The 109,485-nt window shown below is 55.7% G+C and carries 121 protein-coding genes, 1 tRNA gene and 2 pseudogenes (1 of these 124 cut by a window edge); 66 read left to right on the forward strand and 58 right to left on the reverse strand.

Annotation, left to right across the window (positions count from 1 at the left end):
* On the reverse strand, positions 1–130 hold the start of the coding sequence (locus tag ACR0LY_RS11715; protein WP_170350342.1) for an aminotransferase-like domain-containing protein. 1,070 nt of this gene lie to the left of the window's left edge; only the first 130 of its 1,200 coding nucleotides appear in the window; its start codon is at positions 128–130; the stop codon falls past the left edge of the window.
* Positions 131–280: 150 nt separating this feature from the next.
* Here ACR0LY_RS11715 and ACR0LY_RS11720 point away from each other — a divergent pair, with 150 nt between their 5' ends.
* Both ACR0LY_RS11720 and ACR0LY_RS11725 read left to right on the forward strand, forming a co-directional pair.
* Positions 281–1,051: a FadR/GntR family transcriptional regulator gene (locus ACR0LY_RS11720; RefSeq protein ID WP_170350341.1), complete on the forward strand. Its 771-nt coding sequence runs from the start codon at positions 281–283 to the stop codon at positions 1,049–1,051.
* A gap of 261 nt (positions 1,052–1,312) precedes the next feature.
* Positions 1,313–1,918: a hypothetical protein gene (locus ACR0LY_RS11725; protein WP_170350340.1), complete on the forward strand. Its 606-nt coding sequence runs from the start codon at positions 1,313–1,315 to the stop codon at positions 1,916–1,918.
* A 69-nt stretch (positions 1,919–1,987) separates the two neighbouring features.
* Here the strand turns inward: ACR0LY_RS11725 and ACR0LY_RS11730 are convergent, their stop codons facing one another.
* The 5 genes from ACR0LY_RS11730 to ACR0LY_RS11750 all read right to left on the reverse strand — a co-directional run bounded on the left by ACR0LY_RS11730 (position 1,988) and on the right by ACR0LY_RS11750 (position 4,558).
* A complete protein-coding gene (locus ACR0LY_RS11730; protein ID WP_170350339.1) occupies positions 1,988–2,548 on the reverse strand; it encodes a F0F1 ATP synthase subunit B in 561 nt (186 codons plus the stop codon).
* A 5-nt stretch (positions 2,549–2,553) separates the two neighbouring features.
* The gene (locus ACR0LY_RS11735; RefSeq protein WP_170350338.1) at positions 2,554–3,105 is read right to left on the reverse strand and encodes a F0F1 ATP synthase subunit B'; all 552 of its coding nucleotides are present in this window, start codon (positions 3,103–3,105) and stop codon (positions 2,554–2,556) included.
* 86 nt (positions 3,106–3,191) lie between these two features.
* The gene (locus ACR0LY_RS11740; protein WP_005981269.1) at positions 3,192–3,416 is read right to left on the reverse strand and encodes a F0F1 ATP synthase subunit C; all 225 of its coding nucleotides are present in this window, start codon (positions 3,414–3,416) and stop codon (positions 3,192–3,194) included.
* Between the two features lie 48 nt (positions 3,417–3,464).
* A complete protein-coding gene (locus tag ACR0LY_RS11745; protein WP_170350337.1) occupies positions 3,465–4,223 on the reverse strand; it encodes a F0F1 ATP synthase subunit A in 759 nt (252 codons plus the stop codon).
* A gap of 2 nt (positions 4,224–4,225) precedes the next feature.
* Positions 4,226–4,558 (reverse strand): AtpZ/AtpI family protein, encoded by a 333-nt coding sequence (locus ACR0LY_RS11750; RefSeq protein ID WP_170350336.1) that lies wholly within the window; start codon positions 4,556–4,558, stop codon positions 4,226–4,228.
* A 231-nt stretch (positions 4,559–4,789) separates the two neighbouring features.
* Here ACR0LY_RS11750 and ACR0LY_RS11755 point away from each other — a divergent pair, with 231 nt between their 5' ends.
* Positions 4,790–5,125, forward strand: a complete 336-nt coding sequence (locus ACR0LY_RS11755) for an ArsR/SmtB family transcription factor (RefSeq protein WP_170350335.1) — start codon at positions 4,790–4,792, stop codon at positions 5,123–5,125.
* 2 nt (positions 5,126–5,127) lie between these two features.
* Here the strand turns inward: ACR0LY_RS11755 and ACR0LY_RS11760 are convergent, their stop codons facing one another.
* The 4 genes from ACR0LY_RS11760 to ACR0LY_RS11775 form a co-directional block, all read right to left on the reverse strand.
* Entirely contained in the window at positions 5,128–5,541 is a 414-nt protein-coding gene (locus ACR0LY_RS11760) for a universal stress protein (RefSeq protein ID WP_170350334.1), read from the reverse strand.
* 88 nt (positions 5,542–5,629) lie between these two features.
* A complete protein-coding gene (locus ACR0LY_RS11765) occupies positions 5,630–5,911 on the reverse strand; it encodes a hypothetical protein (protein WP_170350333.1) in 282 nt (93 codons plus the stop codon).
* A gap of 61 nt (positions 5,912–5,972) precedes the next feature.
* Positions 5,973–6,887: a DMT family transporter gene (locus ACR0LY_RS11770; RefSeq protein WP_368040142.1), complete on the reverse strand. Its 915-nt coding sequence runs from the start codon at positions 6,885–6,887 to the stop codon at positions 5,973–5,975.
* Positions 6,884–7,762, reverse strand: coding sequence for a LysR family transcriptional regulator (locus ACR0LY_RS11775; RefSeq protein ID WP_170350332.1), 879 nt, complete (start codon positions 7,760–7,762; stop codon positions 6,884–6,886). The genes ACR0LY_RS11770 and ACR0LY_RS11775 overlap by 4 nt, the downstream gene beginning before the upstream one ends.
* Before the next feature lie 117 nt (positions 7,763–7,879).
* Here ACR0LY_RS11775 and ACR0LY_RS11780 point away from each other — a divergent pair, with 117 nt between their 5' ends.
* Together ACR0LY_RS11780 and ACR0LY_RS11785 are read left to right on the forward strand one after the other, a co-directional pair.
* Positions 7,880–8,461: an FMN-dependent NADH-azoreductase gene (locus ACR0LY_RS11780; protein ID WP_170350331.1), complete on the forward strand. Its 582-nt coding sequence runs from the start codon at positions 7,880–7,882 to the stop codon at positions 8,459–8,461.
* 73 nt (positions 8,462–8,534) lie between these two features.
* Positions 8,535–9,275 (forward strand): aspartate/glutamate racemase family protein, encoded by a 741-nt coding sequence (locus ACR0LY_RS11785; protein ID WP_170350330.1) that lies wholly within the window; start codon positions 8,535–8,537, stop codon positions 9,273–9,275.
* Here ACR0LY_RS11785 and ACR0LY_RS11790 read toward each other — a convergent pair whose 3' ends face one another.
* A complete protein-coding gene (locus ACR0LY_RS11790) occupies positions 9,276–9,806 on the reverse strand; it encodes a prolyl-tRNA synthetase associated domain-containing protein (protein ID WP_170350329.1) in 531 nt (176 codons plus the stop codon).
* An 88-nt stretch (positions 9,807–9,894) separates the two neighbouring features.
* Between ACR0LY_RS11790 and ACR0LY_RS11795 the strand changes: the two genes are divergently transcribed.
* From ACR0LY_RS11795 to trmD, 11 genes are all read left to right on the forward strand, one after another.
* Entirely contained in the window at positions 9,895–10,413 is a 519-nt protein-coding gene (locus ACR0LY_RS11795) for a hypothetical protein (protein WP_170350328.1), read from the forward strand.
* Between the two features lie 206 nt (positions 10,414–10,619).
* Entirely contained in the window at positions 10,620–12,125 is a 1,506-nt protein-coding gene (ffh, locus tag ACR0LY_RS11800) for a signal recognition particle protein (RefSeq protein ID WP_170350327.1), read from the forward strand.
* Positions 12,122–12,679: a GNAT family N-acetyltransferase gene (locus ACR0LY_RS11805; protein ID WP_170350326.1), complete on the forward strand. Its 558-nt coding sequence runs from the start codon at positions 12,122–12,124 to the stop codon at positions 12,677–12,679. Before ffh ends, ACR0LY_RS11805 begins: the two co-directional genes overlap by 4 nt.
* Positions 12,676–13,227 carry a GNAT family N-acetyltransferase gene (locus ACR0LY_RS11810; RefSeq protein ID WP_170350325.1) on the forward strand — a complete coding sequence of 184 codons (552 nt, stop codon included), beginning with the start codon at positions 12,676–12,678 and terminating at the stop codon, positions 13,225–13,227. The genes ACR0LY_RS11805 and ACR0LY_RS11810 overlap by 4 nt, the downstream gene beginning before the upstream one ends.
* 34 nt (positions 13,228–13,261) lie before the next feature.
* Positions 13,262–13,558 (forward strand): chorismate mutase, encoded by a 297-nt coding sequence (locus ACR0LY_RS11815; protein WP_170350324.1) that lies wholly within the window; start codon positions 13,262–13,264, stop codon positions 13,556–13,558.
* Between the two features lie 43 nt (positions 13,559–13,601).
* Positions 13,602–13,991 (forward strand): 30S ribosomal protein S16, encoded by a 390-nt coding sequence (gene rpsP / locus ACR0LY_RS11820; RefSeq protein WP_170350323.1) that lies wholly within the window; start codon positions 13,602–13,604, stop codon positions 13,989–13,991.
* A 12-nt stretch (positions 13,992–14,003) separates the two neighbouring features.
* On the forward strand, positions 14,004–14,639 hold the full coding sequence (gene bluB, locus ACR0LY_RS11825) for a 5,6-dimethylbenzimidazole synthase (RefSeq protein WP_170350322.1): 636 nt from the start codon (positions 14,004–14,006) through the stop codon (positions 14,637–14,639).
* Between the two features lie 2 nt (positions 14,640–14,641).
* On the forward strand, positions 14,642–14,791 hold the full coding sequence (locus ACR0LY_RS11830; RefSeq protein WP_165590802.1) for a hypothetical protein: 150 nt from the start codon (positions 14,642–14,644) through the stop codon (positions 14,789–14,791).
* Positions 14,784–15,287: a ribosome maturation factor RimM gene (gene rimM / locus ACR0LY_RS11835; RefSeq protein WP_170350321.1), complete on the forward strand. Its 504-nt coding sequence runs from the start codon at positions 14,784–14,786 to the stop codon at positions 15,285–15,287. The genes ACR0LY_RS11830 and rimM overlap by 8 nt, the downstream gene beginning before the upstream one ends.
* Entirely contained in the window at positions 15,287–16,102 is an 816-nt protein-coding gene (locus tag ACR0LY_RS11840; RefSeq protein ID WP_170350320.1) for a hypothetical protein, read from the forward strand. The genes rimM and ACR0LY_RS11840 overlap by 1 nt, the downstream gene beginning before the upstream one ends.
* Positions 16,099–16,896: a tRNA (guanosine(37)-N1)-methyltransferase TrmD gene (gene trmD / locus ACR0LY_RS11845; protein ID WP_170350319.1), complete on the forward strand. Its 798-nt coding sequence runs from the start codon at positions 16,099–16,101 to the stop codon at positions 16,894–16,896. The genes ACR0LY_RS11840 and trmD overlap by 4 nt, the downstream gene beginning before the upstream one ends.
* On the opposite strand, the gene ACR0LY_RS11850 is transcribed toward trmD, so the two are convergent.
* Positions 16,893–17,693, reverse strand: coding sequence for a glycoside hydrolase family 25 protein (locus ACR0LY_RS11850; protein WP_170350318.1), 801 nt, complete (start codon positions 17,691–17,693; stop codon positions 16,893–16,895). The genes trmD and ACR0LY_RS11850 overlap by 4 nt on opposite strands.
* A 380-nt stretch (positions 17,694–18,073) precedes the next feature.
* Here ACR0LY_RS11850 and rplS point away from each other — a divergent pair, with 380 nt between their 5' ends.
* The 3 genes from rplS to ACR0LY_RS11865 all read left to right on the forward strand — a co-directional run bounded on the left by rplS (position 18,074) and on the right by ACR0LY_RS11865 (position 19,132).
* A complete protein-coding gene (gene rplS, locus ACR0LY_RS11855) occupies positions 18,074–18,457 on the forward strand; it encodes a 50S ribosomal protein L19 (RefSeq protein ID WP_170350317.1) in 384 nt (127 codons plus the stop codon).
* Positions 18,458–18,468: 11 nt separating this feature from the next.
* Positions 18,469–18,690, forward strand: a complete 222-nt coding sequence (rpmE, locus tag ACR0LY_RS11860; protein ID WP_170350316.1) for a 50S ribosomal protein L31 — start codon at positions 18,469–18,471, stop codon at positions 18,688–18,690.
* Between the two features lie 214 nt (positions 18,691–18,904).
* Positions 18,905–19,132 (forward strand): hypothetical protein, encoded by a 228-nt coding sequence (locus tag ACR0LY_RS11865; RefSeq protein WP_170350315.1) that lies wholly within the window; start codon positions 18,905–18,907, stop codon positions 19,130–19,132.
* Between the two features lie 45 nt (positions 19,133–19,177).
* Here ACR0LY_RS11865 and ACR0LY_RS11870 read toward each other — a convergent pair whose 3' ends face one another.
* Both ACR0LY_RS11870 and ACR0LY_RS11875 read right to left on the reverse strand, forming a co-directional pair.
* Positions 19,178–20,773 (reverse strand): MFS transporter, encoded by a 1,596-nt coding sequence (locus ACR0LY_RS11870; protein ID WP_170350314.1) that lies wholly within the window; start codon positions 20,771–20,773, stop codon positions 19,178–19,180.
* A 79-nt stretch (positions 20,774–20,852) separates the two neighbouring features.
* Positions 20,853–21,740 carry an AEC family transporter gene (locus ACR0LY_RS11875; RefSeq protein ID WP_170350313.1) on the reverse strand — a complete coding sequence of 296 codons (888 nt, stop codon included), beginning with the start codon at positions 21,738–21,740 and terminating at the stop codon, positions 20,853–20,855.
* A 206-nt stretch (positions 21,741–21,946) separates the two neighbouring features.
* Here ACR0LY_RS11875 and ACR0LY_RS11880 point away from each other — a divergent pair, with 206 nt between their 5' ends.
* Positions 21,947–22,756 (forward strand): division plane positioning ATPase MipZ, encoded by an 810-nt coding sequence (locus ACR0LY_RS11880; RefSeq protein ID WP_170350312.1) that lies wholly within the window; start codon positions 21,947–21,949, stop codon positions 22,754–22,756.
* Positions 22,757–22,852: 96 nt separating this feature from the next.
* Positions 22,853–23,671, forward strand: a complete 819-nt coding sequence (locus ACR0LY_RS11885) for a DUF2189 domain-containing protein (protein ID WP_170350311.1) — start codon at positions 22,853–22,855, stop codon at positions 23,669–23,671.
* A 26-nt stretch (positions 23,672–23,697) separates the two neighbouring features.
* Here the strand turns inward: ACR0LY_RS11885 and ACR0LY_RS11890 are convergent, their stop codons facing one another.
* Positions 23,698–24,936, reverse strand: a complete 1,239-nt coding sequence (locus tag ACR0LY_RS11890) for an adenylate/guanylate cyclase domain-containing protein (protein WP_170350310.1) — start codon at positions 24,934–24,936, stop codon at positions 23,698–23,700.
* 65 nt (positions 24,937–25,001) lie between these two features.
* Complete coding sequence (locus ACR0LY_RS11895; protein WP_170350309.1) at positions 25,002–25,454, reverse strand: MarR family winged helix-turn-helix transcriptional regulator; 453 nt, start codon at positions 25,452–25,454, stop codon at positions 25,002–25,004.
* 57 nt (positions 25,455–25,511) lie between these two features.
* Here ACR0LY_RS11895 and hmgA point away from each other — a divergent pair, with 57 nt between their 5' ends.
* From hmgA to ACR0LY_RS11940, 9 genes are all read left to right on the forward strand, one after another.
* Positions 25,512–26,867 carry a homogentisate 1,2-dioxygenase gene (hmgA, locus tag ACR0LY_RS11900; protein WP_170350308.1) on the forward strand — a complete coding sequence of 452 codons (1,356 nt, stop codon included), beginning with the start codon at positions 25,512–25,514 and terminating at the stop codon, positions 26,865–26,867.
* A 7-nt stretch (positions 26,868–26,874) separates the two neighbouring features.
* On the forward strand, positions 26,875–27,498 hold the full coding sequence (locus ACR0LY_RS11905) for a LysE family translocator (protein WP_170350307.1): 624 nt from the start codon (positions 26,875–26,877) through the stop codon (positions 27,496–27,498).
* Between the two features lie 22 nt (positions 27,499–27,520).
* Positions 27,521–28,777, forward strand: coding sequence for a fumarylacetoacetase (gene fahA / locus ACR0LY_RS11910; protein ID WP_170350306.1), 1,257 nt, complete (start codon positions 27,521–27,523; stop codon positions 28,775–28,777).
* A gap of 28 nt (positions 28,778–28,805) precedes the next feature.
* Positions 28,806–29,282: a DUF2059 domain-containing protein gene (locus ACR0LY_RS11915; protein ID WP_170350305.1), complete on the forward strand. Its 477-nt coding sequence runs from the start codon at positions 28,806–28,808 to the stop codon at positions 29,280–29,282.
* Positions 29,282–30,232: an MBL fold metallo-hydrolase gene (locus tag ACR0LY_RS11920; protein WP_170350304.1), complete on the forward strand. Its 951-nt coding sequence runs from the start codon at positions 29,282–29,284 to the stop codon at positions 30,230–30,232. Before ACR0LY_RS11915 ends, ACR0LY_RS11920 begins: the two co-directional genes overlap by 1 nt.
* A gap of 136 nt (positions 30,233–30,368) precedes the next feature.
* Positions 30,369–31,979, forward strand: a complete 1,611-nt coding sequence (locus tag ACR0LY_RS11925; RefSeq protein ID WP_170350303.1) for an FAD-dependent oxidoreductase — start codon at positions 30,369–30,371, stop codon at positions 31,977–31,979.
* A 4-nt stretch (positions 31,980–31,983) separates the two neighbouring features.
* The gene (locus ACR0LY_RS11930) at positions 31,984–32,181 is read left to right on the forward strand and encodes a DUF2783 domain-containing protein (protein ID WP_170350302.1); all 198 of its coding nucleotides are present in this window, start codon (positions 31,984–31,986) and stop codon (positions 32,179–32,181) included.
* 4 nt (positions 32,182–32,185) lie between these two features.
* Complete coding sequence (maiA, locus tag ACR0LY_RS11935; protein WP_170350301.1) at positions 32,186–32,824, forward strand: maleylacetoacetate isomerase; 639 nt, start codon at positions 32,186–32,188, stop codon at positions 32,822–32,824.
* Between the two features lie 74 nt (positions 32,825–32,898).
* Positions 32,899–33,255, forward strand: coding sequence for a DOPA 4,5-dioxygenase family protein (locus tag ACR0LY_RS11940; protein ID WP_254440235.1), 357 nt, complete (start codon positions 32,899–32,901; stop codon positions 33,253–33,255).
* On the opposite strand, the gene ACR0LY_RS11945 is transcribed toward ACR0LY_RS11940, so the two are convergent.
* On the reverse strand, positions 33,252–34,880 hold the full coding sequence (locus ACR0LY_RS11945; RefSeq protein WP_170350300.1) for an acyl-CoA synthetase: 1,629 nt from the start codon (positions 34,878–34,880) through the stop codon (positions 33,252–33,254). The two genes, ACR0LY_RS11940 and ACR0LY_RS11945, sit on opposite strands and share 4 nt — an antisense overlap.
* Before the next feature lie 221 nt (positions 34,881–35,101).
* Here ACR0LY_RS11945 and ACR0LY_RS11950 point away from each other — a divergent pair, with 221 nt between their 5' ends.
* Positions 35,102–36,493: an aminotransferase family protein gene (locus ACR0LY_RS11950; protein ID WP_170350299.1), complete on the forward strand. Its 1,392-nt coding sequence runs from the start codon at positions 35,102–35,104 to the stop codon at positions 36,491–36,493.
* 122 nt (positions 36,494–36,615) lie between these two features.
* Positions 36,616–37,074, forward strand: coding sequence for a hypothetical protein (locus tag ACR0LY_RS11955; protein ID WP_170350298.1), 459 nt, complete (start codon positions 36,616–36,618; stop codon positions 37,072–37,074).
* 239 nt (positions 37,075–37,313) lie between these two features.
* Here the strand turns inward: ACR0LY_RS11955 and ACR0LY_RS11960 are convergent, their stop codons facing one another.
* The 5 genes from ACR0LY_RS11960 to ACR0LY_RS11980 all read right to left on the reverse strand — a co-directional run bounded on the left by ACR0LY_RS11960 (position 37,314) and on the right by ACR0LY_RS11980 (position 41,667).
* Positions 37,314–38,876, reverse strand: coding sequence for a tetratricopeptide repeat protein (locus ACR0LY_RS11960; protein WP_480567209.1), 1,563 nt, complete (start codon positions 38,874–38,876; stop codon positions 37,314–37,316).
* 25 nt (positions 38,877–38,901) lie between these two features.
* On the reverse strand, positions 38,902–39,267 hold the full coding sequence (rplT, locus tag ACR0LY_RS11965) for a 50S ribosomal protein L20 (RefSeq protein ID WP_152457001.1): 366 nt from the start codon (positions 39,265–39,267) through the stop codon (positions 38,902–38,904).
* Positions 39,268–39,281: 14 nt separating this feature from the next.
* The gene (gene rpmI, locus ACR0LY_RS11970) at positions 39,282–39,482 is read right to left on the reverse strand and encodes a 50S ribosomal protein L35 (RefSeq protein WP_010443552.1); all 201 of its coding nucleotides are present in this window, start codon (positions 39,480–39,482) and stop codon (positions 39,282–39,284) included.
* 182 nt (positions 39,483–39,664) lie between these two features.
* Positions 39,665–41,215, reverse strand: coding sequence for an alanine/glycine:cation symporter family protein (locus ACR0LY_RS11975; protein ID WP_170350296.1), 1,551 nt, complete (start codon positions 41,213–41,215; stop codon positions 39,665–39,667).
* A 14-nt stretch (positions 41,216–41,229) separates the two neighbouring features.
* Positions 41,230–41,667 carry a universal stress protein gene (locus ACR0LY_RS11980; RefSeq protein ID WP_170350295.1) on the reverse strand — a complete coding sequence of 146 codons (438 nt, stop codon included), beginning with the start codon at positions 41,665–41,667 and terminating at the stop codon, positions 41,230–41,232.
* A 199-nt stretch (positions 41,668–41,866) separates the two neighbouring features.
* On the opposite strand from ACR0LY_RS11980, the gene ACR0LY_RS11985 reads away from it, so the two are divergent.
* Complete coding sequence (locus ACR0LY_RS11985; protein ID WP_174818870.1) at positions 41,867–42,310, forward strand: Lrp/AsnC family transcriptional regulator; 444 nt, start codon at positions 41,867–41,869, stop codon at positions 42,308–42,310.
* A 48-nt stretch (positions 42,311–42,358) separates the two neighbouring features.
* Here the strand turns inward: ACR0LY_RS11985 and pyk are convergent, their stop codons facing one another.
* Positions 42,359–43,804, reverse strand: a complete 1,446-nt coding sequence (gene pyk / locus ACR0LY_RS11990) for a pyruvate kinase (RefSeq protein ID WP_170350294.1) — start codon at positions 43,802–43,804, stop codon at positions 42,359–42,361.
* A gap of 133 nt (positions 43,805–43,937) precedes the next feature.
* On the opposite strand from pyk, the gene ACR0LY_RS11995 reads away from it, so the two are divergent.
* The 3 genes from ACR0LY_RS11995 to ACR0LY_RS12005 all read left to right on the forward strand — a co-directional run bounded on the left by ACR0LY_RS11995 (position 43,938) and on the right by ACR0LY_RS12005 (position 45,421).
* Positions 43,938–44,675: an N-formylglutamate amidohydrolase gene (locus ACR0LY_RS11995; protein ID WP_170350293.1), complete on the forward strand. Its 738-nt coding sequence runs from the start codon at positions 43,938–43,940 to the stop codon at positions 44,673–44,675.
* Between the two features lie 86 nt (positions 44,676–44,761).
* Positions 44,762–45,001, forward strand: a complete 240-nt coding sequence (locus ACR0LY_RS12000) for a DUF6868 family protein (RefSeq protein ID WP_170350292.1) — start codon at positions 44,762–44,764, stop codon at positions 44,999–45,001.
* A 105-nt stretch (positions 45,002–45,106) separates the two neighbouring features.
* Positions 45,107–45,421, forward strand: coding sequence for a DUF1244 domain-containing protein (locus tag ACR0LY_RS12005; RefSeq protein ID WP_170350291.1), 315 nt, complete (start codon positions 45,107–45,109; stop codon positions 45,419–45,421).
* Between the two features lie 44 nt (positions 45,422–45,465).
* Here ACR0LY_RS12005 and ACR0LY_RS12010 read toward each other — a convergent pair whose 3' ends face one another.
* From ACR0LY_RS12010 to dgcN, 3 genes are all read right to left on the reverse strand, one after another.
* On the reverse strand, positions 45,466–46,326 hold the full coding sequence (locus tag ACR0LY_RS12010) for a D-amino-acid transaminase (protein WP_170350290.1): 861 nt from the start codon (positions 46,324–46,326) through the stop codon (positions 45,466–45,468).
* Between the two features lie 76 nt (positions 46,327–46,402).
* Entirely contained in the window at positions 46,403–47,368 is a 966-nt protein-coding gene (gene dgcA, locus ACR0LY_RS12015; RefSeq protein WP_170350289.1) for an N-acetyl-D-Glu racemase DgcA, read from the reverse strand.
* A gap of 63 nt (positions 47,369–47,431) precedes the next feature.
* The gene (gene dgcN, locus ACR0LY_RS12020) at positions 47,432–48,433 is read right to left on the reverse strand and encodes an N-acetyltransferase DgcN (RefSeq protein WP_170350288.1); all 1,002 of its coding nucleotides are present in this window, start codon (positions 48,431–48,433) and stop codon (positions 47,432–47,434) included.
* Positions 48,434–48,728: 295 nt separating this feature from the next.
* Between dgcN and ACR0LY_RS12025 the strand changes: the two genes are divergently transcribed.
* A complete protein-coding gene (locus ACR0LY_RS12025) occupies positions 48,729–49,688 on the forward strand; it encodes an L-malyl-CoA/beta-methylmalyl-CoA lyase (RefSeq protein ID WP_170350287.1) in 960 nt (319 codons plus the stop codon).
* 35 nt (positions 49,689–49,723) lie between these two features.
* Here the strand turns inward: ACR0LY_RS12025 and ACR0LY_RS12030 are convergent, their stop codons facing one another.
* A complete protein-coding gene (locus ACR0LY_RS12030) occupies positions 49,724–50,302 on the reverse strand; it encodes a PA14 domain-containing protein (RefSeq protein WP_170350286.1) in 579 nt (192 codons plus the stop codon).
* A gap of 116 nt (positions 50,303–50,418) precedes the next feature.
* On the reverse strand, positions 50,419–50,871 hold the full coding sequence (locus tag ACR0LY_RS12035) for an Lrp/AsnC family transcriptional regulator (protein ID WP_170350285.1): 453 nt from the start codon (positions 50,869–50,871) through the stop codon (positions 50,419–50,421).
* A gap of 73 nt (positions 50,872–50,944) precedes the next feature.
* On the opposite strand from ACR0LY_RS12035, the gene ACR0LY_RS12040 reads away from it, so the two are divergent.
* Positions 50,945–51,541 carry a LysE family translocator gene (locus ACR0LY_RS12040; protein ID WP_170350284.1) on the forward strand — a complete coding sequence of 199 codons (597 nt, stop codon included), beginning with the start codon at positions 50,945–50,947 and terminating at the stop codon, positions 51,539–51,541.
* 1 nt (position 51,542) lies between these two features.
* On the opposite strand, the gene ACR0LY_RS12045 is transcribed toward ACR0LY_RS12040, so the two are convergent.
* Entirely contained in the window at positions 51,543–52,376 is an 834-nt protein-coding gene (locus tag ACR0LY_RS12045) for an AraC family transcriptional regulator (protein WP_170350283.1), read from the reverse strand.
* A 121-nt stretch (positions 52,377–52,497) separates the two neighbouring features.
* On the opposite strand from ACR0LY_RS12045, the gene ACR0LY_RS12050 reads away from it, so the two are divergent.
* Positions 52,498–53,460, forward strand: a complete 963-nt coding sequence (locus tag ACR0LY_RS12050; protein WP_170350282.1) for an acetyl-CoA carboxylase carboxyltransferase subunit alpha — start codon at positions 52,498–52,500, stop codon at positions 53,458–53,460.
* Positions 53,461–53,464: 4 nt separating this feature from the next.
* On the opposite strand, the gene ACR0LY_RS12055 is transcribed toward ACR0LY_RS12050, so the two are convergent.
* The 3 genes from ACR0LY_RS12055 to ACR0LY_RS12065 all read right to left on the reverse strand — a co-directional run bounded on the left by ACR0LY_RS12055 (position 53,465) and on the right by ACR0LY_RS12065 (position 56,077).
* Entirely contained in the window at positions 53,465–54,592 is a 1,128-nt protein-coding gene (locus tag ACR0LY_RS12055; protein WP_170350281.1) for a lytic murein transglycosylase, read from the reverse strand.
* A 111-nt stretch (positions 54,593–54,703) separates the two neighbouring features.
* Positions 54,704–55,351 carry a GntR family transcriptional regulator gene (locus tag ACR0LY_RS12060; protein WP_170350280.1) on the reverse strand — a complete coding sequence of 216 codons (648 nt, stop codon included), beginning with the start codon at positions 55,349–55,351 and terminating at the stop codon, positions 54,704–54,706.
* Between the two features lie 30 nt (positions 55,352–55,381).
* On the reverse strand, positions 55,382–56,077 hold the full coding sequence (locus ACR0LY_RS12065; RefSeq protein WP_170350279.1) for a M48 family metallopeptidase: 696 nt from the start codon (positions 56,075–56,077) through the stop codon (positions 55,382–55,384).
* Between the two features lie 100 nt (positions 56,078–56,177).
* Here ACR0LY_RS12065 and ACR0LY_RS12070 point away from each other — a divergent pair, with 100 nt between their 5' ends.
* From ACR0LY_RS12070 to ACR0LY_RS12085, 4 genes are all read left to right on the forward strand, one after another.
* Positions 56,178–56,504 carry a TIGR02300 family protein gene (locus ACR0LY_RS12070; RefSeq protein ID WP_170350278.1) on the forward strand — a complete coding sequence of 109 codons (327 nt, stop codon included), beginning with the start codon at positions 56,178–56,180 and terminating at the stop codon, positions 56,502–56,504.
* Between the two features lie 141 nt (positions 56,505–56,645).
* Positions 56,646–56,721 (forward strand) — tRNA-Ala (locus tag ACR0LY_RS12075).
* Positions 56,722–57,585: 864 nt separating this feature from the next.
* Positions 57,586–59,232 (forward strand): arylsulfatase, encoded by a 1,647-nt coding sequence (locus tag ACR0LY_RS12080; protein ID WP_170350277.1) that lies wholly within the window; start codon positions 57,586–57,588, stop codon positions 59,230–59,232.
* Positions 59,233–59,308: 76 nt separating this feature from the next.
* A complete protein-coding gene (locus tag ACR0LY_RS12085; protein WP_217360546.1) occupies positions 59,309–60,154 on the forward strand; it encodes a hypothetical protein in 846 nt (281 codons plus the stop codon).
* Here ACR0LY_RS12085 and ACR0LY_RS12090 read toward each other — a convergent pair.
* The 4 genes from ACR0LY_RS12090 to ACR0LY_RS12105 all read right to left on the reverse strand — a co-directional run bounded on the left by ACR0LY_RS12090 (position 60,138) and on the right by ACR0LY_RS12105 (position 64,419).
* Positions 60,138–60,617 (reverse strand): hypothetical protein, encoded by a 480-nt coding sequence (locus tag ACR0LY_RS12090; RefSeq protein WP_170350276.1) that lies wholly within the window; start codon positions 60,615–60,617, stop codon positions 60,138–60,140. The genes ACR0LY_RS12085 and ACR0LY_RS12090 overlap by 17 nt on opposite strands.
* Before the next feature lie 1,096 nt (positions 60,618–61,713).
* Positions 61,714–62,694, reverse strand: coding sequence for a CobW family GTP-binding protein (locus ACR0LY_RS12095; protein WP_170350275.1), 981 nt, complete (start codon positions 62,692–62,694; stop codon positions 61,714–61,716).
* Between the two features lie 14 nt (positions 62,695–62,708).
* Positions 62,709–64,175 carry a guanitoxin biosynthesis MBL fold metallo-hydrolase GntH gene (gene gntH / locus ACR0LY_RS12100; RefSeq protein ID WP_217353331.1) on the reverse strand — a complete coding sequence of 489 codons (1,467 nt, stop codon included), beginning with the start codon at positions 64,173–64,175 and terminating at the stop codon, positions 62,709–62,711.
* A gap of 25 nt (positions 64,176–64,200) precedes the next feature.
* Entirely contained in the window at positions 64,201–64,419 is a 219-nt protein-coding gene (locus tag ACR0LY_RS12105; RefSeq protein WP_170350274.1) for a hypothetical protein, read from the reverse strand.
* A 99-nt stretch (positions 64,420–64,518) separates the two neighbouring features.
* Between ACR0LY_RS12105 and ACR0LY_RS12110 the strand changes: the two genes are divergently transcribed.
* Positions 64,519–65,853 (forward strand): tetratricopeptide repeat protein, encoded by a 1,335-nt coding sequence (locus tag ACR0LY_RS12110; RefSeq protein ID WP_170350273.1) that lies wholly within the window; start codon positions 64,519–64,521, stop codon positions 65,851–65,853.
* A 605-nt stretch (positions 65,854–66,458) separates the two neighbouring features.
* On the opposite strand, the gene ACR0LY_RS12115 is transcribed toward ACR0LY_RS12110, so the two are convergent.
* A complete protein-coding gene (locus tag ACR0LY_RS12115; protein WP_170350272.1) occupies positions 66,459–66,983 on the reverse strand; it encodes a flavodoxin domain-containing protein in 525 nt (174 codons plus the stop codon).
* Positions 66,984–67,117: 134 nt separating this feature from the next.
* Positions 67,118–67,498, reverse strand: coding sequence for a hypothetical protein (locus ACR0LY_RS12120; protein ID WP_170350271.1), 381 nt, complete (start codon positions 67,496–67,498; stop codon positions 67,118–67,120).
* Positions 67,499–67,873: 375 nt separating this feature from the next.
* Between ACR0LY_RS12120 and ACR0LY_RS12125 the strand changes: the two genes are divergently transcribed.
* The 8 genes from ACR0LY_RS12125 (at position 67,874) to ACR0LY_RS12160 (ending at position 77,871) form a co-directional block, all read left to right on the forward strand.
* Positions 67,874–68,320 (forward strand): universal stress protein, encoded by a 447-nt coding sequence (locus ACR0LY_RS12125; RefSeq protein WP_170350270.1) that lies wholly within the window; start codon positions 67,874–67,876, stop codon positions 68,318–68,320.
* 349 nt (positions 68,321–68,669) lie between these two features.
* Complete coding sequence (locus tag ACR0LY_RS12130) at positions 68,670–69,455, forward strand: formate/nitrite transporter family protein (RefSeq protein ID WP_170350269.1); 786 nt, start codon at positions 68,670–68,672, stop codon at positions 69,453–69,455.
* A 458-nt stretch (positions 69,456–69,913) separates the two neighbouring features.
* Positions 69,914–70,291, forward strand: a complete 378-nt coding sequence (locus ACR0LY_RS12135) for a nuclear transport factor 2 family protein (protein ID WP_170350268.1) — start codon at positions 69,914–69,916, stop codon at positions 70,289–70,291.
* Positions 70,292–70,674: 383 nt separating this feature from the next.
* The gene (locus ACR0LY_RS12140) at positions 70,675–71,634 is read left to right on the forward strand and encodes an HlyD family secretion protein (protein ID WP_480640950.1); all 960 of its coding nucleotides are present in this window, start codon (positions 70,675–70,677) and stop codon (positions 71,632–71,634) included.
* Positions 71,631–74,327, forward strand: a complete 2,697-nt coding sequence (gene rbbA / locus ACR0LY_RS12145; protein WP_170350266.1) for a ribosome-associated ATPase/putative transporter RbbA — start codon at positions 71,631–71,633, stop codon at positions 74,325–74,327. Before ACR0LY_RS12140 ends, rbbA begins: the two co-directional genes overlap by 4 nt.
* Positions 74,328–75,446, forward strand: a complete 1,119-nt coding sequence (locus ACR0LY_RS12150; protein ID WP_170350265.1) for an ABC transporter permease — start codon at positions 74,328–74,330, stop codon at positions 75,444–75,446.
* Between the two features lie 196 nt (positions 75,447–75,642).
* Positions 75,643–76,146 (forward strand): Hsp20/alpha crystallin family protein, encoded by a 504-nt coding sequence (locus ACR0LY_RS12155; RefSeq protein ID WP_170350264.1) that lies wholly within the window; start codon positions 75,643–75,645, stop codon positions 76,144–76,146.
* A gap of 150 nt (positions 76,147–76,296) precedes the next feature.
* Positions 76,297–77,871 (forward strand): trypsin-like peptidase domain-containing protein, encoded by a 1,575-nt coding sequence (locus tag ACR0LY_RS12160; RefSeq protein WP_170350263.1) that lies wholly within the window; start codon positions 76,297–76,299, stop codon positions 77,869–77,871.
* Positions 77,872–77,880: 9 nt separating this feature from the next.
* On the opposite strand, the gene ACR0LY_RS12165 is transcribed toward ACR0LY_RS12160, so the two are convergent.
* Both ACR0LY_RS12165 and ACR0LY_RS12170 read right to left on the reverse strand, forming a co-directional pair.
* Positions 77,881–79,497 carry an MFS transporter gene (locus ACR0LY_RS12165; RefSeq protein WP_170350262.1) on the reverse strand — a complete coding sequence of 539 codons (1,617 nt, stop codon included), beginning with the start codon at positions 79,495–79,497 and terminating at the stop codon, positions 77,881–77,883.
* A 48-nt stretch (positions 79,498–79,545) separates the two neighbouring features.
* Entirely contained in the window at positions 79,546–80,766 is a 1,221-nt protein-coding gene (locus ACR0LY_RS12170) for an APC family permease (protein ID WP_170350261.1), read from the reverse strand.
* Between the two features lie 263 nt (positions 80,767–81,029).
* Between ACR0LY_RS12170 and ACR0LY_RS12175 the strand changes: the two genes are divergently transcribed.
* The 3 genes from ACR0LY_RS12175 to ACR0LY_RS12185 all read left to right on the forward strand — a co-directional run bounded on the left by ACR0LY_RS12175 (position 81,030) and on the right by ACR0LY_RS12185 (position 82,549).
* On the forward strand, positions 81,030–81,500 hold the full coding sequence (locus tag ACR0LY_RS12175) for a c-type cytochrome (protein ID WP_082643718.1): 471 nt from the start codon (positions 81,030–81,032) through the stop codon (positions 81,498–81,500).
* 131 nt (positions 81,501–81,631) lie between these two features.
* The gene (locus ACR0LY_RS12180; RefSeq protein ID WP_170350260.1) at positions 81,632–82,081 is read left to right on the forward strand and encodes a phasin family protein; all 450 of its coding nucleotides are present in this window, start codon (positions 81,632–81,634) and stop codon (positions 82,079–82,081) included.
* 60 nt (positions 82,082–82,141) lie between these two features.
* A complete protein-coding gene (locus ACR0LY_RS12185) occupies positions 82,142–82,549 on the forward strand; it encodes a universal stress protein (protein ID WP_170350259.1) in 408 nt (135 codons plus the stop codon).
* A 199-nt stretch (positions 82,550–82,748) separates the two neighbouring features.
* Here the strand turns inward: ACR0LY_RS12185 and ACR0LY_RS12190 are convergent, their stop codons facing one another.
* From ACR0LY_RS12190 to ACR0LY_RS12205, 4 genes and pseudogenes are all read right to left on the reverse strand, one after another.
* Entirely contained in the window at positions 82,749–83,315 is a 567-nt protein-coding gene (locus tag ACR0LY_RS12190) for an adenylate/guanylate cyclase domain-containing protein (RefSeq protein WP_170350258.1), read from the reverse strand.
* A pseudogene (locus ACR0LY_RS12195) lies at positions 83,297–83,500 on the reverse strand (integrase); the annotation flags it as partial. The pseudogene ACR0LY_RS12195 and the gene ACR0LY_RS12190, both read right to left, overlap by 19 nt.
* 425 nt (positions 83,501–83,925) lie before the next feature.
* Positions 83,926–84,663, reverse strand: coding sequence for an SDR family NAD(P)-dependent oxidoreductase (locus ACR0LY_RS12200; protein WP_170350257.1), 738 nt, complete (start codon positions 84,661–84,663; stop codon positions 83,926–83,928).
* 34 nt (positions 84,664–84,697) lie between these two features.
* Entirely contained in the window at positions 84,698–85,252 is a 555-nt protein-coding gene (locus tag ACR0LY_RS12205; RefSeq protein WP_170350256.1) for an NAD(P)H-dependent oxidoreductase, read from the reverse strand.
* A 116-nt stretch (positions 85,253–85,368) separates the two neighbouring features.
* On the opposite strand from ACR0LY_RS12205, the gene ACR0LY_RS12210 reads away from it, so the two are divergent.
* From ACR0LY_RS12210 to ACR0LY_RS12230, 5 genes are all read left to right on the forward strand, one after another.
* Positions 85,369–86,577, forward strand: coding sequence for a LysR family transcriptional regulator (locus ACR0LY_RS12210; protein WP_170350255.1), 1,209 nt, complete (start codon positions 85,369–85,371; stop codon positions 86,575–86,577).
* Positions 86,578–87,539: 962 nt separating this feature from the next.
* Positions 87,540–88,112, forward strand: coding sequence for a TRAP transporter small permease subunit (locus tag ACR0LY_RS12215; RefSeq protein ID WP_438826213.1), 573 nt, complete (start codon positions 87,540–87,542; stop codon positions 88,110–88,112).
* On the forward strand, positions 88,109–89,437 hold the full coding sequence (locus ACR0LY_RS12220; RefSeq protein WP_170350254.1) for a TRAP transporter large permease: 1,329 nt from the start codon (positions 88,109–88,111) through the stop codon (positions 89,435–89,437). Before ACR0LY_RS12215 ends, ACR0LY_RS12220 begins: the two co-directional genes overlap by 4 nt.
* Positions 89,438–89,504: 67 nt before the next feature.
* Positions 89,505–90,542: a TRAP transporter substrate-binding protein gene (locus ACR0LY_RS12225; protein ID WP_170350253.1), complete on the forward strand. Its 1,038-nt coding sequence runs from the start codon at positions 89,505–89,507 to the stop codon at positions 90,540–90,542.
* Positions 90,543–90,921: 379 nt separating this feature from the next.
* Positions 90,922–91,788: an NAD(P)-dependent oxidoreductase gene (locus tag ACR0LY_RS12230; protein WP_170350252.1), complete on the forward strand. Its 867-nt coding sequence runs from the start codon at positions 90,922–90,924 to the stop codon at positions 91,786–91,788.
* Positions 91,789–92,205: 417 nt separating this feature from the next.
* On the opposite strand, the gene ACR0LY_RS12235 is transcribed toward ACR0LY_RS12230, so the two are convergent.
* The 3 genes from ACR0LY_RS12235 to ACR0LY_RS12245 are packed head-to-tail and all read right to left on the reverse strand — an operon-like array spanning position 92,206 to position 94,391.
* Positions 92,206–92,670, reverse strand: coding sequence for a CoA-binding protein (locus tag ACR0LY_RS12235; RefSeq protein WP_170350251.1), 465 nt, complete (start codon positions 92,668–92,670; stop codon positions 92,206–92,208).
* Positions 92,671–92,673: 3 nt separating this feature from the next.
* Positions 92,674–93,033, reverse strand: coding sequence for a 2Fe-2S iron-sulfur cluster-binding protein (locus ACR0LY_RS12240; protein ID WP_480640955.1), 360 nt, complete (start codon positions 93,031–93,033; stop codon positions 92,674–92,676).
* Between the two features lie 2 nt (positions 93,034–93,035).
* Positions 93,036–94,391 carry a selenium-binding family protein gene (locus tag ACR0LY_RS12245; protein ID WP_170350249.1) on the reverse strand — a complete coding sequence of 452 codons (1,356 nt, stop codon included), beginning with the start codon at positions 94,389–94,391 and terminating at the stop codon, positions 93,036–93,038.
* Positions 94,392–94,461: 70 nt separating this feature from the next.
* Between ACR0LY_RS12245 and ACR0LY_RS12250 the strand changes: the two genes are divergently transcribed.
* The 3 genes from ACR0LY_RS12250 to ACR0LY_RS12260 all read left to right on the forward strand — a co-directional run bounded on the left by ACR0LY_RS12250 (position 94,462) and on the right by ACR0LY_RS12260 (position 96,392).
* A complete protein-coding gene (locus tag ACR0LY_RS12250) occupies positions 94,462–95,223 on the forward strand; it encodes an IclR family transcriptional regulator (protein WP_170350248.1) in 762 nt (253 codons plus the stop codon).
* Positions 95,224–95,319: 96 nt separating this feature from the next.
* Positions 95,320–95,673, forward strand: a complete 354-nt coding sequence (locus tag ACR0LY_RS12255; protein ID WP_010437910.1) for a putative quinol monooxygenase — start codon at positions 95,320–95,322, stop codon at positions 95,671–95,673.
* A 506-nt stretch (positions 95,674–96,179) separates the two neighbouring features.
* On the forward strand, positions 96,180–96,392 hold the full coding sequence (locus ACR0LY_RS12260; RefSeq protein WP_170350247.1) for a eukaryotic translation initiation factor eIF-2-beta/eIF-5 family protein: 213 nt from the start codon (positions 96,180–96,182) through the stop codon (positions 96,390–96,392).
* A gap of 173 nt (positions 96,393–96,565) precedes the next feature.
* Here the strand turns inward: ACR0LY_RS12260 and ACR0LY_RS12265 are convergent, their stop codons facing one another.
* The 3 genes from ACR0LY_RS12265 to ACR0LY_RS12275 form a co-directional block, all read right to left on the reverse strand.
* On the reverse strand, positions 96,566–96,973 hold the full coding sequence (locus ACR0LY_RS12265; protein ID WP_170350246.1) for a (R)-mandelonitrile lyase: 408 nt from the start codon (positions 96,971–96,973) through the stop codon (positions 96,566–96,568).
* Between the two features lie 174 nt (positions 96,974–97,147).
* The gene (locus ACR0LY_RS12270; RefSeq protein WP_170350245.1) at positions 97,148–97,552 is read right to left on the reverse strand and encodes a DUF4345 domain-containing protein; all 405 of its coding nucleotides are present in this window, start codon (positions 97,550–97,552) and stop codon (positions 97,148–97,150) included.
* A gap of 28 nt (positions 97,553–97,580) precedes the next feature.
* Complete coding sequence (locus ACR0LY_RS12275; protein WP_170350244.1) at positions 97,581–98,408, reverse strand: NmrA family NAD(P)-binding protein; 828 nt, start codon at positions 98,406–98,408, stop codon at positions 97,581–97,583.
* A gap of 137 nt (positions 98,409–98,545) precedes the next feature.
* Here ACR0LY_RS12275 and ACR0LY_RS12280 point away from each other — a divergent pair, with 137 nt between their 5' ends.
* Positions 98,546–99,553, forward strand: coding sequence for an AraC family transcriptional regulator (locus ACR0LY_RS12280; RefSeq protein WP_170350243.1), 1,008 nt, complete (start codon positions 98,546–98,548; stop codon positions 99,551–99,553).
* On the opposite strand, the gene ACR0LY_RS12285 is transcribed toward ACR0LY_RS12280, so the two are convergent.
* Positions 99,520–99,993 carry a GNAT family N-acetyltransferase gene (locus ACR0LY_RS12285; RefSeq protein WP_170350418.1) on the reverse strand — a complete coding sequence of 158 codons (474 nt, stop codon included), beginning with the start codon at positions 99,991–99,993 and terminating at the stop codon, positions 99,520–99,522. The two genes, ACR0LY_RS12280 and ACR0LY_RS12285, sit on opposite strands and share 34 nt — an antisense overlap.
* Positions 99,994–100,059: 66 nt before the next feature.
* Positions 100,060–100,707 carry a class I SAM-dependent methyltransferase gene (locus ACR0LY_RS12290; RefSeq protein WP_170350242.1) on the reverse strand — a complete coding sequence of 216 codons (648 nt, stop codon included), beginning with the start codon at positions 100,705–100,707 and terminating at the stop codon, positions 100,060–100,062.
* A gap of 96 nt (positions 100,708–100,803) precedes the next feature.
* Here ACR0LY_RS12290 and ACR0LY_RS12295 point away from each other — a divergent pair, with 96 nt between their 5' ends.
* Positions 100,804–101,703: a LysR family transcriptional regulator gene (locus tag ACR0LY_RS12295; RefSeq protein WP_170350241.1), complete on the forward strand. Its 900-nt coding sequence runs from the start codon at positions 100,804–100,806 to the stop codon at positions 101,701–101,703.
* A 391-nt stretch (positions 101,704–102,094) separates the two neighbouring features.
* Here ACR0LY_RS12295 and ACR0LY_RS12300 read toward each other — a convergent pair.
* From ACR0LY_RS12300 to ACR0LY_RS12325, 6 genes and pseudogenes are all read right to left on the reverse strand, one after another.
* A pseudogene (locus ACR0LY_RS12300) lies at positions 102,095–102,780 on the reverse strand (D-lyxose/D-mannose family sugar isomerase).
* On the reverse strand, positions 102,777–104,054 hold the full coding sequence (locus ACR0LY_RS12305; RefSeq protein WP_170350240.1) for an MGH1-like glycoside hydrolase domain-containing protein: 1,278 nt from the start codon (positions 104,052–104,054) through the stop codon (positions 102,777–102,779). Before ACR0LY_RS12305 ends, ACR0LY_RS12300 begins: the two are co-directional and overlap by 4 nt.
* Before the next feature lie 12 nt (positions 104,055–104,066).
* Positions 104,067–105,107, reverse strand: coding sequence for an ABC transporter ATP-binding protein (locus ACR0LY_RS12310; RefSeq protein ID WP_170350239.1), 1,041 nt, complete (start codon positions 105,105–105,107; stop codon positions 104,067–104,069).
* Positions 105,108–105,130: 23 nt separating this feature from the next.
* The gene (locus tag ACR0LY_RS12315; RefSeq protein ID WP_117871523.1) at positions 105,131–105,967 is read right to left on the reverse strand and encodes a carbohydrate ABC transporter permease; all 837 of its coding nucleotides are present in this window, start codon (positions 105,965–105,967) and stop codon (positions 105,131–105,133) included.
* A complete protein-coding gene (locus ACR0LY_RS12320) occupies positions 105,964–106,809 on the reverse strand; it encodes a carbohydrate ABC transporter permease (protein ID WP_170350238.1) in 846 nt (281 codons plus the stop codon). Before ACR0LY_RS12320 ends, ACR0LY_RS12315 begins: the two co-directional genes overlap by 4 nt.
* 76 nt (positions 106,810–106,885) lie before the next feature.
* A complete protein-coding gene (locus ACR0LY_RS12325) occupies positions 106,886–108,154 on the reverse strand; it encodes an ABC transporter substrate-binding protein (protein ID WP_170350237.1) in 1,269 nt (422 codons plus the stop codon).
* A 211-nt stretch (positions 108,155–108,365) separates the two neighbouring features.
* Here ACR0LY_RS12325 and ACR0LY_RS12330 point away from each other — a divergent pair, with 211 nt between their 5' ends.
* Entirely contained in the window at positions 108,366–109,376 is a 1,011-nt protein-coding gene (locus tag ACR0LY_RS12330; protein ID WP_170350236.1) for a LacI family DNA-binding transcriptional regulator, read from the forward strand.
* Positions 109,377–109,485 lie beyond the last annotated feature (109 nt).

Raw genomic sequence — 109,485 nt, forward strand, 5'->3', positions numbered from 1 at the left:
ACAACGCCGGATCCGGAATTCCTCCCGCGAAGGAAATAATGCCCGGCTGGTCCAACAGCTTGAGCAATTCGCGTATCTCGGACGCCTTCATCCGCTTTGTTCGCGTGGCAAACAGGTCTTTGGTCGACATTGGTCTCCTCCCCTACCTCGCAGGGCAGACTAAGCGCGAATTACTTAATGTCAATCATTCTGACCTAATTTTCCGAACCAACATTCACCTGTTCTTGAACCGGTCAATATTACGTGGTCATATGATTTGACCAATTTCGGAAAAGCCGACATGCCCTTTCAAAAAGTCCAGACTGAAAAGCTGTCCATCGCAGTGGTGAAACAGATCGAATTGCTGATCCTGCGTGGCATCCTGCGCCCAGGCGAGCGGCTTCCGGCGGAACGCGAGTTGGCAGAGCGGCTGGGCGTATCGCGCCCCTCGTTGCGCGAAGCGATCTCGGAATTGCAGGATCAGGGGTTGCTGACCGCCAAGGCCGGGTCCGGTATCTATGTGGCCGAGGTTCTGGGCTCTGCCTTTTCCCCGGCGCTGGTTCGGCTGTTCAGCAGCCACGAAGAAGCAGTGTTCGACTATCTGTCTTTCCGCCGCGATCTAGAAGGGTTGGCGGCCGAGCGTGCCGCACGGCTGGGATCAGACAGCGATTTGAAAGTGGTTCAGGCGATTTTCGACAAGATGCAGGCTGCGCATGCGCGCAACGCCCCTCAGGACGAGGCACAATTGGATGCGCAATTCCACATGGCCATCATCGAGGCCAGCCACAACGTAGTTATGCTGCATATGATGCGGTCGATGTACGACCTGCTGCAACAGGGCGTATTCTACAATCGTCAGATGATGTTTCAGCAGCGCACAACGCGTGGTGCCATTCTGGACCAGCACAGCGCGATCAACACAGCCCTGCAGGCACGCGACCCCGATGCAGCCCGCGATGCAGTCCAGCAGCATCTGAACTATGTCCAGAGCTGTATGGAAGATCACCAGAAAGCCCTGCGAAACGAAGCCATCGCACAGCAACGGCTGCAGCATGAGACCGGTCAAACCTGAAGAGGCGCGCGAGGTATCAGTGCAGCGCCCAACTGTCGCAACTCAAATCCGAACACAAAAAGTTCATAATTTATTATGCAATTTCTGCTGGTTATCTGCTGGATATTGACCCGCAGCTAAACCAATTAAACAGGCAAGTCGCGAACCTTAACCGTCGCTGAAACCCTGGTGCCTGACATGATCCTTTTCAAACCCGGGCAACGCCCAAAAACGAACCCCTGCTTGATCGTTGCCAGCAACGGTCGATCCGGTAGCACGCTCATGTTTGATACTTTGTGGAAGGCGCAAAAGCAGCGGCGTGTGTGGCCCAAGCCCAAAGCGACCTTTAAAATGGAGCTGGCACAGGCCGAATTGCATCAGGGAAACCTTGTCAAAACACATGATTTTCCCGGCGTGCTGAGAGGTCGTGACAACGTCAAGGTCTTGTTCTGCCATGGCCCGACAAAAGACTCGGCGCTTTCGGTCTATTCCGTGCTTGGTCGCTATGGTCGCGACTGGATCCGTCAGCATTTCGCACATCTTCACGCCAAAGGAACTTTTGAGGATCTATTCAAATATGACGTTCTCAACCAAGCAGAGCAGATGAGGCAATGGGCCACGTTCGAAAACGTACCTGTCCTGTGCCTGAACTATGATGCCATCTGGCGCAGACAGAGCGAAGTTGCCGATTTTCTGGAGTTGAACTTTTCCCTGCCCGAAAGAATAGAACGCGCAAAGAAATCCATACCCGATGAGATTCTAGATCAAGCGTCGGCGGTTTACGATCCCATCGACGCTGTACTGAGCGAACTACCGGAACTGTTTGTCGCCTCAGCCAAATATGCGGACATTCTGAACCGGCTGCCAAGTCAACGCTCAGCGGCTTGATCTTCGCATCGTAAGAAAGAAAAAACCCGGCTCTGAGGCCGGGTTTTTCAATTTCATCATGTGAAGATCTTAGTGCAGCTTTTCGCCCACATCGGCAATTGCAGCGTCGATCAGCTTGTTCGCCTGCGTCGCCGTCATCTGCTTGGCCAGAACCGCATTTGCCGCCGAAACAGCAACAGTAATCGCCTGATCACGCACCTCTTTAACTGCCGAAGCCTCGGCCGATGCGATCTGATCCTGTGCAGCGGCCAGACGGCGCGCAATGGACTTTTCCAGATCGGCCTTGGCCTGTTCGGCCGCCAGCGCGGCGTCGTCTTTTGCAGCCGCCACAATCGCGTCTGCCTGCGTTTGAACTTCGCGTTGCTTGCGCTCGTACGAGGCCAACAGGGTGCGGGCTTCTTCGTGCAGGGCACGGGCTTCATCCAACTCGGACTTGATGCCCTCGGCGCGGTTGTCCAGCGCGCCACCGATCATACCCGGCACCTTGAAATAGAACAGGACCGCGATGAAGACGATAAAGCCCAACAGGACCACAAAGTCGGTGTTGCCAAGCGAGAAGAACGGGCCGCTTGCGGCCAGAGCGGGGCTGGCAGCGCCAAAGGTCAGGATAAGGGCAAGAGTGTTCCGCATGTCGCTTATCCTTTCATCTGCGCGTCAACAGCACCGTCAATGGCTTTGGCATCCGCCTCACCGCCCAGTGCAGTAACCAGTTCAGCCGCCGTGTCCTTGGCAACCACTTGAATGCTTTCCAGCGCACCTGCACGGATATCGGCGATCGCCTTTTCCGATTCAGCCGCCTTTGCAGCGATTTCCGCGTCCGCCTTGGCGATCGCGTCATCCAGGCCAGCCTGAATTTCGGCGCGTGCTTCGGCAGCGATACGTTGCGCCTCAGAACGGGCATCGGCCAACGCTTTGTTATAGGCTTCTTCGGCCTCGACCGCTTTGGCCTTCAGATCTTCGGCCGCAGCCAGGTCATTTGTAATGGTCCCCTGACGTTCAGCCAGGATTGCCGCGATGCGCGGCAAGGCCACGCGGGACAGGACCAGAAAGATGACGACCAGCGTGATGACCAGCCAGAAAATCTGGTTGGGGAACCAATCAAAGCAGAGCTGCGGCATCCCGATGGCCGAGCCATGGGAGTCTACGCATTTGCCAACTACTTCTTCGGCAATAGGTTCAGTCGCCATGTTGTCCTCCGTCGGAACGTTGTCTTTACAACAGGCGGGCCGCTATGGCTTGGGCCCACCTGCGCGTAAGGATCAGGTTCCGCAGATTATACGGCGAACATCAGCAGCAGCGAGACCAGGAATGCGAAGATCCCCAGGGCTTCTGCGAATGCGATACCGATGAACAGGGTTGCGGTCTGCGAAGCAGCCGCCGAAGGGTTGCGCAGGGCGCCGGCCAGGAAGTTGCCTGCAACGTTGCCCACCCCGATTGCGGCTGCGCCGGAACCGATTGCTGCCAGGCCTGCGCCGATGTGTGCGAGATCGCCTTCCATGATGTTTCTCCTTACGAATTGGAAGTTTCGATGTTGGGGTATCAGACCTTAGTGCGACGGATGCAGCGCATCTTTCAGATAGACACAGGTCAGAATGGTGAAAACGTAGGCCTGGATAAAGGACACAAGGACCTCGAGGCCATACATTGCGGTGATCGCCAGAACAGACACGGGCGAGATCACGGCGATCGCGGCAAAGCCTGCGAACACCTTGATAACCGCGTGGCCCGCCATGACGTTACCGGCAAGACGAATGGAGTGGCTGACAGGGCGTACGAAGTACGAAATCAGCTCGATGATCGCCAGAACCGGACGCAGGGCCAGCGGTGCGCTGGAGACCCAGAACAGACCCAGAAACGCGGCACCGTTCTTGACGAAACCCAGAACAGTCACGGTCAGGAACACGGCCAACGCCAGCGGGATGGTCACGGCGAAATGCGATGTGGTGGTAAAGGACGTCGGGATCATGCCCAGGAAGTTTGCGCAGACGATGAACATGAACAGGGTCATGACATAGGGGAAGTACTTAACGCCTTCCTTGCCGCAGATGTCTTCCAACATCTTGTAGATGAAACCATAGGCCAGTTCAGCCACCGACTGCATCCGGGTCGGAACAATCGCGCGTTTCGAAGTGCTGAGAACCAGCAGAGCAAAGATCGCGGCAATCGCCAGGAACATCCACAGGGTCACGTTGGTGGGCGTGTACCATGCAATTGCACCGTCACCGAAAAGCGGTTTGACGATGAACTGATCCATCGGGTGGAAAACCAGGCTGCTGCCTTCTGCTGCGGTGGTCTCAGTTGCCACGTTCAGTCCCTCTCGTCCTTCTCGGCAGCCGTCGCTGCCGTTTGTTTCTCTTGAACCTCTTTGGCGCTGCGGAGCATAACTTTCACTCCGGCGACGAGGCCCAGCAATGTGAACAGCACCAGAAAGATCGGGATCGTCCCGAGCAGGCTGTCCAGCCCGTATCCGATGCCAAATCCGATCCCCAGACCGGATACCATTTCGATGACCATCCTCCAGGCAAGCTCGCCCCCGGACACGTCAGCATCTGCACGAGGCTTTGGCTGCTTCGCCTTTTTCGCCGCCTCGATCTTCGCCTCCAGCTGCGCCATACGCTGCTTTTGGTCATCATCGGTCACGGGCGTTTCCCTCGCACAGTCTTGGGTAGGGTGCTAAGGGGCAAGGCGCACAGAGTCAACGGCGTTGAGCAACCGAATTGCCGCAGTTTAAATAATTGATTTTAATAGTTTTTCACCCAACCTCAGCCGAGGCAAAACCTGCGCAAGCGCAGCGGCTTCAACCAAAACCCCTGAATCCGCATATTCAACCAAATGGTTGACCAAACTCGAAGGCTGTGGTTGAGCGAAGGCATGTCCAATGATCTCGACACCGTATTCGCAGCTCTCGCCGACCCCACGCGCCGCGCCATTCTGGCGATGCTGCTTGAGGATGATATGGCCGTGACCGATGTGGCAGAACCGTTCGAGATGTCGCTGGCCGCAATCTCGAAACATCTGGTGATCCTGACCAAGGCTGGATTGATCAGCCAGGAAAAACGCGGACGGGTGAAATGGTGCAAGCTGGAACCTGACGCCCTGCGCACAGCGTCGGTCTGGATGCAAGGCTTTGGACAGTTCGAGCCCGTCAATCTGGACGCGTTCGAACGGTTTCTGGAAATTGAACTGCCTGCGGCTGACGATCCCTAGATTTAGCGCACGACGAAAACCGAAACCTTGGCGTGTTTGGCCAGGTACCCTGCATGGCTTGAAAAGATATAGTCCGTGATCCGCGGGGCGTGAGTTCCTACAACAATCAGGTCAGCACCAATTTCCTCGGCGGCGCGCATCAGGTCACCGTCAACCTCAGCTGCAACATCGACCGAGTGAATATTTCGGTATGCGACTTCTGTCCCGCCGCTCTTGGCCAGTTCATCGGCGAAACCCTGCAATTCTTCGTTGATTGCTGCGTCCGTCTGAACCGGGTCACCGGGTTGAGTTCCGGTCACACTGACTACGGTTATCTTCGCATCCTGCCACTTGGCAATTTCAGCAGCGACATCGGCGGCTTTGCGAACCTCGGGGGGAAGATGCAAGTCAACCGGGAACATAATGTGAGTATACATGACGAATTCCTCCTTGGTCCCAAGCATAAGGTTATTCGCATGTATCGACATTGATCTGCCTCAACGGGCGTCTGAACCCTGACGGCCACTAACCTTCTTGGCTGTATTGCACACCCGTGATGACACCGAACGGATCAGACATGCACAACCATGGTGCCTGCGCCCCTGCGACCGACAAGGTCGTAACCGATCCTGTCGGCTCGGACCGGGTGGAAATGGCGCTCACGTCCTTGGGGCCAACCCCCGTTTCGGCGGAAACAAGCGCTTCACAACTGCCCTGCAAATCCGTTTCTGAAACCGCATTGCCCGAGGACGTTTGCGTACAGGCCGACAGCCCCACCACCGTGATCAGATAAAGTGCTGGTCTCATTGGTTATTGCCCCTGTTTTGCCTGCGACCAACGCTCGCACAATCTGACGGGAATACAAGCGTCATTCGGGCACGGGCTTGGATGATGCGCGCGGCTGGCCCTCGGCCTTTAACAAGAGTACAAGCGCCACGACGGTGAGAATTGCACCCACAAACACCAGTAAGCCTGGGGGCTTCTGACCCAATGCAACCTCCCACAGGATCACCCAGCTGGGCGTCAGATAGGTGTAAGCCATCACTTTGGCCGAAGGCAGCCGCAGGGTTGCGAATTGCACCAGAACAAAGCTGGCCGCCGTGGCAAAGATCGAGACATAGAGCAGCCCGACCCAAACAATCAACGGCAGGTTGGCCCAGTTGGTCGCGCGGATCTCGGCCCAACCATACAACGTCAGCAACACGCAGCCCGCGACCAGAGTGCCAAAGGTGAACACCACCGCCGGCTCGCCTCGGTTCAGCTTGCGCACCATGGGCGTGTAGATCGCATGCGCCAAACAGCCCCAGAAATAGATGATCTCACCGCCACCGATCTCAAACGCCATAAAGGCCCGCCAGTCGGCCCGGAATATGACCCAAAGCGCGCCCACTGCCCCAACTGATAGGGCAAAAGCCATTCTTGGCGTGGTGACCTGCCGCAGCAACACCCACCCTGCAACCGCTGACATCACCGGCGTCAGCGTGAACACTGCCGCTGCGCTGACCGGGGGCGCGGTCTTCAATCCATGGAACATCAGCACGAAATAGCTGGCGAACAATCCGCCCAAGACCAGATAACGCCAGGGTGCCTGCGCCGCGCTTCGGGACAAACCGGTCGTCAGAAGCGCCGCAACGCCGATCACAACCGATGCGATCAGAAATCGAGCTGCCGTGATCGCTTCGGGCGCGATCTGGTTGGCGATCAGTGACCCCAGCGAAAAACTGCCCGCCACCAGAGCCGAAAAAACCAGCATGGCCAGATGGCCCTGGGCCTGAGGGCTCACGCCGACCAACCTTTGGATTGCTCTTTCAGATAGGTCAGGAAACTCTGAACCTTGGTGGTGCGGTGCAGGTCCACATGGGTCACAAGCCACAGATTCCCGAACCATTCGGGCAGCGGCTCTATCACCTCGATCAGACTGGGGTCGCGGCCCGCCTCCCAACGAGCCATGAAGCCGATCCCAGCCCCGGACATAACCGCCTCGCGGTTGCAGAAATTATTGGTACAGCGAAATATGATGTTTTCGGCCGGTACGGTCTTGCGCAACCAGCGCGAAAACGGAGCGCGGCTGTTTTCATCGTCGGCACCAACGAAGAAATGGTTTCTAAGGTCCTCGACACTCTTGGGCTGACCGTGACGCTCCACATATGCTGTACTGGCATAAAGCCCGACTTCCTGATCGATAAACGGCTGCACCACATTGTCCGGTTGATCAGGGGCCGAACCCGCCCGGATCGCCACATGCGCTTCGCCATATTCCAGACGGAACAGGCGATCACCTGTCAGGTAACGCACGATCAGGCCCGGGTGTAGGCGTTGGAATTCACTAAGTACTGGGACCACCAAAGGCGCCAATGAGGACAGCGAGGTCACGACCAACTCTCCTGAAACATCGTCCCCCCGCCCCTTCATTCGCCCGACCAGTTGGTTGAACTGATCCTCGGTCGCTTGTGCCACACGCAACAGATCATCCCCGGCTTCGGTCGGCGTGTAACCACGCGCATGGCGCTGGAACAGTTTGACACTCAGCCGTGCCTCGATCGCGTCGATATGGCGGATCACGGTGGCATGATGCACGCCCAAAACCTCGGCCGCGCCGCTGACGGTCCCCATACGGGCAACCTGATAAGCGGTTCTTACTTCGTCCCAATTGTCCACGGCATTACCTCAGATGTGCAAATTCCAACAGTCAGTGTTGATATATCCGAGTTTTGTTCATTCTCGCAATATCCATATTGGCCGCAGACGAAAATCCTATCAGAAGGACCAAGTGAAATGACCAAGACCATCCTGCATATCGACGCCTCGGCGCGCCGTGAAGGTTCAGCTACCCGCGATCTGTCCAACCGTATCGTCAACCATCTGGGTGCTGCACGCATTATCCGCCGCGATCTGGCCTCCCCCCTGCCCCTGCTGACCGAGGACTGGATCAGCGCCAACTTCACCCCCGCCGATCAGCGCAATGACGCGCAACGCAAACATCTGGCGCTGTCCGATGCCCTGGTGGGTGAGCTGCAACAGGCCGACACCATCGTCATCGGTCTGCCGATCTATAACTTTTCGGTGCCTGCCGCATTCAAAGCCTGGATTGATCTGGTTGCCCGCGTCGGCCTGACATTCTCGTATACTGAGAACGGCCCAGTGGGACTGCTGACAGACAAACGTGTGGTTCTGGCCATCGCATCGGGCGGCACTGCCGTTGGGTCCGAGATCGATTTTGCCACCAACTATGTGCGTCACGTTCTGGGCTTTATTGGCATCACCAATGTCGACGTGGTCGCCGCCGACAAAATGGCGCTGGACGCCGAGGCCGCACTGAACAATGCCCACAAGGCGGTAACTGAACTGGCGGCCTGATCGCCTCTGGTTTTTATACGCTGAAACGTCCAGTCTTCCTCCCGAACGGGAATTGGCAGACTGGGCGTTAGTTATGAAAAAGATCGGAATTCTGGGCGGAGTGGGCTGGGCCTCGACCGTGGATTATTACCGGGCGATTGCCCAGGGCGCGGGCCGGTATTTTGCTGACCTCGGTCACGGCTCGCCACTACCCATCCCGCCCATGACCATTGAATCCGTCACACAGGCCAAAACCCGCGCCCTGCGCGGTGTGGCAGGGGATGAGGCCAGCTGGGCCGAATTCGACGCCGTCTTCCGCGAGGCCCTTTTGACGTTGGAACGCGCAGGCTGCGATTTCGGTATCATCGCCTCGAACACGCCACACGCAAGGCTGCACGCGATCCGGCGAGGCGTGGCGATGCCAATTCTGAGCATTTTTGACGCAACCGCCGAAGCCACTGCCTCTGCCGGAGCATCAAGCGCGCTGGTTCTGGGGACGGCGGTAACCATGCAGGCGACTGACTATGCCGATCGGCTGGCCAAAGAGGGCATCACGGCCAACGACCGCCTGCCGGAACCCGAGATTGCCGAGATGCAGGCCATGATCGACAGCGAATTCTACGGCGGCGCGTCGGACACGGCCCGCACACGACTACTGACCTTTTGCAACAAACATGCCACCCCCGGCACCGCTATCCTCCTGGCCTGCACCGAGTTACCCCTGGCCTTTCCTGATCATCTGGACGATCCGGTTTTCAAGTCCGACGGACACCTGTTCATCAACCCGTCCGCAGCGCATGTCGAGGCGGCTTTGAAAGAGGCGCTGGAGGGTTGATCAGGGCAACCAGGTCACTTCACAGCCGATCCGGTCAAAGAACGCCATCAGATCGGCGCGCGTCATTACTACGGTACGGTCGTTCACCAGCGGGTGCATGTTGATCACGTCTGAATTCTGCGCCGCACTATCCATAAAGAACCGCACTTCGTTCTGAACCCCATTGATCATCGCCAGTGGGCTGACCGCGCCGGGCCGGATACCGAGGTTCTGCATCAGACGATCCGCCGAACCGAAGGACAGGTTCCCGACACCCAACTCCGCACCCAGGGCTTTAAGGTCAATCTCGCGGCTCTGTTCCAGCGTCACCAGATAGTTCCGCTTTTTCTTGTCACGCAGGTACAGGTTCTTGAGCCGCAGCGTATTTTCTCCGGGCACCAGAAACTGATCCTCAACCCCTTTCGCATCCTCGACCGTGCGCAGCGGGATATGGCTGTGCAACCGATAGGCCAGCCCCCAATCGCCCAACTGCGTCAGCAGCGCGTCAGAGCTGAGCGGCAATGTATCTTGAAAGGCAGATGATGCGTCCATGGGAACCTCCTATGTAACGCGCTCTTCGCGCAACATGGAACAAGATTCAAGGCACGACAGACCCGCGACACAGTGCTAGCGTGCCGCCATGAAAGTCACGCGCAATACACCGAACCAACTGATCCTGTCCGATACCCCATGGTTCATAGGCATCACACTCGTCTTATTTATTCTAATCTTTGTCGGCCTTGGTCTCTTCTTGATGACCGAGGGGGGCGAGGCCATCCTGTTCGGCCTGATATTCGCCCTCGGCGGCGGAGGGTTAGGATTTGGGGCCTTCTGCGCCTTTGTACGGCGCGTTCAGGTCATTCTGGACCGGGACAAAGACAGCATCGTGATCCGCAGGCATTCGGTTTTTGGCTATGATGCCGTCGAGCACATGCTGTCGAACCTGTCCCATGCCGAGATTGAAACAACGATTTCGCGCAGCAACAAGGGCTCATCTACGCTGTATCGCCCCGTACTCATACTGGACAAAGGCATGAGCGCGGGTCGGCACCCCATTGTTGAGGCCTATTCCAGTGGGCGCGGTGCGCATCGGCTGGTGGATGCCGTCAATGAATGGCTTCCGGCACGCAAGGTTGACTCTGCCAGCCAATCGGCCTAAATCGCGGCCAACATCCGGAAGCATCTGATCTTCCGGTCCCTTGAGTCGTTCAGGGATCGCCCCCCACCAGCGAGTTTCGCCCGTGGGGGCAATGCCATTTGGCATTACCCCCACGTCTAATTCAGTGGGAGGGGGCAATTGTGCATTTAACCGGTGTTTCTTATCTAAGAGGCGCCACGAGATAACCGGCTAAGGAGGCCGAAGGCATGTTTGAAAATCTATCCGAACGCCTTTCCGGCGTCTTTGACCGGCTGACCAAGCAGGGCGCTCTGTCCGAGGAAGACGTCAAGACCGCCCTACGTGAGGTTCGGGTTGCGCTGCTTGAGGCTGACGTCTCGCTGCCGGTTGCCCGTGAATTCGTCAAGAAGGTTCAAAGCCAGGCCACCGGTCAGGCGGTCACCAAGTCGATCACCCCAGGTCAGCAGGTCGTCAAGATCGTGCATGACGCGCTGGTTGATGTACTGCGCGGCGAGGAAGACCCCGGTGCGCTGAAGATCGACAACCCGCCTGCCCCGATCCTAATGGTCGGTCTGCAGGGTTCGGGTAAGACGACCACCACCGGTAAACTCGCCAAACGCCTGAAAGAGAAAGAGGGCAAGAAGGTCCTTATGGCCTCGCTGGACGTCTATCGCCCGGCGGCGATGGATCAGCTGGCCGTTCTGGGCACACAGGTCGGCGTCGATACCCTGCCGATCGTCCCTGGCCAAAAACCGGTCGACATTGCCAAGCGCGCCAAGCAACAGGCGACGCTGGGTGGCTATGACGTCTATATGCTCGACACCGCGGGCCGTCTGCATATCGACGAAGTCCTGATGGACGAGGTCGAGCAGGTGCGCAATGCGGTTGACCCACGCGAAACCCTGCTGGTGGTTGACGGCCTGACCGGTCAGGTCGCCGTTGAGGTGGCCGAAGAGTTCGACGCCAAGGTCGGCATCTCGGGCGTGGTGCTGACCCGTATGGACGGCGACGGACGTGGCGGCGCGGCGCTGTCGATGCGCGCGGTCACCGGCAAACCGATCCGCTTTGTCGGCCTGGGCGAGAAGATGGACGCCCTCGAAACCTTTGAGCCGGACCGGATCGCTGGTCGTATTCTGGGCATGGGCGACATCGTTGCTCTGGTCGAAAAGGCCCAGGAAACGATGGAGATGGAACAGACCGAGCGCATGATGAAGCGCATGGTCAAAGGTCAGTTCAACATGAACGACCTGAAAATGCAGCTGGAGCAGATGATCCAGATGGGTGGCATGCAGGGCATGATGGGCATGATGCCGGGCATGAACAAGATGGCCAAGCAGATGGATCAGGCCGGTCTGGACGACAAAATCCTGCGCCAGCAGATCGCCCTGATACAGTCGATGACCAAGCGCGAACGTGCCAACCCGCAACTGCTGCAGGCCAGCCGCAAGAAACGCATTGCAGCCGGTTCCGGTATGGAGGTCAGCGACCTCAACAAACTGCTCAAGATGCACCGGCAGATGTCGGACATGATGAAAAAGATGGGCAAGATGGGTAAAGGCAAGATGCTGAAACAAGCGATGAAGGGCATGTTCGGCAAAGGTGGCCCGTCGCCCGAAGAAATGGCCGCAGGCATGGACCCCAAGGCGCTGGAACAGGCGGCCAAGGCAATGGGCGGCAAAATGCCCGGCATGCCCGGTATGGGTGGCGGCATGGGTCTGCCTCCGGGTCTCAGCGGGTTCGGAAAGAAAAAGTGACCCCAGCACGCTGCACCCAGCCCCCGTCCGGCAAGGCGGCGATGGCAGCAGCGCAGTATCGCGCGGCCCTGCCGGTCCTTAAGACCCGGCGGCTGGTTCTGCGCGCACCCACTTTGGACGACCTGCCAGTGTGGACGTCGATCTGTAAAGAGAGCTTTGGCGACACCAATCAGGACGCCTGGACCGAGTTCTCCTACTATACCTCCGGCTGGCTGTTGCACGGACATGGTCTGTTCACCGTCACACTGAAAGAGGATGCTCAGGTCATTGGCTTTGTCATTCTGGGTCTCGAATGGGACGATCAGGAGCCCGAGCTTGGTTACCTGTTCCGCGCGGATCACAGACTGCAGGGTTACGCCACCGAGGCGTGCTCAGCTGTTCGCGATTTCGGTTTTGACCTGTTGGGATCTGGGCAATTCGTAAGCTATGTATCGGCTTCAAATGCCCGTTCGAATGCGTTGGCACAGCGCTTGGGTGCTTCGCGGGACGCAGTTGCCGAACGTGCATTTGATGCAGACCAGCATGTCTGGCGCTATGGCGAGGTGCCGGCATGAAACTTGCTCTGGCCATACCGACTCTGGAAACCGAACGTCTGATCCTGCGCGCACCATCTGAAACTGATCTGGACGCGGACGCCGCATTCTTTGCCAGCGATGCTGCGAAGTATGTCGGCGGACCTCTGCGTCGGGATGAAGTGTGGCGGATCATTGCCATGCATTTTGGCCATTGGGCTCTGCGTGGTTATGGATATTGGAGCGTCGACGAAAAAGACACTGGCAACTATGTCGGGCGGATCGGCCTTTGGTTCCCCGAAGGTTGGCCCGAGCCCGAGGTCGGTTGGACCCTGATGAATCATGCGACCGGAAAGGGCTATGCGACCGAGGCCGCTCTGGCCGCGCGCGCCCATGCCTATGACATATTGGGCTGGGACACGGCGATTTCACTGATCGACCCGGAAAACCACGCCAGCAAGGCCGTGGCCAAACGGCTGGGCGCTAAGCTCGACTATCACTACGAACACCCGAAATTCGGCGCGACCGAAATCTGGCGCCACCCTGCCCCCGCCGATCTGGTGAATGGCGGCATGGAGGCCTACGCATGACCCACATCGCTTTGCCCGCAAAGAGGAACGGCCAATGACCAACCCCGTGACACAGGCTGCCGCGCTGTTGAAAGAGCATCGCGAAAGCATCGACCGGCTGGACGCGATCCTTGTCTATACGCTGGGCGAGCGGTTCAAGCACACGCAGGCTGTTGGCAAGCTCAAGGCCGCACACGACCTTCCCCCGTCCGATCCTTCGCGCGAGGCTGCGCAGATCGCACGATTAGAAGACCTGGCGAAAGAGGCCGATCTAGACCCCGACTTCGCCAAGGCTTTCCTGAATTTCATCATTCAGGAAGTCATCCGACACCACAAGAAACACCAGAATTAACCGGAAACGATCCCGGTAAACGCCATCCAAAGGAGATACCACCATGGCAATGAAAATTCGTCTCGCCCGCGGCGGCTCGAAAAAACGTCCTTTCTACCGCATCGTGGCTGCTGACAGCCGCATGCCTCGCGACGGTCGTTTCATCGAGAAACTGGGCACCTACAACCCGCTGCTGCCGAAAGACAGCGAAGAGCGCGTGAAAATGAACATGGAGCGTATCCAGTACTGGCTGGATCAGGGCGCACAGCCCACCGACCGTATCGCGCGCATGCTGGAAGCCGCTGGCACCCGTGACAAAGCCGAGCGTAACAACCCCAACAAGGGGACCCCGGGCAAGAAAGCTCAGGAACGCGCGGAAGAGAAAGCTGCAAAGGCTGCTGAAGCTGCCGAAGCAGCTGCTGCACCGGCTGAAGAAGCAGCAGCAGAAGAATAAGCAGGCGAGCGCGTGCAGGATCAGACTTTCACTGACGATTTCCGCACGCAGTTCGATCTGTTAATGCGGCTCCGGCGCGATGTGCGCCGGTTCCGCACCGATGCGATAGACGAGGCAGTGCTGACGCGCTGCCTCGACGCGTTTCGCTTGGCCCCTTCGGTTGGGCTTAGCGAACCCTGGCGTGTGATCCGCGTCGAAAGCGAAGCCGCGCGTGCCGCGGCGCTTGAAAATTTCCAAACCGCCAACGCGCAGGCGTTGGACGGTTACTCCGGCGAAAAAGCGCAACTTTACAGCCAGTTGAAACTGTCCGGCATGCAGGAGGCCCCGGTACAATTGGCCGTGTTCTGCGATGATGCCACCGACAAGGGGCAGGGCCTGGGCGCAGGCACCATGCCCGAGATGCGGCGCTATTCTGTTGTGTCCGCCGTTACCCTGTTCTGGCTGGCCTTGCGGGCCGAAGGGCTCGGACTGGGTTGGGTGTCGATCCTGGACCCTGACCGGCTGGCCCGTGACTTGAACGTGTCGGACGACTGGCGGCTGATCGGCTATTTCTGCGTCGGGCAGCCGGAAGAGTTTTCCGACACCCCCGAATTGGAACGTGTTGGCTGGGAAAGCCGCCACGACACGCTGCCGATTGAGGTGTGCTAAGAATGTTCGGGCTTATTCGACTTCCCATCCTGCTGATGATCGCATTTATTGTGGGCGTGTTCTTTGAACGCTCGAACCAGCGCGAGGCCTGTGAGGCACGCGGCGATTGGCAGGACGGATTATGTGTGACGGTGGACAAGCCAAATGAGTGATCTGATCTGTGTCGGCAGCATTGCGGGCTCGTACGGGGTGCGCGGCGAAGTGCGCCTGAAAAGCTTTTGCGCGGTCCCCGAGGATATCGAGACCTATTCCCCACTGACGGACGAAAACGGCGGCGAGCGTTACCCCTTGGTTTTGACCCGCCCCATCAAGAACGGGTTCGCCGCCCGATTGGGCGGGATTGAAACCAAAGAACAAGCGGACGCGATCAATGGCCTGCGTCTGTATGCCCGTCGCGATCAGCTACCCTCGTTGCCCGACGACGAATTTTATCATACCGATCTGATCGGGCTTGAGGTTTATGATACAGGCGGCACTCTGCTGGGCCGGGTGAAATCGGTGCAAAACCACGGCGCAGCCGACTTGCTGGAACTGCACGGTCCGGGTCTGAAATCTACGGTCTTGCTGCCTTTTACGCGCGAGGCTGTTCCGACGGTTGATCTGGACAAGGGCCGCATTGTCGCTGATCCGCCCGAAGGGCTGATCTGATGCGGAGGGTTTTGTTGCATCTAGGGCTGCACAAAACCGGCACCACCGCGGCCCAGTCTTTCCTGTATGACAACCGCGAATTGATCTGGCCGCATTTCTCGCTGATCTTGCCCTATCGCACCCGAAACTCGGGCCTGTCCCGCGCGGCCACCACACATTCCATATATGGCACCGTGGGTACGTTGTCCGAATTCGGAACCCGGATGCGCGCCTTTCTCGAAACACTGGATTTCGGCACCAGACGCGGATTGATCGTCAGCGAAGAAAACTTTGCCGGATTACGCCCTAGCCGCAACATCGAACAGGGCTATGCAGCCGCACCGGAACTTGCCGCTTGTCTGGTGGACGCGGTCCGGCACCGCTTTGACCAGCAAGAGGTCGAAATCACGATCTACCTGTCCTTGCGCCAGCGCGGCGGCTGGCTGCGCAGCCTCTGGGCGCATGATCTGGAACGCATGCGTCAGGTCCATGACTTCGAAGCCTTCCGGGCAAGCATGGATCATCTGCCATCTTTGCAAGACACGGCAGACCAAATCCGCGAACGGCTGCCTTCAGTCACGGTGAAGACAGGTTGGCTTGAGGAATTGCAACTGCAACGCTTTGGTCCCGGCACCCCGTTCGCCGAATTTCTGAACCTGTCGCGCGACAAGACCAAACGTCTGGTGCCGCCTTCCCGGGTGAACAATCGCCTACCCGAGGACGTTCTGGCGGAATTGCTGGATTTGAATCGCTCGCGTCTGGACGAAGCCGCCTTGATTGCGCAAAAGACGGCGATAATTGAACGCGCAAAAGGCGCTCTGACCGGCACGACATGACAGACAAACCCAGTAAATCCCACGGTCGCAAGGCGATCCGGCCAACCCTGAAACCGCGCGAGCTGTTGACTCCTACGCCTGATCTGCATGGGGTGTGGAAGGCCAAGATCATCACTCTGTTTCCTTCAGCCTTTCCTGGGGTGCTGGGCGAAAGCCTGACCGGAAAGGCATTACAGGAAGGTTTGTGGCAGCTGGAAACCGTTGATCTGCGCCCGTTCGGCATCGGCAAACATCGCAACGTCGACGACACACCTGCGGGTGGTGGTGCAGGCATGGTGCTGCGTGCCGACGTTCTTGGAGAGGCGATCGAACACACGATGGCGGGTGTTCAGGGCAATTGGCCGCTGATCTATCTCAGCCCGCGTGGACGCCGGATGGATCAACGTATGATGCAAAACCTCGCGCGCTGCGACGGCATGACCCTGCTGTGTGGTCGCTTCGAGGGCGTCGATGAGCGGGTGCTGGAACATTATGGCGTCCAAGAGGTCAGCTTGGGCGACTTCGTTATGACCGGTGGTGAGATCGCAGCGCAAGCACTCATCGACGCCACGGTGCGATTGATCCCCGGCGTATTGGGCAATCAAGCCTCGGCCGAGGAAGAAAGCTTTTCGTCTGGTTTGCTGGAGCATCCGCAATACACGCGCCCCGCTGAATGGAAGGGCCGCCCGATCCCCGACATTCTGATGTCCGGCCACCACGGGCGCATTGCCGATTGGCGGCACGAAATGTCAGAACAGATCACCCGCGAACGGCGACCCGATCTGTGGGAGATCTACCGAAAGGAGCGGGACTAGCCCCCCGCCTTCCAGCGCGCCCAGCTTTCGGGGTGGCCGTTGAACGTGTTGATATCCACCTTGCCCTGCACGCCGGGCACCAGCCCGGTGCCGGTATATTGCCAGAACCGCCAGGACGATCTCGGATAAACCTGATGGGGGTGTCCGGCAACGGATCGCAGCCAGAATTCGGTCCCGCGCAGACGTCCTATTTCTGTATCCCCATGAAAATCCACCGTTGTATAGACGATCGGACGGCGTCCATAGTGACGTTCCAAGATATCTAGAAACCGCTTAGCCTCGGCCCGGACGGTGGCACCATCGGGGCGCAACCTGCAGGTTCTGGAATGCGGCGTCCACTCCATATCCAGCACATGCGGCAGGTCAGCCCCTTTTGGCACGTTCTTGATGAACCATCGGGCCTGTTCATGCGCTGGGCGGCAGAAATAATAATAATGATACGCCCCCCACGGCACGCCCGCAGCTTGCGCGCCACGGCGATGGTCTTCGAACAAGGGGTCGGCGACATCTCCACCTTCGGTCGCTTTGATGAACACAAAACTGACGCCTGATGCCTTGGCCTGATGCCAGTCGATCGGCCCCTGCCAGCGTGAGACATCCAGCCCATGCACCGGATAGTGGCCAGGATGCCGCCCATCCCAGTCATGCGGGTCGGCGTCGCCAAAGGCCGGGTAGATGACTGAAGGGGAAGTTGTACTTAGAAAAGCTTTGGCCTCGACCTTTTGAGGCGGAGGTGTGCTGCGACCACAGGACAGGGTCGCAAAGGCCATGACGGCCAGCATCAATGCAATGCGCATGATCGGTTCCTGTTTTTAAATTACTGCTCTTATAATTGCCCCCAGAATGCCTGATCCGCCTGATAACGCAACGGTGCAGTTTGCTTACGGCGAAAACCCACCACCCTTGCGTTGAAAATATGGTGTTTTTATCTTGATCCCTGATCGCAAACCCCGTAAAGCAGCGCAATCCGGTGCCGCGTAACGCGACTCCGGTGTTTTGGTTTGCATCATGGCGCATCGCTTAGCTTTCTTCAGCCACGGCGTGTCAGGGCAGGCCAGACCAAAGGAACATTCGATCTGACCTCTGGCGGGCTGTACGCAGGACCCGGTGAAGACCAAGAGCTCTCAGGCCGTGCTTAACTTCGTGGACCAACCACGAGCAGATAGGAGTAACTGCGATGGACTTGATCGCACAGCTTGAGGCGGAACAGATTGCCGCCCTGGGGAAAGACATCCCCGATTTCAAAGCCGGTGACACCATCCGTGTCGGCTTTAAAGTGACCGAAGGGTCGCGCACCCGTGTGCAGAACTACGAAGGCGTCTGCATCGCGCGCAAAGGTGGCGACGGCATCGCCGGATCGTTCACCGTCCGCAAAATCTCGTTTGGCGAAGGTGTGGAGCGTGTGTTCCCACTGCATTCGACCAACATCGACAGCATCACCGTTGTCCGCCGTGGCCGCGTCCGTCGCGCCAAACTGTACTATCTGCGCACCCGTCGCGGTAAATCCGCACGTATCGCAGAAGTCACAAACTACAAGCCCAAAGCTGGCGCCGAGGCGTAAGGAGCGGAAAGATGAAAAAAGACATCCATCCCGATTACCACTTCATCAACGTCAAAATGACCGATGGCACCGTGGTTCAGATGAAATCCACCTGGGGCAGCGAAGGCGACCAGCTGGCATTGGAAATCGACCCCTCCTCGCACCCCGCGTGGACCGGTGGCTCGTCGCGCCTGATGGACGCCGGCGGCCGCGTGTCGAAGTTCAAGAAGAAATACGAAGGTCTGGGCTTCTAATCCCACCCCGTTTCGAATGCGAAAGGCCGTCCCGAGGGGCGGCCTTTTTCTTTTTGGGACAGGCATGTGAGACGATACAAAGGGCCTGCCAGAAAGGAAGCCCCTGAAGGCACCCTCGCCGATCTCACGCGTCACACGCAGTGATCGCCGCACAATGCTGAAAAGGTGCTACACTTGGCACCAAGAACCGCCCTGATACGACGGAGACCCTGAAATGCCCAAGTACAATGATATGTTCGAACTTTCGGTGCAGGATATGGATCTGATCGAAACAGCCTTGCGCGGCTTGGCTGCCTCCCGTTCGCTGGCAACACCAGATGAAACGGATGATGGGAAAGTGGTTCGCGAAAACACCCTGCGCCGCGTCCATGATCTTCTTGGCAAGCTGCACGATCAGAAGGTTTTCTATCGACCCAAAGATGGGGTGTACCTTGGAGGTTAAACCCATTTGATCCAGACCGGTCGACGTCTTTTTCCGCTAATGCATTTACCTGGGTGCGCGCGTCAGTTCTGCCGCACTGTGCAACGGCGGCACCGGCCCGCGCAGCAGCACCAAGGCCAGTACCATGCCGACAAGCGCGGCAATCGCGGCGACCACCATGGCGCTGTCAAAGGCATTGTCCAGCAATTCGCGCAAAGCTCTGGCCAAGACCGAACTGGTCGATGGATCCATCCCCGCGATCAATTGCTGGATCTGGCTGGGCGTGCCGTGGGTCAGCGCATGTGCCAGATCCTCGCGCTGGGTTGAACCGGCGGGCAACGCAGCGATCACCTCGGACAGACCGCGACGAATGGTGATAGATTCGGCCAGACCGCCGACCACCGCTCCAAGGGTGGCTCCGAAATAGAGGCAGGCGTTGATCACGCCTGACCCCTGGCCAACATGTACTTCGGGTAGAAGACGCAGGCCGAGGCGCGGCAGCAAGGAAAAACAGATGCCCATACCGACGCCAACAATCAAAAGCTTCCACCAAATCTCGGCATATTGCGTGGAATTGTTGGTTGTCATCAGCAACAGGAACCCGCAGGCCATCGCCCCTAGGCCAATTGTAACGGGCCACCGGAAACTGTAAGGCGCCAGAAAGCGGGGCGCGGTCACCGAGATGACGAACATGCTGAGGCTGAGCGGCATGATCGCTAACCCTGCCCCAATTGAGCTGTATCCGAAGGCGTCCGGCGACTGCACGAAGGTGTTGAAATAAACAAAAAAGCAGAACAACGTGAAGCCCGTAACAAACATGCCCGCCGCAGCCATAAAGTAACGCGGATGGCGAAAGTATCGCAGTTCGACCAGCGGATCTGCGCTGCGGCGTGAGACAATCACCAGTACGACGGTCGCCATTGCCGCGATGGCCAACGGCACCAACGTAAGCGGCGTGGCCCATCCACCGCTTTCCCCATTGCTGAGCGCAAAGGAAAGTGGCCCGAGGAACAACAGGATGGCAACTGCACCCGGATAGTCGAACTTCGCACCGGCAAGGCGGGTGTCGGGTATGTATTTCCGTCTGCTGACGAGCAGTCCAATGGCGAAAGCCACCGCCAGCAGCACCAGGTCGGCCGCAAAAACCGCTCGCCAACTGACATAGTGGCCAAAGGCCCCGCCGACGATAGGCCCGACACCGATGGCCAGACCAACGATCGCGCCCCAGGCCCCGGTGACACTGGCGCGTTGTTCTTCGGGCGTAGCGGCGGTCAACAAAGACAACGAAGTGCCGAACAGCGCTGCTGCCCCTGCCCCCTGCGCACCACGACCAATCAGCAGCATCACTCCATCCTGAGCAAACAGCGCCAAGGCCGACCCGATCGCAAAGACGATCATACCAAAGAAAAATACGCCCATCTTGCCGGTAATGTCGCCCAGACGGCTGACGATGGTGACAAGCGTCGCGCTGGCTACGGAATAAGTTGCCATCACCCATTGCAGCCCGGACGGGGTCAGGTCGAACTCGGCCTTCAGGTTGGGCAGGATGGTGGTCACGGCGGTGGTATTAAACCCCACGACCATCATACAGATCGCCGTCATCGCCAGCACCACGCGGGCACGAGCCTGCGGGGTGACTTCTTCCGAGGTCTTGTCAGTCATCAACGCCCCTTAAATTGTAGGTCTTTAATCCAATTTATCAGCAGTTTAGCAGTTTTTTTCGCTTCGCATAGGGTGCGCGTCAGATCCAGTAGGACAGCGCAACCGGTAGAACAACAATCGTGGTCAGTGTCGAAACCAAAATGAATCCGGCCACATCCGGGCCGTATTCCGGCATGTGCTGATCAATGAACAGGTAGGTCGCAACCGAAGATGGCATCAGACAACACAGGATAAACGCGCCGCGTTCAGCCCCGGTAAAGCCAAACGCCCAGACCAGCGCGCTTGAGATCGCAACCGCCATAACCAGATGCAGCAGGGTCAGCACCACCGCCAGACCCAGACGTTTGATCCGCAAAGTCGCCAGTGTATGGCCCAGCGTCAGCAACATCAGCGGAATCGACAACCCGCCGAGAATGTCGAAGGACTTGGCGATAGGTTGCGGCAGGCTGTACCCGGTCGCCATTAAAATCAGCGAAAGGGTCACAGCGTAGATGATCGGCGAGGTGGCAATTTTACGGGGCGAGAATTCTCCGGCCGGAATCCACATGCCGATGGTGAAGATACTGATCAGCACGACGACAACGAAACCCATCGCATAGGCCATGCCTGCGTCACCCAACGCCAGCAGCGTGATCGGCAAGCCGATATTGCCCACATTGCTGTGCATCAATGGAGTCAGAAACGCGCGCACCGGCAGGCGCATCGCTTTCAGGGCAACGAACCCCAGCACTCCGAACCCGGCAATGGCCAGCGCTGCGGCGGTCATCACATCCAGAAAGGTATCGATTGCAATCGTCGTGGTAGACAGGTGCGAGATAATCAGCGTCGGATACCCCACCCGCGACACGATTCCCCCGATCACCTTATTGTCGAACGGCGCTTTGATCAGGGCCAGACAATATCCGATTCCGGCGCAGATCAGGACGGGTAGGACCACGTTCAGAACGTTCAGAAACAGATGATCCACCGGTCGCCCCTATCGCAATTCTTTGCGTCTGACACTGAAACAGGGTACCACTTTTGACAAGCACACAGCTTAACCCTATTCCACGTCATAGTTTTCCAATTTAGAGCCTGAAATCACCGATTGAGGTTCTTCCCATCTCGGTTTCCACAACATATAGTGGTTCGCAACAACGTGTGCGAAGCACGGCGGGACATGGGAATACAGGCATGGCACATATCATCGTAGTCGGAAACGAGAAGGGCGGCGCAGGCAAATCGACCGTGTCGATGCATGTGGCCACCGCACTGGCACGGCTGGGCCACAAAGTCAGCACGCTGGACCTGGATCTGAGACAGCGCAGTCTGGGACGGTATTTCGAAAACCGCGGCAAATTCATGAACGGGTCCGAGGTCCCCTTGCCCAGCCCGCGCCACCATGACCTGCCCGAGATCGACGCCTCCAAGCTGAAACCCGGTGAGAATATCTATGACCACCGCCTGTCCGCCGCCGTTTCTGAACTGGAAAGCGACAGCGATTTTATCCTGATCGACTGCCCCGGCTCGCATACCCGCCTCAGTCAGGTTGCGCATTCGCTGGCCGACACGCTGATCACACCGCTGAACGACAGCTTCATCGACTTTGACCTGTTGGCACGGATCGATTCAAAGGGCGAGAAAATCCTTGGACCCTCGGTCTATTCCGAAATGGTCTGGAACGCGCGGCAATTGCGGGCGCAGGCCGGGCTCAAGCCTATCGACTGGGTGGTCGTGCGCAACCGCGTCGGTACACAGCGTATGGTCAACAAGGAAAAGATGCAGCGCGCGATCGAAATGCTGTCCCAGCGCATCGGCTTCCGCGTCGCATCAGGCTTTTCCGAGCGGGTTATCTTTCGCGAGTTGTTCCCGCGTGGCCTGACACTGTTGGACCTCAAGGATATCGGGGTCAAACAGCTGAACATCTCGAACATCGCAGCCCGGCAGGAACTGCGCGACATGATGAAGGAATTGAACCTGCCTGGGGTCGAGATCGACTTTTAGAAGTTGTTCTGACAAGGCTGCATAACCAAGCAGCCATACTCCACCCTTGCTCTTGCGCTGCCCCTGACGCAAACTTGTTTGCGGAGGAGGCATGTCATGACATCCAAGACCGCTGGTTCCACGCCACCTGACAAACTGACGCCGCAGCAGCAGGCTATGCCCAAAGTCAACAAAGTAACCGCCGGTGATATCACTGCGTCGCTGAAGGCCGGGTTTTCCGACTTTTTGGCTCGCCCCTTAATGAGCGGTTTCTTCGGCCTCTTTTATGCGGTTTTCGGTATCGTGTTTGTTTGGGGTCTGGTCTGGCTCGGCAAGATTTGGATGATCATTCCCGCCATTGTAGGCTTTCCACTGGTCGCGCCGTTTGCCGCGGCCGGGCTTTATGAAATGTCCCGTCGGTTGCAAAAAGGGGAAAGCTTCGGCTGGTCTGAAATCCTCACCGTCATGGCCAATCAACGCAAGCGTGAACTGGGCTGGATGGCCTTCGTCACCCTGTTCATATTCTGGGTGTGGGTATATCAGGTTCGGCTTTGGCTGGCGATTATCCTGCAGAATGCATCCTTTTCGGATTTTGACGGGTTCTTGAACACAGTCTTCTTCACGCCGCAGGGCTGGACTTTTCTGGCTGTTGGCACCTGCGTAGGCGGCTTTCTGTCTGCTGTGCTGTTCTCGGTGACCGTCATCGCCATGCCCATGCTGCTGGACCGGGAAACCAATTTCGTTTCTGCCATGATAACGTCCATTCGCGTCGTCACGGAAAACCCGGTGGTCATGCTTAGTTGGGCGGCGATCATTTCGGTCACCATGCTGTTGTCGATGGTTCCGGCTTTTCTAGGCTTAATCTTCACTCTGCCGATCCTTGGCCACACCACCTGGCACCTGTATCAGCGGGCCGTTTCACCGGCAGAGAGCTAATCAATCCAGCCAGTTAAATGCCCCGGCTAGGCCTCGGCGGCATTGTAGACCGTAAACAACTCTTTCGGCTCGGACACACCGCGCAACATGTAACGCCCAACCGAGATCAGGTCCTGGCCGCAAGGCTGAGCGGCGCGGGCCACGTCATCCGAGATCAGAATTCTCTGCCCCAGCGACCGATGCATCCCAGCGATCCGTGCGGTCTGGTTTACTGCTGGCCCGATAACAGTGAAATCCAACCGGGTCTCGGACCCGATATTGCCATACAGAATCTCGCCCGCATGCAGGGCCAGAGTAAAGTTGGCCACTGGCAAACCGTTTGCCTTACGGCGGGCGTTCAGGGCCTCCATCCGCTGCTGCAACATCGGTACAGCCTTCAGCGCGGCGCGCGCGTCTTCGTCGATCTCGCCGACGTCGAACATCGCCATCAGCCCATCGCCCATGAATTTCAGAATATTGCCGTCATTGTCGTGAACGACACCAACGGCTACGGCCAGATAGTCATTCAGCATGTCGATGATTTCAGCACCCGGTAGCTCTTCGGAGAGGCTGGTGAATCCTTCCAGGTCAAAATTCCACATCACCGCATCGATCTGCTGCAGTGATCCCCGCCGGATTTCACCAGACAGCACCCGCCGTCCCGCATCGCGACCCAGATAGACCCGCATCAAATCCTTGGAAACACGCGCACTTGCAGCAGATTTCAGCGCCAACCCCAGATGGGGCAAGGCTGTGTGGATCAATTCCAGATCTTTGTCCTCGAACCCCTTGGGGGCGTTCGATGTCCAAGACAACAGCACCCCGTCCACCGCCTTTTTGGCGTCTTTCGGAGCGTTATGGGTGGGAACGTCAAAATTAACACCGGTGGCGTAATAGTCGGTCGCACCAATCTGACGCAGGTCGTTTAACAAGGGAAAACGGCTGGGCTCATTCTGATCGACCAGGCGTTCGCGGATCTCGTCTATCTCATTGTTCAAGATCGCAAACAAAGGGCTTTGCTGCCATTGTTCGCTGGGTTGCTCGGAATACTCAAAGGTCTCGGATTCTCCGCCCCTGCCCTCGTACCAGCTGAAGCCGGTCCCGCCGTAAACGGGATGCAAGGCCGACTGCGCGGCGTGAAAACGCATTAGCGGCACGCCAAGTTCCAAAAGTTTGTTGCAATAGCCATCCAGCAGCTCTTCTTTCGCTGCCCCTTCCAGGCCGCGTGTAACCAACCAGTCAATAAGATCATTGGATTTTGCCGTTTCGGCAGTCAGGGTTGTCATTTTAATATTTTTCCAGTGTCCGCTCTGGTTGTCATCTGGGGACCAGGGGCCGCGATTACCAGTGCTCAATCCATATGTGCCAGCCGCCGCAGCATAATGCGCAACAGCACGACTTCATCTGGGTTAAATTGGGCCGTCAGTTTTGCGTCATATTGCTCGGCAATACCGCTTAGCTCGCGATAGACGGATTGCCCCATGTGGGTCAACATCAGGTTTTCGACCCTGCGGTCTGTTTCACTGCGATTGCGCACCAGGTACCGGCGGGACTCTAACCTGTGTACTGCGCGGCTGATCTTGGTTTTGTGCAATCGGGCGCGTTCGCCGATCTCTTTGGCTGTCATCTCTCCATAATTGCCCAGGTGAAACAGAACCCGCCATTCGGTGCGCAACATACCGTAACGATCCTTGTAGATCTGCTGGAACTCTAACGAGATTTCCTCGGCCGCGCGGTTCAGCAGATAGGGCAGGAAATCTTGCAGATCAAAGCCATCATTTTCGCTGAATTGATCATCTGTCATGCTTGTTAGTTACAAAAACAACTATTATTCCTCAAGCAGCAAATGGAGGAACACAGGATGAACCATCCGACTGATCCGCATAAAATGACCCAGGCCAGCACGCCCGTGGGCACCCATGCAGGCTATATGCCTGGCTTTGGAAATGACTTTGAAACCGAGGCCTTGCCCGGCGCGTTACCGCAGGGAATGAACAGCCCGCAGCGCTGCAATTATGGCCTTTATGGCGAACAGCTTAGCGGAACAGCCTTTACCGCCAACCCGCCCGAGCGGACGTGGTGTTACCGCATCCGGCCCTCGGTCAAGCATTCGCATCGCTACGAGAAGATCGACCTGCCCTATTGGAAATCCGCGCCTTGCGTTGATCCGGATGTGATCAGCCTGGGCCAGTATCGCTGGGATGCAGTGCCTCATTCCGATCAGGGGCTGACCTGGTTGACGGGCATGCGCACGATGACCACGGCGGGCGATGTGAACACGCAGGTGGGCATGGCCAGCCATATCTATCTGGTTACCGAGTCGATGGTGGATGCCTACTTCTTCTCAGCCGATTCCGAGCTGCTGGTGGTGCCGCAGGAAGGCCGCCTGCGCTTTGCCTCCGAGCTGGGGATTATTGATCTGGAACCTAAAGAGATCGCCATCATCCCGCGCGGACTGGTCTATCGCGTCGAGGTACTGGAAGGCCCCGCACGTGGCTTTGTCTGCGAGAATTACGGTCAGAAATTCGAGATGCCCGGTCGTGGCCCGATCGGCGCCAATTGCATGGCCAATCCGCGAGACTTCAAAGCCCCGGTGGCGGCGTTTGAAGACCGCGAGGTGCCCTCGACCGTGACTGTCAAATGGTGCGGGCAGTTCCATACAACGAAGATCGATCAAAGCCCACTGGATGTGGTTGCCTGGCACGGCAACTATGCGCCCTACAAATACGATCTGCGCACCTATTGCCCGGTCGGCGCGATCCTGTTTGATCACCCCGACCCGTCGATCTTTACTGTGCTGACTGCGCCCTCGGGGCAGCCGGGCACGGCCAATATCGACTTTGTCCTATTCCGCGAACGCTGGATGGTGGCCGAGGATACGTTCCGCCCACCGTGGTATCACAAGAACATCATGTCCGAACTGATGGGCAACATCTACGGTCAGTATGACGCCAAACCGCAGGGCTTTGTTCCCGGCGGGATGAGCCTGCACAACATGATGCTGCCGCACGGGCCGGATCGCGAGGCGTTCGAAAAGGCCTCGAATGCCAACCTGGGCCCCGACAAGCTGGACAACACCATGTCCTTCATGTTCGAGACCCGCTTTCCACAACATCTGACGCCTTTTGCCGCCAACGAGGCCCCCTTGCAGGACGATTACATTGACTGCTGGACCTCTCTTGAGAAAAAGTTCGACGGAACCCCTGGCAAAAAGTGAGGCTGAGATGAGCTTTGATATCTGGATCACCTATGTCGTCACCGTCTTGCTGCTGATGAGCACACCCGGCCCCAGCCAATTGCTGATGCTGTCCAATTCCGCAACCAATGGCCTGAAACGCGGCGTGTTCACGGCAGCCGGAGACCTGACGGCCAATCTGTTGCAAATGCTCGCTGCGGGGCTTGGTCTGGCCGCGATCATTGCGGCCTCGGGCACAGTGCTGGCGGTGATCAAATGGCTGGGCGTGGCCTATCTGGTGTTCCTTGGGGTGAAGATGATCATAAAGGCGGACCGCAAGACCACGCAGACCGCGCCGCGCGCCAGCAGCAAGGCGCTGTGGATGCAGGGTTTCATCACCTCGGCCGCCAACCCCAAGGCTGTGGTGTTCTTCGCGGCCCTGTTCCCGCTGTTCCTCGACGGCGCGCTGCCATTCTGGCCGCAATTCGCAATCCTCTCTGCCACCTATCTGACCATCGATGGGCTGTTTCTGACTGCCTATGGCGGCAGCGCCAGCTGGCTGGCTGCGCGGCTCAAGGGTGCAGCGCGGTTGTGGCTGGACCGGGCTGGGGGCGGGTTCATGATAGTGGCCGCGCTTTTGCTGGGGCTAAAATCCTTGCGCGACGCGCAATAGATCAGACAAACAAGGATCACAGATGCCTTTGATGAAATCCTGGGTGGCCTCGGCCAATGACGCGGCCCACCCTTTTCCACTGAACAACCTGCCCTATGGCGTGTTTTCGACCGGGGGCGACGAGCCTCGCTGTGGTGTCGCCATCGGAGACTTGATCCTGGATGTCACCACGGCCGAAGCCGAGGGTTTGATCGACCTGTCCGATGAGCCACTGTTTGACCTGCCCTTCTGGAACCCGCTGATGGAGCAAGGCCCCGCAGTCTGGGCTGCCCTGCGCGATCGGCTGACAGATTTGCTGACCGAAGGGTCGGAAGAGCAAGACAAGGTCGAACCCCTGCTTATCGCGCAGGCAGAGGCTGAAATGCACATGCCGTGCGCCGTCAGCGAATACACCGATTTCTACGCGGGACGGCATCACGCCCAGAATGTCGGAACCATGTTCCGCGGCCCGGAAAACGCGCTGCCGCCGAACTGGCTACACATCCCGATCGGTTATAACGGCCGGGCGTCGTCAGTTGTTGTCTCGGGTACGGACATTCGCCGCCCGTGGGGTCAGCTGAAAGGGCCAAATGACGACACGCCCCGCTTTGCCCCCTCGGCACGGTTCGATATCGAACTTGAGATGGGCGCCATCGTCGGCACCCCGTCGGAGGGTCCGATCTCGGTGCAGGAGGCTGACGACAACATCTTTGGCTACGTCCTGCTGAACGACTGGTCCGCGCGTGATATCCAGGCCTGGGAATACCAGCCTCTCGGCCCGTTTCAGGCCAAGGCCACGGCCACTTCGATTAGCCCGTGGATCGTCACCAAAGCGGCGTTGGAGCCGTTCCGCTGCGACACTCCGGAACGTGAGGTCGAACTGCTGGATCACCTGAAAGATTGCGGCCCGATGCTGTATGATATCGATCTGGAAATCTCCATGGCGCCCAATGGCAAGGCCGCCACAACCATCACGCGAACTAATTACAAGGAAATGTACTATTCAGCCGCGCAACAACTGGCGCATCACACCACATCCGGCTGCCCGATGAACACCGGCGATCTGCTTGGGTCTGGGACCATTTCGGGCCCAACCAAGCCCGAACGCGGCTCACTGCTGGAGCTAAGCTGGGGAGGAAAGGAACCCCTGACACTGGACAGCGGTGAAACCCGCAGTTTCATCGAAGATGGCGACACGCTAGAGTTGAAGGGCGCTGCCAAAGGTGACGGTTACACGATTGGCTTCGGCAATTGCGCCGGAACCGTTCTCGCCGCGCTCGACACCCCATATGCACGATGAAACGTGCCCAAACGTGATTGGATCAAACGTGACCCTGCAAACTCTTGTTGCTTCTCTGATACTGGCCATCGGGTTCAGCCATTCGGCCTTGGCCGCTGATAATCAAGCCTTAGCCGAGGAATATGTGAAGTTGCCGGATGTGCAATTGATGATGGACAACATGTTCTCACCCGAAGGTATGGCAGCGCAGGTTGCGGCCACTCTTCCGCCGGGCGTTACTGTGACGGAGGATCAGTTGCAGCGTATCGGTGTTGTGATGTCTGGCGCGATGCAAAGCCTGCGTCCGAAATTGGAACAGCAGATGATCGACAGCAGCGCTGACTTGTTCTCGGCCGAAGAACTGTCTGCATTGATCGATTTCTACGGATCAGAGCATGGCAGCGCCATCATGGGCAAAATGCAGCCGTTCATGCAGCAAACCATGGGAGCCCTGTCCGCTGACATGCAGCGCGTGACGTTACAAGTCACACCTGAGTTGGCAAAGATCCTGCAGGAAACAAACTGATGGCAAAGGCATTCGCCTCGCAATCGGATCTTTCTGAGAAGGCGATCTCGTTCACCGAAATTGGCGAGGGCCTATATGCCTTTACAGCGCAGGGCGATCCAAATTCCGGCGTAATCATCGGCGACGACAGCGTGATGATTATCGAAGCACAAGCCACACCGCGGCTGGCACGCAAGGTGATCGACTGCGTGCGTTCGGTTACGGATAAGCCGATTACACATTTGGCGCTGACGCACTATCACGCGGTCCGTGTACTGGGCGCCAGTGCCTATGAGGCGCAGCAGATCATCATGTCGGACAAGGCCCGCGCTATGGTTGCCGAACGCGGGCAAGAGGATTGGGATAGCGAGTTTCAGCGCTTTCCCCGCCTGTTTGAAGGGTACGAAAGCATTCCCGGCCTGACGTGGCCCACGACTTCATTTCGGGACAGGATGACTGTTTATCTGGGCAATCGCAGGGTAGACCTCATGCACCTGGGTCGCGCCCACACTGCCGGGGACATCGTGATTCATGTGCCAGACCAGAACGTGATGTTCACTGGTGACATCGTCGAATATCATTCCGCCTGCTACTGCGGTGACGGGCATTTCGGCGACTGGGGCGGTACGCTGGACGCAATCAAGGCGTTTGATCTGAATGCCATCGCCCCGGGGCGCGGAGATGCGCTGATCGGGGCAGACATGGTGAACGCAGCGATTGAAAGCACCCGCGACTTCGTCAACAGCACCTACCGACCGGCGGCACGGGTCGCTGCGTGTGGCGGCACCTTAAAACAGGCCTGGGATGCTGTGCGCGCTGAATGCGACCCCAAATTCGCCGACTATGCGATCTATGAACACTGTTTGCCCTTCAACGTCGCGCGCGCCTATGACGAGGCACGCGGCATTGACACCCCACGCATCTGGACCGCCCAGCGCGACCTTGAGATGTGGTCGGATCTGCAAAGTTAAGGACATTCCGTCGCATTTGATCCAGATCGTTTTGCGTCGGAAAAATCAATGAAAGCATTGGGCAAGGTCTCGGGCGTGGCCGCGTCAGAGGACAAGAGATTTGCGTCTTGCGCGCATATGTATCGGGGGAGAACCCATGAACAAGATTTTCGAAGTCCCACTTTACGCCTACGAACGCAGCCCGGATCAGGACGCTGCCATCGCCATTCGGCACAAGGTCATTGTGGTCGGTGCCGGGCCGGTCGGGCTGGTCACTGCGATAGATCTGGCCCAGCAAGGTGTCCCGGTCGTGGTGTTGGATGACAATGACAAGGTCAGCTTCGGCAGCCGGGCCATCTGCTTTTCGCAACGTACACTGGATATTGCTAACCGTCTGGGCGCGAGTAGCCCCATGGTGGACAAGGGCGTGCAGTGGAATGTCGGCAAGGTCTATTTCGACAATCGCCAGGTCTATGAATTCAATCTGCAACCCGACACGGGTTTTGCAAACCCGGCCTTCATCAATCTTCAGCAATACTATTTCGAAAATGCTCTGGTCGACCGTGTGCGGCAATTGCAGGCTTCGGGCGCGCCCATCGAAATCCGTGGGCGCAACAAGGTCGAGGCCATCGGCACCCATGACACCCACGTGGTGCTTGAGGTCGAAACCCCCGAGGGGCCCTATAACGTCGAAGCCGAGTGGCTGATTGCCTGCGACGGTGCCAGCTCTCCGACCCGTCGCATGCTGGGGCTGGATTTCGATGGCCGCGTGTTCGAAGACAACTTCCTGATCGCCGACGTGGTGATGGAAGCCGATCTCCCAACCGAGCGCTGGTTCTGGTTCGATCCGCCGTTCAATCGCGGGCAGTCGGCTCTGTTGCACAAGCAGCCCGACAATGTCTGGCGCATTGACCTGCAATTGGGTTGGGACATCGACAAAGAGCGCGAAAAACGCCCCGAGAATGTCATCCCCCGCCTCAAAGCCATGCTGGGCGAGGATGTGGATTTCGATCTGGAATGGGTATCGGTGTATACGTTCCAATGCCGCCGGATGGAGCGGTTCCGCCATGGGCGCGTTCTGTTTGCCGGGGACAGCGCCCATCAGGTCAGCCCGTTTGGGGCACTTGGGGCAAACACAGGAATTCAGGACGCTGATAACCTGTGTTGGAAATTGAAACTGGTTCTGGACGGCAAAGCGCCCGAGCTTTTGCTGGACAGCTATAGCCGCGAGCGAGTGCAGGCAGCGGATGAGAATATCACGAAATCCAGCCGCTCGACCGACTTCATCACGCCGAAATCCCAGATGTCGCAACTGTTGCGGGACGCGGTTCTGGACCTCAGCGAACATTTCGAATTTGCCCGCCCTCTGGTCAATTCCGGACGGTTGAGCACGCCCTGCGCCTATCAGGGGTCTTCGCTCAGCTCAGCCGATGCACTGGACGGCCCGGATATCACGCGACCGGGCTCGGCCTGCCCGGATGCGCCGCTGGGCGATGAATTCTTGTTGCCAAAATTGGCAGGCAAGTTCACCCTGTTGACCATTGACGCCGACGCCCCCGAGCGGATCGAAGAAGACGGGGTTGAAGCCACCCGGCTTGCGTTGTCGGTCAAGGATGACCTGACGCTGGAACTCAAGCGTCGGTATCTGGGCGATGCCGCCAGCGCGGTCTATCTGATCCGCCCCGACCAGCATGTTGCCGCGCGGCGTGACAGCTACGAAGAAAACGCATTCCGGCAGGCGATCCGCCGGGCCACCGGCAAGGAGTAAGAAAATGACTGATCTGATCCTCACCCCCAATCTCGACAATGCCGATGATTTCTATGCCGGACTGCTGGCCGCCCATGACGGGTTGGACAAATCCGCAAGCGACGCGCTGAACGCGCGTCTGGTCCTGGTTTTGGCGAACCATATCGGGGACTCCGACGTGCTGAACCAGGCAGTCGAAGCCGCGGCCCTAAGAGAGACCTGAAACAATGGGCGAAGTGGTTCTTTTTGATTTCTGGCGCTCATCGGCCAGCTACCGTGTGCGCATCGCGCTGAATTTGGCGGGAATTGCCTATCGCCCTGTCTTTGTTGATCTAAAGGCCGGGGACCAGAAGTCACAAGACCATCTTGCGCGTAACCCGCAGGGGCTGGTTCCGGTGCTGGATATTGACGGGCTGCGATTGACGCAATCTTTGGCAATCATCGACTATCTGGATCAAAGCCGGGGGTTGGGCTTATTGCCTGCCGAGCCTGCATTGCGCGCCAAGGCAACGGCGCTGGCACACTCCATCGCGGTGGACATCCACCCGGTCTGCAACCTGTCGGTGGCGCAATATGCCACAAAGCTGAGCAACGGCGCCGAAGGGATGCCGGGCGATTGGATGCGCCACTTCATCCGACCCGGCCTGCTGGCGTTTGAAACGCTGCTGGCGGGATTTGACCAGACACCCTATTGCACGGGCAGCAGCCCAGGGCTGGCCGATCTATGCTTGATGCCGCAACTCTATAATGCGCGGCGCTGGCAGGTTGATTTGTCATACCTGCCCCGCATCCTTGCAGTCGAGGCCGCCTGTGCCGACCATCCCGCCTTTGCCGCGGCACATCCAAATGCGAATGCCCCTACTTAACCCGGCGCACAGGGTATGTGTGCCGAGGAGGATAGGAATGGCTGCAAGTTCGACCTAGGTTTTCTGTGAAACAGATGGATGAGGTCGCCATGCCCGAGATCACCGGCTATCACGCCCATGTCTATTTTGACGCGGACACAGTGGATGCCGCACGACGGGTTTGCGAAGAAGCGGCAGGGCTGTTTTCTATTGATATGGGTCGCGTGCATGAACGCAATGTCGGCCCTCACCCACGCTGGAGCTGCCAGCTGGCCTTTGCACCGGACGCGTTCGATCAGGTCATTCCCTGGCTGATGCTGAACCGGCAGGGCCTGACCATCTTCACCCACCCCGAAACCGGACAGCACCTTGAGGATCATCGGGACCGGGCCATCTGGATGGGTGAGATGCTTGAGCTGAACCTTTCGATCTTTGACAAGATGGGCGCTTAGGTCAGCGTACGCGCCTGATCCCTCAGGACAAACTTCTGAACCTTCCCAGTTGAGGTTTTGGGCAAGGTTCCGAACACCACTGTCTTAGGCGCTTTGAAATGGGCCATGTTATCCCGGCAGAATGCGATCAACTCCGCCTCGGTCGCGGTGGCGTCAGGCTTTAGCTCGACAAAGGCGCAGGGGGTTTCGCCCCATTTTTCGTCCGGTCGCGCCACAACTGCGGCCTCCATCACTGCTGGGTGTTTGTACAGGATGCCTTCGACCTCGACCGACGAGATATTCTCGCCCCCTGAAATGATGATGTCCTTGGACCGATCCTTAAGCGCGATATAGCCGTCGGGATACATCACCCCCAGATCGCCCGAAGCAAACCAACCGCCGTTAAAGGCTTTGTCCGTTGCCTCGGGATTTTTCAGATAGCCCTTCATCACCACGTTGCCCTGCATGAAAATCTCACCCATGGTTTCGCCATCAGCAGGTACAGGTTCTAGCGTTTCAGGGTCGGCCACCATCAGGCCCGACAGGGCCGAATAGCGCACCCCCTGCCGCACCTTCAGCGCCGCGCGTTCCTGTGCATCCTTGGTGTTCCATTCGTCTTTCCAGGCGCAGACCACCGATGGGCCATAGGTCTCGGTCAGACCATACACATGGGTCACCTCGACCCCCATGGCTTCCATCGCTTCAATCACGGCGGCAGGGGGCGGAGCACCCGCAGTCATCACCTTGATCTGATGATCAAAGTCTTTCAACTCATCCGGTGCATGGGCCAGCATATTCAGCACAATTGGCGCGCCACAGAAATGCGTGACCTTCTCATCCCTGAAGGCTGCATAGATCGGCTCGGCCCGCACCGCGCGCAGACAGACCGAAACGCCCGCATTGGCCGCCATCGCCCATGGAAAACACCAGCCATTGCAATGGAACATCGGCAAGGTCCACAGATAGACCGCGTGTTTCGGCATATCCCAATCCAACAAGTCCGACTGTGCGTTCAGCGCCGCGCCCCGATGGTGATAAACCACGCCTTTCGGATTGCCCGTTGTCCCGGACGTGTAATTCAGCGTGATCGCGTCCCATTCGTCTTTGGGCAAGGACCACTCAAATTCAGGATCGCTGTCTGCCAGCAAGGCGTCATAGGTCAGGTTGCCCAACTTTTCTCCGCCCTCAAAACTGGCGTCTTCGATATCAATGACCAGCAGGTCGTGGTCGACCTGTTTCAGCGCCTCTTTCACCACACCCGAAAATTCGGGATCGACCAGCAGCACCTTGGATTCCGCGTGATTAAGGATGAAGGCAATGATCGCCGCATCCAAACGCGTGTTGATCGCGTTCAAAACGGCACCGGCCATGGGCACGCCAAAATGTGCCTCGTACATTTCAGGGATATTGGCGGCAATAATCGACACAGTGTCGCCCTGCCCTATTCCACGTGCGACCAATGCGCCCGCCAGACGGCGGCATCGGGCATAGGTCTCGGCCCAGCTATACCGGCGATCACCATACACAACCGAGGGGTAATCAGGGTAAACCTGCGCTGTGCGCTCGAGAAAGCTCAACGGGGACAACGGCACATAGTTGGCCCGGCATTTGTCCAGATGACGCTCGTAAATTTGTGTGGCTCCCATCCGCTGATCCTCCCAATCGCGATTTGCGCGAATTGAGCACAAAGTTGAGCCCCTGACAAACCCGTAAAAATACGTCTCAGGAATGGACTGGCAATACGGGATGGTGCAATCTGGCCCTATCTCCGACAGGCCATTCAAGGTGATCTGAGCCATCGAAAACATCTGCCGGTTCGGGATAGCCCCTGCAATCCGTGCAACGAGCTTTATTGAAAGGACATGTCATGGACGGCACGTTCAACGAAAACGATCTTTCCCGCGTAGTCGAAGCCGACCGCGCCCACATCTGGCATCACCTGATCCAGCATAAACCCTTTGAAACCAATGACCCACGCATCATTGTCGAAGGCAAGGGCATGCGCGTTTGGGATCAAAAGGGCAAAGAGCATCTGGACGCCGTGTCCGGTGGAGTTTGGACCGTCAACGTTGGCTATGGCCGCGAATCAATCTGTAAGGCGGTCTACGAACAGCTGATGAAGCTGTGCTATTTCGCCAATACCGCAGGTTCGATCCCCGGTTCGATTTTTGCCGAAATGCTGATCGACAAAATGCCGGGCATGAGCCGGGTGTACTACACCAACTCGGGCTCTGAGGCGAACGAGAAGGCCTTCAAGATGGTCCGTCAGATCGCGCATAAGCGCTATGGCGGTAAAAAGACCAAAATCCTGTACCGCGACCGTGACTATCACGGCTCGACCCTGGCGACCATGTCGGCAGGCGGTCAGGACGAGCGCAACGCCCAGTACGGCCCCTTCGCGCCCGATTTCGTGCGCGTGCCCCACTGCATGGAGTACCGCAAGCACGAGCTGGACGGCGCGCCCGAAGAAAACTTTGGCGTCTGGGCCGCAGATCAGATCGAAGAGGTCATCCTGCGCGAAGGTCCCGACACCGTTGGCGCCCTGTGCCTTGAGCCGGTAACCGCAGGCGGCGGCGTGATCGAAGCGCCCGAAGGCTATTGGCAGCGCGTGCAGGAAATCTGCAAGAAGTACGACGTGCTGCTGCACATCGACGAAGTGGTCTGCGGCGTTGGCCGGACCGGCACTTGGTTCGGCTATCAGCAATACGGCATCAAGCCGGACTTCGTGACCATGGCCAAAGGCGTTGCCTCGGGCTATGCGGCGATTGCCTGCATGGTCACCACCGAGGAAGTCTTTGACATGTTCAAGGACGATGCCGCTGATCCGATGAGCTATTTCCGCGACATCTCGACCTTTGGTGGCTGCACCGCCGGCCCGGCAGCTGCGGTTGAAAACATGCGCATCATTCAGGACGAAAACCTGCTGGGCAACTGCGCCGACATGGGTGACCGTATGATGGGCAACCTGCAGGCGCTGATGGAAAAGCACAAGGTCATCGGCGATGTGCGTGGCAAGGGCCTGTTCCTGGGTGCCGAGCTGGTCGCAGACCGTTCAACCAAAGAGCCGATGGACGAGAAAAAGGTTCAGGCCGTTGTGGCTGATTGTATGGCGCAAGGCGTCATCATCGGTGCCACCAACCGCTCGATCCCCAGCCGCAACAACACGCTGTGCTTCTCGCCCGCGCTGATCGCAACGGCAGATGACATCGACCAGATCACCGACGCCGTCGACGGCGCGCTTGGTCGTGTGTTCGGCTAAGTCGCTGCACAAAGCTTATGAAAACCGGCGCTTTCGGCGCCGGTTTTTTTGTTTCTAAACCATGGTTTGCCAATTTCCAGAACTCGGGTAGCCTGATGGCACCCTTTGCAGGAGATCGCCCCATGACACTCAACCTTTTCCGCAGCATTGCCGCCGCCCTTGTGCTAGCCCTTGCAGCCCCCGCCAGTGCCGAAGACGGCAGCGGCTTCCCTCAGATCGTCGGTACATGGCATGGCACCTATCTGGTGGCCTTCGCCAAATCGAACCCCAACCACGAGAAGGGCCTGCTGCAGACCGAGATGGAGTTGGAAGTCACCAAATTGGACGGCAACCTTATCACCGCCACCAACCGCTGGCGCCGCATTGGGGACAAGGAATGGATCGTCGAAGAGGCGATGGGCACCTTCAGCCTGGATGACCCCACCCGCTTTGTTCTGGCCGAGGCCGGGATATCGGGCGATGACGTCTCGGCAGGGATATTCAACGGGGTCTATCTGGATGATGTGATCATGGTCACCTATGTGGGACCGGGTACGGGTGTCGCATTCGCTGCGCAGTTGGTGAAGAAGGGCGGGAATTAGCAACCCGCCCCAATCGCGGCGGCGGATGATGTCGACCAGCTACCCGCGCCGACACAGGAATATGTGATCGGGTGAAACGCTCAGACCGAAAGTTTGTTAACTGGCTGCTCGTCGGACCAACTCCAATTCCGCATGGAGCCGCTGTTTAGGATTGTCCGCGTTGCGGGACAAAGTGAGCTTTCATCACAAGTCAATAAATGACCGCTTTGTCGTTTTTCGGCAAAGCACAATAGCTTGCGCTAACGCAACTGTAGGCCCCCGATACTCTCCCATTTGCAATTGGTATCCTTCAAGCAGGCGTGTACTGCAGATTTGGTTTCTGGATCGAAAAAGTCGGTTCTGTCCCCGGTATAGTGACCTGCATTTTTCATCAGTTCCTGAACATCCCAGATCACACTGTTGTCGGCTATCGATAGCGATTCATCCCACATAGCCTCCGCTTCGGCCGACCGTCCCTCTTCTTCGTAAATGGCTGCAAGGCGAAATAAAGCCTCGATGAGTGGCGGAGAAGTGCCATGTGATGCATCGTAATTCTCCGGTCTTGCCAAACGAATGGCTTCTTTATAGCTCATTTTGGCTTCTTCTACGCGACCAAGCTGTTCGAGAATTTTTCCCCTTTTGGTCCAATTCATATGTGCACGGGGCCGGTATGCAATAAGTTCATCCGCAGACGCTAAAGCGCTATCCCAGTTCGTCATATGGCTAAGCACGTCGATTTTCAGCTTTAAAGCATCTTTGTACACAAACGGGATTTGCACGTTACGAAGGCTGAATTCTTCAGCAGCGCATGAATTACCTGCCGCCTTTAGCTCCTTTATTCGCGCTCTTAGTTTGCTACCGAGGTGCTCATAAAACTTTGGATCTTTAGCAATGTCTTCGAGGTCAGCGAGTGCCTTCTCATATTTCTCGGTCCGTTCATAAATCCTCGCACGTTGTAGCATCAGGTACTCAGGGCGATTTGTGGATTGTATCATTATATCCAGAACGTGATGTGCCGCGCTGTATGGTCCATCGGGCGAGTCTGCCAAATACTTTGCAAAGACCAAGTTCAGATTGTGAGGGTCGGCATACCGCAATTTGTCTATAGTTTCATCCAGTACCGATGTGCCTTTTGTTCCAAGTTTATAGAATAAGTGCGTCATTCTGCGTACTCGGGTATTCGTCGCACAATAAAGAGGATCCACCTTCGACGACTGCCGAAAATCTGCGATGGCACTTTCCATGTCGCCGGTCAGCAGGTTTAAGCGCCCCCGCCAATACCATGCCCAAGCTGAGTTTGGGTCGAGCGCAAGAGCGTTATTCGTGTCAGCCATCGCGCCATCGAGATCATCCAACAATGTCTTAGCCCATGCCCTGTCTCTCAACAGAGCATCGACATTCTCATCTTCTGCATAATAGGATATCGCCTTGTTAAGTGTCTCCAGCGCTTCCCTGCACCTTTTGATCTCCATGCCCGTATCTTGCGCGCGTTCACATTCATCTACTTTGGAATCCACTTCCTTGAGAGAGATCGTTTTGATCGGCGTATAGATGATCAACCCAACTGCACACGCAGCTACAACAAGGGCGAGCAACCGAATTTTGTTACGTAAAATTATTTTGTTTGAGAAATCATTTTTAGGGAAAGGCAGCTTTAAGTGCAGTGATGCGTGGAATGTATGGCTGAAGTAAGGCAACACGTTTAAAGCGTCTCTATATCGGACGTTTGTCCAAATTGCAGCATCGGTCAATTTGGGCTCGAAGCAGACATTCATTTGCAATGCTCGAAAAGAAAAAGCCGCCCCAAAGGGACGGCCTTTCATTCATTCACTGTCTCTTTTCAGAGGATCAGGCAGTCAGAGCGGCCTGAGCTTTGGCGACGATCGCGCCGAACGCTTCCGGTTCGTGCACGGCCAGGTCGGCCAGAACTTTGCGGTCCACTTCGATACCGGCCAGGTTCAGGCCGTTGATGAAGCGGGAATATGTCAGTGCTTCGTCATGCGAACGCACAGCAGCGTTGATCCGCTGGATCCACAGCGCGCGGAAGTTGCGCTTGCGGTTTTTACGGTCGCGGGTTGCGTACTGGTTGGCCTTGTCGACGGCCTGACGGGCAACCTTGAAGGTGCTTTTGCGGCGGCCATAGTAACCTTTGGCTGCCTTGATAACCTTCTTGTGACGGGCGTGAGTTACGGTTCCACCTTTAACGCGGGACATCTCTTAATCTCCTCTTAGCGGTCGTAGGGCATGTAGCCCTTGACGATCTTGGCGTCGGGGGCGGACAGGGTGGTGTTGCCACGGGCGTCGCGGATGAACTTCTTGGTCCGCTTGATCATGCCGTGCCGTTTGCCGGCCTGGCCAGCAAGGACCTTACCGGTCGCAGTCACCTTAAAGCGCTTCTTGGCGCTCGACTTTGTCTTCATCTTAGGCATTTCCGTCTCCTTTCGGGGTTCGGTACTTGACGCGACTCGGCATGCCACATTGGCCGGTCACGCGATCAGAAGCGCCGTTTACGCAAGTTCTTCCATACTGGCAAGGGGGTTTTGACCAGAATCTGCGCTTTTCGCAGGGTGGTCAGCCACCGGGGCAGCGCTGGCCGCCCCGGTGGAGTGATTTAGTGCTCGAATTTGCGGATTTCGCCGCTTTTCAGGCGGGCTGCATAGCTGGCCAGCTCTTCGCGCACCACTTTCATCAGGAAGTAGAGCGCAAAGACGTTCACAACCGCCATTGCAAAGATCGCCGCATCCGAGAAGTCGATGACAGGACCAAGGTTGGCCGCCGCACCGATGACAACGAAGATGCAGAAGATGACCTTGAACACCAGCTCTTTGGTGTGTCCTTCGCCGAACAGATAAGTCCAGGCCTTGAGGCCATAATAGGACCAACTGATCATGGTCGAGAAGGCAAACAGAACCACCGCGATCGCAAGAACATAGGGGAACCAGCTGAACGCACTGCCAAACGCCGCAGACGTCAGACTGACACCCGAATTACCATCAACGGTGGCAATAGCCGAACCATCTTCGGTCAGCATGTAAAGGCCGGTTTCCGGGTCGATGATCAGCTGCTGAGTGATGATGATCACCAGTGCAGTCATTGTACAGATCACGACCGTATCGATGAACGGCTCAAGCAGCGACACGAAGCCCTCGGTGATCGGCTCTTTGGTCCGCACGGCCGAGTGGGCAATCGCCGCAGAACCAACGCCCGCCTCGTTCGAGAACGCCGCACGGCGGAAACCCTGGATCAGCGCCCCAACCATACCGCCTGCGATGCCGAGGCCAGTGAAGGCACCCGCGAAGATCTGGCCGAAAGCCCAGCCGATCTGGTCTGCGTGCATGATGATGATCACTAGTGCTGCCGCCACGTACATAACACCCATGAACGGCACGACCTTTTCGGTGACGCGCGCGATGGATTTCAGGCCGCCCACGATCACTGCGAACACGATACCGGCAAAGACCAGGCCTGTAATCCAGCCCGGATAATCCCCGACAATGCCTGCAATCTGTTGGTGCGCCTGATTGGCCTGGAACATGTTGCCCCCGCCCAGCGCGCCAAGAATACAGAAGATCGAAAACAGAACAGCCAGGATCTTACCGCCCGGCAAGCCCAGCTCACTGAACCCTTTGGACATGTAATACATCGGGCCACCGGAAACGGTGCCGTCGTCGTATTCGTTGCGGTATTTCACGCCCAGCGTACACTCAGTGAATTTCGACGCCATGCCCAGCAGGCCCGCGACGATCATCCAGAACGTGGCACCCGGCCCGCCGATCCCGACGGCCACCGCCACACCAGCGATGTTGCCCAAACCGACCGTTCCTGAAAGCGCCGTGGCCAACGCCTGAAAATGGCTGACCTCACCCGCATCGTTGGGATCGGAATAGTCGCCTTTCACAAGGCTGATCGCGTGACTAAAGAACCGCAGCTGCACAAAGGCAAAATACAGCGTGAACACTGTGGCCGCGACGACCAGCCAACCCACGATCCAAGGGAAGCTAGTGCCCGGAAACGGGGCAAAGATAAAGCTAACGAACGGCCCGGTGAAATCAGCAAAGGCTTGGTTGATCTTGTCGTCCAGACCCGGCGCCTCTTGGGCCAAAGCGGGGCTGGCGAACAGGGCAGCCGCTGTGGCAAAGCCCAGTTTTTTAAGCATATTCATTCTCGTCCCTCCGCTCAGTTCACAACGGTGACCGGTACATCGGCATGCATGACCAGATTCTGGGTCGAGCTGCCAAAGAGCCGTTTCTTGAACCCATCGGCCGAGGCGCGTCCGACGACGATCTGGGTACCACCGTTTTCGACTGTGATCGCGTTCAGCGTTTCAGCCACGTCACCATGGCGTACAATGCCATGGGCCGTAAAACCGTCCGCGTTCAAAGCTTCCACCGCAGGGGTGACGATCCGTGTCGAGGCCAATTCGACCTCTTCCTCGCGCCGCTTATGGCGCAGAGCATTTTCTTCAGGTGTTTGAAAAGTAAATGGGGACCATTCGATCACATAAACCACAAGCAACTCGCATGAACCGATGCGCCCTGCCAAATCCTTGGCAAAAGCGATCGCGCGCTCCCCGGTCTCTGTCCCGTCCAGTCCAATGACAATTTTTGTTGTCATGTCGGTTCTCCAATTTTTTTTCGTTGGGTCGAGGCCCGTGCCCTCGACAAGACAGCCAAACTTGGAACACATTGACGCAGCTGTCTTCAGATAAGTATCAGGAATAATCACTAGGAATTGGGGATTATTTTAGTCTATATTCAGTGAAAAATGTCGTCTTGCGCTAAAATTTCAGGGATTTTTACTGATCGATAGAGAATTGGACAAAATAGACCAACGCATCCTGCAAGAGCTGGAAATCAACGGAAGGTTATCGATCGTCGATCTTGCGGCACGTGTCAACCTGACCAATACCCCCTGTTCCGAGCGGGTCAAGCGCTTGGAAAAAAACGGGTACATCAAAGGCTATTGTGCCATCGTCGATAAAGAGCGAATGGGGCTAGCCTTGGTCACGGTTGTCCAGGTTTCACTGGCCGCGACGGCTGAGCAATCTCTTGGCAGGTTCAATGACGCTGTCCGCAATATTCCAGAAATTGAAAGCTGCTTAATGGTGGCGGGATCGTTTGACTATCTCCTGACAGTCCGCACGCGGGATATCACGCACTTCCGCGATATCCTCGGTGAGAAAATTAATAAGCTGCCTGGAATTCACCAGACCAGCTCATTTACTGTAATGGAGATCGTAAAAAGCCCTGTCGCTTGACAAGTGACCTGTCTGCCATGAGGCAGCATGCACGTTGACGCAAGTTCATCAGCCCGGATCTGTGTTGTAAATCAAACGTTCGTCACAGGGCGCAATACGCAGGATATTAGTGGTTCCGGGCACGTTGAATGGCACCCCAGCGGTCACCACAATCTGATCGGTCTCGGTCGCAAACCCACTGGCGCGGGCAGTGCGGGCGGCATTGACAACAGCACCCTTAAAGCGCTCAAGCTCGGGCGTCATCACACAATGGCAGCCCCAGCTCAGGCACAGGCGCCGTGCTGTTCCGGTGGCGGGCGTCATGGCGATGATCGGCACACCGGGACGTTCCCGCGCGGTCAACAGCGCCGTTGTGCCGCTTTGGGTAAAGCAACAAATGGCCTTGATGTCTGTCTTTTCAGCAATCTCACGCGCAGCTGCCACGATCCCGTCAGCAATTGTGGTGCCCTTTGCGGTGCGCGAGGCGGCGATGATCTGGGTGTAGGTCGGATCGGCCTCGACCTCGATAGCGACCTTGTTCATGGTTTGCACGGCCTCTATTGGATACGACCCCGCCGCTGATTCAGCGCTGAGCATGATGGCATCAGTGCCTTCATAAATCGCTGTCGCGACGTCCGAAACCTCGGCTCGCGTTGGCATCGGGCTTTCGATCATACTCTCCAACATCTGAGTGGCCACGATCACCGGCTTAGCCGCCGCGCGGCATCGTCTTACCAGCCGTTTCTGGATCGGCGGTACGGCTGAAACCGGCAATTCGACCCCCAGGTCGCCGCGGGCCACCATGATCCCGTCCGAGGCATCGAGGATTTCGTCAAATGCCTCAACTGCCGCAGGTTTTTCGATCTTGGACAGGATTGAGGCCCGGCCATCAGCCAGTGCCCGGGCCTCAAAGACGTCCTTGGCGCGCTGAACAAAGCTCAACCCCAGCCAGTCAACGCCCAATTTACAGACAAACTCCAGATCATCGCGATCTTTTTCAGACAGCGCGGCCAACGGAAGAACCACATCGGGGACGTTCACACCTTTCCGGTTCGATATCGTGCCTCCGACCTCCACCGTGCAATTGGCGAATTCTTTGCCACAATCCTGAACGATCAGGCGGATTTTGCCGTCATTGACCAACAGCCGCGCGCCCGGTTCAAGTGCGGCGAAAATCTCGGGATGCGGCAGACAAACGCGGCCTCTGTCCCCCGGAGTAGCGTCAAGGTCCAGACGGAAGGCTGCGCCCTCTTCCAGTTCTTCGGCGTCATTGGCGAACTCACCCACGCGCAGTTTGGGCCCTTGCAGGTCAGCCAGAATCGCAATCGGGCTTTCCAGATCCTTTTCCACCTGTCGGATGATCCGGTGACGTTCGCGAATCTCATCATGGCTGCCGTGGCTCATGTTCAGACGAAACACATCTGCCCCGGCCTCGTGCAGCGCACGGATGGTGTCATAATCATTGGACGCCGGTCCCAGCGTCGCCACGATTTTTACATTCCTCAGGCGTCGCATTGGTATTTCTCTCCTCACGTCTTCTGTCTGAATCGCACAAATGTTACCGCAAACATTGCATCAGGCTGCTTATTGCGCAATTCCCTTTCCGAAGCAACTGCCCTACACCTGCGGCAAACTAGATGACAGGCTTATGACGTATTCCCCGTTTTTTATCCACGGCGCTGATCGCCCCTCGCGCTGGCTGATCACATGTGACCACGCAACCAACACGGTGCCCCCCGAAATCAACGGCGGAGACCTCGGCCTGCCGCGCGAGGATATGGAGCGTCACATCGCCTATGACGTGGGCGCGTATGAGGTGTCAAAGCATTTGGGAGAGATCCTGAACGCGCCAGTTATTGCCGCCAATTTCTCACGTCTGGTGATTGATCCCAACCGGGGTGAGGATGACCCCACCCTGCTGATGAAGCTGTATGACGGTTCGATCATCCCCGGCAACCGCCACGCAGACGCGTCTGAGCGTGAACGGCGTCTGAACATGTGCTACCGCCCCTATCACGAGGCGCTGGAACGTATGGCGGGCCTGCCGCATGCGGTGATCGTGTCGATGCATTCCTTCACCCGCCAACTGCGTGGCCGCGACCCACGCCCATGGCAAATCGGGGTGCTGCACACTCCGGATGAACGGTTCTCGCGCCCGTTGATCGACCGTCTTGAGGCCGAAGCAGACCTGTGTGTTGGTGTCAACGAGCCCTATACTGGCGTGCTGTCCGGTGACGCAATTGATCGGCACTGCACAACGCATGGCCGACCTAACGCCTTGATCGAGCTGCGTAATGATCTGATCGCGGACAATGCCGGACAGCGTGAATGGGCAGAGCGTTTGGCCATAATCCTGCAGGACGCTTTGAGCGAAAGCGGTCTTTGACGTCAGGTCAAATAAGGTCGATTCCGGGTCTCACGTTATTGTGAGGGTATCCCGAGCCCCCATATATTAAGGGAAAGGAGACGACCATGACTCAGGAATTCCTGACGACCGTCTTCGGCTGGATGACGGTCCTTAACCTCGCCCTTCTGGTGTTCACTACTCTGATGATCGTTGTTTCACAGGACTGGGCTGCCAAGATACACGGCCGGATGTTCCAGATGGAGCCTGGCGATGCGAAAAGGGCCTATTTCCGGTATCTGGCCAACTACAAGATACTGATCATCGTATTCTGCCTAATGCCGTGGCTGGCCCTGAAGCTGGCTTAAAACCGAAATCGATCGCTGGGAAGGGCCTGCTGGCCCTTCCTGTTTATTGTAACGACGCCTTCGGATTGTTAGGTCAGGCAAACGACACGCATTGGGAGCCCGACAATGGAAAAGCAAACCGAAATCGAACTTCAGGCCGCCGCGTTCCGCCGGTTGCAAAAGCACCTGATGGAAGACCGCACTGACGTTCAGAACATCGACATGATGAATCTGGCCGGGTTCTGCCGCAACTGCCTGTCGCGCTGGTATCAGGAAGCCGCCAACGAAAAGGGCATCGAAATGGGCAAGGACGAAGCCCGCCAGATTTTCTACGGCATGACCATGGATGAGTGGAAGGCGAACTATCAAACCGACGCAAGCCCTGAAAAACAGGCCGCCTTCAAGGTCGCGTTTGAAGAGAATGTTGGGAAAAAAGACTAATCCCCTAAAACGAAAAAGGCCCGCCAATCCGGCGGGCCTTTGCTTTAGATCGCTGCCTTGCGGCTTTCGTCCAGATAAATCTCACGCAGCCGTTTGGCGATCGGGCCCGGCGTGCCATCCCCCAGCGTTACACCGTCAATTTCAACTACCGGCATGACGAACGCACTGGCCGAGGTGGTAAAGGCTTCGTCCGCCTCTTTCGCTTCGTCGATGGTGAACAGACGTTCTTCGACTTCCATCTGCGCCTCAGCCGCCATGCGCAGCACGGCTTTACGCGTGATGCCGTGCAGAATGTCGGTCGACAGCGGGCGGGTGACGATCTTGCTGTCTTTCACGTAGTAGGCGTTGTTGCTGGTGCCTTCGGTGACATAGCCGTCTTCGATCAGCCATGCATCGTCGCAGCCCGCTTTCTTGGCCATCATCTTACCCATCGACGGGTACAGCAACTGAACGGTCTTGATATCGCGACGACCCCAGCGGATATCCTCGATCGAGATGATCTTTGCACCTTTTTTCGCCGCTGGGCTGTCGGCCAGACCCGGCTTGTTCTGCGTGAACAGAACCAGACTGGGCTTGGTGTCCGCCGACGGGAACACGAAATCCCGGTCGCCATCCGATCCACGGCTGACCTGCAGGTACACAAGCCCTTCTTCGATGCCGTTCAGCTCAACCAGCTTGCGGTGAATCTCGAGCAGCTCATCCTTGGTGCAAGGTTCGGCCATCTCCAACTCGTCTAGAGACCGCTTGAGGCGCACGGCATGGCCTTCAAAATCGATCAGCTTTCCATCCAGAACGCTGGTGACTTCGTAAACGGCATCCGCGAACAGGAAACCACGGTCAAAAATGGAAACCTTGGCTTCGGTTTCAGGCAGGTATTCGCCATTCACGTAAACGGTGCGGGTCATGTCATATCCTTTTCGTCTCAGGGCTTCGCCCGTTCCTTACTGAAAATGATCCACCGGATCATTTTCCGGGCGTTCGTCACCCCCAGAGCGCCGCCAAAGGCGGATGCACTCCGGCATCATCAAAATTCAGCGGGTTGTCGCGGTCTTCGGCCAACAGAAGCGGGCCGTCAAGGTCTGTTACCATCGCACCCTGCGCCAGCAGTGTCGCGGGCGCCATAGCCAGCGAACTGCCGACCATGCATCCGACCATAACTTTGTAACCCTCGGCCAGCGCCTGTTCACGCAGGGCCAGCGCCTCGGTCAAACCGCCAGTCTTGTCGAGCTTGATGTTTACTACGTCATACTTGCCCTTCATCGCGGGCAGGCTGCTGCGGTCATGGCACGATTCATCGGCACACACCGGCACCGGGCGATCCATCCCGATCAGGGCGTCATCTTCCCCGGCTGGCAGAGGCTGTTCGACCAGCGCAACTCCCAGCCGCACCAGATGCGGTGCCAGATCGGCATAGACTTCGGCCGACCAGCCCTCATTGGCGTCGACGATGATCTTGGCGTCAGGGGCACCTGCGCGTACGGCTTCCAGACGAGGCATGTCGTCTGGCGTGCCCAACTTGATCTTCAACAGCGGACGATACGCGTTCTCAGCCGCCTGTGCCTGCATCTTTTCCGGCGTGTCCAACGACAAGGTGTAGGCGGTGATCTCTGGGCCGGGCGCGGGCAGTCCGGCCAGTTCCCATGCACGTTTTCCGGCGCGCTTCGCCTCAAGATCCCACAGCGCACAGTCTACCGCATTGCGGGCGGCACCAGCGGGCAACAGATCCGTCAACTGCGCTCGATCAAACATCCGGGGCAAACCGGTAATTTCGTCCTCGACCGACTCCAGCGTCTCACTATACCGCGCGTAGGGAACACATTCGCCCCACCCCTGATGCGCGCCATCCGATACACGTACAGTCAGCACATTCGCTTCGGTCCTAGACCCGCGCGAGATCGTAAAGACCTGAGCCAACCGGAATACATCACGAGAGACGTCAATCTGCACGCGCCCACTCCTTTATTCATTCAAGATTTCCCCGCCAGAGAGACCTCTGGCGGGGTCTATTGATCACAACGCGGCCAGCGCGTCGACCAGTTTGCCCGGACCAAAGCGGAACGGATCAGTGGCGGGCAGACCCATATCGGCCTCGACCTTCGCCAGATAGGCGATGGCGTCCTCTTCGCTCATGTGCTGTGTGTTGACCGAGACACCCACGACCTGACAATCAGGGTTTGCAACCTTGGCAAGTGCCAGCGCTGTGTCGCGCAGGTTTTCAAGCGTCGGCAAAGTATAGGTCGGCAGACCGCGCATATGCTCACGGGTCGGCTCGTGGCTCAGGATCAGTGCGTCCGGCTGGCCGCCGTGGATTAGCGCCATGGTCACACCGGAGTAGGACACGTGGAACAGCGATCCCTGCCCTTCGATCAAGTCCCAGTGGTCGTCGTCATTGTCGGGTGTCAGCCATTCGACCGATCCGGCCATGAAGTCAGCGATCACGGCGTCCAGCGGCACACCGTCACCGGTGATCAGAATACCGGTCTGGCCGGTGGCACGGAAGGTGGATTTCATGCCACGCTTGCGCATTTCGGCATCCATTGCCATCGCCGTGTACATCTTGCCGACCGAGCAATCCGTGCCAACTGCCAGACACCGCTTGCCCTTGCGTTTGATGCCGTTTGCGATCGGATACTCGACCTCGGGAACGCGCACATCGTGCAGCTTGCGGCCCGTGGCCTCGGCAACGGCAACCAGATCGGGCTCGTCGCGCAGCAGGTTGTGCAGGCCAGACGCCAGATCAAAGCCTTCCTCCAGCGCCATCACCAGAACCTTTTTCCATTCCTGGCTGATCACACCGCCACGGTTGGCCACACCGATGACCAGAGTCTTAGCGCCCGCCTCTTTTGCTTCGGTCAGGGTCATGTCCGTCAGGCCCAGATCGGCCTTGCAGCCGTCCATCCGATATTGGCCCACAGCGTTTTCCGGGCGCCAGTCTTTGATGCCAACTGCCACTTTGGCCGCCAATTGGTCGGGCGCATCGCCCAAAAACAGCAGGTACGGTGTCTCGATCATTGCGGTTCACTCCTTTGATTCCGGCGCAGCCTATGGGACGCGCCTGACGAGTGCTTTGCGTTTTCGCCTGACATAATTGCCATTGGTGGGAAATTTTCGCGCGAGTTCTTCATATACTGAAATATTCTTTCAAGTTTTCACAGTGATTAAACTTTAATCACCAGTTTGATCGCTTTCCGCGGCAAATGCTGCGAACGCAATGCCGCACTTGCATAAAGACGCTTGCGCATAAGCACGCAATTTAATACCTCAATGAGCAGAAAAATTGTAATTTCATTTCTCGCACGAGGTCCAGATGAGCTTTCGCCTTCAACCCGCCGCCCCCGCCCGCCCCAACCGTTGCCAGCTGTTCGGGCCTGGATCGAACACCAAGCTGTTTCCGAAAATGGCCGCGTCAGCGGCAGACGTGATCAACCTTGATCTAGAGGACTCGGTGGCGCCGTCGGACAAGGACGCGGCCCGCGCCAATGTGATCGAGGCGCTGAACACCGTGGATTGGGGCAACAAGTACATGTCCGTGCGCATTAACGGATTGGACACACCCTATTGGTATCGCGACGTTGTGGATCTGCTGGAACGGGCTGGCGACCGTCTGGACCAGATCATGATCCCCAAGGTCGGCTGCGCCGAAGATGTCTATGCCGTGGACGCGCTGGTTACCGCCATCGAACGCGCCAAGGGCCGCACCAAGCCGGTATCCTTCGAAGTGATCATCGAATCTGCCGCAGGCATTGCCCATGTCGAGGAAATCGCGGCCTCGTCACCACGAATGCAGGCGATGAGTCTGGGTGCGGCGGATTTCGCGGCATCGATGGGCATGCAGACCACTGGCATAGGCGGAACGCAGGAAAACTATTACATGCTGCGCGAAGGCGAAAAGCACTGGTCCGATCCTTGGCATTGGGCACAAGCGGCCATCGTCGCCGCTTGCCGAACCCATGGCGTGCTGCCGGTGGACGGGCCATTTGGTGACTTCTCGGATGATGAGGGATACATCGCACAGGCCAAACGCTCAGCCACGCTGGGTATGGTCGGCAAATGGGCGATCCATCCCAAGCAGATCGCACTGGCCAACCAGGTCTTTACTCCCTCGGACGAGGCTGTTTCGGAAGCGCGCGAAATCCTGGCGGCAATGGAACAGGCCAAGGCCAATGGCGAAGGCGCGACCGTCTACAAAGGGCGTCTGGTCGATATCGCCTCGATCAAACAGGCCGAAGTGATTGTGGCACAGGCGGAACTGATCGCCGCTGGTTAATGACCAAAAAAGGCGCCCTGCGGGGCGCCTTCTTGTTACCGCCCGAAGATGTCGTTGGGCACCCAGGTGAGCTTTTCGCCTTGTTTGCCCGATTTCATCATCAGGCAAGAGGATCCCAATTTTTGAAAATAGATGATCTTCAACGGATACCAGCCCGCCTGGGGCACTTCAACTTCGGTACGTTGATTGGCTTCACAGCCTTGAATACCGGTTACGCGGCCAATCTGTTGACCACCAACCGAAGCCTCAATCCCGTCATTTGACCACGTTTCCAACTCGTAAATCCCCGGCGAGTCGAACCGCATATACCCAGTAACTTCGGCAGCAACGTTGTAAGCGCCGTCGAATGTCATGACGTCCTCACCCTTGCTGGTGTCCCTGTAATCCAACCCCCGCAACGGTGTTCCGGGTTGCGCTTGTGACAGCAGGCTTTTCGCCTGGCTCAGATCTCGGATCTTCTTGTGTTGATTGCCTGTACCATAGTATTTCACATTCAACCCGGCCTGCGGGCTGGGTTGTGGGCTTGCAGGTTGCAGCTTAAGCGGCGCTGACGCTACCGCTCCGGCAATCAATGCCATAGCTGCGGCAAGCGCACCGGCTTTGATAAGTTTCATGATCGTCTCCCTGTGACGGCATAAGAGGGGTTTGCCCCATTTTGGTTTTCCCATTGCTGTGACACTAGGATGTGAGGATTTTCCCCGCAAGACAGTTAAAATTCACAATTTCCCTGTCAGGCGCGCAAATCCTTGGGTGAATCCATCACCACGTAGGAGGTGATCGACGTCACATGCGGCAGGGTTCCCAGCACCTCTGTGTGAAAGGTTTTGTACTCGGCAAGATCAGCGCATTCCACACGCAGCAAGTATTCGATGGTGCCGGTGATATTGTGGCATTCGATCACTTCGGGCGCATGCTGCACGGCCCGTTCGAAACCTTCCTGCGCGGCTTTGGTATGCTCTCCCAATCCAACGCCGATATAGCCCACGAACCCTACGCCCAGTTCTTTCGGACTTAATACCGCGCGGTAGCCGGTGATCACGCCAGCGCGCTCAAGTTCTTGCACGCGACGCAAGCAGGCCGAGGGCGACAGGCCAACGCGGTCCGCCAGTTCCAGGTTGCTGATACGGCCGTCACCTGTCAGCGCGCGCAATATTTGTTGATTTATGTGATCAATCTTCGCCATTAATTGTGTAATTACCCCAAACACGCACAAAAACGCAATTTCATTTGCTGTTTTGTCAGTGATTATCCCCGCCATGACCTATGACGTCCTTCTGGCCCTGATCGCCTTTGCTTTTGTCTCGTCCATCACGCCTGGGCCGAACAACCTTATGCTGATGGCCTCGGGGGCCAATTTCGGGTTTCGCCGAACCATCCCGCATATGTTGGGGATCGGGTTGGGGTTTACTGTCATGGTCCTGCTGGTCGGTGCCGGTTTGGTGCAGGTATTTGACCGATACCCGGTCAGCTACACGGTGCTGAAACTCGTCTCGGTCGTCTATCTACTGTATCTGGCGTGGAAGATCGCGCATGCGGCCCCGGCCAATGGCAAGATGGCCGAGGGTGATCCAATGACCTTTCTGCAAGCTGCCGCCTTTCAATGGGTCAATCCAAAGGCCTGGGCCATGGCCCTGACGGCTACTACGGCCTACACGCCAGATCACACGATGCAAGCCATCATCATCGTGGCGCTGATATTCGGAGCGGTGAACCTGCCGTCGGTCAGCACCTGGACGGTGCTGGGGCAGCAGATGGCGCGGATTCTGACGAACCCGCGCCGGTTGGTGGTGTTCAACTGGACCATGGCGGTGCTGCTGGTCGCCTCGCTCTACCCGGTCCTGTGGCCAAACTGACCTATTTCAGCGGTAGGCAAATTTCGGTCAGCAACTCTTCGGGTGCGGTGTTGCGCGGATCGTTCAGGTAGATCTCGTAGCACGGCTGGTCCGCGGGTTCCTCGCCTGACTCGGGCAGCCAGTTCCCGAACAGCGTGTGATACGCCGCGTGCAAACCGGAGTATGGGCCCTTGTAGGTCAGAATAGCTGTTTTGCCGCCTGGAATCTGCACGTCTTCCATACCCTCTGGTGTGTCACCACCTTTGAATTCGGCGCCTGCATAGCTGCGCAGTTGGTCTTGTGACACATCATCGGGGCTGTCCAGATAGACTCCGATGACTGGACCAAGTTGAGACCACAGGTTGCGGGATTCACACAAGGCACCAAATGCCTCAAACTTATTGCCGATCTCTGCGTAATCCCCTTTATGAGCCAAGGCGATTACGCGGCGGGCGGGTTCTGTACGGGTTGTAACGGGATGCATTGGATATTCTCCGATTCTCAATTTGCGATTAAGCACCAGCCAACGCCCGGATTTTCTAAAGGCCGCCGGGCTGGCGCTGTAGGCCTGCGAAAAGGCCCGCACAAAGGAATTCAGATTAGGATAACCCACCGCCGACGCGATCTCTGCCACGGACCGGTCGGTTTGCACCAGCCAACACGCGGCACGGTGCAACCGGATCCGGCGGACAGCTTGCGCGCAGGTTTCGCCGGTAATCGCGCGAAACACACGATGCCAGTGAAACCGGGACATCGCAGCCACATCAGACAAGGCATCCAACGACAGATCCCCGGCGGGGTGATCGTGGATGTAAGTCAAGACGCGCAGAATGCGATCTTCGTAGCTGTTTGCCATCGGCAACCTTCCTTCTCTTTGCTTATCCGTGGTCGCATATTCCGCATCCACAAATCTTGCTGAGTTGCATCCCGCGCAACCTCAGGTCATATAGCAAAGAACTTCCGCGTTGAGAGGCGTCATGACCCAGTATCTGGATTTCGAAAAACCGCTGGCCGAGATTGAAGGCAAGGCCGAGGAATTGCGTGCGCTGGCCCGCGCCAACGAAGAGATGGACGTGGCCGAAGAAGCCGCCGCGCTGGACGCCAAGGCCGCAAAGCTGCTGGAAGAGCTTTATGGCGATCTGACCCCCTGGCGGAAATGCCAAGTGGCGCGCCATCCGGACCGCCCGCATTGCAAGGATTATGTCGAGGCGCTGTTTACCGAATTCACGCCGCTGGCGGGCGATCGCAACTTTGCCGACGATCTGGCAGTCATCGGTGGTCTGGCCCGATTCAACGATCAGCCGGTGATGGTGATTGGTCATGAAAAGGGTTCGGACACCAAATCGCGGATCGAACGGAATTTCGGCATGGCCCGCCCCGAAGGGTATCGCAAGGCCGTGCGCCTGATGGAAATGGCCGGTCGCTTTGGCCTGCCCGTTATCACTCTGATCGACACGGCAGGCGCCTATCCCGGCAAGGGGGCCGAGGAACGCGGTCAGTCCGAGGCCATTGCCCGGTCGACCGAGATGTGCCTGAAGATCGGCGTGCCGCTGGTGTCGGTGATCATCGGCGAAGGCGGGTCCGGCGGGGCTGTGGCCTTTGCGACGGCGAACCGCGTCGCGATGCTGGAACATTCGGTCTATTCGGTGATCTCGCCGGAAGGCTGCGCCTCGATCCTGTGGAAAGACGCCGAAAAGATGCGGGAGGCCGCCGAGGCGCTGCGCCTGACCGCGCAGGACCTGCACAAACTGGGCGTCTGCGATCTTATCATTCAGGAACCCAAAGGCGGTGCCCATCGCGACCGTCCTGCCACCGTCGAATCCGTTCGGGACGCTATCACCCTGATGCTGAAAGAACTGGACGGCAAAGACGCGGCGGCCCTAATTCAAGACCGCCGGCAGAAATTCCTCGATATCGGCTCGAAAGGGCTGGCGGCGTAAACCGTCAGCCCCCCAAGCTGCGCAGCAACGCAACCGAGGGTTCCCCGGTGACCGGCATGCCACTGGCGCGTTGATAGGCGCTGATGGCGGATTTGGTGTTGTTGCCGATCACCCCGTCGGCGCCCTGAGTATCATAGCCGGCCGATGTCAGTCGGCGCTGGAGCTCCTTGCGATCTTCCAGCGTCAAACCCGTTGCGTCTGGCCCGAATGAGGCCTGAAACGGCGCACCGCCTGCAATCCGGTCAGACAAATGTCCGACGCCAATCGCGTAGCTGTCCGAGTTGTTATAGCGCTTGATGACCTGAAAATTGCGGAACACCGCAATGCGGGGGCCGGGTGTCTGCGGCTGCAAAACTGTAACCGGCGTGCCGGATACAGTGCCAGCCTCACCGCCCCAGGGCTGCCCGCGTACCCAGCCCGCGCGCGCCAGATAGGCCGCGGTCGAGGCCAGCGAATCCGTGGGATCCTCGGACCAGATATCCCGCCGTCCGTCGCCGGTGAAATCCACCGCATAGGCCAGATAGGATGTCGGAATGAACTGCGTGTGTCCCATTGCTCCGGCCCAGCTGCCGGTCATGTTGGCGGGGCTTGTGTCGCCCTCTTGAATGATCCGCAAAGCTGCGATCAGTTGCTTTTCAAAGAACGCACCGCGCCGCCCGTCATAAGCCAAAGTCGACACTGCGGACACCACCGGCACATCCCCGCGCCGCGCGCCGTAGCGGCTTTCCAAGCCCCAGACGGCCACGATTACTTCTTTGTCGACGCCATATTTCGCCTCGATCTGCGACAGGGTGCCTGCGTGGCGCACCAGCATCTGCTTGCCGGTTGCGATCCGCTCATCTGAGGCCGCGATGGCCAAATAGTCCTCGAGTGAACGTTTGAATTCGACCTGATTGCGGTCCCGCTCGATCACATCGGGCAGGTACCCCGCCCCCTGAAAAGCCAGGTTTAGGGTTGTCTGCGATATCCCCTGCGACGCCGCGCGGCCCTTGAAACCGGCAACCCACGCATCCCACCCGGCGTTGGGCACAGGCCGCATCCGGGATGCCGGGGTGCTGGTGGGGGTGCCTGTGGAACAGGCCGACAACAGGGCTGACCCGAGCCCCAAAGAAAATATCCGTCGATTGATCATAACTGAAAACTGCTCTTGTTGTGATTTGGTCCAGACTAGCCCAGACCCAATCCCCAAACCAGAACGACGATGCCAATCAGATTTAAATTCTGGGCTTCGGCAACAAGCCGCTCAGCTGACCAGCAACCTCAGGCCCTGGGTCACGTCCGAGCGGACGGCCAAACGCAATCCAGGCTCGTCACCGGCCTGCAATGCGGCGATGATCAGTTTGTGGTTATGCGGCGGGTCGGTCCGCCGCAGTCGGCCGTACAGCGCACGCATGGTGGGACCAAGTTGCAGCCAGACGGTTTCCGCAATCGCGAGCATCGCCGGGGCCTGCGCCCGCAGATACAGAGTGCGGTGAAATTCTAGGTTTGAGCGAATATAGCCAACGGCATCACGTTTGGTGACCATCTCGGCCACGTTCATGTTGATACTTTGCAGCCGGTCAATCAGCGCCATATGTGCACGCGGCAGGGCGCGGCTGGCAAGTTCGACCTCAAGCAGCGCACGAAGCGCAGCCAACTCTTCGATCCGGTCATTGGTCAGCTCAGGCGTCGAAACCCGGCCCGATGTGGATAGAAACAGCGCTCCCTCGGCTGCCAAGCGGCGCACGGCCTCGCGCGCGGGGGTCATCGAGACGCCAAATTCCTTACCGATCCCGCGTAGGGTCAGCGCCTGCCCCGGTGCCATTTCACCGTGCATAATGCGTGCGCGAAGAACACGATAGACCCGATCATGGGTGGCAGTATGGGATTCAGTGGGACGCGCTGACAACATATCCCCTTGTGATCACAAATGAGCCCAGGGTCAACTCGCGGACGCATCAAATCTGTATTGATGCAGTTGCGCCCCGTTGTCGCGCAGCCAACGCCGCTGATCGCGGTAATCGCCGAAAATCCGCTCGACCTGCGCCCAAAAATCAGCCGAATGGTTCATCTCTACCAGATGCGCCACTTCATGCGCGGCGACATAATGCAGGATCTCAGGCGGCGCTAGGATCAACCGCCAGGAAAACATCAGACCGCCAGCGGAACTGCACGACCCCCAACGCGACCGTGTATCGCGCATGGTCAGGCTGGAATAGGACCGTCCCAGCATCGCCGCGTAATCATCGCAGGCGCCGGTCAGGCGATCACGCGCCAATTCCTTGAGAAATCGCGCCAGACGCCGTGCCTCGGCACCCTCGGGTACTGCAACCTCATCGCCCCGTAACAGAACGCGCCGCCCGCTGGCAGGCACGATTCGCCGCTCTGTGCCTTCGATCGGGATGGTTTGCCCGAACTGAACCACCGCAGGGTCAGGACGGCCCAGCAGGTGCTGACGTATCCACTCTTCTTTGGTGCGCGCAAAACTCAAGGCTTCGGCTTCTGGCACGCCTTGTGGATAGGTCAGCGTAACCCGGCCATCCAATTGGGAAATCCGCAAACTGATCCGCCGCGCTCGCGCCGATTTACGCAACGTCAGTGGCACCGGTGGCGTCCCGGGCAGTGCGTGATCTCCCATATACCTGTTTCTCCTGCGCAAAGGCTTTGACAGTGCCCGCTGCATGTGGCACGTGACCTGAATCGTTGATACGACTCACCTGATATCAAGGGGATTTCACATGCCCAAGGAAGAATGGGGCGTAAAGCGCGTTTGCCCGACAACCGGTAAGCGGTTTTATGACCTGAACAAGGACCCGATCGTCAGCCCCTATACCGGCGAGATCGTGGAGCTTGAGACCGGCAAAAGCCGGATGATCGCCGCAGATGCGGAAGATGCCGCCTCGGCCAAAGCGCGTGAGAACGCGTCGGATGAAGATATCGTTCTGGATGATGACGACAATGTCGACGTCGAACTGGACGACGATCTTCTGGACGATGATGACGACGACAACGATAACGTCTCGTTGGACGATATCACCGACATGTCGTCGGAAGACGAAAACTAAAACCGGTCAGAGGCGGCCCCGCGTCGCCTCATGCCCACCCCGGACGCGGGTCGGAAACTTTTTGGCAAATTCCATTTTTGGTCTTGCGCTCGCCGTTGCCGTCTCATAAACGTCCGTCCACTGCTTCGGCAGTACCTTGATGGGGCCTTAGCTCAGTTGGGAGAGCGCTTGCATGGCATGCAAGAGGTCAGGGGTTCGACTCCCCTAGGCTCCACCAAAACCTAACAAATGATCCGCAACGCATAGTTCTTCCTTTTTGGCAGCAGGATTTTCCTTTGGGGCCGAAGCGGAACTCAGAGCCCGAAGCCGCAATCGATCAAGCCGCGCGCATATGCAAGCGCGGCACGCCGCCAACCGCGCAAACCGGACATTCCCACGCGCTTCTCAGATGGCAGGGCAGCGGACTTTGCCGCCATTGGCCCGCTTTCACCGGAGAACCGCAGACAGCGCAAACCGGACATTTAATAGGAAGGTCCCAAAATCCTTGCTGCGCAAAAAATGCACACGGTCTAAAGCGATGGCCTGCTCTGGGTGCGCCCAACCCAATTCGCGATTACGGCCGCTTCTAGCGCGTGGTCGAACTGAGCTGCCCCATTTAAGTGGTCCAAATTGAAAGTTAGTGCTTGGTTGGCCTTTGGTCTATCAGGACGAAGACATCCGGGGCTGGATTTGCACACGACGAAGTTTTTGACAAATAAATGAATCGCAATAACATAATGTGAGTTGTTGGTTCTCTGCCGTTTTCCACTGACAACCTTCGATGAAAATGAGGCGGCCATACTTTTTGCAGGGAAAGCAAGTCTTGTTCGTGGGTTAGGTCGATCAAAAAGGTGGAGCGTTGGTCTGGACTTTCAAACGCCGCAAAAGGTTCCCGAAAACGATCTCCAGGATTACTTAAAAGCTGTCGACGCATCATTGTGATTTTCAGGGTGATGAAACGGTGCCCCTAAAGTCTGAGCTACCCATAAGAATAGGAAGCTATTCGGAATAGCCCAAGGCGCGTTGTGTCCTGCACGGTATATAGACCGTTAAAAGGGCGCAATTTCTTAACTTTGATGCTTTTCCCGAGAAGGAGACTAACATGATTAAACCTCACCAAGTTGCCACGCCTTTGGCTGCTTTCTTTTGTACTTTTGCGATCTCCGCGACGGCTCAGGATTTCGATCCGACATCGCTATCGACCTACGGGAGCAAACCCAACATCATTCTGATCGTTTCTGACGATACTGGTTATTGGGACCTTGGTGCCTATCATGGTGGCGCAGCGCGTGGCATGGACACCCCCAACCTTGATCAAATGGCCAAGCAGGGGATGATGTTCACGGATTTCTACGCTCAATCTTCCTGCACACCCGGACGTGCAGCAATGCAGACCGGGCGTTACCCGAACCGTTCAGGCATGACGACGGTTGCTTTTCAGGGTCAAGGTGGTGGACTACCGGCGGCAGAATGGACGATTGCGTCTGTTTTGAAACAGGCTGACTACAACACTTACTTCATGGGTAAGTGGCATCTCGGTGAAGCGGATTATGCCATGCCAATTGCCCATGGCTATGACAAGATGGAGAATACATTCCTCTATCACCTGAACGCGTATACTTATGCTCTGGACGACTGGAATGTGCAGATGTCCGACGATCAGAGGGCATTTTATAAAGAGAACACCACTGGCGTATTTGAAGGTGTAGCTGGTGAACCTGCCAAGGAAGTGCTGACCATTGAAGACATGACAACCGCAGATCTAGCTGCGTTGGACAAGGTTGGAGCGGAAAAGGCAGTGGCGGAACTGGAGCGTCTTGCTGGTCTGGACAAGCCGTTCTTCATGTCGATCAACTGGGCTGCAAACCACCAGCCTAACCTGCCGTCGCCTGATTTCGTGGGTAAGTCAGCGGTTAAGAACAAGTACGGCGACAAGGTGGTCGAGCTTGATTTCCACACTGGTCAAATCCTCGACAAGGTGGAAGATCTTGGAATTGGGGAAAATACCCTGATCATTTACACTGTTGATAATGGCGCGTGGCAGGATGTTCATCCTGATGCCGGCATGACACCGTTTCGCGGAACTAAGGGAACCGACCGGGAAGGAGCGTACCGCGTACCGTTCTTCGCCAAATGGACAGGTAAAATTGCGCCGGATTCGAAGTCTAGCGACATTACCGGTGGTACTGACTTGATGGCCACCTTTGCGAGCCTTGCAGGAGTGCCGTTGCCGACCGAAGACCGGGAAGGTCAACCGACGATCTTTGACAGCATCGATATGGCTCCAGTCCTGTTTGGAGAGGCTGATCCGCAGCGCAACTCCTGGGCATATTTTACAGAAAATGAACTTTCGCCGGGCGCGGTGCGCGTTAACGAATGGAAAGCTGTCTTCAACATGCGTGGCGACAATGGTGCACGGGCCGGTTCTGAAGCCCCGGCAGCCGAATTGGGTTGGCGCGGTGCTGAAAAGTACGTTGCCACTGTTCCGCAGGTGTTCAACCTGTGGGAAGATCCCATGGAGCGCTATGACATCTTCATGACAACCGGGCGTGAGAACACTTGGACAGTTCCGACGCTGATGGGCGAACTTGAACGTGTGGTAAAAACCTACATTGAGTATCCGCCGCGTCCAGTTCAGAGCGAGTCATATTCTGGTCCGATTACTCTTACCGAGTATCACCGGTTCAAGACTGTGCGAGACCAGCTGGAAAAAGACGGGTTCTCGCTAAGCCTTCCAACCGGGAATTGATGCAAATGGTTGAGGCGTCGTTATGCGGCGCCTCGACACTTCGATGACACAGTCGAGTGGGGCAAGGAGTAGCAAGGTGCAGACCAATCTGAAGGCTTCAGGTACAAATGTATCTTCGACCCGGAATTTCCTTGCCAGGTTCTTCTTTAGCCTTTTCGTCTTTCTGGGAGTATCTACGACAACAGGCAATCCTGTGGTTGCACAGGAGAACGACGCGGCCTCAGCAGCAGCTCAGGCGAATAATCCGCTGGCAAATTTCAAAGCGGTCAACGTTCAGAACTATTATATTGGCGATATTTCCGGAACGGACCAAACTGGCAATCAGTTTTGGCTCAGGTATGCGCAACCTTTGAGCTTGGGGAACACAAATTGGGTTCTAAGGGCCTCTTTGCCGTTAAATTCATTCCCGGCACAAAGTGGGAAAACGACGGGCGTTGGTGACCTCAACGTTTTTGCCGCTTACCTTATAGATATTGGAAATCCGGCTGTTAGCTTTGGTGTTGGTCCTCAATTAACCGCGCCAACAGGTTCGACGGATGGGTCTGGATCTAAAAAATGGTCAGCCGGTATCGCGAACGTATTGTTCAATGCGTCGTCACCGATATTCCAATACGGTTACCTTCTGACTTGGCAAGCCAGTTTTGCCGGAGACAGTGATGCAAAGGATGTAAATATCGGAGCTTTTCAACCTTTTCTGTTCTACCAACTCGGTGGAGGGACATACCTAAGGTCAGCGCCAATAATGACCTACGATTTTGAATCGGACGGCTATAATGTGCCAATCGGCTTGGGTATCGGGCAAGTGTTCAAAAAGAAGGACATCACCTACAACGTTTTTGTCGAACCGCAGTACTCAGTTGCGAGCAAAGGGCCAGGGCAGGCAAAATGGCAGATCTTTGCTGGCTTCAATACTCAATTTTGACGCTGAACTTTGATTGCAAACAACCGTGTAGGTGCGTGAAATGCAATCGCATTGAGACTGATGTTTCAAGTGTCGACTGAACGACAAGAAGTATGACAATAGCGGTTTTCCTTATTTTAGCTCCAGCCTGTCTCTTGGTTCTTTTGGCAGCACCTTTCACGAAAACGGCGCTTTGGCGGGCCACCGTCACACCATTAACAGTATTAGGAGCGCTATGGCGATTGAGGCGGCCCTCCCAAATTCTCTTGCCTACAACGATGCTGAAACTAGAAAACCGCTCCCCATGATCGACGCCAACTCGGCTAAGTCGAGTGCTTTGCAGCGATGGTGTCAAAAATACAAAGCCTGGCTGAGGCGGTTTGACGAACTTTGCATAGCCCGCTTTCTGCGCAATGCGGCCGTTTTTGAGCGACGCAGCATTCGCCACCAAGGGCTCGTTGCCGCCTTTCGCTACTTTTTGCATCAATGACCCGTCGCAGCCCAAACCGGACCTTCATTACGAGCTCTACATCCTCCGAGATGCGGAGCAAACCGCCGTTCGCTTTCATCAGCGCAATGCCTGCATCCGGTAAGCGGTATTCTCTCAGGAAAAGCTCAACTATTTGGGAAATAGCAAGGTAGCTACAAGTCTTACGCCCCAACCGTCAGGTCCACTATCTGGGCCGTCGGCCCAGTAGCGTACTCCCCCGCCTACGCTGATAAGTTGATCCCCGAGTTGGGTACTTTGGTGACAACACCGTTGATTGGCACAGACCATTGATCGGTTTCCCAGCTGTAGGTGGACTCAGTGTTTAAAGTGAACGTCCATGCGTTCGAATTTGTGTAGGAAATAAATGGCAGTAAGAACGTCTGGTTGTTGTAGGTATCACCATCAATGTCCCAGATGTGATTTGTCAGGCCACCATATGTCCACTGACCCTGCTGTTTGAGTGCCACGCCGGTAACCCCAGCACCCCACTCTCCGAGACCTAAGCTGTTATCTGTCGACGTTGGCAGCAGAAAAACGGGGCCAGCCCCCCAGATCCAACCGCCCGCACTTGGTTTTTGGGCGAAAGAAATAAGCTTTGAACAGTATCTCCTAGCCCAGTCTCGGATCCAGAATCCGGCAGGCCACCATCTATGGAGGCAATTGGAAGAATTGTTCGGGATATGACGTTCCAATCATCCGCAAGATGAAAGGGAACAACCGGTTGTACGTTTAATATCCAATGCGAACCATTTCTGTCGGCACCCAAATTCTGATCATGGTTCAGCTGGAATGGTACACTAATGAGAGCGGCCACGGGGTCAGCAAGTAGCTTTGCTAGTTCTTCTTCCTGGGAGTCTGCCCACGCAGTACCAGAAAGGGCACCAATCCCGGCAAGTATGGAGCAGCGTAGCAACCTAAGGTTCATAGGCGGTCTCCTCTTAGCTGGCCGTTTTCTCATGGGTGGCTTGCACTTGAGACCGCCAGGTTGGCAATGACGTCAATGGCCCACTCTCAGTCCGCCGCCGCCGAACTGGATGAAATTATCCAGCACGGTTGACTTATAGCCAAAATACTTGATCGAACATGGCTTTCAGACTGTCTCCATAAGCGTATCCGAAAGTACATCCTCGGAGAGGGCCCCCGGTGCGCCTATTGCGACAAGCCTTGTTTCGGGTTTGCGGTCACCCCATGTTCCATCCCGTGAGATGTCCATACGTTTTCCAACGACCTGAACGAGAATGCGATGATCTGGATCCTCCTCGCTAAAAACAAAGCCCTTGAGACGATACACATCGCCCGGAAGCTTTCGAATTGCGCTCCGGAGAGAAGATAAGCTTATCGGGTGTTCAGCTTTCATCATGGTTGTTGAGAAGCTGTCTGAGTGATCAGAGGCGTGGCAACCACAATCCGGTCCATGTTCGTGATGATCGGGTATTTCTGTTTGTAGCTGTTCGGCGGCAAAGCGACCGACTGAAAGAAGTATATCCAGTGGGACGTCCGCATTGACAGCTTCGACCAAACGATAGCGACGGAAGCGAGACCCGAGCCAATCGTGCACCCTTTGAACAGCGGCCCTGTCGACAAGATCGACTTTGTTCAAAACAACCATATCTGAGAACGCGATTTGACGGAGCTTCAGTTCCATTTGTTCCGGCGCAGCAAAAAGCTGTTCCGCATCGACCAGACACATAAGGCTGTCCAAGCGGATCATGTCCCGAAACTTCTGATCGGTAAATGTCATCGCAATTGATGACGGATCCGACACTCCACTTGCTTCAAGGACGATGTATTCCGGTTTCTCGGGCCGGGCGAGAACGGCTTCCACCGTTTCGATCAAGTCATCTCGTATCGAGCAGCAAACGCACCCATTCGCGAGGCTCATGACGTCGTCTTCGAGGCCGACCACCAAGTCTGCATCGACGTTTATGGATCCAAAGTCATTTACAAGAACCGCAACCCGCAACCCGTGATTGCCTGTTAGGATCCGGTTCAAAAGTGTAGTCTTACCGGCTCCTAGAAAGCCGGTAAGGATCGTTACGGGGATCGCAGAAGTCGAACCAAACTCAATCATTGTTCGATCTCCTCTCAGTCTTCATCACGCGAGCCGATTACATCCGAAACTTTGATGGTAAAGTCCTGCGGCCAGTCCCCGCCAGGTGCTCGGAAAACGTCAGTTGGGTAGTATTCGCGTGGATCGATCTCCATATCACGGTACTTCTGGTCTTGCTGATCTGCTCGGGTGAGCCTCGGATTCGGTAATGTGATTTCATCCGGAAGCTCAATACGCCCGGCCTCGGCTGCCGCAGCCAGTTCACGAAATGGTGGCACAGTACCGGACTTTCCGGGCAGTGCAGCTTTCCTGTACCAGATTGCATCCTTGGTCACGTTCACAACGGCTACATCGAGACCCCATTGGAACAGACCGTCGTAGTGGGCGCGAATACCAGCCAGCATTTCAGCGTCGATGTCTTCGTCCTGGGTATAGTGTGTCACCATTCCCAAACGCGGCCTTGTGTCCGCAAAGAGCTTACCCACGGCATAGTGGGAGGTGTGATGCGTATCGATAGTGTAATTGAAGAGATCCTGTGGGATACCGTATTTGTAGGTCATCAACTGACCAATATCCTGTCCCGACATTTCGGTTACAAAGACATCAACACCTTCGCCGTATTTCCGTGAAAGCTCATCCGGGCGTCCATCGCCGGTCCATACAAAGCTCAGACCGTTCCAATCGAGCCGATAACCAACTGCGCCGTCCTTGGCATGACTGCGCGGCCAGGACCGAACAGTCACACCGTCTTGGTCATAAACGATGCCACCTTCTTGGCGGAAATCGAACTCGTTGACCTCGATCTCATAGCCGTCACCAATTGGGAACACGTCGAAAGCTTCAAGATGCCATTTGAGCATCTGTTGCATACCTTTAACCATTCCGGCTGTGCCAAGTTCGGGCGTCCGACCAGAGGGACCATGGATGCGCAATGGTGTATACCCTCCAGACCAGGCCCGGAACGGATAGATATAAGGAATGTCGGCGTAGTGGTCGACATGCAAATGAGAGATGAAGATATCGTTGATCAGTTGCCCCGGCACTTGCATGGCAATGATGTTGCGGACACAACCGGATCCAAAGTCAAAGAAGAACCGTTTTCCATTCCCCAACTCCACCATGATGCAAGTACCCGCCTGATCTTCACGCGGCGGATATGGTGTTGAGCCACAGAATGAGATGCGCATCTCATCTGGCCCCAACTCCTCACTAAGTGGAAAATAGTTCGCATTTGAACCAGTCATGTACTTCGTCGGACGGAAGTACTCCGGTAACGAGATGCCGCCTGCGGGCCGACCACCGTATGGGTTCTTGAGTGTTTCTCCCAAGGGGCCGTCTCCTTGGTGAGCCTCAGCACTCCCTGCCGCTAACCCAGCCGCCCCTGTCGCAGCCGCTCCAGTGGCCAAGCCCTTAAGAACACTCCGTCGCGACGGGTCTTCAATTTGATCTGACGCCTGAACCTGTTTGTCGTCTTGGTCTTTTCTATTGTCTTCCTTGGTCATGGATTGGTCCTCAGTTAGAAGTGGCTCACATATTGCGCTTCAACATGCGGCGAAGCTCATTGATGAGTTCAGATTTGATGTGGGCCCATTCGGCGCGTTCTGAGGCCGTGATCGATGCGTCTTTCGAAAACGCAGATGCTTTCTTCAGGTCTTCGATGACCTCGCCGAGTAGCGCATCCGTTTCCATGCGCCTCGACAGCACATCGGAAAGTTCTGGAATTTCTTCAATCAGGTCCACCGTCATTGGAAAAATCCCGACGCCCACTATCCATTCTCAAATCAAGATGAGTGCGGTTGACCGCAAAGGCCAAGTGAGTCACCGTGAGCTGGGGGTGAGTTGACATTGAACAAATCCAACGATTTGCTAGTAAATCAACATGTTGAACAGCCTTCTCCGGAACTCATCCGGGAAGCTCTGAGTCGAATCGTATCAAGCGACGGGTTTCAAGCTTCACCACGACTCACGCAATTTCTCACCTATATAGTCGAGGAATCTCTATCTGGTCGAAGCACTCAGATTAGAGGCAAAGCTATCGCTGTTGAGGTCTATGGGCGGCGCATAGATGGTACTGGTGGTCAAAACCTGGTTCGCGTTGAGGCAAGGCGGCTGCGTCGCCTTTTGCATCAGTTCTACGAAGATCACTGGGACGGCAATGGAGTTCGCATTTTTGTTGACCCCGGCGGATACAAGCCGCGGTTTTCATTCGAACCTACAATCGAAGACCGCACATCAAGTGAACTGAAGAGCGACAATCCAGTTGGCCGTTGGCGTTCGCGGCAACTGCTGCATGCTGGACTGGGTGTTCTTGCATTGATCGCTGTGCTTGGCATCTGGATGAGCCAGGATAACAGGGAGGTTGTGCCAACAACTCGATCCATCGAACAAGCAGAACGTGTGGCGCTTGGTGAACAATCATTGACACGACTCCAGGCGGTCAACCTTGCGGATCAAGCCCGCGGCATGTTTTTCCCCGTTTTTGATGTCAAGCGTCAGCAAATAGCGCTGGGAATGTTCCAGCACGCTAGGGAACTCGACCCGGCTCTGTCCGACGGCTATGCCGGATCAGCGCAGGTCTTGGCGATCCTGGCAGTGTTGTCGCCGGATGAAGCACAAAGGGATGATCTCTTCAATCAAGCCTCGGAAATGTCTGGAAAAGCGCTTGAATTGTCCCCCTCTGATGCGTGGGCAAACGGCGCAAATGGTTGGGTGCTGGCTGTCAAAAACCAGCCAAACGAGGCATTGAAATACGCTAGAATGTCTGTCGAACTGGCGCCGAAGGATGGCCATATTCTCGACGTTGCAGGTATGACGGCCATCTTGGCTAACGCCCCGGAACTTGCTGCCGAGGTTAGCAACCCGGAGAGACCCAAATCAGGATCTGGGAGGTTTGGTGCGAGAAACATCTGGGGCGTTTCACAACTTATGCTCGGGAACTACGAAAGTGTTGTTGAAGCCTTTCAGGGAGCGCCAGCTGCCGGAGCGCCAGTCAGTGCGCCTTCGCTCTTATTCCAAGCCGTTGCGTATGATCAGTTGGGAAATTCAGAAGAAGCACGACGGCTCGTCGCTGAAATGCGCAGGACATGGCCTGAGTTTCCGTCCGAGTTTCTCGCCGGCAGGATTTTCCACAACGACGTCAATACACGGAAAATAATACTGGAGACGCTGAGTAGATACTGACGAAACGTATCTCGCCTATTGCCTAGAAACGAGCGTCAAAATCTATTCGTATAATTCCGCTTTGAAAGCACACGGGGTTGATAAAATCGGCGATGGAGCCGGATCACGCCGTCTGTGGATTGAGGGTGGGCTTTGCAGATTTGCAAAGTCTGCTTATGCTATATAGCCGCCGCTCGTGAGGTGCAGTGCTGCTGACGCGGCGAACGGCAGCATGGTGGCCTTTTGCATGTCCGTCATCGAATGATTTGGAACACGAGCGTTTGATTGGCTTAGGAGGATCAGGCTCGCTGTAGTTTCAATCTAGGCCGCGTTCTGATGATGCAGCCAGCGACATTTCTCGAAGGGCTGGTTCGAGAATAACCACAAGACACGATAGTCGAAGAAGTTAGATCCAATGACACGCATCACTAATTTAATATTTCAGGCCCCAATCATAGCCATCTTGTTCAGTGTCATATCGTGCATCTTATAGCCTGGCTGGTGGCGGCATGCGAATGGAATTCAGTGAATTCGAACGCCTGTTAAAACTGGCGTAGGTGCAATGTGGCGGCGACATTTACAGGTAAGACAACTGAAGAAAGGCAGCAGTTAAGCCACGGGATGGATCAATTGTCCAAGAATGTTACCACGGTTTCCCTTAAAGCGTCCCAATCGGTGAACTCCCGAGCACCGTCCCTTGGATCGATCTTTTGATCCTTTAAGACAACATGCTGAACGATCTCTTCTTCAAAATACCCATAGTTGTCAGGCTGCACAGCGCCCGCAACCAAAGCCGTTAGGTCAGGTTCAAAATGCGTACGCATCAGCATTTCGGTAAGATAGTCCCAGGCGTCTTCCTGGCCTCTTGCAAAAGCCGCCTTTAGGCTGACCGAAAGCACTAGCGACTTCCGGGACGCAAGCGCGTCTCTATGCGTTTCAACAAACGCTTCGAATAGCTTGGGGTGCCGGCGTTCATGGACAGGAGCCGCAAGAATGACCCTGTCCACACCTGCCAGGGACACGTGTCGTATCTGGTCTCCGGTGTTGATCAGTATTGTATCGTAGCCGGCTTTTCTTGTGACATCGTTGATAAAACGAGCAATCTTGGCAGTCTGACCTTCAATGGTGCCGTAAGCAATCAGCACTGTCATTTCGATCCTCCCGTGAATCTGTCCGAAAAGCGCGCCAACTATGCCGAAACCGTTCGCTTCAGCCCTTGATCTCAATCAAAAGTGACTGTCTTGCCAAGTTTTTTTGGACGCGGGTGCGGCGTCGTTTGGTCGGCTCATGCGGTTCTGGAAAGCGCGACAGCTATCGCCAGCCAAAATCCAGTGCGTATGGTCATTGCACCGACGGTTCGCCATTCAAACGGCGTTCCAAACAGTGCCACTAATATCAGAACAGCGAACACAAGTAATGTTGATAAGCCTATCACCCAGGCAATTCGAGTTGCCCAGGTTGTTGATTTAAAGAGCGCGATTGCACCAAGCAAATAGACAAATCCAGCCAGAAAATTGAACCAAAGCACGAGTGGAACTGCATCTCCAACTGCTGCTTTAGCGGCGGCACCCCCAAACAGGGCCGTTCCGCCGGAGAATATTGTCAGGAGACCGAAGAATGCCGCGGCTATTGCAGCTGGGCGAATCCAAGGCGGAGAGGGCTGCATAGTCGTTATCCTCAGGAATTAGATTGAATTTCGTGTCGTAGGAAAGCTGCCAACTTCGCCAAAGGGACTGAAAAGCACGTCCATAATAGCAATTTTTCTCGCCATTACTCTTGATCTTTATCATTGGGCCCAAATTGACACCCTTTGAACAAAGCAGTGCCTGCGGGAGGCTTTTTGCAGTAAAAATACGCTGTCGCCCCTTTGGCGCGACTAGCTTGCAGCTCCAACGGTCATTAAATTTGTTCGGTTACCGTGAATCTTCTGGAAATGGACGGACGGCTACGCTCGAATTTGCAGCGAAAAGTGTTGATTTGAGTCAATGCTAGTTGCTGCAAGTTCACCCATACTGACCCCTCACAAAGGAGGGAGTGCGACATGTTCAAAATAATTGTGGTTGGCTTGGATGGATCAGAGGCGTCAGAAGCAGCTCTACGCGTTGCCTGTGATATCTCAATCAAATATGGCTCCCAAATTCACCTTGTCCATACACCTCAGCCGCAAACCGTGGCTTTCGCAATGGGCGCTGTTGCTGGCTATCACGCCGTCACGACAATGCCTTCAGACGAAGAGGTTCAGCAGGCAGCAGGCAAGATCATTTCCGCGGGTAAAGAGATTGCCAAAGAATACAATCAGACAGTTTCGCAAACACATACCCAACGCGGTGATCCGGTCGACGAGATCATCGCATGCGCCGAGCAATGCAAAGCTGACCTAATTGTTACGGGCCGCCGCGGATTGGGAAGCATTGGTAGCCTGATTCAAGGGAGCACCTCTCAAGGCATCAGTCGGAATGCCACTTGTGCGGTTTTGACCGTTGCCTAAATTTCAAACTTGGTCCCAATCGGCACAAAAACGATGACGATCAATAAGCTTTGCATTGAAATCTCGTGGCAGAATTAAGTTTCGATGGCTACCCCGTGACGCTGAACTCCCGGCCGTGAAAACGGAGTCTGACATCCACTGCTTCATGACGGTGACACGAAAACGGATGCTGAAACCGAGGTCATGGGTGCCTGTGGCGATGACCGGCGACCAAACTGTGTTAGGCGAAACGACCCGAACTGTGGTGGAATAGATAAACTTCCCCTTTTTATTTGTGCTTTGGTTCAAGGTCAGAAGATAGGCTGCACAATCCCTGATACGTAGATCCGTGGTAACTTTGGAGCCCGACATGAACACCCCGTCCCTGTTCGACGCTCATAAACCCTCTGAAATTGCGGCGTTAGTTGAGACTGCTGGGGTCACAAAGGCAAAGTTGCCAATGGCACCCATGTTCGTTCTTGCGATGCTGGCCGGGGCATTCATAGGGTTTGGCGCAGCGGCCTATACGATGGCGGTTACTGGCGCAGACAGCGCTGCGGGGCCGATCCGCGTTCTGGGTGGCGCGGTGTTTTCCCTGGGCCTTATCCTGGTGATCGCAGGTGGTGCAGAATTATTCACCGGCAATGTTTTGATGGTGATCGCAGCAGTCGACCGCAAGATACCACTGCGACTGCTGTTTCGAAGCTGGGGCATCGTCTACGCCGGAAACTTCGTGGGCGCCCTCGGGCTTGCATTGGCCTTCTCTCTGACCGGCCTGCTCGAGGGGCCGATGGGCAATACCGCCGTGGTGATAGCCGATGCCAAAGCGGGGTTGGAACCGATGGAGGCCTTCGCCCGTGGCGCACTGTGCAACGGGTTGGTATGCCTTGCTGTTTGGCTGTCCTTTGCCGCCCGCAGCGTCGCCGGCAAAGTTCTGGCCGTTTTGTGGCCCGTCACTGCTTTTGTATTGCTGGGACTCGAGCATTCGATTGCGAACATGTTTTTCTTCCCGCAGGGTTGGGCGGCGGGGGCAACTGTGCCGGTTTTCTCAGCGGCGACCAATCTATTGTGGGTTACTCTGGGCAACATTGTCGGCGGGGCGGGAGGAGTCGCCTTGGCCTACTGGTTTGCTTACCTTGGTGCTACTAAAGGGTAAGACCCACTTCTTCGATCACAGCGCCTGCCAGAGCAAAACGATCGGTTTAAGTTGGTTTTGAAGGCGTTGTCTAATTGTGCAGCCCAAAACAAGCTTTTCCTGCACTCAATAGTCTAGATGCCAGGAGCATGGTTGTCTTCGTGGTCGATATCGGTTGTCGCATGATGGTGCAACACAAGGGGAAGCGGCACAGGCTTGCCTAAGTCCGCTGATCGGGATGCGAGCCAGTTGATCAGTCAGATATGAGAGTTGGATGCGGAGGTGACTCACCGACCACGAGGCAAGGAGATGGCGCATTGGCTGATGACGGTGCCGGGAATTGGGCCGTTCTTTACCACTACACTAATTGCCCACTCGTTCCCGAACTGGATTCTTCGCCAACATCTTAATTCATTGATCCTCGTCAAGATTGGAAAAGGCAAGATGTGATACAGTTGATGCCTAAAATGAGGGCTATCATGGAAGAATTAGTCGATATTGGAAGAACATTTGTTCAGGCGATGCGTGATCGCAGGGGCCTTACAAATGTTGATGAAATGTATGCCGAGAACGCTCAATCCATAGAAGCGGTTGTGCCTCCGGTTCGACAGTTTCGCATCACCAAAGGCCGTGATGCTATCAAAGGGAAAAGAGAGGATTGGCTGGCAGCTCATGAAATCATCGAATTTGACGTCGATGGCCCCTATGTTCATCCCCCAAACCGCTTCAGTGTGCGATATAAGGCTGAAGTAAAGCAGAAGGAAACTGGGCAACGTATCACTTTGAGTGAGATTGCAGTTTATTCAGTAGCAGACGGAAAGATTGTACTGGAAGAGTTCTTCATGTTGCCGAAGTAGCAGCGGCAACCCGCAATACTGACGCAGTGTTGATTTCATCCGCACGCTGGAAGTGCGACTTGTAAGTGCTTTGACACGATGGATGGACAATTGGGCATTTGTTTCGACCGCGTGAGGCTTGCCCATGCGCAACAATTCCGTCAGTTCGGCGCAACCGAAATCTAAAGTCACGCCGTGAAATCCGCATTGAGCCATTGATGCGGGTTAACAATCAGACTGCTGCGCCGGTTTTCTACCCGAGTTTGGCTTGAACAACCCTCTAAAGGTCTCTGTTTGATCCAAAACAAAGCGTTTTGCGGGGTTTGAGATAACGTCACCTAGTAGCTTTAACCGCGGTACGCCAGATCATGAAAAAGAATGTGCGCGCAATACTGATCGTCGTAATGCTCCTTCTCGCAGGTGCGGCGTTGTACATATTCGTTTCAGAAGACAGCAGTGAATTGCCAGTTGGATTTGTACAGGGCAATGGACGGATAGAGGCTGAACAAGTGGAAATTGCCCCCACCTTCGCAGGGCGGGTTGCACAGGTTTTGGCGGCAGAAGGCAACTTGGTTGTTGTGGGTGAACTGTTGGTCAAGATGGACACCGATGAACTGTCTGCAGCGCTTGATCGCGCCAAAGCCGAAGTAGCATTGGCGCGTCAAGCCAAGGCCGAAGCCGAGGCTGTTGTTGTCCAACGAGTAAGCCAACAGCGTCGCGCGGCGCAGGAACTGGAACGGGCAAAGGCACTGTTGGCCGGTCAAAACATTTCGATGACAGTCTTTGAAGATCGCGAAACCGCATTTCAGGTTGCCGACGCCGTTCTGGGTGCCGCCAAGGCCCGGGTTGCAACCTCGGACAGCCAGATCGCGGCTGCAGAAGCCGAAGTGCGCCGGATCGCCGCCCAGATCGAGGATGCTTCGCTTGTTGCCCCTATGCCAGGGCGCATTCTTTACAGACTGGCTGAGCCCGGTGAAGTTGTTGGCGCGGGTGAGCCGATCCTTACGCTTCTCAGCTTAGAGAACGTCTATATGGACGTGTACCTGCCCGCACGCGAAGCGGGGTTGCTGCCCATCGGGGCTGAGGCGCGCATCGTACTTGATGCCTTGCCGGATTTTGCCGTTCCTGCAACCGTCACTTTTGTATCCCCCGAAGCCCAGTTCACTCCAAAGCAGGTAGAGACATTGACCGAGCGTGAACAGTTGGTCTTTCGCGTTCGGGTTCGCATTCCTGAGGATCTGATCACAGAACGGATCGAACATGTGAAAACCGGCCTTCGCGGTATCGCTGTGATCAGGCTTTCTTCTGACAGTGTATGGCCGGAATATCTGGAAAGGCGGATTCCACCCGAACTGTTCGAATGATTTCCCAGGCGGGCCCATCTGATTTCTGCGTCAGTGGTGTCACGCATAAGTACCGCCAGCGGACAGCACTCGATAACCTGTCGCTTCACCTGCCGGTAGGTCAGCTTGTTGGGCTGATCGGGCCTGACGGGGTTGGCAAATCAACGCTTTTGGGTTTGATCACCGGCGCGAAGAAGCTTCAATCCGGCACGATCAAGGTTCTCGGTGGATCGATCGACGACCGTGCCCATCGTCACAAAATCTGCCCAGCGATCGCATTTATGCCGCAGGGGTTGGGCCGGAACCTCTATGCAGAATTGTCGGTGCGCGAGAACCTTGAGTTCTTTTCGCGTCTCTTCGGACAGGGGCAACAGGAGCGTGACATCCGGATCGCAGCATTGCTGTCGGCAACCGGGCTTGCGCCATTCTCTGATCGTCTGATGGGAAAACTCTCGGGCGGCATGAAGCAGAAGCTTGGGCTGTGTTGTGCACTGATCCATGATCCTAAGCTTTTGGTTCTGGATGAGCCGACCACCGGCATCGACCCACTGTCGCGGCGTCAATTCTGGGCGCTGATCGACGCGGTCCGAGAGGCTACTCCCGACCTCTCCATACTGGTTTCGACAGCCTATATGGAAGAAGCCGAACAATTCGACTTTATCGTCGCGATGGATGCCGGGCGCGTGCTTTTCCATGGTTCTCCGGCAGAATTGAAGGGGGAAGCCAGCGATCTTGAAACGTCCTACCGGCGGTTGCAGGCGCACGGAGATCCCCTGATCGCACCAAGGAAAGCGCCCACACATCACAGTGAGGCAGACCCAGTGATCACGGCACGCGGATTGACGCGGCGCTTTGGCGATTTCACGGCAGTCAATAACGTCGAATTCTCGATCAACCGTGGTGAGATTTTCGGCTTCCTCGGGTCGAACGGCTGCGGCAAGTCGACCACCATGAAAATGCTGACAGGTCTTCTGCCCGCAAGTGACGGTGAGGCGCTGTTGTTCGGAAGACCGGTTGATGCACGCGACCTGAGGATGCGTCGCGAGATTGGCTACATGAGTCAGGCATTCTCGCTTTATGGCGAGTTGACCGTTCGGCAGAACCTCCAGCTACATGCCCGCATCTTTGCGATCACGGACCGCGATAGGCGTATCGATGAACTGGCGGAACGCTTTGGCCTGATTGCACATATGGACATGTTGGCCACGGCGCTGCCACTTGGCATCAAGCAACGTCTTTCCCTGGCCGTCGCTGTGATCCACCGACCTCGCGTGCTGATCCTGGATGAGCCAACCTCGGGAGTGGACCCTGAGGCGCGCGACTCGTTTTGGGCGTTGCTGATTGAGCTTTCGAGAGATGAAGAAGTGACGATTTTCGTCTCGACCCATTTCATGGCCGAAGCAGAGCGCTGTGATCGGGTGTCGTTCATGCACGCGGGCCGTGTTCTGGCTGAGGGAACACCGGATGAGTTGATCGCCGGGGCACAGGTAGACAGTCTGGAAGAAGCATTTGTCACGGTATTGAAGGCAGCTGACCCTCCGGCACCGGTGAAAGCTCCTGAGGCATCGGTTCATGCCCTTGATGACAGCGCTGGCGGGGGTATCAGGCGCACACTGGCATACACGAAGCGTGAAACCATCGAGATTTTGCGCGACCGCGTGCGTTTGGCGTTTGCGTTCCTGGGCTCAGTGATCCTGATGCTGGTCTTTTGCTATGGGATTACGCTGGACATCGAAGAACTGGATTTCGCGGTACTGGATTTGTCACAGGGGCCAGAAAGCCGCGCCTACATTGCAGAGATTTCAGGATCGCGCTACTTCAACCCAACGCAGCCACTGACGAGTATCGATGAGGGCCATGAACGGCTGGCCCGAGGAGATGCCTCGCTGGTTGTCGAACTCCCACCTGACTTTGGGCGCAAGATCCGCTCTGTTGAAGCAACGGACGTGCTTGCAATTGTGGACGGCGCAATTCCGTTCAAAGGCGAGACTGTAGAAGGCTATGTGGCGGGGCTCCACAATACCTTTTTGGCGGCAATGGCCCGCCAAAACGGTGTGCATCCGGTCGAGATCGCCCGTATCGAGCCACGCTTCAGGTACAATCAGAGTTTCGAGAGTATTGCCGCAATGGCCCCAGCCATGCCTGCGATCCTTTTGATAATGTTACCGGCAGTTCTGATGGCGGTCAGCGTCGCACGTGAAAAAGAGTTGGGAACAATCACCAATTTCTATGCAACGCCAACGACGCGGCTTGAGTTTCTGGTTGGCAAGCAAATCCCTTATATCGCAATCGCGTTCGCCAATTTCCTGCTCTTGGCTGGAATGACGGTCTTTGTTTTTGATGTACCGCTCAAAGGCAACCCGGTTCCTCTGGCAATCGGCGCGTTGCTGTATGTCTGGGCTACAACATCCTATGGGCTACTCATTGCGACCATGACTTCAAGCCAGGTGGCCGCTACCTTCGCCACCGCGATAGCCTCGGTCGTACCTACGATTCAGTTCTCCGGGTTGTTACAACCGGTGTCAACGCTTGAAGGCGGCGCGCAGACAATCGGGTCGCTCTGGCCGTCATCCTATTTCCTGCACCTGAATGTCGGTGCCTTCACCAAAGGGCTGGGCTGGGATGCGCTTGCCCCTGATCTTCTGGCCCTGGCCTGTTTCGGACCGGTGCTAACGTTGATCGCTGCCCTTTTACTTCGAGCGCAGGAGAAATAAATGCAACGGTTGTCCTGCATCTTCTGGCTTGGCTTGAAAGAAATGATGAGCCTTCGGCGTGATTGGGTGATGATGGCGCTGCTGGTCTGGTCATTCACGCTGGCACCCGTGATGGAGGCGACGGGGGTTTCGAACTCGGTCAACAATGCCTCCATTGCATTTGCCGATGAGGATGGCTCGCCCCTTTCACGGTCTCTTGCCACGGCATTCTTCCCTCCTGAGTTTCAACCCGTTGTCCAGATCGCACCGGGTACCGGAGCCGAAAAGATGGATGCCGGGCATTTCCTGTTTGTGGTCGCGGTGCCACCAGGGTTCGAGAAAGATGTTCGCGCCGGGCGCACGCCGGAAATTCAGGTTCTGATTGATGCGACGGCGATGGAACAGGCCGGGATTGGCGCAAACTATATCGTCAATATCCTCAGCGCCGAGATCCGTCGCTTTGCCATTGGTGCGGACCTGGCTGAGTCATTGCCCGTCGATATCATCATGCGCAGTGCGTTCAATCCCAACCGTGATACTGTTCGTTTTGCCGGCATCGTGGCGCTCATCGGCCAGATCATGTGGCTGACCACAATCCTCACCGGTGCCGCGATGATCCGCGAGCGTGAACATGGCACAATTGAACACCTGCTTGCGATGCCGCTTACCCCGTTTGACATTGCGATGGCCAAGATTTGGGCAAACGCAGCGGTGGTTCTTGTCGCGGCCGCCTTATCGCTGACCTTTGTTATGCAAGGTTTACTAGGGATCAGTATCGCGGGGTCGAAGGTGTTGTTTTTAGTTGGCACCGCCCTCTTTCTCTTCACAGCAACCGCACTTGGGGTCTTTCTTGCAACAATTGCGCGCTCAATGGCACAGTTCGCGCTTTTGGTAATGCTGACTGTCCTTCCGATGCTGATGCTGTCAGGAGGAGAGACACCGATCGAGGGGCAGCCCGACTGGCTTCAGGTCGGAACATCGATCCTTCCGTCCCGCCATTACATGTCCGCCAGCCAATCCATCATCTTCAAGGGGGCGAGGTTTGAGACGGTCTGGCCAGAGTTCTTATGGATGGCGTTACTCGGCGCAATCCTTCTGGCGTCAAGCCTGATGCTTTTCAGACGCTCGGTGGCGCAATAGAGTCAGATCAGTTTACCCCTTGGCCTGGACGTATGACCGGTAATGCGCCTTGTTTCATTCGGAATACTGATACGGCCGGGTTGTCCTTTTGGCGCGATACCGAGGACGCTTGCTTGCGCAAGATCAAGGTAATTATATGCGTTTTTTGCAATAATACCGCCTCCCCCCAATCGCACCAAAGGAGGAGGATCAGAAAATGCTTGAAGACAAAAATACCCCGCAACTGTTTGCTGGAACACATCCGCTCTCTGATAATTTTCGACGCGAAATGGAATCCATGATGTCGCGTTTTTTCGGGGGCGCAGCGCCATTCCTTACGCTGGAAACAGCCGCGCAACGCACGGGCTTCCCGTCGTTGGACATGACGGGTGCGATTTCGCCGGCGATTGACATCCACGAAACGGATACAGCGATCGTTCTCACGGCTGAATTGCCGGGTCTCGAAGAAGACGACGTCGAAGTCGAAATCAAAGACCGTAGATTGACGCTGCGGGGCCAGAAGAATGTTACGCATGATGACACAGGCGATCTGCGCATTAGCGAGAGAAGCTATGGCAGTTTCACTCGGACAATGACGCTGCCTGATGCAGTCGATATCGAGGAGATTTCCGCTGCGTTCGACAAAGGTGTCCTGCACGTCACGATGCCGAAAACCGAACCTCAGGATCCCAGCCGGAAGATCAAGGTCTCATCGAAATAGGCGCAATGGAGGCGCACGCGCAACCTTCATGGTCCGGGCAGCATGCGCGGACCTTTGGTGTTCTTAAAACGAGCACATTATTGCCCACCATAGCGGTTTCACTGCTGCGCATGATAATGTGCCAATAGGGCTAGAGAACTGAGATGGACAATGCGGACGCCGGACAAAAGCGATGTGGAAAGTGAAACGGGCGATGTCCGTGCATTTCTGGAGAGCTTGACGGGGCCGTCCCGCGGAACCGTTACCTGGCTTGTCGGCAACGCTTTGGCTGCTTCGGTGGGTCCTGATCGTATCCTGAAGTTCAGGCGGAAAGAGGATTTGCCCCCGCATGACGAAGACGTGGCGACCATTCAGTGGTCGCAAGGCGGTTACGCGCTAAACGCGTTGCCTGGCCGGGATATTTGGGTCAATGGTCAAAAAACTGCTTCGGCAGTTCTTGGGCATGGCGACATGATTGAGTTCGGTGAAGAGGGGCCCATGTCGCGCTACAGGGTGTGTGACCACTCATTCCCTGCACATCACACGGTCGAAGACATAATAAGTGACGCTTATGTGTATGCGCGCTCCAGCCGACGACCCTTCACCAGAAAAATGTCCGGTGCGCTGCGCGAAGGCGGGCGTCGGCTGACATCACAAACCACGGTTTTGTTCAGGGTTACCGTTATCGGTGTGCTTCTTCTGATCTTTGCCTTTGGCTATTTGCTTTTTCAGAACGACCGGAAGCTGGCGGACAGCCTTAAACAGGAGTCTCTCAAGATCGAGGCGGTTGCTGTCATGCTTACGCAGACGCGAGAAGATGCACTGACGGCGGATGATCTGGTCGCGCTCAGAGAAGCATTTGACAACCAGGTGATTTCCACCGAGCAGCGCCTTGGCACTTTGGAAGAACGCGCTGGTGCGTCAAGGCGAGTTATCACAGCCTCGACGCGATCTATTGCCTTTATCCAGGGTGCTTACGGATTGCGACAGACCGAAAGCGGCAAATTGCTGCGGCATGTGCTTGGCCCGGACGGGGAGAAACTAAAAACTCCATTCGGAAAACCATGGATTGAGCCAGATGCGGAAGGCGCGCCGGCAGAATTTCAGTTCACCGGAACCGGGTTTCTATTGCAGGACACCTCTCTTTTGGTGACCAACCGTCATGTCGCCTTGCCCTGGACGACCGGGGATCGGGCGCAGGCCCTGAAGGCAGCAGGGCTTGAAGCCGAGATACTTAGCCTGCTGGCTTATCTTCCAGAACAATCCAAGCCAATGGAAGCGGTATTGCTTAGGGCAAGCAAAACGGCCGATCTGGCGCTTCTGTCCGTTGATGCGAACCGTGTTCAAGGGCTTGGACTCTCACTGGCACCTCACCCGACGCGAGCAGGTGAAGAAGTTTTCTTGCTTGGATTTCCGACTGGCCTTAAGGCCTTGATTGTGCAGGCTGGGCCGGATTTTCTGAAAACGCTTGAGAGAGACGGCGCCGTCGATTTCTGGACTATTGCAAAACACCTTTCAGAGCAGAACAAGATCAAGCCTCTGGCCAGCCGGGGGATCGTCGCCCAGACCAGTCCCGGTGCAGTCGTTTATGATGCTGAAACCACAACCGGCGGAAGCGGCGGACCTGCCCTTAACCGAAACGGCGAGGTGGTTGCTATCAATGCCGCGATCTTACCCGAATTTGGCGGCTCGAATATTGGCGTTCCGGTGTCACACCTCAAGATACTTCTCGATGAAAGCGATTGATCCGCATATTCAATCGCGCGTCTGATAAGGCGAGTTTTGCACCAGAAAAACCACAGCCAGTGGGATGATGACAGAGATCAAGCCCACGGTAATCAGCAAGTTCCCCAAGTGGCTATAGTCAGCGACGGAGGCAACGGAACCCGTTCTGGGATCGGTAACCGCGCGGGTAACGGTAAAGATCTGATTCAGGTATTTTGTACCGAGACTGCTTGCTGACAATGCCATGTTGGTGAACGAAGCCATGACCGCAAAAAAGGTAGCCTTCAGATGTGTTGGGGCGTTGCGCGCGATCCAAGCCAACATTGGGACCATCGCGATCTGGCCCAGCGGTGACTCAACGGCTGTGTCAAGAATGGCGATAAACCTTGCATCCACGACCCCACCTGTGCGCGCGGCCGTCCATTCATGCACCCCGTAGTACAAGGCAAGGTTTGGCAGGGACAGCACTCCGGCGGCAATCGTGAGTAACACTACAACCTGCGCAATCGAACGACTTGCCATAAACGGCCTGAGGATAATCAGGCCAAGCAGAGCAAGTAGTGAGGTCAGAAGCGCTAGAATGGCCAGGAACTGTTCGTCAAACCCAAGTTCGTCGATCTCGAACCAGGTCAGGCCCGGTCCTGGCAAGGGAACTGCTCGAAAAACGAAAATGATAGTTGCTGTCCCGATCAGAACTTTGGCCTGTTTCGACTCCAGCTCTCTCAGCAAACGCGACATGAGGTAGAGAATGACCGTGAGCGACACCGCAAAAACGGTCTCTTGCGCGAAGGCAAAATTTGCGGTTCCCAACACTATGCTGAGAACAACAAACGCAAGTCCGCCCAGCAGTATCGGCCACCTGACTTCGGTGGTTTGATCTGGTCTGTGCAGAAGGTGTCCTCGACGAACGAGGCGACGCTGTATCAGAGCGTGAAGAACCACTCCACTGACAGACAACAGTGGGATAGCCAGGGCAATGAGATAGACCCGACCGTAGAGAACCAAACGATCGGCTTGCTCCAGATTTTCCGCCCCCGAAAAAATCCAGATGTTAATCGCGGCGACCCCTGCAAACCCGGATATGATCGCAATCCTGCCGAGGGTCTGCATGGTGGTGTGCCGGGCACGAACTTCGTCCTGAATAAACGCGCGTCCGTCTCGGTCCGATTGCGGCACTGCTTCGACTGTCATGGCGTCAGCAACGACATCCTGAATGGCATAACCTGAAGGAGCCAACATCAAGGCAACGACGTACCAATCCTCAAGTGGCATAATGCCGGCCATTTGGTCAGGCGCAGCCACAAGCCTGTACATGATGAGCAATGACGCCGTGATAAAGGATGCGCCAACAACAATCAGCAGGGATTTCCAGCGCCAGAACAGATCAACCAGATGACCCAGCGGTATTTTTAGAATCCATGGCAACCCGGCCCAGAATGCCAATCCCGCAACAAAAGCGGCGGATAGATTCAGATAGTCCTTAAGAAAAAACGCACCGACGACGGATGTTAGCCCCGAAACCCCGGCCGCAAAGTAAACCATCAATGGTGGCAGGTAAGACCATTGCAATTGCGCGATCAGATCGACGAAAGTCCGGTGCCACCAGCCTGAAATCCGCCTTCCAAATGTTGATCGGTCAGTGTTCATGCGTCAGTCGGACCCCGTTCTGGTGACCCTGTGCTGTCGGTTTTCCTCTCAGAGAAATCCGGCACCAAAAAGCAGAGCGCTGGTCAGCACCCCAAGGATTGGTACAAAAAGAGGTACGCGGAAATGTTCCCGAGTTGACCCTGGCCGGGACTTCAGCAATATCAGCGAGATGTTGACCAAAACAAACACTCCCAAAACGATCTGGGATGTGCGTTCCGCTAGTATGCCGATTGGCAAAGTTTGCGTCAGCAGAAGAATTATCGCAACAACCAACAGGGTTGCGACGACCGGTGTTTGGGTAACCTGCGGGACAGTCGCCAGTATTTTCGGAAGATGATCCCGGTCGGCAAGACCATAGATCACCCGCGACGCCATAATCATCTGGATCAAGACGCCATTGACTGTTGCAACGACCGCGACTGCGGCGAACCCTTGTTTGATTACTTCGGGTGCGTCGAAGAAAACCAGCGTGAGTGGGGCGGCCGAGGTCGACAAGGTATCGATAGGAACAACGAGCAGGACCGTGATCGAGGTCGCTAGATACAAACCCGTCGCCAGAACGAGCGTCAAAAGGATAGCCTTTGGAATTGTGTGGGTTGGGTCTTTTACCTCTTCCGCGACGTTTGCCATGTCCTCAAAGCCGACAAAGGCAAAAAATGCCAGCAGAGATGCCGCCATAATACCGCGCCAGGTACTGAGCTCGAGCCCCGGAATCATCTCACTAATTTCATGGCCTTGCGGTTCCTGCACAGACATGCCCCAGCCAATCACAAAAAGAAGCCCCGCGATCTCGATGACCGTGATCACGGCTGCCACAAATACCGATTGTGTAATGCCCCAGATTGCAATCAGCCCCATGACCGACACAACGCCGATCGTAAGCAATGCGGTGCCAAGCCCCGTCAGGGTGTGAAGGTATGAGGCCGCCCCAATCGCAACAGCGGAGGCTGAAATAATCCCAGACGCAGCAACGGCAAGACCGATTAGAACCGCCATCCAGCCCCTTTGAAATCCCGCTTCAACGTATGCCGCTTCACCCGCGCTTACGGGATAGCGTGTCGCGAGTTCGGCGTACGACAAAGCCGTCAGCGAAACGACGAGCGCTGCAACAAGAAACGAAACTGCAGCATAAGGGCCCGCGGCCTCGGCGGTTGCGCCGACGAGCACATAAATTCCCGCACCGACGGTTACACCGAGCCCATATAAGGTAAGCAACGGGGTGGTGAGAGAACGTCGGAGTTTAGGGGACGGTGGATCAACTGTATGCATTCACCTCACTCCTTGATGGGCAATTGCCGGGTTACCGAAGCTGTGCCGCAAACAAGCACCCCGATGAAAAACCAAGGGCTCATCACCGCTCATGCCGAGCTTCTTCTGAAACATTCATACTTTGATATGTAATTCTTTATTTGGCATTGATCTATATCATCAGGCGCTAAGACTGATCAGAGAGGCGGATTTGAATGCTGCGACCGTCGTTTCGTGATGGTTTTTCCCAGCTGGTACTCAAAGGTTGAATATGAGCGAGATCAATGAAGCATTCATTCGATATCGCGTATTTTCAACTCGAAATGCTGATCTCGGAGGAGGAACAGATGCTAGTTTGTCGCGGACTTCTTTTGTCAATATTTGCTGCAAGTGCTGCACTGGCGCAGGATATTGACCTTCAAAATGGGCACGATCTCTACAGAACTTATTGTTGGCAATGCCATGGTTTCGAGGCCACAGGAGATGGTCCAATGGCGGAGATGCTGGCGATAAGGACACCTGATCTGACGAGGCTCGCGGCCCAAAACGACGGTGTTTTTCCGATCGAGGCGGTGGCGCGTCAAATTGATGGTCGCGCACCATTGCTCGCGCATGGTGGAGAAATGCCCATTTTTGGACCAGCTTTGGATTCGGATCAAAAAGTTGCGCTGACGATGCCTGACGGCCAACCGATGTTCGCAGGTGTGCCGTTGGCGAATGTGATTGCGTATCTTGAGGCTATACAGACCGAATAGGTTGGCACAAAGTCCACCCTTGGATTGCAGGACACCACTACCACGTTTGCCGGCGGTGGTTGATTTACATTAAGGCAAGTTTCCACGATCTCAGTTAATATTCAGCATTTAGAGATGAGGAGGAATCTCCGATGCCTGAAGAGAAGCCAAAATCAAGTTACTCCAACGCACTTGTAGATATTTTCAAGCAGATGCAGCCGACTACTACAGCCAATCCGTTTCTGGGCGCTCAGCTTGAGCAATTTTGGGACACGCAGGAGAAGTCACTGAAAGAGGCAGAGGCCTTTGCTCAACATTGGTTTGAGAGGCGTCACGAGGCTGTGCGAACCGCGCTGGAAGCTGCGCGCTCGGCGTCTGCTGTAGACCCGACTGATCCGGCGAAAGCGCTGCAATCCATAGCAGAGTGGCAGAAGCACTCAGCCGAACGCCTTGTGGCTGACGCTCAGGAATGGTTCGAAACAGTTGCCCGGTGTGCAGCATATGCAGCGGAAACCGAAGCCGAAGCTGTGGAAAAGACAATGGATGATGTTGCAAGCACAGCAAAGAAAGCGGGTAAGTCTTCGAAATCAGAACCGGTATAGAGAGCCGTATCACCGCAGAGGTCGGAACGATCGCAGCTGGAGCAATGGAAGGTAGCTCATATGTATAAAAACATTCTGGTACCAGTCGCACTGGACAAAGATCACGATACACAGGCCTCATTTGAAGCTGCTCGTTTGCTGGCGAATGCCGATGCGGAATTCACAGTGCTTCATGTGCAGGAACCGATCCCTGCATATGTGGCATCTCAGATACCCGAGGAAGTTCTGGCAAATACGCGAAAAGAACTTCAGGAAAGCTTACATCGGAATGCTGCGGAGCTATCGGGTGCGAAAGCGCGCCTTGTCTCGGGGAGCGCTGGCCGCGCGATCGTTGACTTCGCAAATGAAAATGACATCGATTGCATAGTGCTGGCCTCACACAAGCCGGGGATCGAGAACATTTTTATTGGGTCAACTGCAAACCGGGTCGTTCACCACGCCAATTGTTCTGTCCATGTGATCCGCTGAACCGGTTTCTGGTAAGTGCCGCACGTCGATTAAGCGTTGTGGATGAGTCGATTTTCCAGACCCGAGTTGTTTTACGATCGTCACACGCTGCATGACCATATGGAAATGGATGGCGTTGACCGGCTCAATGAGCGGGTCCGACTGAATGGATTGCGAAAGTTGAATTCGGGGGAATGGCAAAGCCATGTGCAAACACTTACTATTTCAGCGGGTAGATCCAAACGCCGATCTTTCCGCGTCGTCCCCTCAAATCTTGCACTCCGGCGGACACCAACCTCTTAACTAAGGATTGCCCAGCCTTGTCCGTCGGACTTTTTGCCTCGATCAACAAATCGCTAACCACCAAGGAGGCTTTTAGTTTCCGGGGCAGCTGCTCAAGCCTGCTTGCGACGTTCACGGTATCGCCGATGACACTGTATTTAAGACGGCGTCGGTTTCCGATGTCACCTGAGATAACGGGACCGAAGTGGATGCCAATCCAAATGCGTACCGGAGGAAGCCCTTCGGCACTCCTGTCACGGTTCCAGATGCTCAATGCCTCAAGCATGTCAAAGGCGCATTGAAGTGCGTTATTGGCGTCGTTCTCACCGGGTTCTGGTGTCCCGAAGGTCGCCATCAGCCCGTCGCCCAGATATTTGTCCAGTGTGCCTTCGTTCTCGAAAACTGCCTTGCCCAACCTGTCATGATACCCGCGCAAGAAATCAACGACATCGCCGGGGGCGTCGCTCTCGCACATGGTGGTAAACCCAGTTTCACCAAGTCGCATCCGCGAAGCTTGCTATCAATCGCCACGTTGAACAATGTAAGATCGCGCAGGTTGCCCGCCAATTCGAGCCGCGCTCGGATCGCCCAGACCTGTTTCGGCAACAGCGGTCGTTTCTGGCCAATGAACCGGCCCTTGTTCCAGGCTCTTCGTTTAGGGGTGACAGCGGGAAGTTGAATTCTTGGCATGTTGGGCCCTCCAATCCTCCCGCCAGGCCCAGACATCAGCACTGCGCTGACACCTGAACTTTACAGTTGGTTTGAATGGCCGTTGTCCGATTGCTTGTTCTTCGGGAAACACTGCGGGTGCATTGAGCTGGTCTGAGCCCCAGTCTTCCAGATGCTGCTTAACGCTTGAAGAGGCGCTAAACGCAGAGTTCGTACATTTTCCTACAAAGGCTAATTCAAGTGGGTCAGTCTTTGCGGTTTTCGTGGCTTCAGCAGCGCAATATTGATCCCGACGGTGTAACTCAGCAAATCGTTTGGTTCGGCAAGAAATCTCATGCTGTAATCATTGAAGACCCGACAACATCATGTTGAAGATGTTGCCGGGTCGCTTTTGACCCTCTGCGGATATTTATTGAAGCTTGATGTTCAAAATCACGCTCGTCGCCTTACAACAGGAACCCTCCACCTGCTTGTACAGACTGGCCTGTGATCCACCCGGCACGCTTATCGGCAAGCAAAAGAACCGCGTTTGCGATGTCTGCAGGTTCACCGATGCGACCCATCGGTGTTTGAGCGATAATCATTCCTAGCATTTGTTCATTTGACTTTACGTCTGCCGTTATTTCCGTGTCTGTAAGTCCGGGTGCGACCGCATTGACCCGGATGCCCATTGGACCGAGTTCCGCAGCAATGAGTCTGGTTGCGTGGTCCACAGCTGCCTTTGACGATGCGTAAACCGCAGCGCCAGGCATCATGCCGCGCGCGACTACCGAAGAAATATTGATGATTGCCCCCTTACTGTTGGCAAGATGGGGGGTTGCCTCGCGGGCAAAAGCCAGCGGTCCAAACACGTTGGTTCGGTAAATGCTTTCGATATCCTGGTCACTGGTTTCAGACAGTGGACCCATCTTTCCGGTTCCAGCATTGTTGACCAAAACATCCAGCCGGCCAAATTTGCGGATGGTCTCCTCGATAATTCGGGCCGGTTCGCCATCTTTGCTGACATCCCCAACAATAGCGTAGGCTTGCGGCCCAAGTTTCTGAGTTGCTTCTTCAAGAACGGATTGTCTGCGACCGGTAATAACCACCTTCGCCCCATTGGCAATAAAGGCAGATGCCGTGGCTTTCCCAATTCCCGTACCACCACCGGTGATAAGGATCACTTTGTTTTCGAGGTTTTCCATTTGCTTCTCCTGATTTTTTGCGAGGGGTATGTGCCTATCCAACCAACTTGGCGCTGGCTTCGGTCTGTTGTCCCGTCAGATGCGCAATCAACGCCGGGACGCTTGCTTCGAGCCTGATTTGGTCCCGGCTCATAGCACTGTGAAGCACGAATGGCGGCAGATAGGTCATGCCAGTCATAAGTGCCGTCTGTTGAAAGGGGGTTAGAAACTCGGACATGGAAAAGTTGTTGAATGCACCAGTCCGATAGCTTTCGACCGGTCCACCAGTGGAAACGGCAAGCACGAGCTCTTTTCCGTTTAGTTGGTTGCCACCGGGGCCATAGGCAAACCCGGCAAGCAACACCTGATCAAGCCACGCCTTGAGTACGGGCGGGGAGGAGTACCAGTAGAACGGAAACTGCAACACGACACGGTCAGCATTCCGAAGCAGGGCCTGTTCGACCTCCGGATCAAATTTCATCTCCCGCCCGCCGACGGCCATCAGGTCACGGGTTGTGATGCCTGCCACATCTGACAGGGCGTCAAACCACACTCGGTTGACCAATGAGGCTTTGAGGTTTGGATGAGCGGTCAAAACGAGAATGTTCATTGGTGATTTGTCTCTGCCGTCCGGGGAGTTGCGTTTACTTGTTGGCCAAATCTATATACTCCATCACAGACAACAATATGCCTGTTAACCATCTCTATGGTGTAGGAGATGCACCAATGCGCCTGCCTCTTTCCACTCTCGAAGTGTTCAATGCGATTGCTCAACACGGCAGCCTGAGTGCTGCTGCACAAAAGCTGGGGCTCAAACGGTCCACAGTAAGTCATCAGCTAAAGAACCTAGAAGACAGACTTGGAACTGCACTGTTCATCCGGACGACACGGTCAATCAATCTGACAGAAGCCGGGCGTGCTCTGGCGAGAAGCTCAGGCCCGGCATTTGATCAACTTGCCGACGGGCTTGAAAGCGCACTTACAGCAGGCCATTCAGCCCGCGGTACGTTGAAGCTCGCGATTTCCGAGATCGCCTATCATCTGGTCGTTCGCGAAGCGCTAGTCTCATTCCAGGAGCTATACCCCGAGATCGAGGTTGAGCTGCTGCTAACCGATGCTTTGTCGGATGTGCTTGGCGAGGGCTTCCATGCTGGTTTTCGTATGGGTGGCATGATTGCGCAGGATATGATTGCCATCTGCTTAACAAGTCCATTGCAAACAGCTGTGGTGGCAAGCCCGAAGTATCTTGCGGAGAATGGCACCCCAGAAAACCCAAGGGATTTGTTGGAACATAATTGTCTGCGCTACCGCTTCCAAAGCTCCGGCCAATTCGCCCCCTGGACATTCACCGGCCCTGAAGGTGAGTACGCCGTCGAAGTGGGCGGTAGCCTGATTGCAAACTCTTCGCCGGTCACGGTTGAAATGGCGGCCCGCGGGCTGGGAATAGCTTATACGTTTCGCGACACGTATCTGGAATCACTGGCATCCGGTTTAGTCGAAGAAGTCTTAGTCCAAAACAGGGTTTCCATCCCCGGCATCAATATCTTTTTCCCGCGGGAATACCGTTCGATGACACCACTGCGCCTCTTTATTCAACACCTGAAAAGAACCGCGTTGGTGCTTAATCAAAAGGGCGCTATTGAGCTCACTCCAATGTCGTCTGAATTAGCACTAAGTCCGCGACCTGTGAGTTGGCGCATCCATTGTCGCCGCGCTGCGCAGGAACGACCGGTTCTTCAGACGCGTTGCTGTGCACAAGATGATGCGCACGCGGCAAAGTCTGTGCTGCGAGCGTACGCAGCGAGAAAATCAAATTCACAGGATGGGCTCAGTGCAGTCGTTCTCCGCGCGTTAAATGAAGGACTGCTTTTTATTTGTTTGGTTAGAAAATCTCGGATTCTGGAGTCTCAAAAATTGAAAACTCTAAGTAGCTGATTTTGTTGGAACCGCAGTCTCACCATTAAGGTGATCCGACAAGAATTGTCGGAGTACGTAAATAATGGGACTGAATTATTGAGACTCGCCTGTCATTGAATTCAACACCTTGAGATTTTTACGCTTTTAGAGTGTTTCGACGGTTCAAGCCCTTCAAGTCGACGTAAAACAGTAAGCCAATGAGCCTCTTCGCAACCTGAAAACCGGCGCAGTGTGTGTTACTTGGGCGTGATTGATCAGCAGAATACCCTGCCTCAGCGTTCGGCCCAGAGCCGACCTCCAGCCGCCAACCGAGATGCTGCGGTCGCAGCTCGCTTTGCCGCCATTCGCTGCACTAGCGAAAAAGGAGGCCTGTCGAACTCTCGAACTGCGGGCACTGCTGCCACTGGTATTATCTGATGAACATTCATTTAGGTAAGGATGGGCCGCGCAGCGATTTGTCGATAGCTATAACTGTAACTCGGCAAGAAGATACAACTTCAATTGCAGGCGCCCCCAGGACGTCACAAAATCACTAAGGACCTTAGGCATCTCATCGGGAAGATTGTTAGCCTCCCCAGGTTCGGTTTCGATCTCAAATAACGGTCGTATTTGAATAAAATGTTAAATTACGCTCCTTCGCGCCAAATTCTCTGTTTTTGTCGCTCTGAAAGGTTTGTTCTCACTCAAAAAAGTGCATCCATCGAAATGAGAAAGTAGCAAGTAAGAGCGACTTGCAACAATAGGTTTGCCATGAAGCTCTAGAACCATCACCTTAATCAGCCAATTATGCCTGGTACCAACTTGACAGCTATCCGACATGTCGCTCTGATGAAGAGGGAAAGTATTGGGGTAGAGCTCAACATGCGTGAATTTTATAGCGGTTTTCCGCGCGAATGCGGGATGTTAGTTCTTAGTCGCTCGGAGAAGTTTTCGCTCTACGCTGGCTCACATGACAAATCACATTATGTAAAGGCTGCTTCGTGACAGGTGTGATGAAGGCCTATGTCAGTTTTGTGGACCGTGCCAACAGGACGATTGGGCGGGTCATCATGTATGGCATTTTTCTTATGATGGCGATCCTGCTGTATTCCTCTGTGTCCAAGACCTTCTTTGTCCCCTCGCTCTGGACCCTTGAAATGGCACAATTTGCCATGGTCGCTTACTACATCCTTGGCGGTCCTTATGCGATGCAGATGGGTGCGAATGTCCGGATGGACCTGCTGTATGGAGAATGGACAGACCGCCGAAAAAGCCAGGTTGACGTGCTGACGGTGCTTTTTCTGATCGTGTATCTGGCCTTTTTATTTTGGGGAGGCTGGGACAGTTTGATGTATTCGTTCCAATATGGCGGCGAGAGGTCCTCGTCCGCGTGGCGCCCCTATATCTGGCCCATCAAAACGATCATGGTGGTTGGCATTCTGCTGATGCTGTTGCAGTCAATCTCGGAACTGTTCAAAGACATCTTGCGGTTGCAAGGACATGATATGGGTCCGAAAGATGATGAGCCGGTGCATATGGCCCCCGAAGACCTTGAAGGGGGACACCGCGGGTGAGCTATGAATTGATAGCCGCGCTCATGTTCTCGACCATGATGCTGATGCTGTTAACCGGGCAGCGTGTATTCGGGGCTATCGGGTTCGTAGCAGTGATTGCCGCCTTTTTCCTGTGGGGCGACAGGGGGGGCTATGATCTGGGGTTTGCGGCAGCGATCAAGGTCATGCGCTGGTACCCCCTGCTTACGCTGCCGATGTTCATTTTCATGGGATACGTTTTGTCGGAATCTCGGATCGCGGATGACCTGTATCGTATGTTCCATGTCTGGATGGGCGGTCTTTCCGGCGGGCTGGCTATAGGCACAATCGGTCTGATGGTTCTGATCTCAGCCATGAACGGATTGTCCGTTGCAGGTATGGCGATTGGAGCGACAATTGCTTTGCCCGAATTGCTGCGCCGGAACTATGACAAGCGTATGGTGACGGGGGTCATACAGGCCGGTTCATCCTTGGGAATTCTCGTGCCGCCTTCCGTTGTGTTGGTCCTTTACGCCATGATTGCCCGTCAACCGGTCGGGCAGCTTTGGCTGGCAGGCGTTATTCCCGGTTTGATGATGGCCACGCTGTTCATCATCTACATCGCCATCCGCTGTCGCCTGAACCCATCGCTCGGCCCAGTGATGAGCGCCGAAGAACGCGCGCAGGTCACCTGGAGCGAAAAACTCCGCCTGCTGGGGGCTGGTCTGCTGCCCATAGGCATCTTTGCGGTGATGATGGTGCCCTTCGTGAATGGCTGGACCTCATTGGTCGAAAGCTCGGCCTTGGGGGCAATCGCGGCCTTGATGGCGGCGGTTCTGAAACGCCGCATGACGTGGCAGGTTTTTGAGACCTCGATCAAACAGACGCTTGGAATTACCTGCATGTTCATGTGGATCATCCTTGCGGCCCTTGCCTTCGGCGCGGTTTTTGACGGGCTGGGCGCGGTCAAGGCGATCGAAAACCTGTTTACGGTGCAGCTTGGTCTGAACCCGTGGATCATCCTGATCCTGATGCAGCTCAGCTTTCTGGTGATGGGTACGTTTCTGGATGACACCGCCATGCTGGTCATCGTCGCTCCGTTATACGTGCCGCTGGTCGGTGCGCTGGGGTTTGATCTGATATGGTACGGTGTCCTCTACACGATCACATGTCAGATCGCCTATATGACTCCGCCTTTTGGGTACAACCTGTTTTTGATGCGGGCCATGGCCCCGCCAGAGGTGACGATTGGAGATATTTACAGGTCCATCATACCGTTTGTGGCAGTGATGGCATTGGCTTTGGGATTGGTGATGGCCTTCCCAGACATCGCATTGTGGCTTCCGGGCATCGTCTACGGAAACTGAGCACGTAAAGAACGAGAAACCGGGTTAACCGGATCAAGTTCAATGAAAAGCACAGGAGAGGAAGACCATGACTACAAGACGTAGATTTTTGCGGACCGCCGCTTTGGCCGCGCCCGCGACGCTTGCTGCACCGGCTATAGTAAAGGCGCAGGCCCCCATCAAATGGCGGTTCCAGACCTATGCCGGAGGCGCGTTGGGCGAGCATGTGACCAAGCCTGCAATTGACTACATCAACGCCAATGCCAACGGCGAGCTGGAAATCGAGCTGTTCTTCGCAGATCAGATTGTACCTACGGGCGAGCTGTTCCAAGCGCTTCAGCGCGGAACAATCGACGGGGTTCATTCGGACGATGACTCGATGGCGTCACCGACACCGCTTCGCGTCTTTGGCGGGTACTTCCCCTTCGCGACAAAGCACATTCTCGACGTGCCGGTTTTGTTCAATCAATACGGGTTGGCGGACATTTGGCGCGACGAGTATGCCAAAGTTGGCGTTCAGTGGTTGTCTGCAGCTGGGCAAGACCCGTGCAACTTCAACACAAAGAAGGAAATTACATCGGTTGCTGATCTGGATGGGCTAAAACTATACACTTTCCCAACCGCTGGTCGGTTCCTCGCCAAGTTTGGCGTCGTGCCGGTGAACATTCCCTACGAAGACGCGGAAGTCGCCGTACAGACCGGAGAGCTTGACGGCATGGCGTGGTCCGGCATTACCGAGGATTACACGGTTGGTTGGGCTGATGTGACGGACTATTTCCTGACCAACAACATCTCGGGTGCGTGGATCGGATCTTGGTTTGCAAACCAGGAGCGTTGGGCAGAGCTACCGGATCACCTCAAATCCATCGTGATGGCGGGTATCGAAGCAGGTCACACCTATCGCAATCAATGGTATTGGGGCGGAGAAGCGGCACTGCGCGCAAATGGCGATAAGCTGGAATTGCGATCAGTGCCAGCGTCCGAATGGGCCGAGGTCGAGAATGCAGCCAAAGAGTTCTGGGAAGAAATTGCCCAGGAAGGCGAAGTGCATGAGAAAATCGTTGGAATTTTCCGAGAATACAACAGTGTGATCAACCAAGCCGGTGCGCCGTACAACTTTGAGTGATACGCTAAGAAGTGGCCTCTGACAGGGGCCACTTCAAATTCCTTTTTTTAGTATTGTGGCAGCCAGATTAAATATCGGAGCATTTTCTAACTGAAGGCGTTGCCAGGCAAGTTGCAATCAGTGTCAGTCAGGCCAGTAGAATTGTCTAAAATGCCGCGCCGAGTTTTCACCACTCGGCGAGAGTGCGGTAGTTAGTGCCTGACCATCGGTCAATGGTGATGCGACTGTGAAGCACCCGTTTCCCAAAAGACCTGTTCAGAAAACCTTAGTATAGCGAGCCGTTTTCCAAGTACGGTGATCTGATTGGTCGCCCCGTTGGCATTTCGGCGAGACAAAACCGCGCCGTTGTTTGCAATTGGTTATTAGGGAGGAGTTCAGCATGACGGACATTTCAGTAATAGGTCTTGGGTCCATGGGTACAGCGCTTGCCCGAGCTCAAATGAAAGCAGGCCGATCTGTAACTGTTTGGAATAGGACACCCGAGAAAGCGACCGCTCTTGGTTCCGAAGGAGCAACTGTGGCGGCCACTGTTTCTGAGGCGATATCTGCCAGTCCTGTAACGATTACCTGCGTAAAATCGCACCCGCAGACAATAGAACTCTTGTCCAATGCGGCTAATTCGCTGCCCAACAAGACCATAATCGAACTCTCAACTGGAGGCGCAGAGGATGCTGAAGACTTAGCGCAACTCGTGGAAAACGCTGGCGCCTCGTGGATGGTTGGCATCATCAATGCTTATCCGCATATGATCGGAGATAAGGATACCGTACTGTCGGTCGTTGGAACCGAAGAACAGTGGAAGATCCACGGTCCAATCATTAGAAATTTGGGCGGAAGCTCTGTCCATGTGGGTGGCCAAGCTGGAATGCTGGCTGCACTCTTTGCGGGACTTTTTACGGTTCGCCAAGGTTTCATGTGGGGAATGATTTTCGGAGCGCTGGCAGCGAAGAAAGCAGGTATCCCCATGCAAACCTTCTCAGATCTTGTGCCCATATCTATGGGAATGATGAAACCTTATTACGACTACTTTGCCGCGACAGCGCCTCAAGCCACCTATGACAACCCACCAGCCTCGATGAGTACTTACGCCGCAGCTTTGGAAGATGTTCTCGCTAGTTTTGAGGCTCTTGGCGCCCGGGATGAATTGCCCCGACTGTTTGTTGAGATGGCGCAATTGGGTATGGATCAAGGGCTTGAAGACAAGGCTCTCACTGCGATAATAGACGTCCTTGCGCAAAAGCATTAATTATCACAACGATAGAGCAAACCGCGATTTCTGCTTTGGGCTCCAAGCCGATCTTGGAGGCGGTGCAGCATCCTGTTATCGTCCCTCGTCATCGTCGGGTTGTCGTTGTGGGCGTGCATAGCGGAGCGGAGGATCAGTTATGGAAACCCAGACTTACCTGCCATTCGCGCTCTTTGCCCGACCTGGAACAACGGCCGGATCGTCGGCCAGAAGCGACAATTGAAACCAAAGCACGTCTGGGTAAACCGCACTGCGGACAAAGCGGCCTTTGGTTCTCCAAACTAATCGGACATTTTTGGTTTTAGACTAGGCGGTTGTGTAGAGTGACAAGATTACTTGTCTTCTCTTCCGTAAGCACAATATCTCAATTGGCACCCTGATTGGATGCTGAGGAGGCCGCTACCAATCGGATTTCCATCATATCTTTAGGTCCAGGCGCGGCTTCCAAAAAGGGCGAAAGAGTTCAATCTTGGGGCATCGGTTCATCACGACTTTAAGACCCGCCGCTTCGGCGAGTTGCGCTGCTTGGTCGTCGTACACACCGATTTGACCCCAAAGAACTTTTGCCCCGATTGCGATAGCCTTCTCGGCAAAGCCATATAACTCTTCCTTTGGGCGGAAGACGTCAACCATATCAACATGTTTGTCGATCTCTTCTAGCGAGTGGTAGACCTTGAGTCCTCTAATTTCCGAAACATTCGGGTTAGGATTCACCGGTACAATATCATAGCCGATTTCACTGAGCTGTCGCAGAACGCCATAACTGAATTTTGTTTTGTCCGCGCTAGCCCCCACCATTGCAATGGTTTTGACCGACTGCAGGATGTCGGCTAGGTACTTGGGGTCGTAATCGTAGATGCGATCAATATCTGCTTCGGGCATCGGTTAACCTTCCTTCGGCGTCGCAATGTCAGCCTTGAGTTCGTGGGGTTTGAGTGGGTCGAGAAACGGATTGCGGTACAGCTCGTCATGGCTCTCGACCCCTATCTCAAGCGTGATGTCGGATGTTGGACGTGCCACGCAAAGGATCACATAGCCGTTCGCGATTTGCCGGTTATTCAGCGCAACCTGTCGGCGTTGATCGATCGCGCCAGTCTTTAGTTTTGCCGCGCAGGTAATGCAGCCGCCATACTTGCACCCAAAAGGCAAGTCGACGCCCTGTTCTCTCAGCGTTTCCAGAAGTGGACGCCGCGCATCCACACAGTATTGCGCGCCATCTCTGTTCGCGATCGTCACAGTATACATAGTCATAGCCAGATGTCGCTTGTGCAATCACCGCCCGGATACCGGCTCTCGTGACAGCGCGATGGACCATTCGGTTCTTTGCCAAAGTCCACAATGAAATCCTCGTTGATCTTCATACCACCGTTTTCAGGGTCGCAATCGATCATCACCATAACCCCGCCCTTTTCGCGGATCTCGGGATAGAACTGGTTATCCCAAGTCGAAAACAGCGAGGTCGTGACATAAAGCCTTCGTCCGTCGAGAGAGAGCTGGAACATTTGCGGACCACCCGCGACCTCGACCCCGTTAACGATCGGAGCTTTACCCAAAAGGCCCCCCATAAACACTTGGCCGGTCAGCTTGGGATTATGCGGGTCGGTGATGTCATACTGGCGCATATCTCCATGCAGCCAATTGTTCAGGTACAAGTATTTGTCGTCCATCGAGATCAGGATCGCCGACATAACCCCCGGCAACGGGATCGGCCATTCGGGGTGCATCTCGTTTTCCACGTCGATGATCTTTTCCCACCGCCACTTTTTAGCATCGTCTTGCCACCAATGGATCACATTGGTCGAAAGAGCTGCGCCACAGAACCCGTGCGTGCTGTCGGGGTCATGGTGGAACTTGACTTCCAGCGGCAACAGCCCGTCTTCACCCAAATAGAAGCTTTCGACCGGTTCGCGCCTTTCGAAATCCCAAAAATGCAGCTCCCGCCCATATTTCAGATGGCCCACTTCTTCCAGATCGAAGCCCGGCATGAAGGTATTGGGCGCAGCCCATTCGGAACTGACCATCACGTTGTGGCGCGGTTGGTACCAGAAATCGTAGCCAAACTTGATATCGCCCATCGAGGTTTCCCAGCGACCGACGATGTTGAACTCTTTGTCGAGATGCAGATAGCCTCCAGGAGCTTCACCCTTGGCATTTCCAAGGAAGGAAATGATGATTTCCGATCCCAAACAATGCACCGTATGCGGGCCCGATAAATCTGCCTTGGCCTTGATCTCGGCCCCGTCGATGACCTTATGCAACCGCGGCGCACGCGGGTCAGTGGCTGTATCAACGATATGAAGGTTGTTAGAGCGTACGCCTGGCAGGATCAGGTATTTGCGGGACATCGAGCCGTCGTCGTGACAGGACGAACAGGCGTTCCACCCCATGTGGTGAAGCTCGTCCCCAATCCCCGGCATTTCCAGCCTATTGATTACCTGAGAATAGGTCGGGCTGTCAGGGTCGACATCCACAGTAGCAAGGTAATCAGGTTTCTGGATCCCTGTCCCGGTGTAGATGGCGATCGTGTAGAGTAGCTTTTCTCGGGGGGCTTTGATGGCTTCTTGCGGACTCTTGAAGCCCGGTCCACAGCATTGTCCATCCATCGTGTGCTCCTCCCTTGATTCCCTAAATTGTATCGTATATCGAAAACTTAGTTATCATAAAGTGAGAAAAATGCATCTCGAACGATTAGCGCTGATTTTGGAAATCGTGGGACAAAAAGGACGTGCGTCCGTAGCGGATATCTGTGCCCAGTCCGATATACCTAAACCGACGGCCTACAGGCTGGTTCAAGACCTTGTTTTGTCCGGCCTACTTGAATCACCAACCCGCGGTGAGTTCGCGATTGGGATTAGGCTAAAGCGTATCACGTTGAGCGATCACTCTGATCCCGCTCTTTTGCAGGTGATTGCGCCTGTCCTCTCTGGCGCCGCGAATGACTATGGCGCTGCGTTCTTCTTGTCTCGGCTACGGGGCCATTGGGTTGAGATTATTCATGTGGAGACACCGCAGACGGGCGTGTCTTTTCTTCATCCAGGTATGGGCAAACGACCAATGCACGCGTGCTCTTGCTCCAAGGCAATCGCCGCCGTGTCGCCTGAGCTGCTGTCTCAAGACCGATTGGATGGGCAGCTTAAGCGGTACACAGATCGCACGATTACAGACCCTAAGGATCTGGCCGCGGAACTCGATGTCATTCGAGCCAAAGGGTATGCCGTATGTGTTGAAGAGCTCGAGCGCGGGATCAGTTCTGTCGCAACAACGCTGACTAAGACAGGTGTTGGTGCGACGCTTTCAATCGGCGCTACCGCGTCTCTTCGGGTGTTTACACCTTCGAAGCGAGAAAAGATTGGCCATACACTTACCACAATGTCACACGAACTTGCACGCGCGCTAGGATGGGGTGAAGCAGATAAAGAAAGGATACCCGCTTAGGTTCATGGGTATCGCAGTGCTGTAGGATAACGCCATCCAGCAGGACGGGTGTGTTTTGCGACCTTCGCCGCTTTTAGGTCAATGAAGGAGACAAATATGGACGATGCAATGTTTGGTGGGTTCTTCGTGATCAACGTAAAACCTGAGTATCGGCAGCCCTTTTTGGACGCCAGCATCTTCCAAGCGCAAAATGTTGTCAGTGAAGAACCCGAAGTTTTCCAGTTTCATATTATGGTGGATGAAACAAACCCAAATCGTTTCTATTTCTACGAAGTGTTCAGGAACGAAGCCGCGGTCCAAGATCATTGGGAATCTGAAACCTTCAATAACTGGTTGAACACTGTCCGAAAGATGCTGGATGGTGAGATCGAACTTGTTGCCAGGATGCGCTCGCTTTTTCCGACGCCAAAAGGTTTCGAGGCGCAAAAAGCAAGCCTGCTACTATGGTAAAATTGACCAACGTTTGAAATTTTCGCCCGTGCGAGAACATTACGGGTTTTGGTGCTGGTCCGCTTTGGACTCGATGCGATCATGCGATGATTTTTCGAGAGCGTCTTCGATGCGCTCGAAGCTGACACCCGACAGATTTGACTGAACAGCTGCCAGCCTATTTCAGAGAAAAAGGGAATTTCGTATGAACACATGGATTTATTTTGGCTTCGCGTTGCTGGTTTCAGCGTGCAGCCCACCTACACAGGCTCCATTGGTCACTGACGCGAACGGTCAGACTGCCATCCAAATCAACACAAGCGGGCTGACATGCTACGAGTCGACCTGTCTGGAGATCACAAGAGGCAGCGTTCGCGCGATCGGACACAAGAGAGCTCGGATCCCAAAAGGTATCGATGTCAGCAGCGGAACCGTCACCCCAGACGAGTTCAAGCGGATGCGCCAATCAGCGATGCTGGCGGGGGGACCCGGTTCTGGCAATCGGTAAAGGAAGGAGAGGTCGTGATATGTTCAACGATGACGTCCAGGCACGATGCCCGGAATGCGGATCGCTGGATACGGTGGTTACGGGTGAGAAGGCTGCCTGCAAGGCATGTGGGTACGAGGAGCCTTTTCTGTTCGATGAGGCGGTGCGCGACGGATCGCATGAGGTTGTGGCCAACGCGCAGAAAATGGCACGGACGAGAGACGTTCTGCAGCGATGGGATTTTGCAGGGTAAATGGGTGGCTGAGGGGGCCAGAAATCCAGAAAAGTGAAAACGCGCTGTGCGGGCCTCTCAGGGACGAAACGAGGGCCGCGCCTGTCACGAGATGAAAAAATCCGTTAACCCCTCTTTGAATGGGCGTAGAAGGGGTTACTCTGCTGCGACTTGCTCGGTAGGGCTCCAACGCTTCATTCTGCGCGGGCTGCGCTGTAATCCTCGTCTGAGACATGCTCCATCCAATCCGCAGTCTTGCCTTCAACAGAGGTCTGCACAGCCAGATGGGTCATCGCACAGTCAGGCGACGCGCCGTGCCAATGCCGCTCTCCTGGCGCGAACCACACCGTATCGCCAGGGCGCAACACCTGCACTGGCTGCCCCTCAGACCCAGCCAGGCCCAAGCCCGACAAAACATGCAGCGTTTGACCAGCAGGGTGCGTGTGCCAAGCTGTCCGTGCGCCGGGCTCAAAAGTCACCGTAAGGATCTTGACCGGCGAGGGATCATTCCCCGTTACAACGGGATCAAAGCGGACCGTACCGGTGAAATACTCATTGCCGGGAAATTGAGAGGGCCGGTCCCCGGCGCGGTGAATCTCCATGATGTGCTCCTTCGATGCGCTGCTCTTGGCGACTTAGCAGAGTTCCGATTTCAAACCCAGAGGTGCGCCGGGTCGACGCGGCCATCAGAGCGCCATTGTCGAATGCCCAGAATGCGACTGGAACCGGTCATCGGTTTGAACAGGACCTACGGCCGAGTTGCAGACAAAGCCGTCTCAGGCTGGCGCTGCAGATTTCGCTTTTCCACCGACAACCCACAAACACAACACCGCAAGCAAAACCTCTATCGCAAATGCGGCAAGAATGTTTTCGGATGGCCAACCATCGAGGACGAAACTGATTGTCCTGCCCACGGCGAAAGCTGAGAAAACCGTGGCCCCAAGCAAGGCTGAGGCCTGGACCAACTTTTGGTAAAAGGCTCCGCACAAAATGATCAGGCCAAGTACCGCGAGATTGGCAGCAGGTGCACGCAACTCACTCATCAGGTTTGGCTGCGGCGAGAGTACGATGCCGTAGTTGGCGTAGAAAGACTGTGGGTCCAGAGTGATGGCCAGACCTATGGCGAATGCAGTTAATCCGGACATGCCCAAGATAAGCCTGCCCCTAAGTTCAAGTTTCATGTTTGTCTCCAATGTCCTTTGGCCTGGCTCAAGCGGCTTTGGTCCACGCGCCAGACATTTCAGCTTTGTTTGCGAAGTCGGCGAAGTCGCGTGGCGCGCGTCCAAGCGCACGCTGGACTCCGTCCGCGAGGTTCGCATTGCGCCCGTCCAGCGTTTCACGCGCGATGTCCGTAATCACATCAGCAATCATCTCGCCATTCGCATGCGCGATTTCCGCGTGGAAGTCTTCGAATGAAATTGGCAGGTATTGCACAGTCCTGCCCATGGCGCGCGAAAGCTCTGCGGCCATGTCGGCAAACGTCATGAGACGTGGTCCCGTGACCTCGTACAGTTCGCCGTCGTGTCCTTCTTCTGTCAAAGCAGCTACGGCAACATCGGCGATGTCGTCCACGTCGATGATCGGTTCGCGCACATCGCCGGCGGGCATCGGCAAGACACCTGCCATGACCGGACCAAGCAATGCCCCTTCAGAGAAGTTTTGTGCAAACCATGCTGCACGAACGATAGTGAACGGAACTCCGGAATTGCGTACGACTGCTTCCGCTCGTTCCGCATGAAACTCGCCACGCCCGGTCAGCAGCACAAGACGCTGTAATCCCTTTTCACGAGCCAATGCTGTGAAGGCTTCGACTTGCTCAACCGCGCCAGGAAAAGCGATGTCAGGAAAGTAAGAAATATAGGCAGCCGAAACGCCTTCCAGGATTGCGGGCCAGGTCTGCGGTTGTTCCCAGTCAAATGGCGTTTCACTGTTCCGCGATCCGCGCCGGACTGTCTGCTCTTTTTCTTCCAGACGTGTCGCGATCCGCGATCCGGTTTTGCCTGTTGCGCCAAGTACAAGAATGGTTTGCTGTATCATTGGTCATCTCCATGAGTTCAGTTGATGGCCCGAAACTAGGCAATCAATAGAGATGTTCTATTCTTCAGAATCCGATATTCTTATTCGATCGTCCAAAGTAGATAGACGAATAGCTAAATTTCAGCCAAGGTCCCCACATGAACAAGGTTGAACCGCATGTCCTTGACCCAGATGCACTGGCACAGCCGATCGGCGATCCGCTGGGGGAAATCCTCCATTTGCTGAAATTGACAGGTACATTCTATTGCCAGTCTCGCATGACTGCACCATGGGGCGTATCGATACCGGGATTTCCCGGCGTACTGAGCTTTGCGGTCATCACACACGGGCGGTGCTTGATGAAGGTCGGTGACGATGACCCGTTCGAGGTCGAAAAAGGCGATCTGGTCTTGATGACCAACGGAGCACCGGTCGGTTTCTTTAGCTCAGAAGACACGCCGCTTTTGACGCTGGAGGAGTTGCCCATTCGCAAGGTAACCGAGCTTTATGAAACACTGGAATACGGCGGCGGCGGCGCGGAGACGGGCATCATGTACGGCTTGGTCCGAATAGATCACGCCGCCAGTGATATGTTGATGCGCTTGCTTCCGGATGTACTCAAAATCGACCCGTGGGAGGAGGACGCCGGAAGTTGGTTACAGGCAACTTTGCAATTCATCGCAAAAGAGGCGCGGGAATTGAGACCGGGTGGCGAAACCGTGATTACGCGCCTGGCAGATGTCGTTGTCATCGAGGCCATTCGTCGTTGGCTGAACAGCGCACCCGATTCAGATCGAGGCTGGTTAAAAGCTGCGCGAGACCCGCAGATCGGGCGCACGATAGTCGCCATTCACCGTACGCCTGCTGCGGCTTGGACAGTCGAGTCTCTCGCGGAGGTTGCTGGTATGTCCAGATCCGCGTTCGCGGCGCGGTTTACTGGGTTGGTAGGCGTTCCAGCAATCCAGTATCTTGCAACGTGGCGTATGCACCTGGCCAGCGAAAGGTTGGTGTCTACCGATCAACCAATCTCGCAGATCGCCGCTGACATCGGATACTTGTCAGAGCCTGCGTTCAACAAAGCCTTCAAACGGGTATTTGGCGCACCACCGGGAAAAATCAGGAGGAACGGAATTCACTCCGTATCCAGGCGAAACTTGAGAAACTGAGCATCTTCGTATTCGATCTCGCCGATGTGTTTGGCACCGAGTTTCTGGAGTGCACCCAGATTTTTTCTACTTGGTGGCAGCAGAAACGTGACAAAGGGGATACGTTTGTCAGCGATCGCAAAGTCGATTGCCATTTTGGAAATCCGGTTCCCAAGTCCAAAGGCGTCGGGCCGCAAAACCAACCCAAAATCCCACTCGTCACCTTCTTTTTGAAAGCCCCCCCAACCAACATACCGACCGCTTGACAAAAACGCCCAATGTCCAAGACCGTCCCGCGCCCAGTAGCCTTCCTTTTTGGCGATAAATTCTCTTGCGACCTCAACATTCCATTTGAACGTCAAAAGCGGCATATGCTCTGCTACCCGGGGGTCGGACATATGAACCGCAATGTCATTCGGATCGATTTCCGAAAGGCGTGCAAATGAAATCCCATCTTTCATCATTGTACTCACTTGATGGCCCGAGCTGTCCCTTGCATGCAAAGTAATTATGGCGCGAATACTGTTTCACAGCTTTCTCGCGACAATGTACCGGCTCGGCAATAACCCGGCTTGATCCGCTGTCTCAACGATATCGAAGCCCGCACGTTCAATAGCGTGCTGGAGTTCAGCTACGGACACAAAATTTACGAACGGAGCTTTCCCGAGCACCTGCATAATCGGGATCGCTATTCGGCTGATTATGCCATATTTGAACCCTCCACTCTCTGGAGCGCAGACGGTCTTGGAAATGAATACCCCACCGGGTTTTGTAAGGGTCGCAATGTGTTCGAGTGCATGACCCATGTCGGGTACAAGGTGCAGTAGATTATGCGCGAGGACAGCGTCGTAAGAACCGTCGTCAGGATCGTGCTGCAGAACCTCGGCCACTTTGAACGTGACATTCTCCAGCTCTTCTTCGGCGAGTTTCTCGTTGGCGATTTCGATCATCCCCGGTGCGAGATCGGAGGCAGTGACTTGAGCCACATGCGGTGCCAATAGCAACGCGGTTGACCCCGTCCCACACCCGATTTCCAACACACTGTCTTCGGCTTGCAGGTAGGATTTTGTACGTTCGAGCGTGTTCAGATACCCTTCCATGTTCCGGATAGGATCAGCCGCATATTTGCGCGAAATCTTGCTCCAGAACTCGGCATCTTTGGACAATGCAGCCATCTTTTATCTCTCTTTCAAACTTTTCACAGCAGCCAGTAAATTAAAACACGATTTTATGGAATTGCCAGATATTGCAGAACTGTTATGCATTAATGCATGAATTGGAACGCTATCAATTTCGATTGGAACCAGGCACGGTCCTTTCTTGCAACGGCAGAAGAAGGTTCGTTTTCCGCGGCGGCGCGCGTGCTTGGGCAGACCCAGCCAACTGTGGGTCGGCAAGTCGCCGCGCTGGAACAGGCGCTCGGCGTCACCTTGTTTGAAAGGGTTGGCAAGTCGCTTAATCTGACAACCGCTGGTGCTGAGCTGTTGGTACATGCCAGTGAAATGGCAAATGTTGCGAATAGGATTTCTCTGACTGCAACAAGCCAGTCACAAGCCATTGAAGGGCAAGTCAGGATCACTGCGTCCGACGTGATGTCAGCCTATCAGCTTCCGCCTATTCTTAAGCAGATCAGGCTCGCGGCACCGCGGCTTGAGATCGACGTCGTTGCGGCAAACGATATACGAGACATACAGCGGCGTGAAGCAGATATTGCAATTCGGCATGTTCGCCCAACACAGCCAGACCTGATTGCAAAACTGGTGGCAGAAGCGACGGCACATTTTTACGCCGCCCCTTCGTACCTCGAACAGGTTGGACGACCAAGAAATGAAGAAGAAATTGCCAAGTTGGATTTCGTCGGTTTTGGAGACATTGACACGATGATTGGATTTCTCAATCCGGCTGGCATCGAAGTAACCCGCAAGAATTTCCGGATTGGATCGCAGAGCGGGATAGTGTCATGGGAGCTTGTGCGCCAAGGCTTCGGCATTAGTGTTATGTCAGACGATGTGGCGGCCCTTACGCCCGGTGTGGAGCGTGTTCTGCCCGAACGCGAGCCGTTCAAGTTTCCTATCTGGTTGGCCACACACTCTGAGTTACAAACAGCGCGAAGGATCAGGTTGGTATTCGATCAGCTCGCAGACCATCTCGGCTCGCGGACAAATTATTGAACGTGAGTTGGTCTGGTGTGTGAACTGGAACCTGCTTCGGGCTCAAGGCAGTCATCTGAGTCTTTCTGTCAGATGACGGCTTAGGAACGGATAGCGGTCATTGTTGGTGGTCATTCCGAGGAATTTCGCCTGAAGGTCTGCATTGAACGCGCAGCGGACGTTCGCTGAAATCTGCTGAACGGCAGAAATGCGGGACGAAGCCGCCGCTGCGAGATGCTGGGTGAAGGTCCGCTTTGGTTAACTCTGGGAGTGGAAGCACAATGTAGAGGACGGCCGGATGAGGTCCACACAACATTGCCAAATTATTCAATGCAGGATGACTGCCTAAACGCGGCTATGGGGATCAAAGTTTGCGAAAGGTCTGCCGAGAATCCGCCACTGTTTTCATCGATCAACCCAGCCATTTGGAATAGTCGCTGACCAACAGATGTGTCGGAGCGACATCCTCCTGAATCTCGGCAAATCGGCCAATTGGGTCACGAAAAATATTGTCGGTCTCGTCGTCATTGACGGTCGAGACCTCGCCTATCAGCACATCCCCGCCTTCGCCCCAGAACGCGTGCCAATCACCAGGACGCAGGGTAACGTTTTCACCCGGTGCCAGGCGCGGCTTCTCGCCCGGTTGATAATGATGTCGGAAGCCGTCCAGCCATACCACACCGCCGCGATCCTCTGCAAAACCACCCGCGTTGCCTGAGCCGAAAAGCTCAACAATCAGAGTTGCGCCACCGCGGTTGATGATATCCTCAGCTTTCAGAACATGCGTGTGCATGGGCGACAGCTGGTCCTGCCTTGAAATCAACAGCTTCTCGGCGTAGCACATGCCGCCGCCCTTGGCCAAATCACTCTGTAACCGTTGCGTAGGGTAAAGAGGAACAGGCCCATCTTGTCAAAATCACCGTCACCATAATCGGTGATGTCCCAACCGCACCTTGCATCAATCACGTGACGGGCATCACTTTCACGGGCCTTAAACTCCTTGGGTGTCCAAAAGGCAAAGGGCGGCAACGTGAACCCGTGAGTGCGGATCATCTCATCTGCTTGGGCCATGATTTCATTGATGCGCGAACGCTTCATGCCGGCACTCTTTTGGTTTTGAGGATTTCGATTACCATGGCTGCGGTCCACGTAAAGCTGCCGCCGCCACAAGGTTCACCACTCATCGGGTCATAATATTCTGCAAAGCCGCTTTTCTGAATAAGCTTTAGGCTGTCGGCGAGGATGCGTTGTGCCATTTCCCCCTGCCCGGACTGACCTAGACCTTCAGCAATCAAATAATTTACGATTAACCATGTCGGCCCGCGCCAGTAGCGCAGGCTGTCAAAAGCGCCATCTGCCGGATCGTGACTGGGCACCAGATAGCCGCATCGCTGGCCCAACAAGGCGATCCTGCGTACCAACTCCTCAGCGCGGCCATGAGGGACATCGGCAATTGCTGCGAGTAGCCCTGCTACCGTGGGCGTGCTCTGCAGATGACCAGCAGCGCGGTTGTAACACGTGTATTGTCCAAGTGTCCGATTCCAAAGGCTTTCCAATGCCGCACGACCCTTCACGGCCATTGTTCGTGCCTCCGAAGCCATTGAGGTATCGCCCAGGACTTCGGCCAAATCCGCTACATCGTCGCAGGACCGTATCAGGATACCGTTGAAGCCCGGATCAACCAGCCGGAAGGGTGAGGCATCGTGGAGCTTCGCATTGTCCCAACCAAGCCCTCGGAAATGTTCAAGCAGCCAGATGTAACACTTGTATTGCTCGTCCGACGGGCGGTGATCAGGATTGGCGTGTGTCGTATCGCGCCGCGTAAATGGCGCGACGCCCTCGATCGGCATGGCTTCCAGCGCTTCATCCCAATCCACCGAGTTGTCTCGGCCAGACTCCCAAGGGTGAATGATTGCGACCAACCCCGTACCGTCGGGATCGCGGTCGCGATAGAACCATTGGTGCCACGCATGAACCTTTGGTAGGAGCTCAGCCAACCGTTCGCGCGCAACAGCCTTGTCGTTGGACCGATCGTAGAGCTTCCGCACAGCAAAGCCCGCGACCGCTGGCTGGGTGATGCCAGTCGTGGGTATAACTTGACCGGTTTTCCAGACTTCAGGGCCTGGGAAATATCCGTCATCGGGTTCATGAAAGATGATATGGGGCACCATACCATCGTCCCATTGATGAGCCATAAGAGTCTCGACCTCGACCCATGCCCGATTCATGTCAAAATGTGAGAAGCCAAGCGCGGACAATGCGCTGTCCCAATTCCACTGAAAGGGATAGAGGCCATGGGTGGGAACTGTATAGCTACCCCGGTCATTTCCCTCCATGACTTCACGAGCCTGATCAATCAGCGCTTGGCTCATATATCTTCTCCTTTACGCGACAGCCAAAGTGGTTTCGGGGTCAAACCAGCGACCCCGGCCTTCTTGCGGCGCCAGCGTAAGTACGTCACCAGGTTTCACGCTGAGCTCACTGTCCAGGACAGCGCGGAACTGGTGTCCGTCCACTTCACAAGTCACCAACAAATGTGCGCCCAGAGGCTCCACTACTTTGGCTCGCGCTCCAAAACCCTGATCCGCAATGCGCAGATCTTCTGGACGGATGGCCCATTTAAGATCTTTTCCATTTGCCGGCCCGTCAAAGCTCTGTCCCGCCACTGTCCAGCGACCAGAGCCCGCAGCTTCAGCGGGGAGGAAATTCATCGGAGGGTTGCCGATGAAACTGGCCACAAACTCGGCCGCTGGATCCCTGTACACTTCGATGGGTGAGGCTGCCTGAACAATTTTGCCCTGATGCATAACGCTGATCCGGTCAGCCATGGACATAGCTTCGACCTGGTCGTGTGTCACATAGATGGCGGTGGTTTTGCTTTCGGCCAGAACGCCTTTCAACTCGGCACGCATCTCCATGCGTAGGAGCGCGTCAAGGTTCGACAGCGGCTCATCCATCAGGATCACGTCCGGCTCCATTGCCAACGCACGGGCAACAGCGACCCGTTGACGTTGGCCGCCGGACAATTCTCCCGAATAGCGCTTTAGAAGCTGTTCGATATGCATCAGCCCAGCAGTTCTCTCGACCCGGCGTTTGACTTCATCATCGGGCAGCTTTTGCATCCGAAGACCAAAGCCAATGTTCTCGAACACAGTCAGGTGTGGGAACACCGCATAGTTCTGGAACACCATCGAGATGCCGCGATCTTTGGGCGACAGGTGATCTACCCGGCGGCCACCGATCCAGATTTCGCCGGTCGTAGCCGTTTCCAACCCTGCGATAATGCGTAAAAGCGTAGATTTACCACAGCCCGAGGCGCCCAAAAGGACCATAAATTCCTGGTCTGCGATGGTCAGGTTGATGTCGTGAAGAGCCTGGTAAGATCCAAAGTTCTTGGCGACGTTCTTGATCTGTATTTCAGCCATAACAGTTTCCTTTCAGCCACCGCTCAGCGGTTGGCGATGCCCCACATCGCAAAGAGATATTTGCGCACGGCGAAGATGAAGATCAGCGCAGGCACCACGAGGATAAAGCCGCCTGCAAATTTCAGGTGCAAAGGGGCCTCGCCCAGGGTCTGCAACAGGAACGCGGGAAGCGTCCGGTTCTCGATGGTCAGAACGGCGGCAGCGAACACTTCGTTCCACGAGATCACAAAGGCGAAAATCGCCGAGGCTGTGATCCCTGGTAGCACCAGAGGCAGGATCACCTTGGTGAATGCGGTCAGCCGTGTGCAGCCCAATGTCCAGGCTGCTTCTTCGAGCTCCAGCGGGATACCCGAGAAGAGTGAAAAGGTGATGAGCACCGCGAAGGGGATCGCCAACGTTGTATGAACCAGCGCCAGACCAAAAGCCGTATCATCCAAGCCCGTACGGATGAAGAGAACTGCCAAGGGTAGTGCCAATAGCGGAAGCGGGAAGGCCCGTGTCAGCAGGATCAGCAGTCGGAACAGTTCTTTCCCTCGGAAGTCGAACCGCGATAGCGCGTAGCCCGCGGGGGCGCCTATGGCGATGGACATCACCATCGTCATCAAAGCCACCACAACCGAGTTCCAAAGCGCCCTCAGCATCCCCTGAAACCCCATAAAAAACTCCAAGGATCCCATATTGAACTCCGGAATGAAGCTCTTGGGAAAACTGTTCACCGTATCCGGTGAAGACATCGTGTTCACGAACAGTAGGTAGAGCGGAATAATCACCCAAGCGCACAGCAGGATAACCCCAGCCCGATAGAGCCCCCTTCCCGCTTTGCGGGCGTCAGGGGCCACAACGTCTGCAACTGCCGTCATATCGTGGCTCCTTTCGGGACGCGCAGAGCGCGCATGATGATCAGAGTGAAGACGATCGAGATGATCAGAACGATGATCGCCAGCGCTGCTGCTGCTCCGCCATTCTGCAAGTCAAACTGATAGGCGTAGATTTCGCCCATAAGCACCGGGAATATCGTTCCCCCAAGGGCTGCGACCACAGCAAAGACTTCAAAGGCCAGAATGACACGCAGGACCAGGGCAGTTTGCAGCGATGGGCGCAGAAGCGGCAAAGTAATCCGGGTGAACTGTTTCCAGCGCGAGGCGCCAAACACATCCGCAGCCTCGTAGTATTCCTTGGGGATCAGACCGATGCCCGCCACAAGGATCACAAGCATAATCGCGGTCGCGCGCCAAATCTCGGCAAGCATAATCGCCAGGAACACAACCCAGGGTGTTTGATAACTCAGCAAACTTACAGGTTGGTCAGTGACACCAAGCCCAACCATCATCGAGTTCAGAAAGCCCGACTGCTCGAAGATCGCCAACCAGATGATACCTGCAGCAAGATCAGAAATCCCCAAGGGAATGGTCCAAATATATAGAACCAGATCACGGCCCTTTTGCATCTTCGTGACCATCGTGGCCATTAGAAGTGACAGCGCCAGCTGAATTGGCACCACGGCTGCGGCCAGAAGAAAAGTGTTCTTCATCGAAATCGGGAACTTCCAGTAGCTCACAACCTCGCGAAAGTTATCCAGTGAGAATCCGTTCTCAGTTCCAAACGCCTGCTGCGCCACTAGCGCAAACGGGTATAGGAAAAACAGGCAGAGAAACAGGGTCACCGGGAGGATCAGAAAGTAAGGCAATAGCCGCGCTTCCATCGGACCGCTCCTTTAAGTTGGGGATTTGCTGGGGAGCCGGGCCACAGCCTCCGCGGCCCGGCAGTCATGGAAGGTCTTATTCGACCGGGCAGGCACCTTCCGAAGGCGCATCTGGTGCCCAGCAAGGCGCGCCGGTTTCGGCCATGATCTTTTCCAGCTGTTTCTTCTGATCTTCCAGAACCTGCTCAATGGGTTGACCAGCCAAAACAATGCGTTCGAAAGCATCCACGTATACACGGTTGAAGTCGCCGCCCATGCTACCCAGACCTGCAGGCAGTAGGCCGGGATTAGCGTCTGCCGAGCTGCTCATCTTGGCAACCGCTTCGCCGGCAGCTTTGACCGAAGGCGGTAGATCGTCTGGTAGCTCAACATCAACCACAGGGAAGAAGTTAGTGGCTTTAAGGGTTGCGATCTGTGTCTCGGGCTGCATCAGATAAGTCACCAAAGCTTTGGCACCTTCGGCATCCGGCGCGGTGCGTGGGATGGCAACACCTGCCAAAACAGGCATGAAGCCACGACCAGTCGGTCCAGCAGGCGCCGGGAAGGCGACGAAATCGTCGGGACGCTCATTGAAAGCCTGCGCAAGGCGCGAAGTATGATCAAAGACAATCCAGGCATCGCCGTTCAACAGCTGCTCCTGCATGAATGAGAAGTTGGTTGATGCGGGGTTCGTATGGCTCCAAAGTTCTTTGAACTTTTCCCATGCCGTCACAGCCTCGGGCGAAGCAAAGGTCCGCACAACACCGTTGGTGTAGGACGGGTAAAGATAACCTTGGAAAAAGCGGTGTTTCAGACCCTTGGGTCCCGCTGGAAAGCCGAACTTCTTCTGACCCGTCGCTTCTTCAACGTTCGCCGCCCACGCGATCAACTGGTCATAGGTCAGTGCATTGATGTCCGCACCTTCAGGCAGGTATTGCAGCGCTTCCGTATTGGCGGCCATGATATAGCTCGCTTGCATCCACGGCATATATTGCAGACTGTCGGTTCCCAGCTTAGCCAGATCATTGAAAGTGCCCGACGCCGACATGACGCCAAGATCGCTAAGGTCCATCAGGTCATCAGGGTTCATCGCCGAGAAGTTGCCATGCAAGGAACCCAGCAAGTCAATGCTGCCTGAGTCGGCTTGCAGCTCGGCTTGCAAGCGAGTGAGCCAGGGGCCATCTTCGTTCGGTTGGTAGTCAACCCCGCTCTCGAAGCCACCAAGAACCTCACTCCGCATAGCCTGCGCTTCTTCGGCGGGCCGGGCCTGGGTCGACCAGAACAGAGTTTCAGCTTGCACGGCAGCTGCGCCAACAAGCATCGCAACACCGGACACGGCACCCGACAGTTTCAGATGAATCGACATGATTTCCTCCCTATGTCTGAGGCTGACCGAAACCCGACAACCTCTCTCCCTCGCCGACACCTTTGGGTCAGTCTGCGGGCGAATGCAGTTAATATGATATATCGTTGTATCTTGAGTCAAGCCTGTTGCCGCCAAGCTTTCGCCATAATTTGCTTGCCAATTTCAAAACCAATTGCGACTTTAGGCAAACGATATATCTAAACTGTGACCCATGAAGAAAAAACCCACCCTATCCAGCGTTGCCAAAGAAGCGGGCGTATCGGTTCCAACCGTTAGCCAAGTTATGCGTGACACCGGTCGAATTTCAGAGAAGACACGTCAGAAAGTCCTGAGCGCAGCCAAGCGTCTGCGCTACGTCCCAAATCAAGCGGCGGCTACAATGAGATCAGGGGACAATCGCGAGATCGGGTTTATCCTAAACAAATTGGCAAACCCGTTTAACGCAGAGGTCGTGAGTGGCGCCGTCGACTTGCTCGAAACCGAAGGGTTCATGGTGTCGATCCTCGATGCGCAAGGCGATCTTCAACGTCAAGACCGCCTTCTGGAAGCCTGCATCAGATTTGGCCGACGTGGTTTGATCTGGGTTCCGGCGCTCGACACAAGCGAAGTATCTATAGAGCTTCTGAATGCTCACGGTGTTCCCGCTGTGACATTCATGCGAAAGGTGTCGCAGTCTTTCGACCATGTCGGCATTCTAAATACCGAAGCCCTCGCACAAGCCACGCAGCACTTGATAGACTTAGGGCACAAGCACATCGCTTATTTTGGCGGCACCGAGCAATCGTCCGTGCGTGAAGAACGCATTGCCGGTTACCTTGGCACTTTAAAGCAGATGGATAACGTGCAGCCAATTGTCTGGCCATGCGATGAGAATAAGAGTGCTGGCGTTGACGCTATTGCCGCACTCCGTCACCAACACCCCGAGGTGACGAGTATTGTTTGCAACGGAGACGTTGTGGCGCTTGGCGCTTGCTTCGGCTTGATCCAGTCCGGATTGAAACCAGGGTATGACTTTTCGGTAGTAGGCTTCGATGACATCGAGGATGCGGCCGTCTCGACGCCCGGCCTCACGACCATGGCGATCGACCCGAAGAAGTTAGGCAAGCGGTTGGCCGAGGTCCTTCTGGACCGAATGCGAACACCCGATCTGCCAGTCCGTCATTTCGAGTATTCTGCGACTCTGACAATTCGAGGAACATCGGGAACAGCCCCTGACCACTAAAGTGTATATCTCAGTTGCTGTCGCAGGCGTTCATTGCAGTACCATGCGATGTTTGACATTTTGGGCTCGCTACGGACCTTCTCTGCACCAAGTCCGAATTGGCAGTGAG

It is taken from the genome of Ruegeria sp. BC5, assembly GCF_056539205.1.

Excerpts from the sequence above, each read along its gene's own strand:
- ACR0LY_RS12065 (WP_170350279.1), bottom strand. The coding sequence starts at position 56,077 with ATGGGAGATCACGCACTGCCCGGGACGCCACCGGTGCCACTGACGTTG.
- ACR0LY_RS12130 (WP_170350269.1), top strand. The coding sequence starts at position 68,670 with ATGAACACCCCGTCCCTGTTCGACGCTCATAAACCCTCTGAAATTGCG.
- ACR0LY_RS11735 (WP_170350338.1), bottom strand. The coding sequence starts at position 3,105 with ATGGCGACTGAACCTATTGCCGAAGAAGTAGTTGGCAAATGCGTAGAC.
- ACR0LY_RS11765 (WP_170350333.1), bottom strand. The coding sequence starts at position 5,911 with ATGAGACCAGCACTTTATCTGATCACGGTGGTGGGGCTGTCGGCCTGT.
- ACR0LY_RS11725 (WP_170350340.1), top strand. The coding sequence starts at position 1,313 with ATGTTTGATACTTTGTGGAAGGCGCAAAAGCAGCGGCGTGTGTGGCCC.
- ACR0LY_RS12050 (WP_170350282.1), top strand. The coding sequence starts at position 52,498 with ATGACCCAGTATCTGGATTTCGAAAAACCGCTGGCCGAGATTGAAGGC.
- ffh (WP_170350327.1), top strand. The coding sequence starts at position 10,620 with ATGTTTGAAAATCTATCCGAACGCCTTTCCGGCGTCTTTGACCGGCTG.
- ACR0LY_RS12310 (WP_170350239.1), bottom strand. The coding sequence starts at position 105,107 with ATGGCTGAAATACAGATCAAGAACGTCGCCAAGAACTTTGGATCTTAC.
- ACR0LY_RS12225 (WP_170350253.1), top strand. The coding sequence starts at position 89,505 with ATGACTACAAGACGTAGATTTTTGCGGACCGCCGCTTTGGCCGCGCCC.
- ACR0LY_RS12255 (WP_010437910.1), top strand. The coding sequence starts at position 95,320 with ATGGACGATGCAATGTTTGGTGGGTTCTTCGTGATCAACGTAAAACCT.
- gntH (WP_217353331.1), bottom strand. The coding sequence starts at position 64,175 with ATGACCAAGGAAGACAATAGAAAAGACCAAGACGACAAACAGGTTCAG.
- ACR0LY_RS12025 (WP_170350287.1), top strand. The coding sequence starts at position 48,729 with ATGAGCTTTCGCCTTCAACCCGCCGCCCCCGCCCGCCCCAACCGTTGC.
- ACR0LY_RS11880 (WP_170350312.1), top strand. The coding sequence starts at position 21,947 with ATGGCACATATCATCGTAGTCGGAAACGAGAAGGGCGGCGCAGGCAAA.
- trmD (WP_170350319.1), top strand. The coding sequence starts at position 16,099 with ATGACAGACAAACCCAGTAAATCCCACGGTCGCAAGGCGATCCGGCCA.
- ACR0LY_RS11740 (WP_005981269.1), bottom strand. The coding sequence starts at position 3,416 with ATGGAAGGCGATCTCGCACACATCGGCGCAGGCCTGGCAGCAATCGGT.
- ACR0LY_RS11755 (WP_170350335.1), top strand. The coding sequence starts at position 4,790 with ATGTCCAATGATCTCGACACCGTATTCGCAGCTCTCGCCGACCCCACG.
- ACR0LY_RS12200 (WP_170350257.1), bottom strand. The coding sequence starts at position 84,663 with ATGGAAAACCTCGAAAACAAAGTGATCCTTATCACCGGTGGTGGTACG.
- ACR0LY_RS11980 (WP_170350295.1), bottom strand. The coding sequence starts at position 41,667 with ATGACAACAAAAATTGTCATTGGACTGGACGGGACAGAGACCGGGGAG.
- rimM (WP_170350321.1), top strand. The coding sequence starts at position 14,784 with ATGAGTGATCTGATCTGTGTCGGCAGCATTGCGGGCTCGTACGGGGTG.
- fahA (WP_170350306.1), top strand. The coding sequence starts at position 27,521 with ATGCCTTTGATGAAATCCTGGGTGGCCTCGGCCAATGACGCGGCCCAC.
- ACR0LY_RS11760 (WP_170350334.1), bottom strand. The coding sequence starts at position 5,541 with ATGTATACTCACATTATGTTCCCGGTTGACTTGCATCTTCCCCCCGAG.
- ACR0LY_RS11960 (WP_480567209.1), bottom strand. The coding sequence starts at position 38,876 with ATGAAAGGCCGTCCCTTTGGGGCGGCTTTTTCTTTTCGAGCATTGCAA.
- ACR0LY_RS11730 (WP_170350339.1), bottom strand. The coding sequence starts at position 2,548 with ATGCGGAACACTCTTGCCCTTATCCTGACCTTTGGCGCTGCCAGCCCC.
- dgcN (WP_170350288.1), bottom strand. The coding sequence starts at position 48,433 with ATGATCGAGACACCGTACCTGCTGTTTTTGGGCGATGCGCCCGACCAA.
- ACR0LY_RS12180 (WP_170350260.1), top strand. The coding sequence starts at position 81,632 with ATGCCTGAAGAGAAGCCAAAATCAAGTTACTCCAACGCACTTGTAGAT.
- ACR0LY_RS12035 (WP_170350285.1), bottom strand. The coding sequence starts at position 50,871 with ATGGCGAAGATTGATCACATAAATCAACAAATATTGCGCGCGCTGACA.
- ACR0LY_RS11790 (WP_170350329.1), bottom strand. The coding sequence starts at position 9,806 with ATGGACGCATCATCTGCCTTTCAAGATACATTGCCGCTCAGCTCTGAC.
- ACR0LY_RS11895 (WP_170350309.1), bottom strand. The coding sequence starts at position 25,454 with ATGACAGATGATCAATTCAGCGAAAATGATGGCTTTGATCTGCAAGAT.
- ACR0LY_RS11885 (WP_170350311.1), top strand. The coding sequence starts at position 22,853 with ATGACATCCAAGACCGCTGGTTCCACGCCACCTGACAAACTGACGCCG.
- ACR0LY_RS11720 (WP_170350341.1), top strand. The coding sequence starts at position 281 with ATGCCCTTTCAAAAAGTCCAGACTGAAAAGCTGTCCATCGCAGTGGTG.
- ACR0LY_RS12230 (WP_170350252.1), top strand. The coding sequence starts at position 90,922 with ATGACGGACATTTCAGTAATAGGTCTTGGGTCCATGGGTACAGCGCTT.
- ACR0LY_RS11840 (WP_170350320.1), top strand. The coding sequence starts at position 15,287 with ATGCGGAGGGTTTTGTTGCATCTAGGGCTGCACAAAACCGGCACCACC.
- ACR0LY_RS12295 (WP_170350241.1), top strand. The coding sequence starts at position 100,804 with ATGAATTGGAACGCTATCAATTTCGATTGGAACCAGGCACGGTCCTTT.
- ACR0LY_RS11950 (WP_170350299.1), top strand. The coding sequence starts at position 35,102 with ATGGACGGCACGTTCAACGAAAACGATCTTTCCCGCGTAGTCGAAGCC.
- ACR0LY_RS12305 (WP_170350240.1), bottom strand. The coding sequence starts at position 104,054 with ATGAGCCAAGCGCTGATTGATCAGGCTCGTGAAGTCATGGAGGGAAAT.
- ACR0LY_RS12280 (WP_170350243.1), top strand. The coding sequence starts at position 98,546 with ATGAACAAGGTTGAACCGCATGTCCTTGACCCAGATGCACTGGCACAG.
- ACR0LY_RS11865 (WP_170350315.1), top strand. The coding sequence starts at position 18,905 with ATGCCCAAGTACAATGATATGTTCGAACTTTCGGTGCAGGATATGGAT.
- ACR0LY_RS12150 (WP_170350265.1), top strand. The coding sequence starts at position 74,328 with ATGCAACGGTTGTCCTGCATCTTCTGGCTTGGCTTGAAAGAAATGATG.
- ACR0LY_RS12080 (WP_170350277.1), top strand. The coding sequence starts at position 57,586 with ATGATTAAACCTCACCAAGTTGCCACGCCTTTGGCTGCTTTCTTTTGT.
- ACR0LY_RS12030 (WP_170350286.1), bottom strand. The coding sequence starts at position 50,302 with ATGAAACTTATCAAAGCCGGTGCGCTTGCCGCAGCTATGGCATTGATT.
- ACR0LY_RS12205 (WP_170350256.1), bottom strand. The coding sequence starts at position 85,252 with ATGAACATTCTCGTTTTGACCGCTCATCCAAACCTCAAAGCCTCATTG.
- ACR0LY_RS12285 (WP_170350418.1), bottom strand. The coding sequence starts at position 99,993 with ATGAAAGATGGGATTTCATTTGCACGCCTTTCGGAAATCGATCCGAAT.
- ACR0LY_RS11920 (WP_170350304.1), top strand. The coding sequence starts at position 29,282 with ATGGCAAAGGCATTCGCCTCGCAATCGGATCTTTCTGAGAAGGCGATC.
- ACR0LY_RS11930 (WP_170350302.1), top strand. The coding sequence starts at position 31,984 with ATGACTGATCTGATCCTCACCCCCAATCTCGACAATGCCGATGATTTC.
- ACR0LY_RS11925 (WP_170350303.1), top strand. The coding sequence starts at position 30,369 with ATGAACAAGATTTTCGAAGTCCCACTTTACGCCTACGAACGCAGCCCG.
- ACR0LY_RS12005 (WP_170350291.1), top strand. The coding sequence starts at position 45,107 with ATGGAAAAGCAAACCGAAATCGAACTTCAGGCCGCCGCGTTCCGCCGG.
- ACR0LY_RS12185 (WP_170350259.1), top strand. The coding sequence starts at position 82,142 with ATGTATAAAAACATTCTGGTACCAGTCGCACTGGACAAAGATCACGAT.
- ACR0LY_RS12210 (WP_170350255.1), top strand. The coding sequence starts at position 85,369 with ATGCGCCTGCCTCTTTCCACTCTCGAAGTGTTCAATGCGATTGCTCAA.
- ACR0LY_RS12135 (WP_170350268.1), top strand. The coding sequence starts at position 69,914 with ATGGAAGAATTAGTCGATATTGGAAGAACATTTGTTCAGGCGATGCGT.
- ACR0LY_RS12320 (WP_170350238.1), bottom strand. The coding sequence starts at position 106,809 with ATGGAAGCGCGGCTATTGCCTTACTTTCTGATCCTCCCGGTGACCCTG.
- ACR0LY_RS11850 (WP_170350318.1), bottom strand. The coding sequence starts at position 17,693 with ATGCGCATTGCATTGATGCTGGCCGTCATGGCCTTTGCGACCCTGTCC.
- ACR0LY_RS12290 (WP_170350242.1), bottom strand. The coding sequence starts at position 100,707 with ATGGCTGCATTGTCCAAAGATGCCGAGTTCTGGAGCAAGATTTCGCGC.
- ACR0LY_RS11905 (WP_170350307.1), top strand. The coding sequence starts at position 26,875 with ATGAGCTTTGATATCTGGATCACCTATGTCGTCACCGTCTTGCTGCTG.
- ACR0LY_RS12155 (WP_170350264.1), top strand. The coding sequence starts at position 75,643 with ATGCTTGAAGACAAAAATACCCCGCAACTGTTTGCTGGAACACATCCG.
- ACR0LY_RS12235 (WP_170350251.1), bottom strand. The coding sequence starts at position 92,670 with ATGCCCGAAGCAGATATTGATCGCATCTACGATTACGACCCCAAGTAC.
- ACR0LY_RS12260 (WP_170350247.1), top strand. The coding sequence starts at position 96,180 with ATGTTCAACGATGACGTCCAGGCACGATGCCCGGAATGCGGATCGCTG.
- rpmI (WP_010443552.1), bottom strand. The coding sequence starts at position 39,482 with ATGCCTAAGATGAAGACAAAGTCGAGCGCCAAGAAGCGCTTTAAGGTG.
- ACR0LY_RS12060 (WP_170350280.1), bottom strand. The coding sequence starts at position 55,351 with ATGTTGTCAGCGCGTCCCACTGAATCCCATACTGCCACCCATGATCGG.
- ACR0LY_RS12095 (WP_170350275.1), bottom strand. The coding sequence starts at position 62,694 with ATGATTGAGTTTGGTTCGACTTCTGCGATCCCCGTAACGATCCTTACC.
- ACR0LY_RS12165 (WP_170350262.1), bottom strand. The coding sequence starts at position 79,497 with ATGAACACTGACCGATCAACATTTGGAAGGCGGATTTCAGGCTGGTGG.
- ACR0LY_RS12055 (WP_170350281.1), bottom strand. The coding sequence starts at position 54,592 with ATGATCAATCGACGGATATTTTCTTTGGGGCTCGGGTCAGCCCTGTTG.
- ACR0LY_RS12105 (WP_170350274.1), bottom strand. The coding sequence starts at position 64,419 with ATGACGGTGGACCTGATTGAAGAAATTCCAGAACTTTCCGATGTGCTG.
- ACR0LY_RS12000 (WP_170350292.1), top strand. The coding sequence starts at position 44,762 with ATGACTCAGGAATTCCTGACGACCGTCTTCGGCTGGATGACGGTCCTT.
- rpsP (WP_170350323.1), top strand. The coding sequence starts at position 13,602 with ATGGCAATGAAAATTCGTCTCGCCCGCGGCGGCTCGAAAAAACGTCCT.
- ACR0LY_RS12045 (WP_170350283.1), bottom strand. The coding sequence starts at position 52,376 with ATGGCAAACAGCTACGAAGATCGCATTCTGCGCGTCTTGACTTACATC.
- ACR0LY_RS11815 (WP_170350324.1), top strand. The coding sequence starts at position 13,262 with ATGACCAACCCCGTGACACAGGCTGCCGCGCTGTTGAAAGAGCATCGC.
- ACR0LY_RS12120 (WP_170350271.1), bottom strand. The coding sequence starts at position 67,498 with ATGCAGCCCTCTCCGCCTTGGATTCGCCCAGCTGCAATAGCCGCGGCA.
- ACR0LY_RS12090 (WP_170350276.1), bottom strand. The coding sequence starts at position 60,617 with ATGCAAAAAGTAGCGAAAGGCGGCAACGAGCCCTTGGTGGCGAATGCT.
- ACR0LY_RS11995 (WP_170350293.1), top strand. The coding sequence starts at position 43,938 with ATGACGTATTCCCCGTTTTTTATCCACGGCGCTGATCGCCCCTCGCGC.
- rpmE (WP_170350316.1), top strand. The coding sequence starts at position 18,469 with ATGAAAAAAGACATCCATCCCGATTACCACTTCATCAACGTCAAAATG.
- ACR0LY_RS11830 (WP_165590802.1), top strand. The coding sequence starts at position 14,642 with ATGTTCGGGCTTATTCGACTTCCCATCCTGCTGATGATCGCATTTATT.
- ACR0LY_RS12175 (WP_082643718.1), top strand. The coding sequence starts at position 81,030 with ATGAAGCATTCATTCGATATCGCGTATTTTCAACTCGAAATGCTGATC.
- ACR0LY_RS11890 (WP_170350310.1), bottom strand. The coding sequence starts at position 24,936 with ATGACAACCCTGACTGCCGAAACGGCAAAATCCAATGATCTTATTGAC.
- ACR0LY_RS12315 (WP_117871523.1), bottom strand. The coding sequence starts at position 105,967 with ATGACGGCAGTTGCAGACGTTGTGGCCCCTGACGCCCGCAAAGCGGGA.
- rbbA (WP_170350266.1), top strand. The coding sequence starts at position 71,631 with ATGATTTCCCAGGCGGGCCCATCTGATTTCTGCGTCAGTGGTGTCACG.
- ACR0LY_RS12270 (WP_170350245.1), bottom strand. The coding sequence starts at position 97,552 with ATGAAACTTGAACTTAGGGGCAGGCTTATCTTGGGCATGTCCGGATTA.
- ACR0LY_RS11940 (WP_254440235.1), top strand. The coding sequence starts at position 32,899 with ATGGATGAGGTCGCCATGCCCGAGATCACCGGCTATCACGCCCATGTC.
- maiA (WP_170350301.1), top strand. The coding sequence starts at position 32,186 with ATGGGCGAAGTGGTTCTTTTTGATTTCTGGCGCTCATCGGCCAGCTAC.
- rplT (WP_152457001.1), bottom strand. The coding sequence starts at position 39,267 with ATGTCCCGCGTTAAAGGTGGAACCGTAACTCACGCCCGTCACAAGAAG.
- ACR0LY_RS11780 (WP_170350331.1), top strand. The coding sequence starts at position 7,880 with ATGACCAAGACCATCCTGCATATCGACGCCTCGGCGCGCCGTGAAGGT.
- ACR0LY_RS12140 (WP_480640950.1), top strand. The coding sequence starts at position 70,675 with ATGCTCCTTCTCGCAGGTGCGGCGTTGTACATATTCGTTTCAGAAGAC.
- ACR0LY_RS12115 (WP_170350272.1), bottom strand. The coding sequence starts at position 66,983 with ATGACAGTGCTGATTGCTTACGGCACCATTGAAGGTCAGACTGCCAAG.
- ACR0LY_RS12125 (WP_170350270.1), top strand. The coding sequence starts at position 67,874 with ATGTTCAAAATAATTGTGGTTGGCTTGGATGGATCAGAGGCGTCAGAA.
- rplS (WP_170350317.1), top strand. The coding sequence starts at position 18,074 with ATGGACTTGATCGCACAGCTTGAGGCGGAACAGATTGCCGCCCTGGGG.
- ACR0LY_RS12170 (WP_170350261.1), bottom strand. The coding sequence starts at position 80,766 with ATGCATACAGTTGATCCACCGTCCCCTAAACTCCGACGTTCTCTCACC.
- pyk (WP_170350294.1), bottom strand. The coding sequence starts at position 43,804 with ATGCGACGCCTGAGGAATGTAAAAATCGTGGCGACGCTGGGACCGGCG.
- ACR0LY_RS12325 (WP_170350237.1), bottom strand. The coding sequence starts at position 108,154 with ATGTCGATTCATCTGAAACTGTCGGGTGCCGTGTCCGGTGTTGCGATG.
- ACR0LY_RS12330 (WP_170350236.1), top strand. The coding sequence starts at position 108,366 with ATGAAGAAAAAACCCACCCTATCCAGCGTTGCCAAAGAAGCGGGCGTA.
- ACR0LY_RS12070 (WP_170350278.1), top strand. The coding sequence starts at position 56,178 with ATGCCCAAGGAAGAATGGGGCGTAAAGCGCGTTTGCCCGACAACCGGT.
- ACR0LY_RS12265 (WP_170350246.1), bottom strand. The coding sequence starts at position 96,973 with ATGGAGATTCACCGCGCCGGGGACCGGCCCTCTCAATTTCCCGGCAAT.
- ACR0LY_RS12190 (WP_170350258.1), bottom strand. The coding sequence starts at position 83,315 with ATGCGACTTGGTGAAACTGGGTTTACCACCATGTGCGAGAGCGACGCC.
- ACR0LY_RS11870 (WP_170350314.1), bottom strand. The coding sequence starts at position 20,773 with ATGACTGACAAGACCTCGGAAGAAGTCACCCCGCAGGCTCGTGCCCGC.
- ACR0LY_RS12240 (WP_480640955.1), bottom strand. The coding sequence starts at position 93,033 with ATGTATACTGTGACGATCGCGAACAGAGATGGCGCGCAATACTGTGTG.
- ACR0LY_RS12275 (WP_170350244.1), bottom strand. The coding sequence starts at position 98,408 with ATGATACAGCAAACCATTCTTGTACTTGGCGCAACAGGCAAAACCGGA.
- hmgA (WP_170350308.1), top strand. The coding sequence starts at position 25,512 with ATGAACCATCCGACTGATCCGCATAAAATGACCCAGGCCAGCACGCCC.
- ACR0LY_RS12040 (WP_170350284.1), top strand. The coding sequence starts at position 50,945 with ATGACCTATGACGTCCTTCTGGCCCTGATCGCCTTTGCTTTTGTCTCG.
- ACR0LY_RS11785 (WP_170350330.1), top strand. The coding sequence starts at position 8,535 with ATGAAAAAGATCGGAATTCTGGGCGGAGTGGGCTGGGCCTCGACCGTG.
- ACR0LY_RS11795 (WP_170350328.1), top strand. The coding sequence starts at position 9,895 with ATGAAAGTCACGCGCAATACACCGAACCAACTGATCCTGTCCGATACC.
- ACR0LY_RS11975 (WP_170350296.1), bottom strand. The coding sequence starts at position 41,215 with ATGAATATGCTTAAAAAACTGGGCTTTGCCACAGCGGCTGCCCTGTTC.
- ACR0LY_RS12245 (WP_170350249.1), bottom strand. The coding sequence starts at position 94,391 with ATGGATGGACAATGCTGTGGACCGGGCTTCAAGAGTCCGCAAGAAGCC.
- ACR0LY_RS11945 (WP_170350300.1), bottom strand. The coding sequence starts at position 34,880 with ATGGGAGCCACACAAATTTACGAGCGTCATCTGGACAAATGCCGGGCC.
- ACR0LY_RS11955 (WP_170350298.1), top strand. The coding sequence starts at position 36,616 with ATGACACTCAACCTTTTCCGCAGCATTGCCGCCGCCCTTGTGCTAGCC.
- ACR0LY_RS12250 (WP_170350248.1), top strand. The coding sequence starts at position 94,462 with ATGCATCTCGAACGATTAGCGCTGATTTTGGAAATCGTGGGACAAAAA.
- ACR0LY_RS12010 (WP_170350290.1), bottom strand. The coding sequence starts at position 46,326 with ATGACCCGCACCGTTTACGTGAATGGCGAATACCTGCCTGAAACCGAA.
- ACR0LY_RS11810 (WP_170350325.1), top strand. The coding sequence starts at position 12,676 with ATGAAACTTGCTCTGGCCATACCGACTCTGGAAACCGAACGTCTGATC.
- ACR0LY_RS12160 (WP_170350263.1), top strand. The coding sequence starts at position 76,297 with ATGCGGACGCCGGACAAAAGCGATGTGGAAAGTGAAACGGGCGATGTC.